The sequence below is a fragment of the uncultured Litoreibacter sp. genome (assembly GCF_947487515.1).
GTDB lineage: Bacteria > Pseudomonadota > Alphaproteobacteria > Rhodobacterales > Rhodobacteraceae > Litoreibacter.
The window spans coordinates 679375-793735 of sequence record NZ_CANKWO010000002.1 but is presented as its reverse complement, the minus strand read 5'-3'; the positions used below and the strand labels follow the sequence as shown (position 1 = coordinate 793735).

The 114361-nt window shown below is 54.9% G+C and carries 110 protein-coding genes (2 of these 110 running past the window's edge); 62 read left to right on the top strand and 48 right to left on the bottom strand.

The window, feature by feature from the left end; all coding sequences use genetic code 11:
* Positions 1 to 696, top strand: partial view of a chorismate synthase gene (gene aroC, locus Q0746_RS09505; RefSeq protein WP_298259570.1) — the 3' portion only. 399 nt of this gene lie to the left of the window's left edge; only the last 696 of its 1095 coding nucleotides appear in the window; its start codon lies beyond the left edge, outside the window; its stop codon occupies positions 694 to 696.
* Here aroC and Q0746_RS09500 read toward each other — a convergent pair.
* The 4 genes from Q0746_RS09500 to ade form a co-directional block, all read right to left on the bottom strand.
* Positions 686 to 1558 (bottom strand): DMT family transporter, encoded by an 873-nt coding sequence (locus tag Q0746_RS09500; protein ID WP_298259568.1) that lies wholly within the window; start codon positions 1556 to 1558, stop codon positions 686 to 688. The genes aroC and Q0746_RS09500 overlap by 11 nt on opposite strands.
* 99 nt (positions 1559 to 1657) lie before the next feature.
* The gene (locus Q0746_RS09495) at positions 1658 to 1948 is read right to left on the bottom strand and encodes an HU family DNA-binding protein (protein ID WP_298259566.1); all 291 of its coding nucleotides are present in this window, start codon (positions 1946 to 1948) and stop codon (positions 1658 to 1660) included.
* Positions 1949 to 2081: 133 nt separating this feature from the next.
* A complete protein-coding gene (locus tag Q0746_RS09490; RefSeq protein WP_298259732.1) occupies positions 2082 to 3557 on the bottom strand; it encodes an AMP nucleosidase in 1476 nt (491 codons plus the stop codon).
* Between the two features lie 5 nt (positions 3558 to 3562).
* Positions 3563 to 5365 carry an adenine deaminase gene (gene ade, locus Q0746_RS09485; protein ID WP_298259564.1) on the bottom strand — a complete coding sequence of 601 codons (1803 nt, stop codon included), beginning with the start codon at positions 5363 to 5365 and terminating at the stop codon, positions 3563 to 3565.
* A 101-nt stretch (positions 5366 to 5466) separates the two neighbouring features.
* Here ade and Q0746_RS09480 point away from each other — a divergent pair, with 101 nt between their 5' ends.
* The 4 genes from Q0746_RS09480 to Q0746_RS09465 all read left to right on the top strand — a co-directional run bounded on the left by Q0746_RS09480 (position 5467) and on the right by Q0746_RS09465 (position 10288).
* Positions 5467 to 6216, top strand: coding sequence for a class II aldolase and adducin N-terminal domain-containing protein (locus tag Q0746_RS09480; protein ID WP_298259562.1), 750 nt, complete (start codon positions 5467 to 5469; stop codon positions 6214 to 6216).
* Positions 6217 to 6320: 104 nt separating this feature from the next.
* Positions 6321 to 7484, top strand: coding sequence for an acyl-CoA dehydrogenase family protein (locus Q0746_RS09475; RefSeq protein WP_298259560.1), 1164 nt, complete (start codon positions 6321 to 6323; stop codon positions 7482 to 7484).
* Positions 7485 to 7487: 3 nt separating this feature from the next.
* Positions 7488 to 9509 (top strand): acetate--CoA ligase family protein, encoded by a 2022-nt coding sequence (locus Q0746_RS09470; RefSeq protein ID WP_298259558.1) that lies wholly within the window; start codon positions 7488 to 7490, stop codon positions 9507 to 9509.
* Positions 9506 to 10288 (top strand): carnitinyl-CoA dehydratase, encoded by a 783-nt coding sequence (locus tag Q0746_RS09465; RefSeq protein WP_298259556.1) that lies wholly within the window; start codon positions 9506 to 9508, stop codon positions 10286 to 10288. Before Q0746_RS09470 ends, Q0746_RS09465 begins: the two co-directional genes overlap by 4 nt.
* Here Q0746_RS09465 and serB read toward each other — a convergent pair.
* On the bottom strand, positions 10285 to 11157 hold the full coding sequence (gene serB, locus Q0746_RS09460; RefSeq protein ID WP_298259554.1) for a phosphoserine phosphatase SerB: 873 nt from the start codon (positions 11155 to 11157) through the stop codon (positions 10285 to 10287). The two genes, Q0746_RS09465 and serB, sit on opposite strands and share 4 nt — an antisense overlap.
* A gap of 159 nt (positions 11158 to 11316) precedes the next feature.
* Between serB and Q0746_RS09455 the strand changes: the two genes are divergently transcribed.
* Both Q0746_RS09455 and serA read left to right on the top strand, forming a co-directional pair.
* Positions 11317 to 12462 carry a phosphoserine transaminase gene (locus Q0746_RS09455; protein ID WP_298259552.1) on the top strand — a complete coding sequence of 382 codons (1146 nt, stop codon included), beginning with the start codon at positions 11317 to 11319 and terminating at the stop codon, positions 12460 to 12462.
* Between the two features lie 43 nt (positions 12463 to 12505).
* Positions 12506 to 14101: a phosphoglycerate dehydrogenase gene (gene serA / locus Q0746_RS09450; protein WP_298259550.1), complete on the top strand. Its 1596-nt coding sequence runs from the start codon at positions 12506 to 12508 to the stop codon at positions 14099 to 14101.
* A gap of 63 nt (positions 14102 to 14164) precedes the next feature.
* Here serA and Q0746_RS09445 read toward each other — a convergent pair whose 3' ends face one another.
* Positions 14165 to 15733, bottom strand: coding sequence for a hypothetical protein (locus tag Q0746_RS09445; RefSeq protein WP_298259548.1), 1569 nt, complete (start codon positions 15731 to 15733; stop codon positions 14165 to 14167).
* 136 nt (positions 15734 to 15869) lie between these two features.
* Between Q0746_RS09445 and Q0746_RS09440 the strand changes: the two genes are divergently transcribed.
* Positions 15870 to 16430, top strand: coding sequence for a DUF2585 family protein (locus tag Q0746_RS09440; RefSeq protein ID WP_298259546.1), 561 nt, complete (start codon positions 15870 to 15872; stop codon positions 16428 to 16430).
* On the opposite strand, the gene Q0746_RS09435 is transcribed toward Q0746_RS09440, so the two are convergent.
* Positions 16427 to 17443, bottom strand: coding sequence for an NAD-dependent epimerase/dehydratase family protein (locus Q0746_RS09435; protein ID WP_298259730.1), 1017 nt, complete (start codon positions 17441 to 17443; stop codon positions 16427 to 16429). The genes Q0746_RS09440 and Q0746_RS09435 overlap by 4 nt on opposite strands.
* Before the next feature lie 173 nt (positions 17444 to 17616).
* On the opposite strand from Q0746_RS09435, the gene Q0746_RS09430 reads away from it, so the two are divergent.
* Positions 17617 to 18447, top strand: a complete 831-nt coding sequence (locus tag Q0746_RS09430) for a metallophosphoesterase family protein (RefSeq protein WP_298259544.1) — start codon at positions 17617 to 17619, stop codon at positions 18445 to 18447.
* Positions 18448 to 18510: 63 nt separating this feature from the next.
* A complete protein-coding gene (locus Q0746_RS09425) occupies positions 18511 to 19686 on the top strand; it encodes an acetyl-CoA C-acyltransferase family protein (protein WP_298259542.1) in 1176 nt (391 codons plus the stop codon).
* Here Q0746_RS09425 and pbpC read toward each other — a convergent pair whose 3' ends face one another.
* Both pbpC and Q0746_RS09415 read right to left on the bottom strand, forming a co-directional pair.
* Positions 19687 to 21705 carry a penicillin-binding protein 1C gene (gene pbpC / locus Q0746_RS09420; protein WP_298259728.1) on the bottom strand — a complete coding sequence of 673 codons (2019 nt, stop codon included), beginning with the start codon at positions 21703 to 21705 and terminating at the stop codon, positions 19687 to 19689.
* A gap of 9 nt (positions 21706 to 21714) precedes the next feature.
* Positions 21715 to 27141 carry an alpha-2-macroglobulin family protein gene (locus tag Q0746_RS09415; protein ID WP_298259541.1) on the bottom strand — a complete coding sequence of 1809 codons (5427 nt, stop codon included), beginning with the start codon at positions 27139 to 27141 and terminating at the stop codon, positions 21715 to 21717.
* Between the two features lie 134 nt (positions 27142 to 27275).
* On the opposite strand from Q0746_RS09415, the gene Q0746_RS09410 reads away from it, so the two are divergent.
* Positions 27276 to 29411: an ATP-binding protein gene (locus Q0746_RS09410; RefSeq protein ID WP_298259539.1), complete on the top strand. Its 2136-nt coding sequence runs from the start codon at positions 27276 to 27278 to the stop codon at positions 29409 to 29411.
* On the opposite strand, the gene Q0746_RS09405 is transcribed toward Q0746_RS09410, so the two are convergent.
* Positions 29402 to 30400 (bottom strand): asparaginase, encoded by a 999-nt coding sequence (locus Q0746_RS09405; RefSeq protein ID WP_298259537.1) that lies wholly within the window; start codon positions 30398 to 30400, stop codon positions 29402 to 29404. The two genes, Q0746_RS09410 and Q0746_RS09405, sit on opposite strands and share 10 nt — an antisense overlap.
* Positions 30401 to 30575: 175 nt before the next feature.
* On the opposite strand from Q0746_RS09405, the gene Q0746_RS09400 reads away from it, so the two are divergent.
* The 3 genes from Q0746_RS09400 (at position 30576) to rlmN (ending at position 33050) form a co-directional block, all read left to right on the top strand.
* Positions 30576 to 31097, top strand: coding sequence for an invasion associated locus B family protein (locus tag Q0746_RS09400; RefSeq protein WP_298259727.1), 522 nt, complete (start codon positions 30576 to 30578; stop codon positions 31095 to 31097).
* 96 nt (positions 31098 to 31193) lie between these two features.
* Complete coding sequence (locus Q0746_RS09395; RefSeq protein ID WP_298259535.1) at positions 31194 to 31814, top strand: Hint domain-containing protein; 621 nt, start codon at positions 31194 to 31196, stop codon at positions 31812 to 31814.
* 42 nt (positions 31815 to 31856) lie between these two features.
* Complete coding sequence (gene rlmN, locus Q0746_RS09390; protein WP_298259533.1) at positions 31857 to 33050, top strand: 23S rRNA (adenine(2503)-C(2))-methyltransferase RlmN; 1194 nt, start codon at positions 31857 to 31859, stop codon at positions 33048 to 33050.
* A 67-nt stretch (positions 33051 to 33117) separates the two neighbouring features.
* Here the strand turns inward: rlmN and Q0746_RS09385 are convergent, their stop codons facing one another.
* Both Q0746_RS09385 and Q0746_RS09380 read right to left on the bottom strand, forming a co-directional pair.
* The gene (locus Q0746_RS09385) at positions 33118 to 33294 is read right to left on the bottom strand and encodes a hypothetical protein (protein ID WP_298259531.1); all 177 of its coding nucleotides are present in this window, start codon (positions 33292 to 33294) and stop codon (positions 33118 to 33120) included.
* A 154-nt stretch (positions 33295 to 33448) separates the two neighbouring features.
* Entirely contained in the window at positions 33449 to 34045 is a 597-nt protein-coding gene (locus Q0746_RS09380; protein WP_298259529.1) for a L,D-transpeptidase, read from the bottom strand.
* Between the two features lie 158 nt (positions 34046 to 34203).
* Here Q0746_RS09380 and Q0746_RS09375 point away from each other — a divergent pair, with 158 nt between their 5' ends.
* Positions 34204 to 34710: a CAP domain-containing protein gene (locus Q0746_RS09375; protein WP_298259528.1), complete on the top strand. Its 507-nt coding sequence runs from the start codon at positions 34204 to 34206 to the stop codon at positions 34708 to 34710.
* Between the two features lie 9 nt (positions 34711 to 34719).
* Here the strand turns inward: Q0746_RS09375 and Q0746_RS09370 are convergent, their stop codons facing one another.
* The 8 genes from Q0746_RS09370 to Q0746_RS09335 all read right to left on the bottom strand — a co-directional run bounded on the left by Q0746_RS09370 (position 34720) and on the right by Q0746_RS09335 (position 40083).
* Positions 34720 to 35217: a L,D-transpeptidase family protein gene (locus Q0746_RS09370; RefSeq protein ID WP_298259526.1), complete on the bottom strand. Its 498-nt coding sequence runs from the start codon at positions 35215 to 35217 to the stop codon at positions 34720 to 34722.
* Between the two features lie 71 nt (positions 35218 to 35288).
* Entirely contained in the window at positions 35289 to 36161 is an 873-nt protein-coding gene (locus Q0746_RS09365; RefSeq protein WP_298259524.1) for an SDR family oxidoreductase, read from the bottom strand.
* Complete coding sequence (gene queG, locus Q0746_RS09360) at positions 36158 to 37186, bottom strand: tRNA epoxyqueuosine(34) reductase QueG (protein ID WP_298259522.1); 1029 nt, start codon at positions 37184 to 37186, stop codon at positions 36158 to 36160. Before queG ends, Q0746_RS09365 begins: the two co-directional genes overlap by 4 nt.
* Positions 37183 to 37848, bottom strand: a complete 666-nt coding sequence (locus Q0746_RS09355; RefSeq protein ID WP_298259520.1) for a glutathione S-transferase family protein — start codon at positions 37846 to 37848, stop codon at positions 37183 to 37185. Before Q0746_RS09355 ends, queG begins: the two co-directional genes overlap by 4 nt.
* A gap of 57 nt (positions 37849 to 37905) precedes the next feature.
* Positions 37906 to 38664 carry a monofunctional biosynthetic peptidoglycan transglycosylase gene (mtgA, locus tag Q0746_RS09350; RefSeq protein ID WP_298259518.1) on the bottom strand — a complete coding sequence of 253 codons (759 nt, stop codon included), beginning with the start codon at positions 38662 to 38664 and terminating at the stop codon, positions 37906 to 37908.
* A 64-nt stretch (positions 38665 to 38728) separates the two neighbouring features.
* Positions 38729 to 39010: an I78 family peptidase inhibitor gene (locus Q0746_RS09345; RefSeq protein ID WP_298259516.1), complete on the bottom strand. Its 282-nt coding sequence runs from the start codon at positions 39008 to 39010 to the stop codon at positions 38729 to 38731.
* A gap of 61 nt (positions 39011 to 39071) precedes the next feature.
* A complete protein-coding gene (locus Q0746_RS09340) occupies positions 39072 to 39689 on the bottom strand; it encodes a TetR/AcrR family transcriptional regulator (RefSeq protein WP_298259515.1) in 618 nt (205 codons plus the stop codon).
* A gap of 127 nt (positions 39690 to 39816) precedes the next feature.
* Positions 39817 to 40083 carry a hypothetical protein gene (locus Q0746_RS09335; protein ID WP_298259513.1) on the bottom strand — a complete coding sequence of 89 codons (267 nt, stop codon included), beginning with the start codon at positions 40081 to 40083 and terminating at the stop codon, positions 39817 to 39819.
* 160 nt (positions 40084 to 40243) lie between these two features.
* On the opposite strand from Q0746_RS09335, the gene mbfA reads away from it, so the two are divergent.
* Genes mbfA through Q0746_RS09315 form a run of 4 tightly spaced genes read left to right on the top strand, consistent with a single transcriptional unit; the run spans position 40244 to position 43642 of the window.
* Positions 40244 to 41218, top strand: a complete 975-nt coding sequence (gene mbfA / locus Q0746_RS09330; RefSeq protein ID WP_298259511.1) for an iron exporter MbfA — start codon at positions 40244 to 40246, stop codon at positions 41216 to 41218.
* A gap of 42 nt (positions 41219 to 41260) precedes the next feature.
* Positions 41261 to 42184 carry an AEC family transporter gene (locus tag Q0746_RS09325; RefSeq protein ID WP_298259509.1) on the top strand — a complete coding sequence of 308 codons (924 nt, stop codon included), beginning with the start codon at positions 41261 to 41263 and terminating at the stop codon, positions 42182 to 42184.
* Positions 42185 to 42194: 10 nt separating this feature from the next.
* Positions 42195 to 43025, top strand: coding sequence for an S-formylglutathione hydrolase (gene fghA, locus Q0746_RS09320; protein ID WP_298259507.1), 831 nt, complete (start codon positions 42195 to 42197; stop codon positions 43023 to 43025).
* Entirely contained in the window at positions 43022 to 43642 is a 621-nt protein-coding gene (locus tag Q0746_RS09315) for an HAD family phosphatase (protein ID WP_298259505.1), read from the top strand. Before fghA ends, Q0746_RS09315 begins: the two co-directional genes overlap by 4 nt.
* 94 nt (positions 43643 to 43736) lie before the next feature.
* Here the strand turns inward: Q0746_RS09315 and Q0746_RS09310 are convergent, their stop codons facing one another.
* Positions 43737 to 44975, bottom strand: coding sequence for an MFS transporter (locus Q0746_RS09310; protein ID WP_298259503.1), 1239 nt, complete (start codon positions 44973 to 44975; stop codon positions 43737 to 43739).
* Positions 44976 to 45059: 84 nt separating this feature from the next.
* On the opposite strand from Q0746_RS09310, the gene zapE reads away from it, so the two are divergent.
* Complete coding sequence (gene zapE / locus Q0746_RS09305) at positions 45060 to 46130, top strand: cell division protein ZapE (RefSeq protein ID WP_298259501.1); 1071 nt, start codon at positions 45060 to 45062, stop codon at positions 46128 to 46130.
* On the opposite strand, the gene Q0746_RS09300 is transcribed toward zapE, so the two are convergent.
* Genes Q0746_RS09300 through Q0746_RS09290 form a run of 3 tightly spaced genes read right to left on the bottom strand, consistent with a single transcriptional unit; the run spans position 46127 to position 49273 of the window.
* Positions 46127 to 47398, bottom strand: a complete 1272-nt coding sequence (locus Q0746_RS09300) for a folylpolyglutamate synthase/dihydrofolate synthase family protein (protein ID WP_298259499.1) — start codon at positions 47396 to 47398, stop codon at positions 46127 to 46129. The two genes, zapE and Q0746_RS09300, sit on opposite strands and share 4 nt — an antisense overlap.
* Complete coding sequence (gene accD / locus Q0746_RS09295) at positions 47395 to 48315, bottom strand: acetyl-CoA carboxylase, carboxyltransferase subunit beta (RefSeq protein ID WP_298259498.1); 921 nt, start codon at positions 48313 to 48315, stop codon at positions 47395 to 47397. Before accD ends, Q0746_RS09300 begins: the two co-directional genes overlap by 4 nt.
* 55 nt (positions 48316 to 48370) lie before the next feature.
* Positions 48371 to 49273 (bottom strand): type II CAAX endopeptidase family protein, encoded by a 903-nt coding sequence (locus Q0746_RS09290; protein ID WP_298259496.1) that lies wholly within the window; start codon positions 49271 to 49273, stop codon positions 48371 to 48373.
* Between the two features lie 121 nt (positions 49274 to 49394).
* Here Q0746_RS09290 and ilvD point away from each other — a divergent pair, with 121 nt between their 5' ends.
* The 6 genes from ilvD to Q0746_RS09260 all read left to right on the top strand — a co-directional run bounded on the left by ilvD (position 49395) and on the right by Q0746_RS09260 (position 56281).
* Positions 49395 to 51128, top strand: coding sequence for a dihydroxy-acid dehydratase (ilvD, locus tag Q0746_RS09285; protein WP_298259494.1), 1734 nt, complete (start codon positions 49395 to 49397; stop codon positions 51126 to 51128).
* A gap of 3 nt (positions 51129 to 51131) precedes the next feature.
* Positions 51132 to 51839 (top strand): hypothetical protein, encoded by a 708-nt coding sequence (locus tag Q0746_RS09280; protein ID WP_298259492.1) that lies wholly within the window; start codon positions 51132 to 51134, stop codon positions 51837 to 51839.
* Positions 51840 to 51921: 82 nt separating this feature from the next.
* The gene (locus Q0746_RS09275) at positions 51922 to 52683 is read left to right on the top strand and encodes a DUF6478 family protein (protein ID WP_298259491.1); all 762 of its coding nucleotides are present in this window, start codon (positions 51922 to 51924) and stop codon (positions 52681 to 52683) included.
* An 11-nt stretch (positions 52684 to 52694) separates the two neighbouring features.
* Positions 52695 to 53075 (top strand): hypothetical protein, encoded by a 381-nt coding sequence (locus Q0746_RS09270; protein WP_298259489.1) that lies wholly within the window; start codon positions 52695 to 52697, stop codon positions 53073 to 53075.
* An 86-nt stretch (positions 53076 to 53161) separates the two neighbouring features.
* Positions 53162 to 55186 carry an NADPH-dependent 2,4-dienoyl-CoA reductase gene (locus Q0746_RS09265; protein WP_298259487.1) on the top strand — a complete coding sequence of 675 codons (2025 nt, stop codon included), beginning with the start codon at positions 53162 to 53164 and terminating at the stop codon, positions 55184 to 55186.
* A 183-nt stretch (positions 55187 to 55369) separates the two neighbouring features.
* Entirely contained in the window at positions 55370 to 56281 is a 912-nt protein-coding gene (locus Q0746_RS09260; protein ID WP_298259485.1) for a LysR family transcriptional regulator, read from the top strand.
* Positions 56282 to 56311: 30 nt separating this feature from the next.
* Here Q0746_RS09260 and Q0746_RS09255 read toward each other — a convergent pair whose 3' ends face one another.
* The 4 genes from Q0746_RS09255 to Q0746_RS09240 are packed head-to-tail and all read right to left on the bottom strand — an operon-like array spanning position 56312 to position 59268.
* A complete protein-coding gene (locus Q0746_RS09255) occupies positions 56312 to 57229 on the bottom strand; it encodes an OmpA family protein (RefSeq protein WP_298259483.1) in 918 nt (305 codons plus the stop codon).
* 32 nt (positions 57230 to 57261) lie between these two features.
* The gene (locus Q0746_RS09250; RefSeq protein WP_298259481.1) at positions 57262 to 57831 is read right to left on the bottom strand and encodes a peroxidase-related enzyme; all 570 of its coding nucleotides are present in this window, start codon (positions 57829 to 57831) and stop codon (positions 57262 to 57264) included.
* Between the two features lie 14 nt (positions 57832 to 57845).
* Positions 57846 to 58550, bottom strand: coding sequence for a GNAT family N-acetyltransferase (locus tag Q0746_RS09245; protein ID WP_298259479.1), 705 nt, complete (start codon positions 58548 to 58550; stop codon positions 57846 to 57848).
* Positions 58537 to 59268 carry a molybdopterin-binding protein gene (locus Q0746_RS09240; RefSeq protein ID WP_298259477.1) on the bottom strand — a complete coding sequence of 244 codons (732 nt, stop codon included), beginning with the start codon at positions 59266 to 59268 and terminating at the stop codon, positions 58537 to 58539. Before Q0746_RS09240 ends, Q0746_RS09245 begins: the two co-directional genes overlap by 14 nt.
* A 46-nt stretch (positions 59269 to 59314) precedes the next feature.
* Between Q0746_RS09240 and sfsA the strand changes: the two genes are divergently transcribed.
* From sfsA to radC, 3 genes are read left to right on the top strand one after another with little or no spacing between them, the layout of a single operon-like run.
* Complete coding sequence (sfsA, locus tag Q0746_RS09235) at positions 59315 to 60049, top strand: DNA/RNA nuclease SfsA (protein WP_298259475.1); 735 nt, start codon at positions 59315 to 59317, stop codon at positions 60047 to 60049.
* Between the two features lie 47 nt (positions 60050 to 60096).
* Positions 60097 to 60918, top strand: coding sequence for a type I methionyl aminopeptidase (map, locus tag Q0746_RS09230; protein WP_298259473.1), 822 nt, complete (start codon positions 60097 to 60099; stop codon positions 60916 to 60918).
* A 34-nt stretch (positions 60919 to 60952) separates the two neighbouring features.
* Entirely contained in the window at positions 60953 to 61702 is a 750-nt protein-coding gene (radC, locus tag Q0746_RS09225; protein WP_298259471.1) for a DNA repair protein RadC, read from the top strand.
* A gap of 4 nt (positions 61703 to 61706) precedes the next feature.
* Here radC and Q0746_RS09220 read toward each other — a convergent pair whose 3' ends face one another.
* The 3 genes from Q0746_RS09220 to secA all read right to left on the bottom strand — a co-directional run bounded on the left by Q0746_RS09220 (position 61707) and on the right by secA (position 66894).
* Positions 61707 to 63257: a phosphate ABC transporter substrate-binding/OmpA family protein gene (locus tag Q0746_RS09220; protein WP_298259469.1), complete on the bottom strand. Its 1551-nt coding sequence runs from the start codon at positions 63255 to 63257 to the stop codon at positions 61707 to 61709.
* 13 nt (positions 63258 to 63270) lie between these two features.
* Positions 63271 to 64134 (bottom strand): hypothetical protein, encoded by an 864-nt coding sequence (locus tag Q0746_RS09215; protein WP_298259467.1) that lies wholly within the window; start codon positions 64132 to 64134, stop codon positions 63271 to 63273.
* Positions 64135 to 64206: 72 nt separating this feature from the next.
* On the bottom strand, positions 64207 to 66894 hold the full coding sequence (secA, locus tag Q0746_RS09210) for a preprotein translocase subunit SecA (RefSeq protein ID WP_298259465.1): 2688 nt from the start codon (positions 66892 to 66894) through the stop codon (positions 64207 to 64209).
* A gap of 179 nt (positions 66895 to 67073) precedes the next feature.
* Here secA and Q0746_RS09205 point away from each other — a divergent pair, with 179 nt between their 5' ends.
* The 4 genes from Q0746_RS09205 (at position 67074) to Q0746_RS09190 (ending at position 69795) form a co-directional block, all read left to right on the top strand.
* The gene (locus Q0746_RS09205) at positions 67074 to 67913 is read left to right on the top strand and encodes a peptidylprolyl isomerase (protein ID WP_298259463.1); all 840 of its coding nucleotides are present in this window, start codon (positions 67074 to 67076) and stop codon (positions 67911 to 67913) included.
* Between the two features lie 21 nt (positions 67914 to 67934).
* On the top strand, positions 67935 to 69170 hold the full coding sequence (argJ, locus tag Q0746_RS09200; protein ID WP_298259461.1) for a bifunctional glutamate N-acetyltransferase/amino-acid acetyltransferase ArgJ: 1236 nt from the start codon (positions 67935 to 67937) through the stop codon (positions 69168 to 69170).
* Positions 69167 to 69565, top strand: coding sequence for an 8-oxo-dGTP diphosphatase MutT (gene mutT, locus Q0746_RS09195; protein WP_298259460.1), 399 nt, complete (start codon positions 69167 to 69169; stop codon positions 69563 to 69565). The genes argJ and mutT overlap by 4 nt, the downstream gene beginning before the upstream one ends.
* 92 nt (positions 69566 to 69657) lie before the next feature.
* A complete protein-coding gene (locus Q0746_RS09190; protein ID WP_298259458.1) occupies positions 69658 to 69795 on the top strand; it encodes a hypothetical protein in 138 nt (45 codons plus the stop codon).
* Here Q0746_RS09190 and hemH read toward each other — a convergent pair.
* Together hemH and Q0746_RS09180 are read right to left on the bottom strand one after the other, a co-directional pair.
* Positions 69792 to 70835 carry a ferrochelatase gene (gene hemH / locus Q0746_RS09185; RefSeq protein WP_298259456.1) on the bottom strand — a complete coding sequence of 348 codons (1044 nt, stop codon included), beginning with the start codon at positions 70833 to 70835 and terminating at the stop codon, positions 69792 to 69794. The genes Q0746_RS09190 and hemH overlap by 4 nt on opposite strands.
* 14 nt (positions 70836 to 70849) lie before the next feature.
* Entirely contained in the window at positions 70850 to 71698 is an 849-nt protein-coding gene (locus tag Q0746_RS09180) for a methyltransferase domain-containing protein (protein ID WP_298259453.1), read from the bottom strand.
* 52 nt (positions 71699 to 71750) lie between these two features.
* Here Q0746_RS09180 and Q0746_RS09175 point away from each other — a divergent pair, with 52 nt between their 5' ends.
* The 4 genes from Q0746_RS09175 to Q0746_RS09160 are packed head-to-tail and all read left to right on the top strand — an operon-like array spanning position 71751 to position 74033.
* The gene (locus Q0746_RS09175; protein ID WP_298259450.1) at positions 71751 to 72470 is read left to right on the top strand and encodes a ComF family protein; all 720 of its coding nucleotides are present in this window, start codon (positions 71751 to 71753) and stop codon (positions 72468 to 72470) included.
* Between the two features lie 40 nt (positions 72471 to 72510).
* Positions 72511 to 72765, top strand: coding sequence for a glutaredoxin 3 (gene grxC / locus Q0746_RS09170; protein ID WP_298259725.1), 255 nt, complete (start codon positions 72511 to 72513; stop codon positions 72763 to 72765).
* A complete protein-coding gene (locus tag Q0746_RS09165; RefSeq protein WP_298259448.1) occupies positions 72762 to 73589 on the top strand; it encodes a carbon-nitrogen hydrolase family protein in 828 nt (275 codons plus the stop codon). The genes grxC and Q0746_RS09165 overlap by 4 nt, the downstream gene beginning before the upstream one ends.
* A 3-nt stretch (positions 73590 to 73592) precedes the next feature.
* Positions 73593 to 74033 (top strand): MarR family transcriptional regulator, encoded by a 441-nt coding sequence (locus tag Q0746_RS09160; protein WP_298259446.1) that lies wholly within the window; start codon positions 73593 to 73595, stop codon positions 74031 to 74033.
* Here the strand turns inward: Q0746_RS09160 and ubiG are convergent.
* Positions 74030 to 74770: a bifunctional 2-polyprenyl-6-hydroxyphenol methylase/3-demethylubiquinol 3-O-methyltransferase UbiG gene (ubiG, locus tag Q0746_RS09155; protein ID WP_298259444.1), complete on the bottom strand. Its 741-nt coding sequence runs from the start codon at positions 74768 to 74770 to the stop codon at positions 74030 to 74032. The genes Q0746_RS09160 and ubiG overlap by 4 nt on opposite strands.
* Before the next feature lie 71 nt (positions 74771 to 74841).
* Between ubiG and pip the strand changes: the two genes are divergently transcribed.
* The 5 genes from pip to Q0746_RS09130 all read left to right on the top strand — a co-directional run bounded on the left by pip (position 74842) and on the right by Q0746_RS09130 (position 81390).
* Positions 74842 to 75819 (top strand): prolyl aminopeptidase, encoded by a 978-nt coding sequence (gene pip, locus Q0746_RS09150; protein WP_298259442.1) that lies wholly within the window; start codon positions 74842 to 74844, stop codon positions 75817 to 75819.
* 111 nt (positions 75820 to 75930) lie between these two features.
* Complete coding sequence (locus tag Q0746_RS09145) at positions 75931 to 76929, top strand: ABC transporter permease (RefSeq protein ID WP_298259440.1); 999 nt, start codon at positions 75931 to 75933, stop codon at positions 76927 to 76929.
* On the top strand, positions 76926 to 78125 hold the full coding sequence (locus Q0746_RS09140) for an ABC transporter permease (RefSeq protein WP_298259438.1): 1200 nt from the start codon (positions 76926 to 76928) through the stop codon (positions 78123 to 78125). Before Q0746_RS09145 ends, Q0746_RS09140 begins: the two co-directional genes overlap by 4 nt.
* The gene (locus Q0746_RS09135) at positions 78122 to 79768 is read left to right on the top strand and encodes an ABC transporter ATP-binding protein (protein ID WP_298259436.1); all 1647 of its coding nucleotides are present in this window, start codon (positions 78122 to 78124) and stop codon (positions 79766 to 79768) included. The genes Q0746_RS09140 and Q0746_RS09135 overlap by 4 nt, the downstream gene beginning before the upstream one ends.
* A 77-nt stretch (positions 79769 to 79845) precedes the next feature.
* On the top strand, positions 79846 to 81390 hold the full coding sequence (locus Q0746_RS09130) for an ABC transporter substrate-binding protein (RefSeq protein WP_298259434.1): 1545 nt from the start codon (positions 79846 to 79848) through the stop codon (positions 81388 to 81390).
* A gap of 59 nt (positions 81391 to 81449) precedes the next feature.
* Here Q0746_RS09130 and Q0746_RS09125 read toward each other — a convergent pair whose 3' ends face one another.
* A complete protein-coding gene (locus Q0746_RS09125) occupies positions 81450 to 81578 on the bottom strand; it encodes a hypothetical protein (RefSeq protein WP_298259432.1) in 129 nt (42 codons plus the stop codon).
* Positions 81579 to 81802: 224 nt separating this feature from the next.
* On the opposite strand from Q0746_RS09125, the gene rimP reads away from it, so the two are divergent.
* From rimP to infB, 4 genes are read left to right on the top strand one after another with little or no spacing between them, the layout of a single operon-like run.
* Positions 81803 to 82378 carry a ribosome maturation factor RimP gene (rimP, locus tag Q0746_RS09120; RefSeq protein ID WP_298259431.1) on the top strand — a complete coding sequence of 192 codons (576 nt, stop codon included), beginning with the start codon at positions 81803 to 81805 and terminating at the stop codon, positions 82376 to 82378.
* A complete protein-coding gene (gene nusA, locus Q0746_RS09115; protein WP_298259429.1) occupies positions 82378 to 84000 on the top strand; it encodes a transcription termination factor NusA in 1623 nt (540 codons plus the stop codon). Before rimP ends, nusA begins: the two co-directional genes overlap by 1 nt.
* A 23-nt stretch (positions 84001 to 84023) precedes the next feature.
* Positions 84024 to 84659, top strand: a complete 636-nt coding sequence (locus Q0746_RS09110) for an RNA-binding protein (protein ID WP_298259427.1) — start codon at positions 84024 to 84026, stop codon at positions 84657 to 84659.
* Complete coding sequence (infB, locus tag Q0746_RS09105; protein WP_298259425.1) at positions 84656 to 87157, top strand: translation initiation factor IF-2; 2502 nt, start codon at positions 84656 to 84658, stop codon at positions 87155 to 87157. The genes Q0746_RS09110 and infB overlap by 4 nt, the downstream gene beginning before the upstream one ends.
* 62 nt (positions 87158 to 87219) lie before the next feature.
* Here the strand turns inward: infB and Q0746_RS09100 are convergent, their stop codons facing one another.
* On the bottom strand, positions 87220 to 88410 hold the full coding sequence (locus Q0746_RS09100) for a Hint domain-containing protein (protein ID WP_298259423.1): 1191 nt from the start codon (positions 88408 to 88410) through the stop codon (positions 87220 to 87222).
* Between the two features lie 175 nt (positions 88411 to 88585).
* Here Q0746_RS09100 and hslV point away from each other — a divergent pair, with 175 nt between their 5' ends.
* Positions 88586 to 89143 (top strand): ATP-dependent protease subunit HslV, encoded by a 558-nt coding sequence (hslV, locus tag Q0746_RS09095; protein ID WP_298259421.1) that lies wholly within the window; start codon positions 88586 to 88588, stop codon positions 89141 to 89143.
* Entirely contained in the window at positions 89136 to 90224 is a 1089-nt protein-coding gene (locus Q0746_RS09090; RefSeq protein WP_298259419.1) for a hypothetical protein, read from the top strand. The genes hslV and Q0746_RS09090 overlap by 8 nt, the downstream gene beginning before the upstream one ends.
* Here the strand turns inward: Q0746_RS09090 and Q0746_RS09085 are convergent, their stop codons facing one another.
* Positions 90225 to 90608 (bottom strand): DM13 domain-containing protein, encoded by a 384-nt coding sequence (locus tag Q0746_RS09085; RefSeq protein ID WP_298259417.1) that lies wholly within the window; start codon positions 90606 to 90608, stop codon positions 90225 to 90227.
* A 161-nt stretch (positions 90609 to 90769) separates the two neighbouring features.
* Here Q0746_RS09085 and hslU point away from each other — a divergent pair, with 161 nt between their 5' ends.
* From hslU to Q0746_RS09070, 3 genes are read left to right on the top strand one after another with little or no spacing between them, the layout of a single operon-like run.
* Positions 90770 to 92092: an ATP-dependent protease ATPase subunit HslU gene (gene hslU, locus Q0746_RS09080; protein ID WP_298259415.1), complete on the top strand. Its 1323-nt coding sequence runs from the start codon at positions 90770 to 90772 to the stop codon at positions 92090 to 92092.
* 4 nt (positions 92093 to 92096) lie between these two features.
* Positions 92097 to 93188: an alpha/beta fold hydrolase gene (locus Q0746_RS09075; RefSeq protein WP_298259413.1), complete on the top strand. Its 1092-nt coding sequence runs from the start codon at positions 92097 to 92099 to the stop codon at positions 93186 to 93188.
* Positions 93188 to 94432, top strand: a complete 1245-nt coding sequence (locus Q0746_RS09070) for an MFS transporter (RefSeq protein WP_298259411.1) — start codon at positions 93188 to 93190, stop codon at positions 94430 to 94432. Before Q0746_RS09075 ends, Q0746_RS09070 begins: the two co-directional genes overlap by 1 nt.
* Here Q0746_RS09070 and Q0746_RS09065 read toward each other — a convergent pair.
* From Q0746_RS09065 to Q0746_RS09055, 3 genes are read right to left on the bottom strand one after another with little or no spacing between them, the layout of a single operon-like run.
* Complete coding sequence (locus Q0746_RS09065) at positions 94394 to 94987, bottom strand: Smr/MutS family protein (RefSeq protein WP_298259409.1); 594 nt, start codon at positions 94985 to 94987, stop codon at positions 94394 to 94396. The two genes, Q0746_RS09070 and Q0746_RS09065, sit on opposite strands and share 39 nt — an antisense overlap.
* A 4-nt stretch (positions 94988 to 94991) precedes the next feature.
* Positions 94992 to 95981, bottom strand: a complete 990-nt coding sequence (locus Q0746_RS09060; RefSeq protein ID WP_298259407.1) for an MltA domain-containing protein — start codon at positions 95979 to 95981, stop codon at positions 94992 to 94994.
* Positions 95982 to 96025: 44 nt separating this feature from the next.
* Positions 96026 to 96682: a Tim44/TimA family putative adaptor protein gene (locus tag Q0746_RS09055; RefSeq protein ID WP_298259404.1), complete on the bottom strand. Its 657-nt coding sequence runs from the start codon at positions 96680 to 96682 to the stop codon at positions 96026 to 96028.
* 117 nt (positions 96683 to 96799) lie between these two features.
* Here Q0746_RS09055 and Q0746_RS09050 point away from each other — a divergent pair, with 117 nt between their 5' ends.
* Both Q0746_RS09050 and secB read left to right on the top strand, forming a co-directional pair.
* Entirely contained in the window at positions 96800 to 97288 is a 489-nt protein-coding gene (locus Q0746_RS09050; protein WP_298259403.1) for an FxsA family protein, read from the top strand.
* Between the two features lie 69 nt (positions 97289 to 97357).
* On the top strand, positions 97358 to 97858 hold the full coding sequence (secB, locus tag Q0746_RS09045; protein ID WP_298259401.1) for a protein-export chaperone SecB: 501 nt from the start codon (positions 97358 to 97360) through the stop codon (positions 97856 to 97858).
* Here the strand turns inward: secB and dnaQ are convergent.
* The 4 genes from dnaQ to Q0746_RS09025 are packed head-to-tail and all read right to left on the bottom strand — an operon-like array spanning position 97855 to position 100565.
* Entirely contained in the window at positions 97855 to 98547 is a 693-nt protein-coding gene (dnaQ, locus tag Q0746_RS09040; protein WP_298259399.1) for a DNA polymerase III subunit epsilon, read from the bottom strand. The two genes, secB and dnaQ, sit on opposite strands and share 4 nt — an antisense overlap.
* Position 98548: 1 nt before the next feature.
* On the bottom strand, positions 98549 to 99139 hold the full coding sequence (gene coaE / locus Q0746_RS09035) for a dephospho-CoA kinase (RefSeq protein WP_298259397.1): 591 nt from the start codon (positions 99137 to 99139) through the stop codon (positions 98549 to 98551).
* On the bottom strand, positions 99136 to 99969 hold the full coding sequence (locus Q0746_RS09030) for a shikimate dehydrogenase (protein ID WP_298259395.1): 834 nt from the start codon (positions 99967 to 99969) through the stop codon (positions 99136 to 99138). Before Q0746_RS09030 ends, coaE begins: the two co-directional genes overlap by 4 nt.
* A complete protein-coding gene (locus Q0746_RS09025; protein ID WP_298259393.1) occupies positions 99966 to 100565 on the bottom strand; it encodes a Maf family nucleotide pyrophosphatase in 600 nt (199 codons plus the stop codon). Before Q0746_RS09025 ends, Q0746_RS09030 begins: the two co-directional genes overlap by 4 nt.
* 392 nt (positions 100566 to 100957) lie before the next feature.
* Between Q0746_RS09025 and hemJ the strand changes: the two genes are divergently transcribed.
* The 7 genes from hemJ to Q0746_RS08990 all read left to right on the top strand — a co-directional run bounded on the left by hemJ (position 100958) and on the right by Q0746_RS08990 (position 108306).
* Positions 100958 to 101410, top strand: coding sequence for a protoporphyrinogen oxidase HemJ (gene hemJ / locus Q0746_RS09020; protein ID WP_298259391.1), 453 nt, complete (start codon positions 100958 to 100960; stop codon positions 101408 to 101410).
* Positions 101411 to 101532: 122 nt separating this feature from the next.
* Complete coding sequence (gene rho / locus Q0746_RS09015; RefSeq protein WP_298259389.1) at positions 101533 to 102804, top strand: transcription termination factor Rho; 1272 nt, start codon at positions 101533 to 101535, stop codon at positions 102802 to 102804.
* 31 nt (positions 102805 to 102835) lie between these two features.
* Positions 102836 to 104116 (top strand): tRNA uridine-5-carboxymethylaminomethyl(34) synthesis GTPase MnmE, encoded by a 1281-nt coding sequence (gene mnmE, locus Q0746_RS09010; RefSeq protein ID WP_298259387.1) that lies wholly within the window; start codon positions 102836 to 102838, stop codon positions 104114 to 104116.
* A gap of 2 nt (positions 104117 to 104118) precedes the next feature.
* Positions 104119 to 105993 (top strand): tRNA uridine-5-carboxymethylaminomethyl(34) synthesis enzyme MnmG, encoded by a 1875-nt coding sequence (gene mnmG, locus Q0746_RS09005; RefSeq protein ID WP_298259385.1) that lies wholly within the window; start codon positions 104119 to 104121, stop codon positions 105991 to 105993.
* Positions 105990 to 106622: a 16S rRNA (guanine(527)-N(7))-methyltransferase RsmG gene (rsmG, locus tag Q0746_RS09000; protein ID WP_298259383.1), complete on the top strand. Its 633-nt coding sequence runs from the start codon at positions 105990 to 105992 to the stop codon at positions 106620 to 106622. Before mnmG ends, rsmG begins: the two co-directional genes overlap by 4 nt.
* Positions 106623 to 107423, top strand: a complete 801-nt coding sequence (locus Q0746_RS08995; RefSeq protein ID WP_298259381.1) for a ParA family protein — start codon at positions 106623 to 106625, stop codon at positions 107421 to 107423. It begins immediately after the preceding gene.
* Between the two features lies 1 nt (position 107424).
* Positions 107425 to 108306: a ParB/RepB/Spo0J family partition protein gene (locus Q0746_RS08990; RefSeq protein ID WP_298259379.1), complete on the top strand. Its 882-nt coding sequence runs from the start codon at positions 107425 to 107427 to the stop codon at positions 108304 to 108306.
* 2 nt (positions 108307 to 108308) lie between these two features.
* Here Q0746_RS08990 and hemW read toward each other — a convergent pair whose 3' ends face one another.
* Genes hemW through rph form a run of 3 tightly spaced genes read right to left on the bottom strand, consistent with a single transcriptional unit; the run spans position 108309 to position 110784 of the window.
* Positions 108309 to 109469: a radical SAM family heme chaperone HemW gene (gene hemW, locus Q0746_RS08985; RefSeq protein WP_298259377.1), complete on the bottom strand. Its 1161-nt coding sequence runs from the start codon at positions 109467 to 109469 to the stop codon at positions 108309 to 108311.
* Complete coding sequence (rdgB, locus tag Q0746_RS08980) at positions 109459 to 110067, bottom strand: RdgB/HAM1 family non-canonical purine NTP pyrophosphatase (protein WP_298259375.1); 609 nt, start codon at positions 110065 to 110067, stop codon at positions 109459 to 109461. Before rdgB ends, hemW begins: the two co-directional genes overlap by 11 nt.
* 3 nt (positions 110068 to 110070) lie before the next feature.
* Entirely contained in the window at positions 110071 to 110784 is a 714-nt protein-coding gene (gene rph, locus Q0746_RS08975) for a ribonuclease PH (RefSeq protein WP_298259373.1), read from the bottom strand.
* A gap of 94 nt (positions 110785 to 110878) precedes the next feature.
* Here rph and hrcA point away from each other — a divergent pair, with 94 nt between their 5' ends.
* Both hrcA and Q0746_RS08965 read left to right on the top strand, forming a co-directional pair.
* Complete coding sequence (gene hrcA / locus Q0746_RS08970) at positions 110879 to 111940, top strand: heat-inducible transcriptional repressor HrcA (RefSeq protein WP_298259371.1); 1062 nt, start codon at positions 110879 to 110881, stop codon at positions 111938 to 111940.
* Between the two features lie 8 nt (positions 111941 to 111948).
* Positions 111949 to 112500 (top strand): nucleotide exchange factor GrpE, encoded by a 552-nt coding sequence (locus tag Q0746_RS08965; protein ID WP_298259369.1) that lies wholly within the window; start codon positions 111949 to 111951, stop codon positions 112498 to 112500.
* Here Q0746_RS08965 and mutS read toward each other — a convergent pair.
* Positions 112486 to 114361: the 3' portion of a DNA mismatch repair protein MutS gene (mutS, locus tag Q0746_RS08960; RefSeq protein WP_298259723.1), read on the bottom strand. Its footprint extends 743 nt past the window's final position; only the last 1876 of its 2619 coding nucleotides appear in the window; its start codon lies beyond the right edge, outside the window; it ends in the stop codon at positions 112486 to 112488. The two genes, Q0746_RS08965 and mutS, sit on opposite strands and share 15 nt — an antisense overlap.

Sequence of the window (114361 nt, the reverse complement as noted above, 5' to 3'; positions counted from 1 at the left end):
CGCGTAGCTGCGGGCGGCGTTGCTCGTGAAGCCATCAAAATGCTTGTGCCGGATCTAAAAATCACTGGCTATATGGTGCAGATGGGTGAACACAAAACAGACGTTCGCGATCTGGATCAGATCGATCTCAATCCGTTTTGGGTTCCAGACGCACAAGCTGCAAACGTTTGGGCTGATTATCTGGATGGGCTGCGGAAGTCGGGCAGCTCTGTCGGGGCGATGATCGAGGTCGTGGCGAAAGGTGCCCCAGCCGGTCTTGGTGCCCCCGTTTACGCCAAGTTAGACACTGATATCTCCGCCGCAATGATGTCGATAAACGCCGTAAAAGGTGTGGAGATCGGCGCAGGAATGCAAGCGGCGATGCTTACGGGCGAAGCCAATGCTGATGAGATTTCCATGGGTCCGGACGGCCCTGTATATAGCTCCAACCACGCGGGCGGCATATTGGGGGGTATCTCTACCGGTCAGGACTTGGTTGTACGCTTTGCGGTAAAGCCTACCAGCTCTATTCTTACAACGCGCAAGACTGTCACCAAATCTGGTGAAGACACAGAGATCATCACCAAAGGTCGCCACGACCCCTGTGTCGGCATCAGAGCCGTTCCCGTCGGAGAGGCCATGATGGCTTGCGTCATTCTGGATCATTTGCTGCTGCACCGCGGTCAAATCGGCTCTAACCAAGGCATTATTGGCTAGGTTTTTGCTTTGACATCTGCACGGCAAGGATGCCGCCTGCAATGATCACAACGCCTATATAGTCGATCGTACCGACGCTTTCCCCTAGCAGGATTGCGGCTATTGCGACCCCGAACACTGGATTGAGGAAGTGGAACGTCGACGCCTTGACGGCGCCAACCCGACCGACCAATTCAAACCAAACCCAAGTCGCAAGAACCCCCGACACCAGTGTGGTGTAGGCAAAGGCTGCAATCCACGACGGGCTTAGAATTACGCTCCAAGTTTCTGTTGCAGCAGCTACAACAAACAAGCAGCCTGATCCGATCAGCATTTGCAGGCCGACAATCATCATGACGTTTCCACCGGATGCCGCCCCCTTCACGGACAGTGTGGCAAAGGTCAGCGCCAAGGCCGCGATTAGGCACAAAACCAATCCGGTGACGTCAACACCGCCATTGATCCGGCTTCCCATGATCATGACCACGCCCAATATGCCCGCCACTAAGCCGACAATCCCGATCATCCTCATGCGCTCTTTGAAGACGAGCCATCCCACCAAGGCCACCATCAATGGCATGAGCGACGCGATGATCGCTGCGAGTGACGCTTCGACCCATTGCATGGCAACAAAATTCAGGCCCAGATACAGCGCATTTTGGCAGACCCCGAAAACCCAAGTTGCCCGCCATTGATGTCTGGTTAATGACCAAGACTGGCCCATCGCTTTCGCAACCAAAATGGCCAAAATTCCGGACAGTAAGAATCGAAGACTTAGGGAGAAAAGCGGTGGGGCATCGGCGACGATTATGCGCGCCGACGTAAACGCCCCGGACCACATTAGAGCAAATGCAAGCCCCATCAAAATTGCTTTGATATCCACACCGAAACCTTCGTCTATTTCGCAATACCTTTACGAGAAAGCGCGCAAAAGAAAAGGGCCGCCCGAAGGCGACCCTTTAAACAAAAACGGAACTGACGTTTAGCCGTTCACGCTGTCCTTCAGAGCTTTCGCAATGGTCATTTTAACCACTTTGTCAGCTTCTTTGGAAATCTGTTCGCCAGTCGCAGGGTTGCGGACCATACGTGCTGGACGCTCGCGGCAGTAGATTTTGCCAACGCCGGGCAAAGTCACAGCGCCACCGCCGGATACTTCGCGTGTAATGATAGCAATCAGGCCATCCAGGGATGCAGCAGCACCCTTTTTGTCTGTGCCAGCTTCTTCAGCCAATGCTGCAACCAATTGTGTTTTGGTCATAGGTTTCGTCGCCATGAGCTCTGCTCCCTCTCTATTGCCCCACCTTTGGGGTGTTATCGCGAGAACCTAACTGAATATTGAGGGGCCGCACAACAATTAGTGTACAAAAACCCCTTCTTTTTCGCGTTTTTTGCTCATTTTCCTAACGTCAAAGGAAAGCTGTCTCCGCAAAACTGCGTAATTTACGTGAATGAAGCCTTTCAAGCGGCATTTCGCGGAGATGTTCCATCGCTCGAATACCGATCAGAAGATGCCGTGACACTTGTGTTTTATAGAAGTCAGACGCCATTCCCGGCAGTTTTAGCTCCCCATGAAGTGGTTTGTCGGACACGCATAAAAGCGTGCCATAGGGCACCCGAAAGCGAAATCCATTTGCAGCAATAGTTGCGCTTTCCATGTCCAGTGCAATTGCGCGCGATTGGCTTAGGCGTTGTACCGGACCGGACTGATCCCGTAGCTCCCAATTGCGATTGTCAATTGTCGCCACGGTTCCGGTTCGCATGATCCGCTTCAAGTCGAACCCTTCAAACTGGGTCACCTCGGCGACGCTTTTCTCCAAGGCGATTTGGATCTCCGCCAGTGCGGGAATTGGCACCCAAACCGGCAGATCGTCGTCCAATACGTGATCTTCGCGCAGATAGGCATGCGCCAACACGAAATCGCCCAAACTTTGGGTATTCCGCAGACCCGCGCAATGCCCCACCATAAGCCATGCGTGCGGGCGCAAAACCGCGATGTGATCCGTTGCCGTTTTTGCATTGGACGGGCCTACACCAATGTTCACCAAAGTAATGCCTGAGCCGTCCTCGCGCGTCAGGTGGTAGGTGGGCATCTGGGGTGTTTTTTCCGTTTTGGGAATCTCCCCGTTGGCATCTTTCAAAACGTGGTTTCCGGTGCTCACAAAGCCGGTGTAGCCGCTGTCAGGATCAGCAAGCATCTGGCGCGCGTAGCCCTCAAATTCTTCTACATAGAATTGGTAGTTGGTGAACAAAACGTGGTTCTGGAAGTGTTCTGCTGCGGTGGCCGTATAGTGGGACAATCGGGCCAAGGAGTAGTCGATCCTTTGTGCGGTGAAGGGCGCCAACGGTTCGGGCACATCTGGCAATTCCTTCAACGTGCCGTTCACAATGTCATCGTTTGTGGTCGACAAGTCGGGCACATCGAACACATCGCGCAACGTAAACTCCATTGCGCCCTCTTGCGGCACTATAAGGTCTGCCGCGTTGGCCACAGCAAAATGCATCGGCATCGGGGTGCAAGACACGCCGATTTGCACCGAGACACCATGGTTATCCACCAATAACCGGATCTGCTGCTCAAGGTAGTTGCGAAACAGGTCTGGGCGCGTCACCGTTGTTGCATAAGTCCCTGGTTGGGCTACATGACCAAAGCTCAGCCGGCTATCGATCTTGGCAAAGCTTTGCGTGGTAATCTTTATCTCGGGGTAGAACGCGCGGTAGCGCTCTGCGGGCGGGTTGCCTTCCAAGCTGTCGCGAAACTTGTCGATCAAAAATGTCGATGCGTCTTCGTAAAGTTCGCACAATCGCTGAACCGCTGCCTTCGGATTGCTAAACAGTTCCGCTTCAGGGGCGTCCGGGGTGCGGACAGGTAAATTGGCAGTCATGCCGTTCATTGAATTTCCTCTATCAAATCTGTCAGTTCAAACTTGGTCACATCCACTAGCCCCAAATCGGATATCCGAAGCGATGGAATGACCACGAGCGCCAGCAACGAGTGCTGCATATAAGCGTTGTTCAAGGTGCAGCCGCAGGCTTCCATAGAGGCGACCATCTCATCGGCCTTGGCCGCCACTTCCTTCGCAGGGCGGTCAGACATCAGACCGGCTATCGGCAATTCAACCAGTGCCAGTTCCTCGCCATCCTTCCAAACCGTGACCCCACCGCCCACTTCGGCCAACCGGTTAGCGGCAAGGGCCATATGGGCGCGATCTGTCCCCACGACGATCATGTGGTGACTGTCATGAGCAACTGTCGACGCCATCGCCATCGATCCTTCATACCCAAAGCCTTCGACCAAAGCGTTTACAACCTCTCCGGTCCCGCGATGACGTTCAACCAAGGCAATCTGGCACACGCCTGCGTCTGGCTCCAAAAGACCCTGTTCAACCGGAACTTTCCGCAACAGCGTTTCGGTTGGTGCTTGGTTCTCCACCACGCCAATCACTTTGGCGATAACGCCTTTGGCGCCTTCAGGGGCGCTTATCTCAAAGTCGGAGGCACCCAATGCGCGCCCCAGATGCACAGTTTGGCGGGCGTCAACCGGCCAGTCCAAATGCGGGCAGGTCACTTTGATTTCGCCATCCTCGGCCACGGTTCGACCCTGCGCAATCACGCGCTCTATTGGCAACTCACGAAGGTCTGACGTCACAATTAGATCCGCCCGCCGACCTGGCGCGATAGAGCCCAATTCGCGCTCCAATCCGAAATGCGTCGCGGTATTGATTGTCGCCATTTGGAGCGCCACAAGCGGGTCGCATCCGCATTCAATTGCGTGGCGCAACACGCGATTCATATGGCCATCATTTACCAAAGTGCCCGAATGACAATCGTCCGTACACAATATGAAGTTTCGCGGGTCCAGACCTTTTTCGGTGACAGCCGTGATCTGTGTTTCAATGTCATACCAAGCCGATCCCAGTCGCATCATCGACCGCATCCCTTGACGAACCCGCGCTATGGCATCGGCCTCACAGGTGCCTTCATGGTCATCCGCGGGGCCGCCCGCCGCATAGGCATGGAAATCTGGCCCCAGATCAGGTGACGCGTAATGCCCGCCCACTGTTTTGCCGGCGTTCTGGGTGGCGGCTATCTCTGCTAGCATCTGTTGGCTTCCGTTCACCACGCCAGGGAAGTTCATCATTTCACCCAGTCCGATGATCCCCGGCCAAGTCATCGCCTCGGCCACGTCTTCGGGTCCGATTTCGTAGCCTGTGGTCTCCAAACCCGGGGCGGAAGGGGCACAGCTTGGCATCTGCGTATAGATCGATATTGGCTGGATCAGAGCCTCATCATGCATCAACCTCACCCCATTAAGTCCCAAAACATTGGCAATCTCATGCGGGTCGGTGAACATAGTTGTGGTGCCATGCGGAATCACCGCGCTGGCGAATTCAGCAGGGGTCAACATGCCCGATTCAATGTGCATATGCCCGTCACACAATCCGGGGATCAGATAGCGTCCGCTCAATTCGATCACGTCAGTGTCGGGCCCAATGCAATGCGTGGCGTCCGGCCCGACATAGGCGAACCGCCCTGCACTTATGGCCACTTGCCAGCCATCCAGCACCTCACGGGTGTGAACATTAACAACTTTTCCGCCGCGCAAAACACTGTCTGCGGGGGTGCGACCAACCGCAACGGCAACCAAAGTTGCAGCACTGTCGGCCCATGATTTGAGAGGTTGGTGTTCCATGTTCCAATTGTCCTGACTTTGAGGACGGGCGCAAGTCGCAAAATAGCTAGCCATGTCGCAACAGTCATGGCTTACTTGAACTAGGACAGCAGGAGAGCGGCATGGGCGACGCACAGGTTAATATAGAAAACTGGGAAGAGCGCGTGGACCTCGCAGCGGCTTTCCGTTGGACAGAGCGTTTGAACATGCATGAAGGTGTGTCCAATCACTTTTCACTGGCAATCAATGACGATGGCACGCGGTTTTTGATGAATCCAAATCAGGTGCATTTCTCTCGGGTCAAAGCCTCTGATATGATCGTCGTGGATGCCAACGATCCCGAAACGTTGAAAGGCCCGAATGCGCCGGACCCCACGGCTTGGGGGTTGCACGGCGGCCTGCACCGGAATTGTTTGCATGCCCGCTGCGCGATGCATGTGCATTCAGTCCACGCCACCGTTCTGGCCTGCCTGCAAGACAAAATTCTGCCTCCCCTAGATCAGAACGCCGCAATGTTTTTTGACCGCCAAGTGGTGGACAACAACTACGGAGGTTTGGCGTTTGAAGAAGAGGGCGAGCGATGCGCGCAGCTGTTCACCGATCCGAAGAAGAAGGTCATGATCATGGGCAACCACGGCATCATGGTTATTGGCAATACGGTCGCTGAAACCTTCAATCGGATGTATTTCTTCGAACGCGCCTGCGTGGTCTACATTCGTGCTTTGCAGACTGGCCAGCCCCTGTCGATCCTGCCAGATGATATCGCCGCGAAAACCGCAGATGAGATCGAAAACTACCCAGAACAAGACATCCGTCACTTGGCGGAACTCAAGGCCATTTTAGACGATGAGGGTTCGAAATATGCGACCTAGGTCTTCGATAGATGATGTCAGCGCGTGGACGAGCACACGTCGCTTGGGACGATTGATCAGGCTCTAACCCTGCATATATGTCCTATTTCTGAAAGGCCTTTGCCATGACAACCTACGGTCTAACCGAAGAACACAGCATGATTGCGAATACCGTTCGCAGCTTTGTAGAGAACGAAATATATCCCTTTGAAGAATTGGTAGAGCGCAGTGGAGAAGTCCCCACCGAGATCGCCCAAGACATCAAACAAAAGACATTGGACCTGGGTTTCTACGCCTGCAACTTCCCCGAAAGCGTGGGCTGCGCTGGCCTGAACCATGTCGAGTTTTCGATTGTAGAACGTGAACTTGGCCGCGGGTCTATGGCGTTGAACCACTTCTTCGGCCGCCCTCAAAATATCCTAATGGCCTGCGAGGGGGAACAAAAAGAGCGCTACCTTATGCCCGCCGTGCGTGGGGAGCGGATGGATGCACTCGCCATGACGGAACCTGGTGCTGGCTCTGACGTGCGTGGCATGAAATGTGCTGCTGTGCGGGATGGTGGTGACTGGGTTGTGAACGGCACGAAGCATTTCATCTCTGGGGCTGAACATGCCGACTTCTTCATTGTTTTCATTGCCACAGGCGAAGACGATACCCCGCGTGGCCCAAAGAAACGCATTACAACATTCTTGGTTGATCGCGACACGCCGGGTTTCACCGTTCGCGATGGCTACAAATCCGTCTCGCATCGCGGCTACAAGAACATGATCCTCGAGTTCGACGATTGCCGCCTGCCAGATGCGCAGGTGTTGGGCGAAGTCGATGGTGGGTTCGAGGTGATGAATACTTGGCTCTATGCGACCCGAATTACGGTCGCGGCCATGTCTGTTGGCCGTGCTCGAAGGGTGTTCGACTATGCCCTGAGCTACGCGGCCGAGCGTGAGCAATTTGGTCAACCTATCGGAAAATTTCAAGGGATCAGCTTCCAACTTGCGGACATGATCACCGAAATCGATGCTGCTGATCTGCTGACACTTGCTGCTGCGGATCGGCTTGATAAAAACCTGTCGTCGAACCGCGAAATTGCATCTGCCAAACTCTATGCCACGGAAATGCTGTCGCGCATCACCGACGCTGCGATCCAAATCCACGGGGGGATGGGCCTCATGGACGATTACCCGCTAGAGCGCTTTTGGCGCGATGCGCGGGTGGAACGCATTTGGGACGGCACCTCCGAAATCCAACGCCACATTATCAGTCGCGATCTTCTTCGCGCCCTTGGAGCCTAATCAATGAGTGACCTGTTTCGCCTTCTAAACCCAAAATCCCTCGCTGTTATTGGCGGCGGAGCATGGGGCGAAGCCGTTCTTACACAAGCCAAGAAGTTCGGCTTTGAAGGAAACCTATATGCGGTGCATCCCGTAAAGCCGGAAGTGGCGGGCGTTAAAGCCTACCCTAGCGTGATTCACATCCCAGAGGCCCCCGATGCGGCCTTCGTAGGCATCAACCGCGAGGCCACAATCGGCGCCGTTGAACGCATGCGCAAGCTTGAAGCCGGCGGCGCGGTTTGCTTCGCGTCCGGCTATGCCGAGGCAAATGGCGAAGACACATCAGGCACCGATGCACAGGCCAGACTGCTCAGGGCTGCGGGGGAAATGCCGATTCTTGGGCCCAACTGCTATGGCTTTATCAACGCTTTGGATGGCGTCGCTGTTTGGCCGGATCAACACGGCTGCAAGCGTGTCGACACCGGCGTCGCGATCCTAACGCAGTCGTCCAACATTTCTATCAATATGACGATGCAAACCCGTGGCTTGCCCATCGGCTACATGATCACCGCAGGCAATCAGGCGCAGACCACACAAGCCGATGTGGCTTTGGCTTTGCTTGACGATCCGCGTGTCACTGCGATTGGTCTCCACATCGAAGGGTTTGGGGATCTTTCACGCTGGGAGGCACTCGCGGCCAAAGCCCACGCCAAGTCTATTCCGCTTGTGGCTCTTAAGGTCGGCAAATCTGCACATGCACAGACAGCAACAATCAGTCACACCGCGTCTCTTGCAGGTGGCGACACCGCTGCTCAGGCGTTCTTGGATCGGTTGGGCATACTACGCTCCCCAGATATACCCAGCTTTCTTGAGACCCTGAAACTGCTGCATATCGCGGGCAGGTTACCGTCAAATCAGATATCTTCCATCAGCTGTTCCGGCGGCGAGGCATCGCTGGTCGCAGATATGGCCAACGAACACGACTTAACGTTTCCGGCCTTAACTGATGATCAAAAACAGGGTCTGTTTAAGACTTTGGGCCCCAAAGTCGCCCTTGCCAATCCATTGGATTATCACACCTACATCTGGCGCGATGAGGATGCAATGACGGATGCTTGGTCCGCGATGGCCGCCTCTCACATTGCTTTAACGCTTGTTGTATTGGACTACCCGCGCGGGGATATGTGTGACGCAACTGACTGGGCCAGCGCGACAAACGCCGCGCTTCGGATGCGCAAGGCAACTGGCCGTCCTGTTGCTGTTGCCGCTAGTTTACCGGAATTGCTTCCAGAACATGTTGCACAACAGCTTATTGAAGGCGGTGTGGTTCCCTTTGCAGGCATTGCAGAAGCGCTGAACGCCATTGAGGCAGCTTCACGCCCAGCCTTTGCCCCCTCCTCTGATGCGGTTCTCAGAAAAGCCGCCGCCACCGACACCGAAACCCTGTCGGAATACGACGCCAAAACCGCGCTTGCAGCCCATGGTTTGAGCGTCCCGAAAGCCATCCAAACCAATCACAGCGCCGCGGGCTTGGACACCCTGACTTTTCCCGTTGTCGTGAAGGCCGAAGGCATGGCGCATAAGTCTGATGTGGGCGGTGTTATCCTTGATTGTAACTCCTTCTCGGATGTTCAAATCGCGATGGAGACTATGACCGATGCCACGTCTTTCCATGTCGAAGAGATGTCTGCCCCCGGGGCTGAATTGCTGGTTGGTGTCACGCAAGACCCCGCGCATGGATATCTGCTGACCATTGGCGCTGGCGGAATACTGACGGAGCTGCTGAATGACACACAATCCGTGTTGATTCCCAGCAACCGAAACGACATAAAACAGGCTCTAACCCGCCTTAATATGTACCCATTGCTCACCGGGTTTCGCGGTGCAGAGCCATGTGACCTGGATGCAATTGTGGATGCTATCCTTGCGGTTCAGTCCTACGTCATTGCCCAAGATGACCCTATTGCGGAAGTCGAAGTAAACCCCCTCATTTGCGGTCCAACCGGTGCGATCGCAGTAGATGCCCTTATACGGAAATCCAAATGACAAACCCCATCAAAACCCGCCGCGAAGGCGCTATTCTTGAAGTCACGCTGGACCGGCCCAAAGCCAACGCCATCGACCTTGCCACCTCGCGTATCATGGGGGACGTCTTTGCCGATTTTCGCGACGATCCTGATCTTCGGGTCGCAATCATCACAGGTGCAGGTGACAAGTTTTTCTGCCCCGGCTGGGATCTAAAAGCCGCCGCCGATGGCGATGCGGTTGATGGTGATTACGGTGTTGGTGGTTTCGGTGGCCTGCAAGAGCTTCCGAAGCTCAACAAACCCGTCATTGCAGCGGTAAACGGCATCGCTTGTGGCGGCGGTCTAGAACTCGCCTTGTCCGCCGACATTATCCTTGCAGCCGAACACGCAACATTCGCGCTGCCGGAAATTCGGTCTGGCACCGTTGCGGATGCCGCCTCGGTCAAACTGCCCAAGCGCATCCCCTACCACATCGCGATGGAATTACTGTTCACGGGTCGCTGGTTCGACGCCGAAGAGGCGCGCGGTTGGGGCATCGTGAATCACATCCACCCCGCTGATCAGCTGATGGATCAAGCTTGGGAAATGGCCCGCCTGCTCGCGTCGGGGCCACCGCTGGTCTATGCCGCGATCAAGGAAATCGTCCGTGAAGCCGAGGACGAGAAGTTTCAAGACACGATGGATCAGATCACATCCAGCACTTTTGAGTCCGTGAAGAGCCTTTATTCAAGCGAGGATCAACTTGAAGGCGCAAAAGCATTCGCCGAAAAACGCGACCCCGTTTGGAAAGGCCGCTAGGCGAAGTCGCTAAAAGCGTAGCCTTGTATGAATAGCAGTGCGGTCAGATCACCGTGGTTCACCCGAATTTTGGCCTGTGCTTGCACGGTCGGCTTCGCATGAAGCGCCACCCCAGCCCCCGCACGTTGCAGCATGCCCAGATCATTCGCACCGTCCCCAACGGCCAGCACATCTGCGTCCGTCAGGCCCAATCGCGCAGTGATTTCTTCTAGCGCTTGTACCTTCGCTTCGCGGCCCAAAATTGGCATGCCAACCTTGCCGGTCAGCTTACCGCCCTCTTCAATCAAAGTATTGGCGCGGTTCTCGTCAAAGCCCAGCGCTTTCGCCACAGATGCCGTGAATGCAGTGAACCCCCCAGACACCAATGCCGCATAAGCGCCATTCGCCTTCATCGTCGCCAGTAGCTCTTTGCCACCTGGCATATGGGTGATCCGCGTTGCCAAAACAGTGTCTATTACACCTGAATCAAGCCCTTCTAGCAGACCAACACGTTCTTTCAGCGCCGCCTCAAAATCCAGCTCACCATTCATCGCACGCGCGGTAATATCCGCCACACGCGGGCCAACGCCGGCTTCAGCCGCCAACTCATCGATGCATTCTTGCTGGATCATCGTGCTGTCCATATCCGCCAGCAGCATCATTTTGCGGCGCCCCTCCATGGGTTGGATCGCAAGGTCGATACCAAGGGCGTCGCAGTCCTGCCAAACCACGTCGAAATTCTCCGGCATCTTTTCGACCGCGAATTCGGCAGCGACATCCGGCATCAACCAAATCACATCTCCACCACCCCATGCATTTCGCAAGTTCACAGGTAAAGCCGCATCAAGTTTAGGATCCGTCGGGGCGCAAAGCAGGGTCACTACGAACATGAGGTTATGTTTCCGATCGTGGATAAAGGTGTCGCAAATAATCGTTTAAGCGGCGCTATAGCGACGTTTTGGCGGTTGTGGAAGCCCGTGCACTCCATTAGTGACGCCAGTGGGACACCTCTCCCCAACGAGAGGCAATTATCTGTAAGGGTAGACATTATGACTACGACACAACCGGCTGCGAAGCCGACGAATCCTCGCTTCTCTTCTGGCCCATGTGCCAAACCCCCGACATTTGCGCTCGATAAGCTGGCCAACGCCCCATTGGGCCGTTCGCACCGTGCCGCTGTTGGCAAAGCGAAACTGCTTGCCGCCATCGAGACCACCCGCGAGGTACTTGGCGTACCTGCGGACTATAAGATCGGCATCGTACCCGCCTCCGATACTGGCGCCTTCGAGATGGCCATGTGGAACCTTTTGGGTGAGCGCAAGGTCGAGATGCTTGCCTGGGAATCCTTCGGCTCTGGCTGGGTCACCGATGTTGTAAAGCAGCTGAAAATCGACGCGACCGCGACAACTGCGGATTACGGCGAAATCGTCGACTTTGCGCAAGTGAACTTCGACAATGATGTTTGCTTCACTTGGAACGGCACCACTTCCGGCGTGCGCGTCCCGTCCAAAGACGTGATCCCAGCCGACCGCGACGGCCTGACATTGTGCGACGCCACTTCGGCCGCATTCGCAATGGACCTTCCATGGGATCGCTTGGATGTCACTACATTCAGCTGGCAGAAAGTTCTGGGCGGCGAAGGCGGTCACGGTGTGATCATCTTGTCCCCACGCGCAGTTGCGCGCATGGAAAGCTACACTCCTGCATGGCCCCTGCCAAAAATCTTCCGCCTCACCAAAGGCGGCAAGCTGATCGATGGTATCTTTACGGGTGCGACGATCAACACGCCGTCCATGCTGTGTGTTGAGGATTATCTTTTCGCGCTGGATTGGGCCAAGTCGGTTGGCGGCCTGAAAGGGCTGATTGCCCGCGCTGATGCGAACACGGCCGCGATCAACGGCTTCGTGGCTGCGCACGACTGGATCGATTTCCTTGCAACGGACCCTGCCACACGGTCCAACACCTCCGTTTGCTTGAAGTTCACTGACGACCGGATCAAAGACGGTGCGGCATTTGCAAAAGCCATCGCCAAACGTCTGGAAGCCGAGAACGTCGCACTTGATATCGGGGCGTATCGTGACGCGCCTGCGGGCCTTCGCATCTGGTGTGGAGCCACGATCGAGACCGCCGATGTCGACGCGATGCTTCCGTGGCTCGCCTATGCGTTCGAGCAAGAGATTCAAGCTCAGGCATAAGCTGCCTGAGACCTTCCCATTCTACTTATCATAGGAGCTCATCATGGCCCCCAAAGTACTCGTATCCGACAAACTGTCTGAAACCGCCGTCCAAATTTTCCGCGATCGCGGCATCGATGTGGACTTCATGCCCGACCTTGGCAAAGACAAAGATAAGCTGCTGGAACTAATCCCGCAGTATGACGGTCTTGCCATTCGTTCCGCGTCCAAGGCGACAGAAAAACTGATCGCTGCCGCTGACAACCTCAAGGTCATTGGTCGCGCCGGTATCGGTGTTGATAACGTCGACATTCCTGCCGCGTCCAAAAAGGGGATCATTGTTATGAACACCCCGTTCGGCAACATGATCACTACCGCCGAGCACGCAATTGCAATGATGTTCGCCGTAGCACGTCAGATCCCAGAGGCTTCTGCCTCTACCCACGCTGGGAAATGGGAAAAATCGAAGTTCATGGGTGTAGAACTCACGGGCAAAACTCTTGGCGTTATCGGCGCGGGTAACATCGGCGGTATCGTTTGCGAACGCGGCGTTGGCTTGCGTATGAAGGTCATCGCGTATGACCCCTTCTTGTCCGAAGAACGCGCCGACAAGCTGGGCGTCACCAAGGTTGAGCTGGACGAATTGTTCGAGCGTTCCGACTTCATCACTTTGCACGTTCCAGCCACTGACAAAACACGCGGCATGATCTCGGCCGAGAATATTGCCAAAATGAAGGACGGCGTTCGCATCATCAACTGTGCCCGTGGCGGCTTGGTGGATGAAGCTGCTTTGGCCGACGCGCTGAAGGCTGGCAAAGTTGCAGGTGCTGCCTTTGACGTGTTCGAAGTAGAGCCCGCAAAAGACAGCCCGTTGTTCAACCTGCCAAATGTTGTCTGCACTCCGCACCTTGGTGCCGCAACAACAGAGGCGCAGGAAAACGTGGCCCTGCAAGTGGCAGAACAGATGTCAGACTACCTGTTGACAGGCGCCGTGACCAACGCGCTAAACATGCCGTCTGTGACTGCCGAAGAAGCCAAGGTTATGGGCCCATGGGTCAAGCTAGCCGAGCACCTCGGCGCCTTTATTGGTCAAATGACCGACGAAGTGATCAAGGAAATCCAGATCACCTACAACGGCAACGTGTCCCAGATGAACCTAGAGGCGCTGAACTGCGCAGGTGTGGCTGGCATCATGAAGGCCACCAACCCAGACGTGAACATGGTGTCCGCTCAGGTCATCGCCAAGGAGCGTGGCGTTAAGATATCGACGACCACTCAAGATAAGTCCGGCGTGTTCGACGGCTACATCAAACTGAACGTTGTCACTGACAAGCGCGAACGCTCCATTGCTGGGACCGTCTTCTCGGATGGCAAACCACGTTTCATCCAGATCAAAGGCATCAACATCGACGCCGAGATCGGGGAGCACATGTTGTATACAACCAACGAAGACGTGCCGGGTATCATCGGGACATTGGGTCAGATGATGGGCGAGAACGGCGTCAACATCGCGAACTTTACCCTTGGGCGCGAAGCCGCTGGCAAAGGCGCGATTGCGCTTTTGTATGTTGATGCTCCGGTTGCTGCACCGATCCTGCAAAAGCTGTCCGATACAGGCATGTTCAAGCAAGTGAAGACACTTCGCTTCGACGTCGCTTAAGCCAACTGGAAAGTTCTGATTTGCGCCGCTGCCCTATTCGGGGTGGCGGCGTTTTCATGTGGATCAGTCTTTGCGGATAACGCCGGTTATGGCCGCAGCCCCCAGCGCGGTAACGATCCATCCGATCGACTTGGCGAACCACCGAACCCACCAAGCAACCTTACCCAATGGTGACCGCGAGGTTGAAGGCGCCCACGCAGTTTCCTGACCAAAGACCACCAGCGGAACCACCACATCCGCGGCATATGCGAAGGCGTTAAAGGTTTCCCAGTCTTGCCCGCCTTGGCCCCGCGACGACCAGAAAGCCGCTGGGTTTTCTGCATGGGTTTTAGTGGCATCAATCCAGTCTTTTGACACCAGTATGGGGGCTGCGTTCGGGGTCATATCCCCTGCATTCCACGTACTTTGGAAGAACACGCCAAGACCGATGATCAGCGCCACAGCTATGATCACCGCACGCCCAGGCCTGTAGCCGTACCCAATCGACCAGCGCAAGAAGTCGTCAAAGAACCGCGACAATCCACGCCAGATGATCGACCCGCCACGCGCTTTCATCAGCTGGCGGTTCTCGGCGCGAAGCAGGCGTTCTTTGCGCATAAGAACCGAACGCGCATCATTGCGGTGCCCTAGTATCTGCAGCACATAGGCAAGCTGCTCATAGGGTTGTGAGGTGAAGGGCATATCCTCTGGCTTGCGCGCCAGCCAGTCTAGTCGCGCGTTTATATTTGTCTCTGCATGTCGGGAGAAGTCAGTGTATCGAAAGCCATCTAGGCGAATGGGATACGCCGCCCCCGGCCCGACAGGCTCATCGCGAAAACGCGCGACCTCTGCCCCCGCCAAATTTACTATGCCGTGCGAAATCTGATTGTCAGCCAGATAGAAAATGCCATTGATCTTTGCCCGCGCAAGGCTCAACGCCATATCGCGCCCGTGTTCCTCGGTGGGGTCAAAAACTGGCGCCGCGCTGATCGGGTCCTGCGGCAGGCGAATAGAGGTGTTGGTCAGGAAGAAGTCGTGCTCTACCCGCGCTGAGGAAAAGAACAACATCCCCGTGGTGTGCAGCTCTGTCACGCTCTCGGAGTAAGGGTAATTGCCCAAAAACACCGACCCTTCAACTCGTAAAGACGGGGCAAACACAGCATCTTGGCTCGGGCTATCGATCGACGCATCGCAAATCTGTAGATCACCGCTGATCCGAGCGCCCGCAAGCGAAATCTCTCCCTTTATCGTGGTCTTGGCCCGAATGTAGACAGACCCCGAGAAAGACGCATTATCCGCGGACACGCCGGTTAACCGACAGGCCGACAAATGCAGCCCGCGCAGGCGCGCATTCACAAGGTTTATTGGGGTGCCAATATGGCAATGAGACAACGATATGTCGCGCTCGCAGTCGCATCCCTGCAAGTCTAGCGTCCCAGTGATCCATGCCCCGCGAAGACGAATGCCCTTGTCATGCAGGTTGTCGAAGCGCAGCAGCAAGTTGCGGATCAATTCGGCGCGGATCACGCATTCTGTAGCGTCTGATTGGGGGATATCGCCATCTCCGACACTTGTGCGCTCGGGGTTGGCGGCGTCATCAATAAGCTTTTGTTCAGCTTCGGAGAACGGGGCAAATACATCAAAAGATTTCATGCGGCGAACGTTGCACGGCGCACCGTGCCAAGCAAGCCGCAGTCACCAATTCAACTGGGACAAAAAGGACTCAATCGCGCGTCACATCGGGGCCGTGGGGTTTACAGCTGAACATTCTCCATGGCCCTTAGCTGTCATGAGCAAACGATTTCTTCCCTATTGGGTGTCCTTCGGCATTCTTCTCGCCACCGCCACAACGCTTTTGTGGATGGGACGTGTTCCAATCTGCAAATGCGGCACGATCAAACTGCTGCATTTGGAAACCATGACCTCCGAAAACTCCCAGCACATGATGGATTGGTACACGCCGTCCCATCTGCTTCACGGGTTCATTTTCTACTTTGTGCTTTGGGTGCTGGCGCGGCGCATCGATATCGGCTGGCGCCTTTCTATAGCCACGGCAATCGAAGCCGTTTGGGAAATTCTGGAAAACACCGACGCCGTAATCAATCGCTACCGCGAAGTCACCATTGCGCTGGATTACTACGGCGATAGCGTGCTGAATTCCGTCTGTGACATCCTCGCGATGTGGGTGGGGTTTTGGCTATCAAGGCGGCTGCCCGTCTGGGTCAGCGTCGCCATCGTTATCCTTGCGGAGGTCATCGTCATGTCAGCCATTCGCGACGGCTTGGCCTTGAATGTCATCATGCTGCTTTACCCGTTGGACGTGATCCGCGATTGGCAGGCGGCGGGCTAGACCTGATAATAGTCGCGGTACCATTCTACAAACCGCGCCACGCCAGTGCGCACGTCGGTTTTCGGCTGGTATCCGGTCAACCGTTTTAACAGATCCGCCTGCGCCCAAGTTGCGGGCACGTCTCCGGGCTGCATATCCATGAAGTTTTTGGTGGCCTCTTGGTCCAACGCAGCCTCGATTGCCTCGATGAATGCCATCAGCTGAACCGGTTCTCCGTTGCCGATGTTGACCGCACGCCAAGCCGCAACTTCTGACAGGCTGTCCCCGTCTTCGATGTCATTTGCGTCATCTGGGCGGACGGGTGGCGTATCAATGAGCAAACGAATGCCTTCCACCAAATCGTCAATATAGGTGAAGTCGCGGCTCATATCGCCGTGGTTATAGACATCGATTGCCGTCCCGCTCAGCGTCGCTTTGGTGAACTTGAACAAGGCCATGTCAGGACGCCCCCAAGGACCGTACACGGTGAAAAACCGAAACATCGTGATCGGCAGGTCGTAGAGGTGAGAATAGGAATGAGCCATTGCTTCGTTGGCTTTTTTGGTCGCGGCATAGAAGCTCATCTGCGTGTCGACCTTATGTGTTTCCTCATAGGGCATGACCGTGTTGGCGCCATAGATCGACGACGTGGACGCCATAAGCAGATGCGAACAGGGATGCGCGCGCACGGCCTCCAACACGTTGAAGGCGCCGATCAAGTTTGCATCAACATAGGCGCGCGGGTTTTCAATGGACCAGCGCACACCGGCTTGCGCTGCGAGATGCACAACGACATCGGGCTTGTGTTCGGACATGATATCCATGACCAACCCGTCGGTTTCCAGCAATCCCTCAATTGGAGTAAAATTTGAAGATTGGGACAGCATCTGATGGCGGCGTTGTTTCAACGTCACGTCGTAGTAGTCTGTCATGCCGTCAAGACCCACGACTTTGAACCCGTCCGCCAAAAGGCGTGCGGCCACGTGATAGCCAATAAACCCTGCTGATCCGGTTACCAAAGCGGTGCGAGTCATATGCGTCATGATCTGTCCTTTTGTCTGCGCCTCTTCGTCGGTGATTATCTGCGCGGGGTCAAACCGGAAAACGTCGCAGAATTCCGCGCGTCGCTGATTGTCACCCAGTTTTGCTTGCAATTTCGACCCGTGGCGACCAACTGTTGAGCAACCAGTCAAAGGTCCGCGCTCGCATGAATTTTCTAAAATCATTTCTCAAAGGTCAAAAACCCCCAACTCCGAACGAAGAGCCACCGCAGCCACCCGAGGCGACTCCTCTTGATCGGCCCAACCCCGAAACACCGCATTTCATTGTTGGGGATCTGCATGGCGCGCTTGACCTGCTGGAACATATTTTGGAACAGATCGATCATGTGATCGGCAATCTGGATCTTCCCGATCCCAAGCTGGTTTTTGTCGGAGATTACATCGACAAGGGCCCGTCCAGCGCAGCGGTTTTAAAGCGGTTGCATGAATTGGCCACCGAGTTTCCAGAAAATGTCACCTGCATTTTGGGCAACCATGAGCAAATGATGCTCGACTTTATGGAAGCCCCCGAAGCCCGTCACGCCCGTTGGTTTCGCAATGGTGCCGCCCAAACGCTTGCCAGTTTTGGCATTGAATTGCCCGTGGAAGCCGAATGGGCCGCCACCTCCAATGCGATTGCCATGGCTTTGCGCGGCCAACTTGGTGACGCGATGGAGGACTGGCTGCGAGCGCTGCCCGCATCCGTGCGGTCAGGCAATTTGATGATCGCCCACGCAGGGGCTGATCCGGCACGCGCCGTGAGCGACCAATCCCCTCGCGTTTTACTTTGGGGGCATCCCGAATTTTTGACACGCGTTCGGACTGATGGCCAATGGATCGCCCATGGCCACACCCCGCAAGAACAAGCCACCTGTACCGAGGGTCGCATTTCACTAGACACCGGCGCATTCTCAACCGGCTGCCTGACTGCGGCCGTCGTTCTGCCCGATGGAACAGTGGAATTCCTGCAAACCCTGCAACCCCGAGTGGCAACGTAACGTCACCACTTCCATCGGCGCAAATTAGGCTAAGGTCGCCCCGACACATACGGAGGACCTCAAATGTCACAGATCATGATCCTAAGCGGCGCACGCACCGCAGTTGGCACTTTTGGCGGCGCATTGGCGGGGACTCCGCCGATCGAGCTTGGGGCAACCGTTTCTCAGGCCGCAATGGAGCGCGCTGGCGTTGACCCGTCCCAAATCGGACATGTAGCCTTTGGCCATGTCATCAACACCGAGCCGCGCGATATGTATCTGTCTCGTGCAGCCGCCATGCAGGCCGGCATCCCAGACACCGTCCCCGCCATGAATGTGAACCGGTTGTGTGGCTCCGGCGTGCAGGCGATTGTGTCTGTTGTTCAGTCCTTGATGTTGGGCGACGCGGAATTTGGTCTTGCCGGTGGTGCTGAAAGCATGAGCCGCTCTCCCTACATTTTGCCGCAAACGCGATGGGGCCAGAAGATGGGGGATGCTCCGGCGCAGGACATGATGCTCGGGGCGCTCAATTGCCCCTTCGGCACAGGTCCCATGGGCATCACCGCCGAAAATGTTGCCTCCGAGCATAGCATATCCCGCGAGGCACAAGATGCCTTCGCACTGGAAAGTCAGTCTCGCGCCGCCCGTGCCATTGAGGCGGGATATTTCAAAGCAGAGATCGTACCGGTTGAGGTCCGCGTGAAGCGCGACAAGGTGGCCTTTGACACTGATGAACACCCCAGAGCCACATCACTAGAAGCCCTGTCGGCACTGCGCACGGCGTTCCAAAAAGATGGCACCGTAACCGCTGGCAATGCGTCTGGGATAAACGACGGCGCGGGCGCAATTGTAATGGCGACAGAGGCTGCTGCAAAGGCGTCCGGTCTAACTCCCCGTGCCCGCATCATCGGCTATGCTCACGCCGGTGTGCGCCCTGAAGTTATGGGCATCGGTCCCATACCAGCGGTTCAGAACTTGCTAAAACGCACAGGCCTGAAGGTTCAGGACTTTGACGTGATCGAATCCAACGAAGCCTTCGCTGCACAAGCCTTGGCCGTGTCGCAGGCGTTGGAACTGGATCCGGCGAAAGTGAACCCGAACGGCGGCGCGATCGCACTTGGCCATCCTGTCGGGGCCACCGGCGCAATCATCACCGTAAAGGCCCTGCATGAGCTGGAACGCATCGGCGGCTCCAAGGCGCTGGTCACCATGTGTATTGGTGGCGGACAAGGTATTGCGTTGGCATTCGAGCGGGTCTGATCATTCAATGAATAGGGTCGTGCCCGCTGCTCGACCGTTGGCGTCAATGATCCGGACATGCAAAAATCCGCGCCCCTTAGGGGTGAGCTGCGCCTGACGGTCCCAGCTATTTGTCAGTACCGGCGCCCCGTCTTGCAGCCATGTGAAGGGCGGCGCCCCATCCCTGATTTGCACCGTCACGACGCCGCCGGTATGCGCAACCCGCGCCCCATTTGGGGGAAAGGCCACCTTGGGGTGGTCATGCGCCACCCCGCGTTGCTCTGCGCGACTGGTGAATCTTTGCAAAGGTTGCGGCAAATTTGCGTTGCCCAGCAATAGCACGTCGCGTGGCGGTGCTGGCAGTGGGATGCTGCGCCCCTTTAGCCGCTCAAACGCCTGAAACATCAATGGGGCCGCGTGTTCCCCGCCGAATGCCCCCGGAACCGGCGTGCCATCCGCCCGCCCCATCCAAACACCGACAACATGCTGGCCGTCATAGCCCATCGCCCAAGCATCGCGATGCCCGTATGAGGTTCCCGTTTTGAAGGCTATGTTCTTGTCCCCTGCCAAACTTGGGCGAGGTACGGTTTTCAAAATATCCCCGATATACCAACTGGCTTTCTGACTTAGAATTGGAGGGATCTCGGCAGATCTTTCATCCGTCGCGGATAAGGGTTTCGCACCAACAGGATGCGCAAGTATCGCATATAACTGCGTCAACTCAGCAAGGCTCAACCCCATTCCACCAAGGGCTGTGGCCAAGCCTGCTTGCCCGCCCGGAACCTGCGGTGACAGCCCTGCATGCTTGAGTTTTGCGATCAAATTTGCGGGGCCCAGTCGGTCGAGCAGACTGACCACCGGCAGGTTAAGCGAGGATTGTAGCGCCTCGCGCACAGGGATATCGCCTCTAAACCGGCCATCGAAATTTTGCGGGGCGTAGGAACCGAACTGCATAGGCCGGTCTGACATGATGGTTTCGGGGTGAACGAGACCCTTATCAAATCCCATGGCATAAATAAGCGGCTTCAATGTCGAACCCGGTGATCTTGGAACGCGGGTCATATCAATGAAGCCTCCGCGCTTGTCATTGGCGTAACTGGTCGAGCCGATTGACGCCACTATTTCCCCCGTTGTGTGATCAGCCACGACCATCGCCACAGACAGATGTTGACCACCCCCACGCACAGCGGCAGCGGCAAGCTGCTCCAGCTTTGATTGCACCTGCTTGTCCAAGGTCGAGCGAACCCTTTGGCCACCCTCTTGACGCAAACGCTCGGTCATATGCGGGGCCAGTTTTGGAAAGTCACGCCGCACGGCCTTTAACGGGGCGCCTTGCTGCAGTTCTACTTTCAGGGCTTTGGCACGGACAAGGCGCGATAACACACGGTCACGTGCGGTCTGAGCGGCCTTGGGGAAGCGGTCTGGCCGCCGCGCTTCTGGCGATTGGGGCAATGCTATCAACAAGCCGGCTTGCGAGGGCGTCAAACGACGCGGCTCCTTTTGGTAATAGGCCAAACTTGCAGCACGAAGCCCTTCGAGGTTGCCGCCATAGGGCGCCCGCGCAAGATAAAGCGATAGGATTTCGTCTTTGGTCAGGTGCCGTTCCAACGCAATCGCCAGCCGGATTTGACGCAGTTTTCCGCCCCATGATCCGGTGCCGCTTTCTTCCAAAAGGCGGGCAACCTGCATGGTTAGGGTCGATCCACCCGACACAATTTTTCCGTTTCGCAGCCCTTGTGCAGCAGCGCGCATCATTGCAATCAGATCAACGCCCGAGTGGGCATAAAACCGTTTGTCTTCGTAACGGATCAGCAGACGCAGAAACTCTGGGTCGACATCCGCCACGGAGGCGGACAAACGCCAGCGATCATCGCTGGTTTGGAAAGCCCGTAGCAATGCGCCGTGCCGATCCAAGACCTCCACACTGGTTTCAATCGCCAAGACAGGCAGCTTTGTGCGGTCAATCCATCCGTCAAACTGATCCCGCCCTAGCGCCGCCACCCACAAAAGCACAGCCGCAACGCCCAATATGCGCGACATGGGGATCATTTAGGGCAGAACCTGTATTCGGCCTTCATCCGTTTGAGCACGGTAGATCGGGCGGTACATATCCTCCACGCTGGCGGCAGGGTGATGATACTCCCCTGGGGCTACCGCCCGCAAAATATAGGCCAGCTGAAAGTCGCTGGTGCCCAAATGGTCGACAGCTGCAAGGAACCTGTCCTCACGGAACTCTGTATTTCGCACATTCGCATCCGTCTTCAACCACGCAAGTGATTTGACGTCGCCACTGCGCAGAAGGTTCGGGTTATCGATTTCGAACCCCGCGGGCAGAGGGTCGTTCACCATCAACCGCGCCTCGCCGGTGGCAAGCGGCGTGACAGTTAACACGGCGACCAGTCGCATACCTGTGGTCACCTGAGACGCATCAACGGCCTTCCCCTCTAGGTCATAATATTCGCGTGAGATGCGGTAGCCATGCCCACCGGCGGCAACCGGTTCATCGGACACGCCAAATGCGGTAAGCGTCACGACCGTTTCGGACTGCGAGGTGTTTGTGACGCGAACAGGCGTGGCCGCCGTGTCTTCCAGCACCTTCACAAGCGGCCCGTCAACAGGCGTGCCGTTTAGCGTCAGCGCAGCATCTGGTCGCCCGATCAACGCATTCGCCGCCAGCAAGGTCCAAACAGATTCCTGCGTAGAGCGCCCAACGGTGTCACCCACCGTGGGCGCAATTCTTGCCCCCAAAGTATCGATGTCCAACACATTTGACCCCGCTTCAACGGCAAGTGTCAGCACGGCCGCCGTGTCCCGCAAATCTGTCCCATAGTCATCGCGCCAGACCTGTGACGTCTGCGCTGGCCTGTTCAACAAATCCGATGCACGGCCAAATAGGGCGTCGGCGCGTCTGGAATCGCCGTAAGACGCCAATGCGGCCCCCAACTGAGCGACGGATAATGCCGTAGAAAACGACCCAACCTTGGTGTCGGCATAGTAGCGCAGATCAGCAATTGACGCGGCCCCTTCGCGCGCCAGAACAAGCATCGCATAGGCCAAACCTTCGCCGCCTTTCTCGAAATCCGGCGCGCTGTTTACTGCGTTTCGAAGATTGTCCAAGGCCTGACGGAACGCAACATCCGGCACGACATACCCCTGAGATTTCGCGCGACTTAGAAAATCTGTGACATAGGAATCCAACCATAGATCGCCGCGTCCGGGGCGCCATAGGCCGAACGACCCGTTTGACGCTTGGTTGGTCAACACCAATGCAATGGACTGATTTATCCGCTCCGAGATGCCATTGCGGTTGTTCAACCCCATCGCATCAGCAACTTGATCCAAATACAGCAGCGGCAACGCCTTGGAGGTCACCTGCTCGGTGCACCCATAGGGGTAGTGATCCAACGCATTCAGAAGCCCCGGCACGTCAAATCGCGCCAAAGGCCCCGCGGCAAGGGTGATCGAACTTGTCCCCTCCTTGAAGCCGGCAAAGGCATTGTCGTCCAAGGTGAGCGTCTCGCCAGAGTTCAGCGCAAATTGGCTGCGACGCTGAATGACCGGATCATTCCTACGCAGCTCAATCCTATGGGTTTGCTCCAGCTTGCGACCATCAGGCAGCGTAAGCGCCACATCCACCAGCACGGCATCCCCGCCGGTTGCCTTGAACGGCAATGACAAACGCGTGGTGCCTTTTTCTGTCACCGAAACGGTCTTCGGCACCTCTTGCAAAAGTTGCGAACCAGTGGTGGTCACAGAAAGTGGCATATCCCCTGTTGGCCCCTCCGCATGAACGATTTCCAGCATCAGCTGACTGCTGTCATCCGGAGCCATGAACCGAGGCAAGGTAGCCGCCACCACGACAGGGTCTCGTACCAGAACTTCAGCATTGGCCTCGCCCACCCCGTCTTTCGACCAAACAACCGCCATCAGTCGAACTGCGCCGTTGAACGCTGGCAGGTCGAATTCTGTCTCGACGATACCATCCGCCCCAACGCGCAACGGACCACTGACATAGGCCACAAGATCTTCCGTCGGAGGTGGGGACTTGGCCCGCAATTGCGCCCCCGCGTCACCACCCGACCGCACGGACCCCAGCGCCCCAGACGCACCGTCAATCAAGCGCCCGTAGACATCACGAATACCAACCCCCAGTTTGCGTTGCCCAAAGTAATGGTCAGAGGCCTGCGGCGGAGTAAAACCGGTTAAATTCAGAATTCCCTGATCCACCGCAGCAATCATGGCGTAGGTTTCCTGATCGGCGTTCTCGACGTTTAGGCGCGCGGTTAATGGCCCGCGCGGCGCAGATTCCCCAGTCGTTTCAAAACGGGCCCGAAGCTTCGCATCTTCGGGGTCGATTGCAGCATGGGCCAGCCCCAAAGCGCGTGCGGGATTTTGCCCGCCCGCTGCATCCATCGGGCGTAGCACAGACGCCGACACATAGGCCCCCTTGCCCCAGCTATCCGTCACAGGAAGGGATATCAGATTTTCGCCCTGTACGACCTCCATGGCCTTCATATCAATCAAACGGTTCGACATCACCGTGACCAAGCCCGTTCCCGCATAGCGTGATACAATACGCAAAGTCGCCGTATCACCTGCGCGGTATTGCGTTTGGTCCAAAGAGGTTTCCAATAGGTCGGGCGTTTGGGTTGCGTTCGCACTTGCGTACCACCCTGCTTGGAACTTCATCGACGTCGCAACATAGGGGCCATCGGTGCGTTCTACCTTGATTTCATATTCGCCCCATTGCACCGGTGCAGCGACCTTCAGCGGGTCACCGGCTGTCAAAGTCACCTCTCCTGATGCCACCCGACTGCGGCTTGTCACCTTATCCCAGTGCCAGTTCCCGTAGTTGGAATACCATTGGTAATCGGTTCTGATACGGTTCACGGTCCAGCGCACTTGCATATCCTGCCGCGTCAAATCAGGCCCAAGAGCAATGAGATCGAAGCTGGCGACATCATTTTCTGCAACGACGCCATCAAACTCCGGCTTAACCCCGATTACCGGCTTATCCAGCAACAAAGGTCGGGTAATGCGACGCTCTATCGGGCGATTAGATCCTTCCCGCACGCGTGCGGTGATTTGCGCCTCCAGGGGCTGCATGACTTCGCTCAAGTCGGGTATTTTTAGGGAAGCCGTTGCAAATCCCGCAGCATCCGTTCGCACATCCGAGGCAAAACCGCTGCGTAGGGCGTGAAACGGGCTGTCGTGGCGACCAAAGCGAAACCCAGAGAACCCGTCCAGCGAGGTGGCCGCCTTCAAGGTCATGTCCCCCTCCACCGCTAGATCGGCACCCGGTGCACCGAAAAGATAGCGCGCTTCGATCCCCAACTCAGGTGCTGCGCGGCCTGACACGATTGGGCCTTCGGGCAAAGTTAGTGTCGCGTCGATACGCTCCGGCAGGAAATCCTCGACCAGCAAGTTCTGGGACGACAACGCCGGAGCGTCAGGATCAGCAAAAACCGCCAAACCCCAAGTTCCGCGCGGGACCTCGGCCCCCAATGGCATGGAAAACAGGCGGCCCCCTGCACCAGCGTCCGCCGCGGTCATTCGTGCGTATTCTACACCGTCAGGTCGCGTCAAAACAGCTGTCAGAGACAGGCCTTCAATCGCGCGTGCGACGTTGTCTCGCGCCAACACCAGCGCACTGATGGTCTCGCCCGCGCGATATGCGCCCCGTTCCGTTGTGACAAACAGATCGACCGGTTTGGCGGGCGGATGCCCCTCTACGCCACGATCGGACAGGTCGAACTCAGGATCGCGCAGGGACAAGAACGCAAAATCATCCCCCTTTTGCACTGTCAGCAACCCTGGTGAGGCCGCGCCCACACCTCGGGTCAATCCGGCGTCAAAGCGGGCATACCCCTGAGCGTCGGTTTCTTGTGTATCCAGCACTTCATTGGCACGCGAGATCAACGAAACGGTCACGCCCTCCTTAGCCGCCACATCCGACAATCCGCGCACGAAGACATGCATCCCATCGGTGCCTTCCAGACTTGTCAGCCCCAAGTCGCTGATCACGAACCACTGGGTGGCAGGGGTCGCATCATCTGCCCCTGCCACCGAGGCTTGCAACGCGTAAACACCGGGGGTCATCTCTCCGACGATATCGGCAATCGGCAAACGGGTGGTCACATCCTCATTCAGCGCAGTTTCAACGTCCCCCTGACCCGTCCAAACTTCAACTCCCATCGCCCGACGGAATTCGCGCTCTGCGTAGTAGCTTAGGGGTTTGGCGAAGAAATCATTCTGCATCGTGCGAAGGATGTTGCGGTCCGAGACCTTATAAAGCGTCAAATCCAAAACATCGGTGTTCACCGCCACCACAGGCAAGGCCGCCGCACCACTGCTGGGCAGAATATATGCCCGCCCGTTGAACCGCACCGACGGCGAACGGTCGCGGACATATTGCGTAATCTCCACCCCCTTTTGCAGGGCTTCACCGGATTTGGCCGGCAAACCTTGGCGTAGGGTGAAGCTATAGCGTTCCCCATGCGTCAACCCGCCAACACAAAGCTGCCGGTTCTGGGCCTCTACGCTGATGCCGGAAATTTGAGACTGTACATATGGGCTATAGTCGATGGTTTTCGACAGCTCCTCAGAGAATGCGACACAAATGCGTGGCTCTCTTGAGTTGCTTTCCACTTCTGTCTCGGAAACCCGAAATCCGAATAGACGAACCGCACGGCTTAATGCGCGGGCTGTGTCGTCGCGTGGGTGCAGTGACTGGGCCAAACGCAAGGGCGCAATCATGTCACGGCCACGGCTATTCTGCTCCAGCGCATCTGCCATCAAAGTAAGGGCATTGACGGACAGGGCGGGTGTGGTAGCGCGCAGATAGGCGTTCACCGACGCTGATAGATAGATACGATTGTACTTCCGGCGGTTGCCCGTGGTTGCCTTGGCATGTGCGGCGGCGTCACGGGCAAAGCTTTCCCATAGGTCGGATTGATCAGACAATGTCAAAGCCGCCCCTGCGAACCGCATGGCCTTGAGCGGCTTGCCTTCGTCGCGCGCATGCGCTGCTGCGTCGAGATATTGATCCAGCGTGTAGGCATTGGCGACATAGCTGCGCGACATGTTTGACGCTTGTTCAAATGCTGCGCGGATGTCCCGATCGCTGATAAAGCCCGCCTTGGCGCGCTGCGTCTGCGCCGTCAGCAATTCTTGCGACGTTGCATCTGTCACCTTGGCTGAAACCGCCCCCTCAAAAGGCACGGATTGGGTGGTGTCGGATTTAGGGAAGCAAGCGTTAGATTTGGTATTGAAGGTGAAGGCTTTGCACGCCGGATTACTAAGGCAGGTCCGCGTGCAGGTTTCTAGTGTCGTGTCGAAGATATTCGTTAGATCACTGCCATAGAAGTCCATGTTTTTCGAAACGCTCATGCGGCGCTCGGGGATCAACCCCTGTGCAAATGCCATGCTGGTAGACGCCACAAACATCAGCGTTGCCGAAAAAATGCGAACCGCCATACCAAACCTCTTTTGTAAAATCACATGAAGCGTCGCACAGACAATATGAGTCGGGCAAGGTGGTTGCGTTAAGTGGGTCTTCACCAAGTTCGGCAAATCTATGCAGAGCTGCGCGATATTTTGATTCGAGGACAATGGAACACTCAAGGGCGAATGAAGACCTGATGCTGGAACGCCGCGCGCGTTTAGCGGCGGAGCGTCTGTTGGATCAAAAGCAAGCAGAGCTAACGGCTGCCAATCGCAAGTTGTCTGCCCACGCGTTGAACCTGTCTGGTCAGATTGTCGATCAACGGCGGGTGGTCGAAGAGCTTGAAGGTCAAAATACCCGCGTGGTGAAAGATCTTGTGGCCGCCAACCATAAAGTCGTCGCGGTGGAACGCCTGCTTTGGGATGCGATCGACACCATTCATGACGGGTTTGCGCTATTTGATGCCAGCCGCAACCTGATCGCTGCAAACCCCCCCTATTTGGCTGCATTTGAAGGCGCAGGCGACGTCGGGCCTGGCACCAATTTTTCAGAAATTTTGGATCTTTGCATCGATGAGGGGATTGTCGATCTTCGTGATCAAGGCGCAGACGACTGGTATGAAATGATGCTTGCGCGCTGGTCGAACTCCAAGATTGAGCCGATCACCCTTCGGTTTTGGAATGGCATCTACGTCAAAATGGTAGATCGGCGGACCTCAGATGGCGGTGTCGTGTCGTTGGTCCTCAACATCACGGATAGCATTCTAAAAGAGGGCGAACTGCGCGATGCCCGCGACAAAGCTCAAGCTGCGGACCGTGCTAAATCTGCCTTCCTTGCGAAAATGAGCCATGAGTTGCGCACTCCGATGAACGGGGTCGTGGGCATGGCCGATCTGCTGCTTGAAAGCCCTCTGGATGAAGAAGGAACTCTTTACGCTCAAACAATCCGAAACTCTGGCGAGGCCCTGCTAGAGATCATCAACGACGTTCTGGATTTCTCCAAGATCGAAGCAGAAAAGATTTTGTTGAAACCTGCGCCGTTTGATCTGGAACGGCTGGTGCAAGACGTAGGATTGATTGTTGATCCAACCGTCACGCAAAAGGGTCTGGATTTCCAGATCGACTATGATCAATTCCTGCCCGCTGAATTTGTTGGCGATGCCGGACGCATTCGGCAAGTTTTGACCAACCTCGTCGGGAATGCAGTTAAGTTCACCGATGAAGGCTATGTCTTGGTTCGGGTCGTGGGGGTTGTGAATGATGCGGAGCAAAACTGCCAACTCCATATCACCGTCGAAGACAGCGGCCTTGGCATTGATGAAGATATGATCGAACACATCTTTGGTGAATTCAATCAGATCGAAGACGAAGCAAACCGCAAGTACGAAGGCACCGGCTTGGGTCTATCGATCAGCCACAAGCTGGTTGAGCAAATGGGGGGTGAAGTCTGGATCAGTAGCGTCAAGGGCGAAGGGGCGTGCTTTGGGTTCAAGATCACCCTGCCCTTGGTGGCGGAGGCCGACATGGGCTCCGCGGTGCTGCCCGCGGGCATCCATCGGGCCCTCGTTATCGAACCCAACGCGATGGACTTGGATATTCTGACGCGGCAGATGGAATTCTTGGGCCTGACATTCGCGGCCTTGCCCAATGTGGACGCCGCCACCAAGGACATCGATCCCGACATCGTATTTGTCGGCCTTCAGCGTGAATTGGGCGATGGTGGGGGGGCGATCGAAACACTGCGCTCTTTGTTTGGGGACACTCCCATTGTTGCCATGACCACACCTGCGATCCCCGTCAAATTGCCGTCAGGCATCGCGACGCTCAGCAAACCCTTCAAGCGCGAGGACCTGTTTAGCAGCATCACCGAAGCCGCAAGTTTTGCACCAAAGGCCCCGGAACTTCGTCAATTGCGCCTGTTGGCAGCCGAGGACAACAAAACCAATCAGCTGGTGTTCCGAAAAATGCTGAAGACCCTAACGCTTGATCTTACGCTAGTTGAAAATGGGATCGAGGCTGTTCACGCGTTTAAAAACGGCGAGTTTGACATGGTGTTCACGGATATTTCGATGCCGGAAATGGATGGAATGGAGGCCAGCGCCCGAATTCGGGAAATCGAAGAAGAACGCGGCGCCAACCCTATCCCGATCATCGCTATGACCGCGCATGCCATGGACGGCGATGAGGAACGGATAAAGCAGTCAGGGATAGGTCACTATCTGACAAAACCCCTGAAGAAGGACCAAATTCATGCGATGATCAAAGAGCTCTCTCCTGAGGATACCGACCCGTTTCAGGAATGAATGAAGTCCGCACTGATCCGCATGTGCCCTGTATTGATGCCATTCCAGTTTAGAATTGGCCCATGCATTCGTTTAACCGCCATGGGGTGTTTCGCGTCGAGTGCTCCGTATTTCACAAGCAATGCGGCAATTGCTGCCTCTGCCGCGCGGGTGCCGCCATCGACAATTTTCAGTGCCATGCCTAGGCCCTGCTCGGGCAAAATCGCGACAAACACCGCTTCGGCACCCGTTTTAACGGCCACTTTGCCATCCATTGCGCGCATCAGCTCGGTGCATGCGCGACCTTCACCTGCCACAAGATCAGGATGCATACGCATCGCCTCGACCAATTGTGTCGCTGCTTGCGCCCGTGCGCCCGTTCCCTGCGGTCTTGCCATGCGTGCCATGGCGCGGGCCAACCCTGCGACAGACGTCGAAAAATTCGGGGCAGAACACCCGTCGATCCCGTAGAATTCTGCGGTCTCTCCGGTCATTTCTTCGAAAGAGGCACGCGCCGCAACCTGCACGGGGTGATCGACTTCGCCGTACTCTGACCCTGCGCCCAAATGTTTGTTCAAGGTCAGAAAACCTGAATGTTTGCCCGAACAATTGTTGTGTATCTGGCAAGGCTGCTTGCCTGCGCGCACCAATGCCTCATGCGCGTCCTTATCTGAGGGCTTTTGCGGTCCGCAGCGGAAATCGGAAACACTTAGGCCCAAGTCATTCAGCCACAGCTGCACGCGGTCTGTATGAATGGCCGCCCCCTGATGAGACGCGCAGGCTAGCGCCAAATGCTCGGCCCCCAGCCCATGTGCCGCCGCCGCGCCGCTTTCGATTAAGGGCAACGCTTGCAACATCTTGCAGGACGACCGCGGGTAGATCACCTTTTCGGCATCCCCCCACGATTCCACGATTTGGCCATTTGCATCACATACAACCGCATGCCCCAGATGTTGTGATTCAAGCATATCACCACGCCAGATTTCGACGAAAGGGATGGGTTGTGTCATAGACGCCTCCTAATAAAGCGAAAAACCGCCAATGGGCCTTCCCCAACACATGCATTCTAGGTTATCGTTTGGCAATCGAGATAATAGTGGTGTGTCGACTTTAGTGAATCCGTTAAGGATCGTTCGACGCACAAGAGGCAGAAAAACAGCTGGAGCTGTGAGATACATGAAAAAAATGCTGCAGAGCATGGTCGTAAGCACGGCCCTCGTCTTGGCCACAGGCCCCCTTTCCGCTCAGGAACAGTCAACAAATCGCGTGGCGTCCAAAACGGACTGGAGCGTGTTCGTTGAAGATAATCCAACCCAGTGCTGGATCGTTTCCAGCCCTAAGGAAGTTGTGAACACCAAAGGTGGCCGCGTCGTTGCTGTGACCCGCGGTGATACATTGATGTTCGTTAGCTACTGGCCTGGCGCAGGAAAGCTTGGCGAAGTTTCCTTTACGGGCGGCTACCCTTATCCGGACGGCGCAACCGTTAGCCTGAAAATCGGCGACAGCACATATGAGTTGTTCACCAGCGGCGAAACGGCTTGGGCGCCGACACCAGCAGATGACAACAAGATTATCGCCGCCATGAAACGCGGGGCAAATGCTGTGATCACTGGCGTCTCCAAACGTGGAACGACGACCAAGGACTCCTTCTCGCTCAGCGGCTTTACGGCTGCCCTTGCGGACGCATCCAAGCGCTGCGGCGGATAAATACCTAAAATTTTTCTAAGTTAAGGGATCGGCTGCCAAGGTCCCTTAACACCTCTCATACTAAGACCGGGAAAACCGGCCAATAGGCAGCATCCAATGACCCTGAATTCCAACACCAGAACCATCAGCCTTCCCGTCCAGAAGAAGGCAAACACGGCCGTTCGCCTTTCTCCCGCAGGGTTAAGTGTTGGGACACCGATCATGACCAGTAGCGGCGAACGATTTGTCGAGGACCTGAAATCAGGCGATCGCGTTTTGACCAAAGATCTTGGGATACAAACGGTCAAATGCATCGCATTTCGCGACGTAGACCTGACATCTGCACCTCATAAATCCCCCATCCATATTCCTGCAGGCATCTTTGGAATAGATCGCCCTGCACGAGATTTGTATCTTGCCCCAAATCAACGGATCGCCCTGCGTCATCAAATGTTTGACGTCTTGTTTTCGGCCCGTGAAGTTCTTGTTTCGGCAAAGGATTTGTTAGGCGTGGGAGAGGTTCGCCAAATTCAAGGGCTGCGGGCGGTGACCTATGTTTCCCTAGGGTTTTTGCAAAGCCATCTTTTGTATTGTGGTAACTTGGCTGTCGACCTTGGGCCAAATAATAGCACCACATCCCGCCCTGCCCTTTCCGCCGAGGAGGCCCGTTTGGCGTGTAGCCTTATGCGCCCGCAGGTGATCAAGGCAGAGCATAGCGCAGGTTTCCCTTTGCACTGATATAGTGTATTCGGCGGCGTTCCTGCTTTCAGTGAGGCTCCGATGACATCAACAGCACCGATCACACAAGACTTAGTGACCATTCCCCGCAAGTTGCCTGCCAGCGATCGGGTCAATCTGGTCGGCTTGACTCGTGTTGAACTCCGCGACGCATTGCTTGCAGCGGGGACACCCGAAAAACAGGCAAAGATGCGGACCGGTCAAGTTTGGCAGTGGCTGTACCAAAAGGGTGTGCGCGATTTCGACAGCATGACCAACCTTGCAAAGGACTACCGCGCCCTACTTGCAGAGAAGTTTGAGATAACCTTGCCAGAGGTTGTTACCCGCCAAGTCAGCACCGACGGAACCCGCAAATATCTGGTACGCATCGCAGGTGGTCACGAGGTAGAGGTCGTCTATATCCCCGAAGAAGACCGCGGGACATTGTGCATCTCCAGCCAAGTCGGTTGCACGTTAACTTGTTCATTCTGCCACACTGGCACCCAGAAGCTGGTCCGCAATTTGACCGCTGGTGAAATCATTGGTCAGGTGATGTTGGCGCGTGACGATTTGGGCGAATGGCCCGAGCCGGGTCACAATCCAAATGACGAAGCCAAGCGCAAGTTGTCCAACATCGTACTTATGGGAATGGGCGAACCACTTTATAATTTCGACAATGTGCGTGATGCCATGAAGATCGCGATGGACCCCGAAGGCATCAGTCTTTCCCGCCGTCGGATCACCCTGTCGACATCAGGAGTGGTGCCCGAGATTGCGAAGACCGCACAAGAAATCGGGTGTCTCTTGGCTGTTTCCTTCCACGCCACGACTGATGAAGTGCGCGACACCTTGGTTCCGATCAATAAGAAATGGAATATCGAGGAATTGCTAGCCTCTTTGCGTGCTTATCCCAAAGCCTCCAACAGCGAGCGCATTACCTTTGAATACGTTATGCTGAAAGATGTGAACGACAGCGACGAAGATGCTCATCGATTGGTAGAATTGATCAAAGGCATTCCCGCAAAAATTAATCTGATCCCATTCAACGAATGGCCCGGCGCACCATACGAGCGTTCTTCAAACAACCGTATCAGGGCGTTTTCGGAAATTGTGTATCAGGCAGGATATGCTTCGCCTGTGCGTAAACCACGTGGCGAAGATATTATGGCCGCCTGTGGGCAGTTGAAATCCGCGACCGAGCGGGCGCGAAAATCCCGAAAACAGATTGAGGCCGAAGCCGGCGTCGCAGAGAGCTAAACCCTTAATGCAAAAAAGGCGCCCGATCACTCGGACGCCTTTTTCGTATTCTAGGTTAAGCTTTCGCTTAGGACGCAGCAGCTGCTACGATAACCAGGAACAACAGCGGGACAAGGATGCCGCCAGCTGAAGAAGAAGTTGCTGCTTCGATTACTGGCTCTTCGATGATTGGGTCAGACAGACCACCAGCGAAAGCAGAAGAAGCGGCTACAGCAAATGCTGCTGCAAGTACGATTTTTTTCATCTCTATATCCTTCCAAGATACGCCCGCTGAACCCAGACTATCCGGTTCATTCACGGACACCCAAGACAGTATCTCGTCACACCGTATAACCAAGAAAGTTTGCCCAACACAATGGTCGGGCTATTCAGGTCAGAGCGAGTGATTCAAAATGTCGTCAAATTAGCAACACCTGAGTGCCTACTTTCGCTTTCGCAAACACTTCAGCAATATGTTCATTAAACAACCCGATGCATCCATTGGACGAACGACGCCCGATTTTGCGCGTATCATGGGTGCCGTGAATTCGGTAGTACGTCCACGTCAGATACAACGCATGCGTCCCCAACGGATTGTCTGGGCCAGCGGGCACAAATGGCGGCCATTCTGGATTGCGCTTTTTCATCGCTGGTGTCGGGCTCCAAGTGGGGCCATCAACCTTGCGCACGATGCTGGTGCGACCGCGGCGTGTCAGGTCCTCTGACAGGGGAACGGATGAAGGATACAAGCTGTAATTGCCGTCTTCAGTCCACATATGCAGGGCGCGACTGTCGATATCGACCAAGATCGCACCCTTTTTCAGGTTGTTGAAATAGGGCTGCCATTCTAGCGAGCGGAAGCTGGAAACATTGCGTTTCACCACTTCGGTCAGGTCACGCTCTACTTCGCCAGTTGCGGTTTGTGCGATCACTGGTGTCGCTAGACCAGAAGCCGCAGCCGCGCCCGTCAACAGAAAGCTACGACGATTTAGGCCTTCGAATTTGGAATTACTCACAGAAACACCCTCCTTGGTGAGGTCTTTGCGCTATTAATATGGCGAGAATGCCTCAATCACAAATCAAACAATGATGTGATCGGCCATTTTCCACCACTGTGTTTGAACAGCCCCACGGTTCGGTTTAAGGATTGTCAAAATTCTAGGGAATAATTGGTATGGCCAGACTGCTTCTCATCCTCACCTCAGCGTTTCTTGCGCTGGCGGCGTGTACACCCGTTCCGACCACAGGACCCGATGGCAAGCCCCTGCCTCGCGTCTACCGGATAAAGGCAAATGACACCGCAAAAATTCAGTTCCGTGTATTGGATTCCGTGAATGCATTGCGCGCAGCAGCGGGGACCAATGAACTGGTGTTGGACAGCAAATTGACCGCTGCCGCAGCAACCCATTCGCGGGACATGTCGGTGCAAAATCGCCCTTGGCACTTCGGATCCGACGGGTCGTCGCCATTGGATCGCGTCGCGCGTTCTGGTTACGAGGGTCAGCTGATCGGGGAGAATATTTCCGAGACATATGAGAATGAATCAGAAACTGTCGCAGCTTGGATGGCCACCCCGTCTACCCGCGAAGTGATTTTGTCCCCTCGCGCGAACAAGATGGGCTTTTCGTGGTTCCAAGAGCCAAACGGCAAGATTTGGTGGACAATGGTAACGGGCAGCTAAGGCTGCGCGTTACGGGAATATGTCGATAACAGTCCCGTTTTTGACCATCGCATAAAGCTGGCGCATTTCGCCGTTTTTGACGGCGATGCACCCTGCGGTCCAATCAGGGCCGCGCTTTCCTCCGATATTTGGCTGACCGTGAATAAAGATGTCACCCCCGGGAGAAAGCCCGTGCTTCCGTGCAAAGGCCCGATCTTGCGCATTGGGATATGAAATCCCCAAAGACAAATAGAACGAGCTGTTAGGGTTCCGCCTGTCAATGATATAGCGCCCCTCGGGTGTGCGACCATCGCCTTCGAACTGCTTATGTCCGCGCGCACCGAAACCAAGTTCAACGTTGTAAGTCTTTAGAACACGTTTTCCGTGGTAAACTTTCATGATCCGTTGGCTTTTGAATACCTCAACCTTGGTAACCCGAGGGCCGTTGTAGGTTGTGAACTTTGACGTACAAGCAGTCAAAATCAGCAATGAAGCCAAAAGCAGGCCGCGCAAAAGCACCGAACGCATGTGAGTTACCATCCCATTTTTCTGTAAGTATAGCCAAGAAACGCGGATTTCGGAATCCTATAAACTCAACGTCACAGTGTTGTGTCTTCACCTGCCAACAGCGCAGAAAGGCCGCTGCGGTAGTCGGGATACAGCAGCTCTATTCCCAACTCTTGTTTGATCCGGTCATTTCTCACTCGCTTTGATTCTGCGTAGAAACTACGTGCCATTGGCGTCATCTCGGCAGTTTCAAACGGCTCTGCTTTGGGCAGAGGAAGGCCTAAAAGCTCGGCGGCATATCCGATCACATCTTGGGGCGGCGCCGCGTCGTCATCACAAAGATTGTAAATCGCCCCCGCATTGGGCTGTCGGATAGATGCTTGTAAAACTTGCGCAATGTCATCGACATGGATGCGGCTAAACACCTGATTTTCTTTAATAATACGACGTGCGGTTCCATTTCGAACTTTCGCGAAAGGGCCGCGGTCAGGTCCGTAAATTCCGGCCAAACGAAATATATGGAGCGGCAGACCGGACTGCTTGGCAAGCTGCTGCCATTCTGCCTCGGCTTCCATACGAAAGTGGCCCCGCTGGGTAGATGGCGCCAAAGGAGTAGCCTCATCGACCCAGCCTCCATTGTGATCGCCGTAGACTCCGGTGGTCGATAGGTACCCAAGCCATTTGATGGTCCCTGCTGCCGCCCGAAGTTGGTCCTTCACCCCGCGCAAAACTGGGTCGCCCTCAGCGTTTGGTCCCACGGACACGAGGACATGGGTGGCCTTCGCAAGATGATCCGCCATATCTGCATCTGGCCAAACCACCGCCTGAAGACCACTGCGTTGCAGCTCCTTAGCTTTTTGAACCGAGCGCGTTGTACCGGTGATCGTCCACCCCTGTGGCAACAAAATCCGTGCCAGTGCTTGCGCTGAATAGCCGTGACCGAAGCTAAGCAAATGTGACATCAAGTTAACCTTTCAACAGCCCAACGCGCGGCATCACTGATTGTCGGGTCGGGATCTTGTAAGTGAGATTGTGCCGCGTCGCGCAAATCTGACCGACCCGAATTGCCAATCGCATATAGAACATTTCGGATAAAACGATCCCGTCCGATCCGCTTGATCGGCGAGCCTGAGAACTTCTCGCGGAACTGCGCATCATCAAGTTTTACCAGCTCTGCCAATTTCGGGGCGCGTAGATCATCGCGGGCAGCGTAGCGTAATTCTGTCGCCTCTTGGGCAAATTTGTTCCACGGACAAACCGCCAGACAATCATCGCACCCATATATGTGATTGCCCATATTTTGGCGTAACTCTTCGTCAACCGGCCCCTTATGTTCAATCGTCAGGTAGGAAATGCACCTGCGCGCATCCAGCTGAAACGGGGCAGGGAATGCCTTCGTTGGGCAGATGTCCAGACAGGCGCGGCAGCTGCCGCAATTGTCTGTTTGGGCAGTATCAGGGTCTAATTCTACCGTCGTGAAGATCGCACCCAGAAAGAACCAGCTTCCTAAATCGCGGGCCAGTAGATTGGTGTGTTTACCCTGCCAACCCAGTCCGGCTGCCTCCGCCAGCGGTTTTTCCATCACGGGGGCAGTATCCACGAAAACCTTGATTTCCACATCATCGGCCTGCTCGATCAGCCAGCGACCTACCCGTTTCAGCCGCTTTTTGACAATATCATGATAGTCGCGATTTTGCGCATAGACCGAGATTGCAGCGCGGTCCTTTTGATCCAGAATATCAAGGGGGTTGTGATCTGGAGAATACACTTCAGCCAGCATAATGACGGAACGCGCCTCTGGCCAAAGCGCTGCAGGATTTGAGCGCCATGTCATTCTTTCGGCCATCCACCCCATCTGACCGTGACGCCCCTCATCCACATAGGTGTTCAGGCGATCCGGAGTGCGAGGGATAGCATCAGGGCGACAAATGCCCATTTTTGCGAAACCTTCCGCGAGTGCTTGCGCGCGCAGTCGGTCTTTTAGGCTCAAAAATCCAAGTCCGCGTAGTGGGGAGGTTGGATGAAACCTGGCACCTGATCAGCCAGAATAGAGCGGAACGCAGGCCGCGATTTAATCTTCGCATACCAGTCTTTGACATTCGCGTTCCGGTTCCAGTCCACATCGCGGATATAGTCAAGGCAGGAGAAATGCGCGGCTGCGGTGAAATCAGCCAAGCTGAGCTGATCCCCTGCCAACCAACGGCGCTGATCCAACAGCCAACCCATATAGTCGATATGGTACTTAATCTTCTGGGCGCCCAATTTCACGTTTTTGCTTTCGGGGTAGCCTTGGCCCATGATCTTCTTGTTCACCCGCTCGTACAGCAGCTTTGACGTAACTTCGTTATGAAATTTATCGTCAAACCAATAGGTGAGACGCCGAACCTCGGCGCGATCTTCCGGTTTTTTAGGTAGCAAGGCGGGATCTGGGATGACCTCTTCAAGGTATTCGCAGATCGCCTGACTTTCGCTGAGCGTCTGACTATCGATCTTCAGGATCGGGACTTTGCCAGCCGGATTACGCTGCATAAAGTCGGTGTTCTGCTCCCAGTACCGCTCTTCTACCAGTTCCACCTCAACCTTCTTTTCAGCCAAGACAAGGCGCACCTTGCGGCAAAAGGGAGAAAGCGGGGAGTGGTAAAGGCGGTTCATCGCGTTATCCCTAAGAGAAAATCAGTCTACGTGTCATCGCAATCTTGCACAGGTTTTTCAACCTTCGAAACAGGTGTTTCTTCCATCTGCGCGGATCGTGGCCGCACCACTTGCAATGGATCGGGCACGCTTCTTGATGAAAGCGCTAGGCCGTTTTGCGGATCGCCCCTTGGGATTGGGCAGAATCGCCGCCAGCAAGGAGGCCTGTTTCATCGTCAAATCCTTGGCATCAACACCGAAGTACCAAGGGGCAGCGGCGCCCACACCAAACACGCCTTCGTCGAATTCTGCGACATTCATGTAAACTTCCAACACCCGTCGCTTGGTCCAGATCGTCTCCATCACCGGCGTGATCGCAGCCTCCAGCGCTTTTCGCGTATAGGTGCGGCCGTGCCAAAGAAACACATTCTTCACCGTCTGCTGTGAAATCGTTGATGCCCCGCGTCCGCCACCATCTTCAAGCGCGTCGCGTATTGCCGCCATGTCGAAGCCCCAGTGATTGCAGAAATTCGCATCCTCCGCCGCCACAATCGCATGGGGCATGTGCGGTGAGATGCTTTCAAAATCGCGCCACTCGCGGCGCGTGTTGTCTAGGCGACGGCTTTCCGAGAGAATGTAGAATGTCGTTGGCGGGTTCACAAAAGCGTAAAGTGTCACAACGAAAAGCATGAAAAGCACGGCTGCTATTCCGAAACGCCATCCCCAGCGCACAGCCAGAACCGGCACCATTCCGATGCGCCAGAATATGGATCGCTTCGGTTTCGCCTGTTTGACCGGTTTGGTTCGCTTCTGAGTCTTTTTTGCTGCCTTCGCCATACGGCTTTCTAACCCGATTGGGAGTGCGGTCAAAGCCTACAGATTGAAACAATCGCAGACAAATCTAACGGCAAGTCACACTTGAGATCAGGCCGGAAGTATCGATATCGATGGTCAATCTGTTCGGGCTAAAGTCCATGGTGATCACATCTTCAGGATGCAAAACCCGCACGCCTTTCGGAAGTGTCCGCCCCTGAAGAGCAGCCTCCCGCTTCCCCAACAGATCATAGTAGTTTTCGGCGCCACATCTTGGCTGCCCGTCAAATGTTGCCGGATCATCAAAGTTTTCACCGCCGCCAGAGTCACAGGCGGCAAGCACGACGAGGAGGGGTACAAGGAATCTCATTGCGCGTGTTTAGGGCTTTCTGGTTCTTAGGGCAATTAACCCTTCTAAGCCGCGGCCAGCGCTAGGTACCATAGCGCGCCAAAAACATGTCGACAGCGCCATCAATGATGCGGTCGATCTGCTCTTGGGTCGGTTTTTCTATAATGTTGAAGACCATCTTTACGAAGATTTCGCTCTTCACCAGTTCTTGGAATTGCATCGCTGCAAGGTGCATATCGTCAATTTTCAATTCACCGCGCGCGCAGGCGTGCTCAAAGTACTCGCACAAGCGGTCTTCCATAAGCTTTGGGCCCGACATGTAAAACTCGCGGCCCAATTCCGGAAACCGGTCAGATTCTGCCACGCAAATCTTGAAAATTCTCTGTGCAAAGTTTGACGTCAGAAACGACATCATTTTGTAGGACATGCCGGTCAGCATCTCGCGCACCGGAACGTCGGTGGTCGTCACCTCCAAAGCGCGCTTTGCCTGAGAGGCGCATTCCTGCTTGGCCACTTCCACGAATAAGATCCGCTTGTCTGGGAAATAGCTATAGAGGGTTGCCTTGGAAACACCCGCCTCGCGCGCAATCAAGTCGACGCTTGCCCCTTCAAACCCATGAGCAAGGAAAACGTCACGCGCGCCCGCGATCACTTGATCGTACTTCCGACCACGTTTGATGTCAGGTGTATTGCCGTCCAAGTGAATGTCTCCTGCCCCAGTAAGCTGTTTATAGACCAAGCAGTTAAGTTTCGGCAACAACCCTGAGTTTTTGCAATTGGGGCGGACCCTTAGGCCCGCCCGATTGGTCGCTGGGAATAGGGGGGAGCTATTCAGCGCCAACAAGGATGCGCTTAAGCCATTTGGCGATCGGGGAGGGATCAGGCGCATCGATTTTGGCTCCAACATGGTCATCGGGTTGGAGCAAGTTGGTTGTACGGGTCGCCGCCTCGTCAGAGATCACCGGCGCGGCGCTGCCGAATTCAGCTGGAAATTCAATGTTCGGCGTATAGATCGGCAGCACAACGCCACCCGCGACTGCAGGCCCTGTAAGCGCCATCGCAGCAACAACTAGTGCAAGTTTCATCGAGTTCATGGCCTCTTTCCTTTCAAAGTAAACCATTCGGTTCAGTTGCAACATTTAGACTGAGTCTTTGCATGCCACAAGGCTTTTCTGAACCGTTCGGTTTAGTTTTGGCGGGGTTGCACTCTGCGCATGGCTCGCTACATTAGAATTATTCTAAAGTGAGGTTCATATGTTCAAGTCCATTGGTTTTCGCCGCCATTTTTCAAATTTGACCGAACAAGAGGTGCTGGCGCTTGCTATTTCCTCGGAGGAAGATGATGCGCGCATCTACCGCAGCTACGCCGAACAACTACGTGCAAACTACCCTTCATCAGCCAAGGTGTTTGACGAAATGGCGTTGGAGGAAGACGCGCATCGTCAGATGTTAATCGACATGCACAAACGCCGCTTTGGCGACGTTATCCCCTTGTTAAGACGCGAACACATCTCGGGATATCTCGCCCACGCACCTGTCTGGCTGGTTGAAAACCTTGGCCTCAGCAAGATTCGGGAACAAGCTAGTCGCATGGAGCGCAACGCACAGCGGTTCTACGAATTGGCCGCCCAACGGACCCAAGATGCTGATACCCGTAAACTTTTAGGCGATCTGGCCGCGGCAGAGGCCAACCATTGCCAAGAAGCCTCAAGGTTAACTGGAGAGATTTCTGAGCATGCTCTTGAGGGTGAAGACCAAGAGGCGCATCGCCAGTTTATCCTGACTTGGGTTCAACCTGGTCTTGCGGGGCTTATGGATGGATCGGTTTCGACGTTGGCCCCGATTTTTGCGGCGGCCTTTGCGACTGGAAACACGTGGGATACGTTTCTGGTGGGGCTGGCCGCGTCGGTGGGCGCAGGCATATCGATGGGCTTCACCGAGGCCGCATCCGATGATGGGCAGCTCTCGGGCAGGGGCTCCCCGTGGAAGCGCGGATTTGCCTCTGGCATTATGACAACTATTGGCGGTTTGGGGCACGCGTTGCCCTATCTCATCACCGACTTTTGGACGGCGACAACCATCGCCGTAATCGTGGTTTTCATAGAGCTTTGGGCCATTGCGTGGATTCAGAACCGGTTCATGGAAACCCCGTTTTTCAGGGCGGCCATGCAGGTTGTTCTTGGCGGGGCATTGGTGCTGGCCGCGGGTGTATTGATCGGCAGCGGTTAACGCGCTGTTGCAATCCCCTCGGCCATGGTATCGGGTGTCGACATGCTGGAGATTTTTCTTAAAACACTGCCCTTTTTCGCCGTCATCGGTGTCGGGTATTGGGCCGGTCGGGTAAAGTTCTTTACCCCCGAGGCCACCGGCTACCTGACCAAATTCGTCTTCTATTTTGCCTTATCCGCAATGTTGTTCCGGTTTTCGGCGAACCTGTCGATAACCGACATATTGGACTGGAGCTACATCCAAGCGTATTTCTACGCGAGCCTGTTTGTTTACCTTTGTGTCACCGCCGTCGCCTTGCTGCGCCGACGGTCTGTCGAGGAAGCCGCCATCGAAGCTCAATGCAGTGTCATTGGCAACGTGGGCTTCCTTGGTGTGCCAATGCTGGTGCTCCTTATGGGGGCGGATGCCATTGGACCGGTGATGCTTACTCTTGCCGTAGATCTGATCTTCTTCGGAAGCCTTGTAGTGATTTTGATCACGGGGTCGCGCGATGGGCGCATGTCTGCTGGCGTGCTGAAAACTGTTGGATTGGGATTGCTCAAGAACCCGATGATCGTCTCGATTGTGTTGGGGTTCGCGTGGTCAGCCTCAAAGGCACCAATTCCGGTTCCCTTGAACGAATTTCTGTCCATTCTGGGTGGCGCCGCAACGCCCGGCGCATTGTTTGCGATTGGCGCGTCCCTTGCGACCAAATCAGCAGGGCGCCTGCAAGTGGCGACGTGGTTGTCCTTCGCCAAGCTTGTTTTGCATCCTTTTGCTGTGGCTGTTTGTGCGATTTGGCTGTTTGCAGTCGATCCCTATTCGGCCTCCGTGATGATCGCCGCTGCGGCCCTACCTGTTGCGGGCAATGTTTACATGATCGCCCAGCATTATGGGGTTGCCCCAGCGCGGGTTTCCGCCAGTATCCTCATTTCAACCGTCGTCAGCATTCTAACTGTTTCGCTGATTATTGGTTGGGTCAGTTAAAGGAGCTCTGATGAAAACTATTTCCGAAAACGCATGTTTTGGCGGGGTCCAAGGCGTGTATTCCCATCACTCTGCCAGCTGCGATTGCGACATGACGTTTGGACTGTTTTTGCCTGCCGAAGCCAAAGACGGCCCTGTGCCGGTTTTATGGTTTTTGTCAGGCCTGACTTGCACACATGAGAACGCAATGGTGAAGGCAGCAGCGCAAGGATGGGCCGCAGAGCAGGGGATCGCTGTGATTTTCCCTGACACTTCGCCGCGGGGAGAAGATGTCCCGAACGACGAGGCCTTTGACTTGGGGCAAGGCGCCGGATTTTACGTGAACGCGACCCAGCCCCCTTGGGCTCAGCATTTTCAGATGTATGATTACATCACCAAGGACCTAACCGATCTGGTATTTGAGACCTTCGCGCTTGACGCATCCCGTCAGGCGATCACCGGTCATTCCATGGGGGGGCATGGTGCATTGACGATCGCGCTGCGTGAAGCTGGCCGCTTTGCCAGCGTATCTGCCTTTGCACCGATCTGTAATCCAACCGCCTCGGATTGGGGAAGAAAGCAGTTTTCAGCCTATTTAGGGTCTGATGAGACAACTTGGGCCGAACATGACGCCAGTCTTCTGATGGCAGATCGCGGCTTTGACGGTCCCGTCTTGATCGACACCGGAACACAAGACCAGTTCCTTGATCTCTTGAAGCCTGAAGCGCTTGCGCAGGCCGCAGCAGCCAAACGCCAAGACATCACGTTTCGCATGCAACCGAATTACGACCATTCGTACTTCTTCATTTCAACGTTCATTGAAGACCACATATCTTTCCACGCAGAGGCTCTATACGCATGATCAAGGCAGTTATTTTCGATATCGGAAACGTACTTATCGAATGGCACCCCGAACGTTTTTACGACAGCGCCATCGGCGAAGCCCGTCGCAAGGAAATGTTCGCGACTGTTGATCTGCACGGGATGAATGACAAAGTCGATCTGGGGCATCCTTTCAAGGAAACGATCTACAACACTGCCGAAGAGTACCCCGAGTGGCGCGACGAAATTCGTATGTGGCATGACCACTGGATCGAAATGGCGTCGCCTACAATCGACCATTCGGTTAAATTGCTTCGTGTCCTTCGCGCGAAAAGAATTCCGGTTTTCGCCCTTACCAATTTTGGTATCGGCAGCTTTGACTACGCGGAAACTATCTATAGCTACCTCGGGGAATTCGATCGTCGCTATATTTCGGGCCATATGCAGGTCATCAAGCCGGATCCCAAAATTTACCAGATGGTGGAGGATGACTGCGGGCTGGCCCCTGAAACCCTATTGTTTGCAGACGACCGCGCCGACAACATCGACATGGCCAGATCGCGTGGATGGAATGCGCATATGTTTGAGAACCCGCAAGGCTGGGCTGACTGCCTTGTCTCTCACGGGCTTTTGACAGCAGAAGAAGCCGCAGCATAGTCGCCCAGACGGTCAATTCTGGAATAGCAAATTGGGGGCAGGGCGCATTTGGCCTGCCCCCAACTTTTGGATCACCCCGCACCGTCCTAAACGGCTAGGCTGCTTGGGCAGTCCAAGGCTTTTCACGCACCGGCAGATGTACGATCGCACTAAACGCGCCGACCCCGACACCGATCCACCAAACAAAGGTGTAATCGCCCGTCACATCATACAGTTTTCCGCCCAACCAGACGCCCAGAAAAGACCCTAACTGGTGGGAAAAGAACACAATCCCATAGAGCGTTCCCATGTAGCGCAGCCCGTAGATATGAGCGACCAATCCAGAAGTAAGAGGAACAGTCGCCAACCATAAGCTGCCCATCGCAAGGCTAAAAATGATCACTGTCGTCGGTGTCATCGGCATCAGAATGAACCAAGCAGCGATGATCGTACGGCCAGTGTATATCCCCGCCAGCAAATATTTCTTCGAATACCGTTTGCCCAGATATCCGGCAAAAATCGTCCCGCCAATGTTGGCAAATCCGATCAGGGCGATCGAAAGCGCGCCCAGCGCCGACGTCGTGGTAACCCCTATGCCCGCAAGCAGGCCGGTGCCTGATATCGGGCCGCAAACTTCAGTGATAAAGGCTGGAAAATGGGCCGTTACGAAGGCCAGTTGATACCCACATGAAAAGAACCCCAAGAAGATCATCGTGTAGGACGGATCCTTGAAGGCGCGCTTCAACACGGTGCCTAGGCTTTCCTCTAACTCCGTCTTTGTAGCAACAGGCGCACGCATGAACGGCAATGCAAACAGCGACACCAACATGACAGTCGCGAAGATGATGAAAACCGTTTGCCAAGGGAAGTAGCCCAGCAACAATTCCGCGGCGGGCGCCCCTAGCACCTGACCTGCAGATCCTGCGGCCGTCGCTATGCCCAACGCCATCGACCGGTTTTCATCTGAAGTTGCGCGACCCACCATCGCAAGGATCACGCCAAATCCGGTCCCTGCGATGCCAAAGCCAACAAGAATTTCATAGAACTGGTGCTCTCCGGGTGTAATCGCGAAGGAGGATAGCACCAAACCCGCAGCATAGAGCAACGCACCAAGGATAATGGCTTTCCGATCCCCCATCTTTTCGGCGATTGCCCCAAAGATGGGCTGACCAATGCCCCATGCAAGATTTTGGATTGCAATGGCTAGGCTGAACTCGGCGCGAGGCCAACCGAACTCCTCTCCGATCGGGATTTGAAACACTCCGAAACTGGCGCGGATAGAGAACCCCAACATCATAATGATGCAGCCAACAATGAGAACGGGCGTAAAAAGTGGTGTGCGTGTCTGATCCATAGTGCGACCGTCGTAAACTTTCCGGTTTGCGTCAAATCAGAAATATTGCGACATGGAGTAAGCAGAATTGATGAGATGGCCAGAATGCTTTTGACCGACGCCTATACCGCATTGACCCAAGCAGGGGAGATCACCGCCGATCCGGCTCAGATCGCGGCTTTGCCATTTTTTGACGATGTGGCTGCGCAAATGGCAAAACCTGCACCAAAGAAGAAATTGTTCGGGATATTCGGTGAAGACGACGCACCCGTGAAAGGGCTGTATCTTTGGGGGGGCGTCGGCCGCGGCAAATCCATGTTGATGGATTTGTTTTACGAAACCATTCCGGAACCGCGCAAACGCCGCGTCCACTTCCATGCCTTCATACAAGAAATTCATAGCGCAATGCATGAGATCCGGAAAACCGGCGTGGATGATGCCATTCAGCCAGTGGCCGACGAGATTTCTGCGCAGGTTCGCCTGCTGTGCTTTGACGAGATGCAGATCACAGACATAACCGATGCGATGATTGTGGGGCGGCTGTTTGAAAACTTGTTGGCCAAGGGCGTTGTGGTCGTCACCACATCCAACCGTATCCCAGATGATCTGTACAAAAACGGATTGAACCGAAATCTGTTCATTCCGTTTATAGAGCATCTAAAAGATCACATGACCGTGCATGAATTGGTGTCCGAGACGGATTACCGCCAAGATCGCCTTGAAGGAGAGCAGGTCTATTTTTCTCCTGCCAACGCCGACGCCAAGGCGCGCATATCTGCTATTTGGCAAAGCCTAACCGGGGGTGCAGGCGGGCCGTTGTCCTTGCGGGTCAAAGGCCGTGACGTGATCTTGCCCGCGTTTCGCAACGGTATCGCGCGGGCTAGCTTCTTTGATCTTTGCGGCCAACCGCTTGGGGCTGCGGATTATCTGGCGGTGGCAGAATCTGTGCGCGTACTGGTGTTGGAAGATATTCCAACGTTGTCGCGCAACAATTTCAACGAGGCCAAGCGGTTCGTGACCTTGATAGATGCCCTATATGAGGGCAACGTTCGGCTAATTTGCTCCGCGGCAGCACAGCCTGAACGGCTGTATTTGGAAGGCGAAGGCGTGTTCGAATTTGAGCGCACCGCGTCGCGTTTACGCGAAATGCAATCCGCCGACTGGGGACAAGCCTAGCTGTTTTCGCGCAGTACAGCGCCCGCCAAATAAAGCGAACCACAGATCAATATTCGCGCATTAGGGTCTGTTTTAGTAACCGCGTTGATGGCGTCCAAGACTGTCTCGGCCTCGAAAGCCTGAAAGCCTGCCTCAGTTGCCGCAATGGCTGTTTGCTGGGCGGAAAGCGTCGCCTGCTCATCCGGAATTGGCACCGCATAAAGGGACGTCGCGACGCCGGCCAGCGGTTTCATGTAGCCCACCACGTCTTTCGTATTGAGCATTCCGCATACCAAATGCGTGGGCCTTTCAGGCAATGTTTTCAGCAAGGCGGCAAGGGCCGTACCTGCCGCAGGATTGTGCCCACCATCAAGCCATAGCTCGGCCGATCCGGCTGCGTCGATCAACGGGCCAACCTTCAATCGCTGCATTCGAGCCGGCCAAGTGGCGTTTGTCATCGCGGCTTCGCAGGCCGTATCGTCAAACCCAAGATGACGAAGCACCGCAAGTGCCGCCCCTGCGTTTTGCACCTGATGCGCCCCAAGCAGGGCAGGCAACGGCAAATCCATCAAGCCATGTTCATCTTGAAAAACGAGGCGGCCGCGCTCTTCCCAAACATGCCAATGCTGACCATAGGCAAGAAGGGGGGCACCAAGCTTCGCAGCCTGTGCCTCGATCACGTCCATCGCTTCTTCCGGCTGTGGTCCAACCACGCAAGGAACTCCGCGCTTTAGGATTCCGGCCTTCTCGGTTGCGATTTTGGTCAATGTATCGCCAAGAAAGCTTTCGTGATCGATAGAGATCGGAGTGATCACTGTTACTTCGGGGGTCTCCACAACATTGGTGGCATCCAACCGCCCGCCCAAGCCGACCTCCAACAGGGTAAAATCGGCTCTAACACGGCTAAATGCGAGCAACGCGGCCACAGTTGTGATTTCGAAGTAAGTGATCTTTTCAGGGCCGTTCGATGTGTAGCACTCGTCCAGAACCTGCGTCAGATACTCCTCGGAGATCAGGTCGCCAGCCAAGCGAATACGCTCATGAAACCGCGCCAAATGAGGGGAGGTATAGGCATGGACAGATTTGCCACCGCCTTCCAGTCCGGCACGAATAATGGCCTGTGTTGACCCCTTGCCGTTGGTCCCTGCGATATGAATCACAGGCGGCAAGGTCTTTTCAGGGTGATCCAGAATTGCCAACAATCGCCAAACACGGTCTAGCGTCAGGTCGATGATCTTCGGGTGAAGTGCCATCATCCGGTCGAGGATGGCATCGCTTGTTTGCGTCACTCGGTGGTTTCCGCATTCGCCGCAACCGCGTCGGGCTCGGGCGCGGGCAGGTCGCCTTGGATTGCAGGCGGCAGGCCCGTGAGCATCCGGATAATCGTCACCAATTCATTCTTCATGTCTTTGCGATGCGTCACACGATCCAACATGCCGTGATCCAGCAGATACTCGGCCCGTTGGAAACCCTCAGGCAGTTTTTCACGGATCGTTTGCTCAATCACCCGCGCACCGGCAAAGCCAATCAGCGCATTTGGCTCGGCAATATGAACATCGCCCAACATAGCGTAGGATGCAGTGACCCCGCCGGTTGTGGGATGCGTCAAAACAACGATGTAGGGAAGGCCCGCTTCCTTCAGCATTTCAACTGCAATGGTTGTCCGCGGCATTTGCATCAGCCCGAGGATGCCCTCTTGCATACGCGCCCCACCAGCAGCGGAGAACAGCACCAAAGGGCGCCCCATTTCGACTGCCCGCTCGGCGGCGGCGATGATAGCGTTGCCGACATACATGCTCATGGATCCGCCCATGAAGCTAAAGTCCTGCGCAACCGCAACGATGGGGGTTCGCAGAATCTCCCCTTCGGCCACCAGCATTGCTTCTTTTTCACCGGTTTTCTTGATCGCGGCCTTCATGCGGTCAGGGTATTTCTTTTGATCCTTAAACTGCAAAGGATCTGCAATCGGGGCAGGGACGTCGATCTCGGAGAAAATCCCACCGTCAAACAGCGCCGTAAACCGATCCCGCGCCGTGATGGCCATGTGATGGTTGCAACTGGTGCAGACGTTCAGATTGTCCGACAACTCGCGGTGAAACAGCATAGTGCCGCATTCGTTGCATTTGCTCCAAAGATTTTCGGGAACCTCTCGGCGCGAAAATAGTGAATTGATCGTTGGCCGGACGTAGTTCGAAATCCAGTTCATGAGGCTCTGCTCCCGTTGCTTAAGTTCAGATAATCTGCAGGCGTAGAAATTGCAATCAACGCAGTGCCCAGCGTGCAATTAGCCAAATAACGCCTAACAATACCGTCCCGAAACCCAAGAGGGGTATCATGACCTCACTGTCTTGCATTGAGTAACTTGTGTGAAACAGTCCCAGCCCAGACATTCTGTTGGGTGTAGCGGCGACCATCATGGCAAAGAAGTTATTTGCAAAGTGAAGCCCCATTGCGGCCCCGAGGTTGCCGGTAACTCGCGTAAGATCAACGGCAACGATCCCAAACACAGTTGTTGCCAATACAACCATCGCCGCAAGGAAGGGATCTACAGATGGATCTAGGTGGGCAAGGCCGAAAATCACCGACGGCAACACCATCCACCAGATCGGGTTTTTGAACCGCACGGCAAGCTGCTGCACCAAGAACCCACGAAACACCAACTCTTCTGCCGTGATCTGTATGAGAAGCAATGGCAGCGCCCAAACCAGATATCCCAACCATTCGGCGGTGGCCAAATTGCGGGTCAAATCACTAACACCCCAAAGCCAGTCATACACAAAGTAAATCAGGTTGAAGGCCACGATGATGCCAGCACCGATGGCAAAATTCCGGACAAAATTCTTCCGACGGCCAAATAACGTCAAGGGGGAGCGGTCATACAAGATGACCATCAACATAGCTGCGCCCATCATCGGTATGAATGTCGCAAGCAAAATTGCCATGTAGAACGGAGTTCCCCCGCTCTCCAATCCCGCCATCAAGGCGGTCAAGGAGGCCTCGATCCCATAATCGCCTGCAAAAAATATCCCCACACCCAGAATAAGAATTGCGGTCCAGAAAATGTAGAGAGCAAACCCCAACAAGAAGGTCACCACAGTGCGCCACAGCGCGAAGTCTTCCCGTGCAGGTGCGATAAAGGCCTCAAAGGTCGGGGTTCTATTCATCTACAAATGCCCTTTGGTAAATTTATGCCACGCTATCGCTGCAAAACCTGAGGTGCAATCACGCTTGTGCCTTCTGTACTTGGGCTTTATTCCGTTTCCAACGCGTTTGAGGGAGCCAGCCATGCTTAAGAAGCCAACCGATAAGACCAACATGCCAAGCCGCCACGTGACAGAGGGCCCGTCGCGGGCTCCGCACCGGTCGTATTTCTATGCAATGGGCCTTGGCGACGAAGAGATTCACCAGCCGTTCGTGGGTGTTGCCACCTGCTGGAACGAAGCCGCCCCTTGCAACATTTCCCTGAACCGTCAGGCCCAAGCTGTGAAGCTGGGTGTAAAACAAGGGAACGGAACTCCGCGTGAGTTCACAACCATCACTGTCACCGACGGCATCGCAATGGGTCACGAAGGCATGCGGTCATCCTTGGCTTCGCGCGAAGCAATCGCCGACACGGTTGAGCTGACAATGCGCGGCCACTGCTATGACGCTATTGTAGGACTTGCGGGTTGCGACAAATCCCTGCCAGGCATGATGATGGCTATGATCCGCTTGAACACACCGTCTGTGTTCATCTACGGCGGCTCCATCCTTCCGGGTCGGTTGGACGGCAAGGATGTGACAGTCCAAGACGTGTTTGAAGCTGTCGGCGAGCACCAAGCAGGCAATCTGTCTGACGAGGCTCTGCGCACGCTGGAACGTGTTGCTTGCCCGTCTGCGGGTGCTTGTGGTGGACAGTTCACCGCCAACACAATGGCCTGTGTGTCTGAGGCAATCGGCTTGGCATTGCCAAACTCTGCCGGTGCCCCTGCGCCATATGAGAGCCGCGACCATTACTCCATTGCGTCCGGCCAAGCCGTGATGAACCTGCTGGAGAAAAACATCCGCGCACGTGACATCGTTACGTTGGAAAGCTTGCAGAACGCGGCCCGCGTTGTGGCCTGCACCGGCGGCTCCACCAACGCCGGATTGCACTTGCCTGCGATGGCCCATGAGGCTGGCATCGACTTTGATCTGAATGATGTGTGCGAAATTTTCCGTGACACGCCTTACTTCGTAGACCTGAAACCCGGTGGTCAATATGTCGCCAAGGACCTGTATGAAGCAGGGGGTGTTCCGGTCATCATGAAGGAGCTGCGCAAAGCAGGTCTGATCAACGAAGACTGCATGACCGCGACGGGTTACTCCATCGGTGAAGAAATTGACCGCGTCGATTTGGAAGCAGATGGCAAGGTGATCTATTCCATCGGTGAGCCACTGTCCAAAACCGGCGGCGTTGTTGGCCTGACAGGCAACCTCGCCCCTGAAGGCGCGATTGTTAAAGTTGCCGGCATGTCCTCGCAGCACCAAATGTTCACAGGCCCCGCGCGTGTGTTCGAATGTGAAGAAGACGCCTTTGCCGCCGTTCAAGCCCGCGAATACGAAGAAGGCGAAGTTCTGGTTATCCGCAACGAGGGCCCTGCGGGCGGCCCAGGTATGCGTGAAATGCTGGCAACGACTGCTGCATTGTCCGGCCAAGGCATGGGCAAGAAAGTGGCTTTGATCACCGACGGCCGTTTCTCTGGTGCGACACGCGGGTTCTGTGTTGGGCACGTTGGCCCAGAGGCTGCGCACGGTGGCCCGATTGCCTTGCTGGAGAATGGCGACATCATCACCTTGAATGCAATCAACGGCGAAATCAGCGTGGATTTGACCGACGCCGTTCTGGCCGAGCGCAAAGCCAACTGGAAGGGCCCACGCGAGACGATTTATGCGTCTGGCGCCTTGTGGAAGTATTCGCAGCTGGTTGGTTCTGCCAAATTGGGTGCTTGCACCCACCCAGGCGCCAAGAAAGAGCAACATATCTACATGGACCTGTAATCTGTGCGGACATGGTTAGTACTTTCGCTTGCGTCCCTCCTTCTGGCGGCCTGTGGGGAAACCCCACTGGCCGGTTTGGGGGCAACTGGCCCCAATGAACCCCTATCCGAGGTCACAGTGACATCGGATAGGATCGTTTTGCGGGGGCCAGACGGGTTTTGCATCGATCCTCAGTCTTCTGATCACCGGCCCTCCAAGGCCTTTATGGTCTTTGCCAATTGCGCCGCGATTGCTGGTGATGAAGAGCTACCTCAACCCTTTGTCAGCGCGGTTGTAACTGCAACGGTGCTGCCAGCGGGTCGAAAGCAGCTCACGATTGCGCAATCTCCCGTTGCTCTTGCCGAGTTCTTCAACTCAGACGCTGGTAAGGCTGTGCTGAGTGCCTCGGGGGATGCGGCAAAGGTTACCATTCTTGACAGCTATTCGCGCAATGATGCCTTCGTCATACACGCGCAGGACACCTCCACGCCATTAGTGGAAGGCACGTCCAACACCTATTGGCGGGGATATTATAACGTTAAGAATTCCATCGTTGCCCTGACCGTGTTCAGCACCGATGCGTCCCCCATCAGCAGTTCGGACGGGCTTCAAACACTGTATGACTTCGGAGCTGCCCTGATGAAGGGGCAAGCCCCGAGTGCTGCGCCCCCCACAGCCAAATCAGCTGATGATGTGACCAACACGGGACTGTTGCGCCGTTTATTTGGTTGAAACCATTGTTTGCAATATAGAAACAATGGTAGCGCTGTAGAACGAAGTTAATAGGACAGTCTCAACACTCATGATGGATCGGATGCGAGAATTCGTAAGGCGGCGACTACATCGTCGAACCTTGCGCCGTTGGGAAGCTGCCGTGAAGGACGCTGAGACCATTGATTTATCGCTATTGCGTCACCTGCGCGCGCAGGCACGCCAAATGCGGCGCCGCGTTGATCAGGTCACCCATGTCGCTGATGCCCGTCTTACACTTCCTCGAATCGGCTCGAATGCCATTCGCAAACCCGCGCAATCTGACTGGGCACACCGGCCGGAACTTTGGCGTGGCCCCGTGTCGCCGATTGGAATGGCCGCGGTCGAAAGCCGCACACGTATCGGCAATTCTGCAACGCTGTATCACGATTGCCAGATATCCGAGCTCACTCTGCGGCAGGTAAGAAACACCCGCGAAGGTGATTTGGCACCCTTTGGCCTACGCATGGATGTTTTCCAATTCGACGGCAGCTTTCTGAGCCTTGTTCTGGATTTACCAGACGACGCAACCGAGGGCCTGCGCAAGAACCACATCTTGCGCATGGATACTGAAGTAGAAAGCGAAAAGCGTTTGGAAATTTTCGCGCGCCTGAACATCAAATACGGCCCCAACGTGGAACAAGTCGTCCGCGAGCTACCGCTTCACGGGTCGGAATCGATGGTGGAGTTTGACCTCGCCCATACCAAGATCAGCGAGCGCCGGTTGGAACGCATCTGGATGGATCTGATCTTTGAAGGCCCCCAGATGAATGAAATCAACTTGCGCGACATTACGTTCAGCCGCCGCCCGCGCGCCGACTTCTAAGGAAACCGCATATGAGCAATGTCATCCTTACCAAGACCCGCATTCAGGCCGGCATCTATGAGGCGGTTCTTACCGCCGAGACCGAGGAAAACTACCATCCAGATTTGGTCGCCCTACATCTGGAACGAGAACTCGACGGCCTGAGCGTCACCGAGGACACCAGTCTGGGCAACACTTGGCACGTGCGTTTTGACATCCCGCGTGAGGTTCTGACTGATGGCGTGCAGACGTTTCTCATCAATGAAAGACCCACTGGTGAAACTCTGGACAGCTTTGCGATTATAACCGGTGAAGTTCTTTCAGACGACTTTCGCGCCGAAGTAGACTTGCTGCGCGCAGAACTGGACATGCTAAAGAAGGCTTTCCGCCGGCATTGCGTTGAGACCAGCTAAGCCATCTTCTCCGCTACATGACGCCGCGTTCCGCGTGACCTGTGTCTAGGCTTCGGTAAAGCTGTCAGGAACCTTGGAGAATACTCATGACCGACTATCCGCACCTGCTGGCCCCACTGGACCTTGGCTTTACCACCTTGAAGAACCGCGTCCTGATGGGATCGATGCATACTGGCCTCGAGGAAACCAAGGACTGGGACCGTGTGGCCGAATTCTATGCGACCCGTGCGCGTGGCGGAGTGGCGCTGATGGTGACCGGTGGCATGGCCCCGAACCGTGAAGGGGGCGTGTTTCCTGGTGCCGCTGGGCTGTTTTCGGCGGAGGACATTGCCAATCATAAGATCGTCACCGACCGCGTCCATGATGCAGGTGGCAAGATCGCCATGCAAATTCTACACGCAGGCCGCTATGCCTATAGCCCTGATTGTGTCAGTCCTTCGGGGGTGAAGTCACCCATTTCCCCCTTCCCGCCAAAGGAATTGGACGAAGACGGGATTGAGAAGCAGATCGCCGACATCGCGACCGCCGCCAGCCGCGCCCAAGACGCAGGGTATGACGGGGTGGAGATCATGGGGTCCGAGGGATATTTGCTGAACCAGTTCCTTGTGACCCACACCAACAAGCGCGAAGACCGCTGGGGTGGCTCCTATGAGAACCGCATGCGGTTGCCGGTCGAGGTGGTGAAACGCGTTCGGGCGGCCGTCGGGTCAAACTTCATCGTGATCTATCGGCTGAGCATGATTGACCTGATCCCCAACGGCTCTACTTGGGACGAGGTTGTGCTGCTTGCCAAGGAGATCGAAAAGGCTGGGGCCACCATTATCAACACCGGCATCGGCTGGCACGAAGCCCGCATTCCAACGATCGCCACCTCCGTGCCGCGCCGTGCCTTCACTTGGGTTACCAAAAAGCTGATGGGCGAAGTATCGATCCCAATCATCACCTCCAACCGCATTAACACCCCCGAAACCGGCGAGGATGTACTGGCAGAGGGCTGCGCGGACATGGTGTCCATGGCGCGGCCGTTCCTTGCCGACCCACATTTCGTGGCCAAGGCTGAAGCAGGCGCGCCAGATGAAATCGCACCCTGTATTGCGTGCAATCAGGCCTGCCTCGACCATACCTTTGGGGGAAAAATCAGCACCTGCCTTGTGAACCCCAAGGCGTGCTTTGAAACCGAACTCGTCGTGACCCCGACGACCTCCGCTAAATCTGTTGCCATCGTGGGTGCAGGGCCTGCGGGGCTATCCGCCGCACTGACCGCCGCCGAACGGGGCCACAAGGTGACATTGTTCGACAAGTCCCACGAATTGGGCGGGCAGTTGAATATGGCCAAGCAGGTTCCGGGCAAAGAGGAATTCTTTGGCCTCGTGGATTGGTACAAAACCATGGTCAGCAAAAGCAGCATCACATTGCAGTTAGAAACCGAAGCCACGCCTTCTATGCTGTCCGACTTTGACGAGGTCGTCATTGCCACAGGTGTGTTACCCCGCGACACAAAGATCGACGGCCAAGACGGTCCAAATGTGGTGTCCTATATAGATGTGCTGCGCGCCAAGGCGCCTGTGGGCAAGCGCGTGGCAATCATTGGGGCTGGCGGGATCGGCTTCGATGTGGCCGAATATCTGACCACTGACGATAGCCCAACAATTGATCTGGATGCGTGGATGGAAGAATGGGGCGTCACCGATCCCGCTTTGCGGCGCGGCGGCGTCGCTGAGGGCGGGGCAAAGCCGGAAGCCCCAGCGCGGCAGGTCACCTTGCTTCAACGCAAATCCGAAAAACTGGGCAAGCGGCTGGGCAAAACCACCGGCTGGATTCACCGCGCAGCGTTGCAGATGAAGGGCGTCACCATGATCGGAGGCGTCAACTACGAACGGATTGACGCCCATGGGCTGCATGTGTCGGATGGCGAGGCCCGTGAAAACCCGCGCGTCATAGAGGTCGATACTATTGTTATGTGTGCGGGCCAAGTTCCCCTGCGCAGCCTTGCGGATGAACTAATCGCCATCGGGCGGACCCCGCATGTTATCGGGGGGGCGGATGTCGCTGCCGAATTGGATGCAAAACGCGCGATCAACCAAGGCACCCGCTTGGCGGCCTCTCTGTAGCCAGACAATTTCGTTGATTTGCTGAGGTTTTCCGCTGCTTTTGCAAGTTGGAAACGTTTGTTTACCTGTTTCCACGATACGAACGATCCCTGCATATTCCCTTGAATCGTCCAACCGACTTCGCATTCCTGCCCCAATTGGTGAGGATAAAGGCTCAGATATTATGAGTTTTGAGGTGTCCGAATGGATAGACTGACCGAAATGGAAGCATTTGCCACTGTGGTGGACCAAGGGGGGTTTACCGACGCTGCCCGCAAGATGGGGATTTCGAAATCCGCCGTCTCGAAGCACGTCTCCTCTCTTGAAACCCGCTTGGGTGCGCGACTGCTAAACCGTACGACACGGCGCGTCAGCCCAACGGAAATTGGCCTAGCCTACTATGACCGCGCCCGCCGCGTTCTGAATGACGCCGGTGAAGCGGATGCTTTGGTCTCCTCTATGCAAAGCGCGCCATCTGGATTGCTGCGCATATCTGTGGCGACGGATTTCGGCGTGAACCACATGTCCCCGATCTTGGGCGACTTCCTTGTGGATTACCCAGATATCACCGTGAATATGGTGCTGAACAACCGCTTCGTGGAGCTCATCTCCGAGGGGTTCGATCTGGCCATTCGCATTGGCGAGATGGAAGACAGCTCCCTGCGCGCACGCAAATTAACGGAAACAACCAAACGTCTTATCGCGGCCCCAAGCTACTTTGAGCAATTTGGCCATCCCGAAAAAATTGATGATCTGAACGACCACAAGCTTCTGCATTATTCCAACCAGTCTGCTGGCAATGTCTGGAAGCTAACTGCGCCCTCAGGCGAAAAACGCCAAGTGCGCACGCAAGGCTGGTTGACCGTGAACGACGGGCAATCCTTGCTGAATGCCTGCGTATCCGGATTGGGCATCGCGTATCTCCCTAGCTTCCTTTACGCAGACGCATTGCGCCAAGGGCTGGTACAAGAGGTCATGCCAGACCTGCCAAAAGAGACCCAAGGCATCTACGCGGTCTACCCGCCAGGCCGCTATACCCAGCCAAAGGTTCGCACATTCATTGACTTCCTTGTCGAAGCTTTCAAGGAAAAGGGCCCTGACGTCTGGGCCAACTAAGAAAGACAATTTCCCCGATGTTTGGCAGCATCACTGTTGGGTCGAGGTGATTATCACCTCGACCCTTCTGTTTAGGGTGCGCCCTTCTTCGTTCAAGTTGCTTGCGCGCGGGGCAAGATAGCCTACCCCGTCGGATTCAACCTGCGATTTTGGAATTCCAAACTCCGAGGACAAGCGCGCCGCAACGGACTGCGCGCGCTTGCGAGACAGGGCAACATTCCCCTGCAACGATCCTTCGGCGTCTGTGTGGCCGACCAAAGCAATGCGGATTTCCGGATTGGCCCACAGGTATTCCGACAGATCAATCAGCGACAGAAACTTACCTTCGCCCAACGCAGATGAGCCGGTTTCGAATTGCAAATCATCCAACACCGCGTGGCCTTCACTTTGCAAAAGCTCAATCACCGAGCCGAAGGTGATGTTGGGAACTGCAGGCGCCACCTGCGACACCTTCCCTGCAGATTTCGTCGACAGAGATGTCGTATCGGGGCTGCCTACAAGTATCATTTGCACAAAGGCATTATCCGCGCCCCGACTAACCAGCAGACTTACATATTCAGGGACAGGCCCACCAAGCCGCTGCGCCGACAGAAAGCGGAAATCCCCCAGATCGACGTGCATCACCGGTTCGGGCAACACGTCTGTGGTGAAGCGAAAGTCAAACCCGCCACATACCTGCGTGGTGCATTCATACAGCAGCTCGAACCCTGTGGCCTCGAGTTGTTGGCGAAGGCTATCCATCACCAACAGCGACGTTCCCACCCCAACATCAACCCGCCATGAGCGCGTGATCTGGCGCCCCTCGGCCACCAGCGTTTGGACAAAACCATCAGCATAGGGACCAACTGGCAGTTTATAGCTGCCAAATTCCTCGGTTTGGGAAAAGGTCTCGGACACAGGCCCCGGAAATGTCAGTGCCAAATCGGCAATGGCAGAGCTTGCGAACATTATGCCCGCCAGACATGTTGGAAGTGTCCGGTTCATCTATCAGCCGCGTGATATTCCGCATTGGGGCGCATATCGACCGCCGATGCCATGCGGTTCGTCATGTTGAAGAAGCTCGCCACCGCGGAGATGTCCCAAATGTCGTGGTCGGTGAACCCGACCTGACGCAGCGCATCGCGGTCTGCCTCTTCAATTTGGTAGCTGGCTTCAGTCATCTGCACCGCAAAATCCAGCATCGCGCGTTGGCGGGCGTCCAAAGGCGCAACGCGGTAATTCATCACCAAAGCCTCGCCCAAGGCCGGATCGCCCGACAACTGACGCACGGCCGCCCCGTGTGCCACAAGGCAGTAGAAGCATTTGTTTACGGAAGACACTGCCACGGCGATCATCTCACGCTCTAGCTTGGACAGGTTGCTATCCCCAAGCATCAGATCGTTATACATGCCGGTAAAGGCGTCCAGCTTGGCCGGATCAAAGGCATAGGACTGCAACACATTCGGGATCATGCCCAGTTTTTGGGTGCAGATGTCGAAGTATTTTTGGGTCGCCTCAGGCAGCGGGTCAGCCATTGGCAGGTCAAGTGCTGTCACTTTAGGATTTGTCACGGGGGCAGGGCCTTTCAAGGTTTCATTCGGTAATGATACCGCCCAACCGCGGACATGCCCAGAGAGCTATACAACGATTGCGCGGCGGTGTTGGCCTCGGTGGTCACCAATGAGAAGTGATGAGCCCCGTTTTCCTTGGCCCAGCGGGCAGCGGCATTCATCATGCTGCGGGCAAGGCCTTGGCGACGGTACTCTGGCAGAACCTCAACGGCATGGACCATTGCAGTCGTGCCGTGCATGGCAACAAAGGCACATCCCGCAGCGCGGTCGCAGATGCGGCCTAGGATGGATGTCTTGGGGCCTTCGACACGGTCCATCACCGACAAACGGTCTGCATTGATGCCGCCCTCTGCCCAAATGTCTTTCATAATTTGCAAAGGTGGCCAGATGTCGAAGGCAGTCACCGGCGGCACCTCCGCCTCAAATATTGGTCCAGCGAACAGAACTGACGGGTCTATGATTTCATATCCCATCTGCGCCAAAATAGAGTCTAATTCACCGTCTTCAGGCCGGATTGAGAAAAGCGCTGGTTGCCCGCACTTCTTCATTTCGGCCACGGCGGTTGCCACATCATCTGCTTGAACAGCCTCCATCGGGCGTGCAGCAGAAACCCGTTTGCCGCCCCCCTGACCATCGCGGATCAACCAAGGGCCAACCCGCGTTTCATCTGCAGATGGCCATGTGGCCTGCACCACTTCAAACAGCTCAATTCGGTTCAACGCCCAACTCCTTTGCCAATTGCGCGACAACGACCGTCACCCGGTTCGCATCAACTCCACGCGCCACGAGGTTACTGCCATAAACCCCGTCATTCTGAAAAGGGTAGGATCCCAAGGACACATCGGGGTTTGCACGCGCTAGCCTGCCCAGCGGCCCCGCAATGTCACCCTCACCGATATGCACCTTTAGCGTCTGCGACAACAAAGGCTGCCCGCCTGACAGCAGGGGCAGCACAGTCGCGACCATCGCATGAAACACCTTCGGGACGCCTGCCATGACATGTACATTCCCCAAAATGAATCCCGGAGCGACCGAAACCGGATTGTCGATCAGCGTCGCCCCCTCCGGTATCCGCGCCATACGCTTGCGGGCCTCGTTGAATTCTTTCCCCTCACTTGCATAATGAGCAGCCAGCAAATCACGCGCGTCATCGCGCAGATCTACATGTGCGCCAAAGGCCGCGCCGACGGCATCCGCTGTGATGTCATCATGGGTGGGCCCGATGCCGCCTGAGGTAAACACATGATCATAGCGGGCGCTCAGGGCTTGGACCGCCTCAACAATGCGGTCGTGTTCATCTAAGACCACCCGCGCCTCCAGCAGGTCAATTCCAACACCGGTCAGCGCGCAGGCCAAATGATGGGTGTTGGTGTCTTTGGTGCGTCCCGACAGGATCTCATCCCCGATAACAAGCATTGCGGCAGAGGGGTTGGGCATGGCGTGATCCTTGATTGGCTACTCCGTTTCGGTATAGGCCCCGCTTATGCGCTTTCAAACCCCACTTGTTCCCGCTCGGCTGATCCGCCGCTACAAACGTTTCCTCGCAGATGTAGCATTGGAGGACACTGGGCAGGAGGTCACGGCCCATTGCCCCAACCCCGGCGCGATGCTGGGGCTGAAAGATAGCGGAACCCGCGTCTGGCTGGAGCCAAATGACGACCCAAAGAAGAAGCTGAAATACGGCTGGCGCATATCGGAGCTGACTGACGTTGATTTCGCCTGTATCGACACCGGACTACCCAATCGCGTGGTGAAAGAGGCGCTTCTTGCGCAAAAGATCGTTGAGCTCTCTGCGTATAAATCCGTTCGGTCAGAAGTGGCGTATGGTACCGGAAGCCGCGTGGATTTCCTGCTTACGCAGACCGGACTGCCTGACGCCTATGTAGAGGTGAAAAGCGTCACCCTTCGGCGCGAAACGGATTGGGCAGAGTTTCCCGATTGCGTCACAAAACGCGGGGCCAAACACCTGCGTGAGCTCAGTGAAATGGCGCAAGGCGGGGCGCGCGCCGTGATGTTGTATCTGGTGAGCCGGACCGACTGTGGTAGATTGAAAATGGCCGCAGACCTTGATCCGGACTACGCCGAAGCCTTCGATGCCGCGCGCGCCAACGGGGTCGAAATGCTGTGCTACACCTGCGACATATCCAACGCAGGCATGGCGCTGACCACCCCCCTCCCGATAGACCCGTCGCCGCAAATGGTCGCAAGGCTGGTCTAACGCTTTCGGGCGCATTATATGTGCCGTGAACAACACCGGAGAGACCCGTGGACGACTCGACCCATAAAGGCCGCATCACTAAGCATGGCATTCGCATCTATGACGACGTGGATTTTGCGGGCATGGCAAAAGCCGGAGAGCTGGCCGCAGAAATTCTCGACAATATGGTCGGTCTTGTGCAGGTCGGCACCACGACTGCGGCTCTTGATGCGGCGATCACCAAAATGGTGGACGACGCCGGAGCAACCTCAGCCACTATTGGCTACAAGGGCTACCAACACGCCAGCTGCATCAGCGTAAACCATGTCGTTTGCCACGGCATTCCAGGCTCAAAGGTTCTGAAGCAAGGCGACATATTGAACATTGATGTCACCGTGATTGTGGACGGTTGGTTTGGCGATACCAGCCGGATGTATGTCGCGGGCAAACCCAGCCGCAAGGCCGAGCGCTTGATCCAGATCACCCATGACGCGTTGTTTGAGGGCATTATGGCCGTCAAGCCCGGCAATACGTTCGGCGATATCGGTCATGCCATCCAGAAGTTTGTAGAAGCACAACGCATGTCGGTTGTTCGCGATTTTTGCGGGCATGGCTTGGGTCGCGTTTTCCACGCTCCACCCAATGTTTTGCACTATGGCCGCCCGGGCACCGGTGCTGTTTTGGAGGAAGGCATGTTCTTCACCATTGAGCCAATGGTGAATTTGGGGCGCCCAGAGACCAAAGTACTGGCAGATGATTGGACGGCCGTGACCCGCGACAAATCACTGTCCGCACAGTTTGAGCATTCCATTGGTGTCACATCTGACGGGTGTCAGATATTTACACTGTCACCCAGTGGGAAATTTCACCCGACATACTCGGGCACTTAACGCGCAATTAAGTCGAATCGTCTGAACTGCGGTCATGACACTGCATCAGACACATCTACACGACGCCCTGCCAGGCCTTCATTCTCATCGTCTTTCTGTCGTAGCGGCACCTGAGGCGGAGCAACACGGTCACCGCCAAAGAGTGCGCGACCGGTTTTTGCGCATCGGCGGTGAGGCCACCCCAGAGATGGAATTACTGGAACTGGTTTTGTACCGCGCTATCCCGCGCCGCGAAGTTCGAAGTTTGGCCCGACGTCTGTTGGCGACTTTTGGCGATTTTAACGGGGTTATTTCCGCGTCAAGCAATCGGCTCTCGTCGGTCCAAGGGGTTGGCTCTTGCGTCATTCGTGAATTGAAAATCGTGGAAGCAGCCGCACAGACAATGGCGCGCACGAAGGTAATGCATCGGGATGTTTTGTCGACTTGGGATGCCCTGCTGGCCTATTGCCGCACCAAAATGGCCCATATGGACCGCGAACAATTCCGTGTTCTGTTTTTGGATCGCCGGAACAGGCTGGTCGCGGATGAAGCCTTGCAAACTGGCACGGTCAACCACGTCCCTGTCTATCCACGCGAAGTTCTTAAGCGGGCATTGGAATTGAACGCATCTGCTTTGATTTTGGTGCATAATCATCCATCGGGTGACGTCACCCCATCCGACGAAGACATCGCCATGACGCGGCAGGTTCAAAGCGGCGCCGACGCGTTGGGTGTCGTTCTTCATGATCATCTGATTGTAGGTGGTGCGGGGAACTATTCTTTCCGCTCGCATGGTCTGATCTAGGGCGCTACTTCACCCAAACCTCGACCCGACGGTTGATGGCGCGTCCCCATTCCGTATCATCACAGGCCATTGGCAGTGCTTCACCAAAGGCCGCGGGCTGTATAGTAACGCGGTCAAGATCTACGTCCGGCGCGGCCTCTTTTAACAAACTAAGAACGCTGCGCGCCCGCTTTAGCGACAACGAAAGGTTCGGCCCAGCCGGACCATCGCCGTCACTAAATCCCGCCAACAGCAAATCGCGCCCGTTGAACACCCCCGTTTCAAGCGCCCGCGCCAGACGAATGACGTTCTCTTGTGATTGAACGTCAAGCCGTGTCCCACCGGTAAATCGAAACGTGGTTGAAAGCCGGTCGCGATCACGCAACGCCGCCACCATACCTTGAAGGTTTTCAAGAGACACCTCCGGCCCAGCTTGGGAAATAGCGTGCGCCAATCGATCCCCTTGATCGTCAAACCGCGTCTTGGTGATGGCCTGATCTACGAAGCCCGCCCTGCGTATAATCAAGTCAGCCGCAGGGTCTTGGGTGAACTCTAGGAACTCGCGCGCCATTAGAGGCAACCGCCGCGCGGGTGTGTATAGCATCAATGGCAACGTCAGCGGGTAGTCCTCGGCGCGCAGGGCAGACAGGGTTGCATTGGTCTCAAAGCCGCAGGTTCCGGCCACTTTCATTGGCAAGGTGTTTCCAATTTCACTAAGCGTGGTGATCCCTATGGCAAAAGTGTCATCTGCCACGTGATCTGCCACGTCTTGAAGCAATGTGTGATGTGTGGCTTCCGTTGCGACCGACAAGCCGTTCGGCTTTAAAACATGGTCTACAAAGGCCTCGTATAATCCGGATGCGGGGTCCGGCAAATGGCGCACGATGGGAACATCCGGCCCACCAATGTCCGACCAGTGCTTTGCTTCGCCCGACACTGCTGCCGCCATATCTTTCAGCGAGATGCTTCGTAATGGCTGCCCAAGTGCCGCGACAGCTACGATACCGTCAAGCGCCACCACACGGGCCCGCCGCCCTTTCAACAGGTCGCCCGACGACGCCACCCGAGCCATTGCAACCTCATCTTTGTTTGGCTCGCGAAGCACCAGTGCTATGTCCGCTTCTTCGGCGATCAGGTCGGCGTATCCTTCTGCCGTGGTTCCGGATGACAGCGAAAAGCGCGCCTTTACGCGATCCTTATCGTTCAACACGAATGTCGATTGCCGATCACTTGCCACCTCTCGCGTGACGGTCAACCCGTTGCGCATGGCGAAGGCCTGAATCAACGCGGGGACCAGCACCTCTGCCATTCGATTGGTTCCGGACATCCGGATATTCGCAACAAATGCGTTGAGGTCGGGGCATCCAGGCCCGTCACAAGTAACACCTTCCCCATCCAAAGTCAGAGGTCCGTAAATGGTGTCGACACGAAAGAATTCACCATCGTAGGTCAGCAGGGTGCCTTCGATTTCTATACCCCCGTCGCGCGACGTAAGGCGCACGTCATTTGCCAAGGCCGAAACCCCAAAGGCGCACAGCAAAGCAGCCGCCCAAATACTACGCCAAAGGAGTTGCACCGTTTTGTCCGCCTTAGTTTTGCGAGAGTTTCAAATCTTGGAGGATATTTTTCAACTCAATACTTTGGCCAACCGCATTACATCCTGGCCCCTTTAGCTTCAGATCATAGGCGGATGTCGGCTCTCCGGGGACCTTGCGGCGTACCCGCGCTTCACGGCCGGTTTCACAGTTCTCTGCGGTGACCGGTGATAGCAGTGACAGTCGTACAACGCCTGTGGCGTGACGGGCGTCTATTCTGCTGGAGAATACGTGCAGCTCTGACCCATCTGCGTCCTCGGATCGTCCAAGTCTGATCACCGCACCATCCAGAACCTTGGGGGCCTTTGCCACCAATTCCCCTGGTGCCGCACCTTTCCACTGCAAAGCCACACGTGCGAATTCTACCGCCTCGGGCACATCCGCCGAGGCCGACAAGACCGTGCCATCAGAAAGATCGGCCCGCACGACCGCATTCTCGGACAGGGCGGGTAAAAGCAAATGCAGCTCCCCGGTCATGGGCATGGGAACGGTGAACGACAGCCCCTCATGCTCCATCCGGACCATGTCGTAGGGCAGGCAAGGCGCTTGAAGGTGAATGGCCAGCATCGCATCAATCGCCACATCCATGGAGATTGACGGGTCACACGCCGTACCAAAATTCGAGATATTCGCCTGTCTTGCAACAATATCCGCGATGGGTGCGGGTGGTGCTGACAAATGCGCCGCCACGGGTTTGAGATGAGTAAAGGGAACCTCCGCATCAGCTGGTATGTCCGGCGTCACATGCGAAATTTTGGGAAAGGGTGGCGTGACCGCCGCAGGCAACACGTCTGCCATAATCGGTGATGATACACCAAGCCACACGGCCAAAGCCGCGTTTGTTAAAAATCTGCTCATTTACCTGCCTTGCCGAGTTTTCTCGTTGCAATAGAGCTTTAGCGTAGCAGAAAAATTGGCTTGGTGGAACCTTTAGCCGATCTCACCGTGGCAATGTTTGAACTTCTTGCCCGATCCGCAAGGGCATGCAGAGTTGCGCCCGGGATTGCCCCAAGTGGTTTCGTCGTTTTCGTCAAAACCCGAAAGCGCCTTTGGGGCCTCTTCGTGTGCAGGAGCTGCCGGTTGCGCACCAGCTTGTTGCGCAAGGAACTGTTTCATCATCTGTTCTTGCTCAGCCTCGGTTAGCGGCCGAACCTGAGACAGCTTTTGCGTCACATCAACCCGCAGGCTGTCCAGCATACCTTCAAACAGTTGGAAGCTTTCTGTTTTATACTCGTTCAACGGATCGCGCTGGGCATATCCGCGGAAGCCGACAACAGACCGCAGGTGTTCCAGCTTCAGCAGGTGATCGCGCCATTTCCCATCGATGGTTTGCAACAAAATCTGCTTTTCGATGTTGCGCATTTGATCGGGGCCGAAGTCGACGGCTTTCTTGGCCATGAATTCGTCCGAAGCATCGTACAGGCGTTCGCGAAGGCTTTCGTCGTCCACGCCTTCTTCCTCGGCCCAAGCAATAACCGGCAGATCAACACCAAGAGTTTCAAGCACGGCAATATACAGCCCTTGGGTATCCCATTGATCCGCATAGGACTTCGGCGGGATGTATTGATCCACCAAATCATCGATCACCTGATGGCGCATGTCTTGCGCGATCTCGCCGATTTCTTCTGCTTCCATGATCTCCATGCGCTGACTAAAAATAGCTTTGCGCTGATCATTCATAACGTCGTCAAACTTCAAGAGCTGCTTGCGAATGTCGAAGTTGCGACCTTCCACTTTGGCTTGCGCTTTCTCCAAGGACTTATTCACCCAAGGGTGCGCAATCGCCTCGCCTTCTTTCATGCCCAACGTCGACAGCATTTTGTCCAAACGTTCCGAGCCGAAAATGCGCATCAGATCGTCTTCCAAAGACAAGAAGAAGCTGGACCGACCCGGATCACCCTGACGGCCGGAACGTCCGCGAAGCTGGTTGTCGATACGGCGACTTTCATGGCGCTCTGTTGCCAACACATAGAGACCGCCTGCAGCTTTCACTTCGTCTTCGGCTTTTGATTGCTCTTCTTCGATGCGCGCACGAATGGCTTCCGGATCGCCTTCTGGATCCGCCTCCAGCGCATCCATGATCTTCATCTCGGCGTTGCCGCCCAACTTAATATCCGTCCCGCGTCCCGCCATGTTGGTCGCGATGGTCACGGCCCCAATGGTTCCCGCGTTTCCGACGATTTCGGCCTCGCGTTCGTGCTTGCGCGCATTCAAAACATTATGCGGAACTTCGGCCTGCTCTAGCAGCTGTGACAGATATTCGGACTTTTCAATCGATGTGGTCCCGACCAGAACCGGCTGCCCAGTTGCATGGGCGGTTTTGATTTCCTCAACGATTGCTTCGAATTTTTCCTTGGCCGTGCGGTAAATCGCGTCATGCTCGTCAATCCGCGCAATCGGTTTGTTTGTTGGCATCTCCACGACGCCAAGGCCGTAGATTTCCTTGAATTCTTCGGCTTCTGTCGCCGCGGTACCTGTCATGCCGCCAAGGCGCGAGTAGAGGCGGAAATAGTTCTGGAACGTCACAGATGCCAATGTGATGTTTTCAGGCTGGATCGCACAGCCTTCTTTGGCTTCAATTGCTTGGTGCAAACCGCCCCCAAGACGTCGGCCAGCCATCATGCGACCGGTGAATTCATCGACCAACATCACTTCGTCATTGCTAACCATGTAGTCTTTGTCTTTGTGGAATGCCTTATGGGCCTTCAACGCCTCTGTGACGTGATGGACCAGCGAGGTGCTTTCCGGATCGTAGAGCGACTGCTCTTGCGGCAACAGCTCCATCTCGCGCAACCGTTTTTCAAGGAAGTCGTTGCCATCGTCAGTGATCGTCACGACGCGGGTTTTTTCATCCAGCTTATAGTGTTCTTCAGACAGCTCAGGGATCAGCTTGTCGATTGTGATATACAGCTCGGAGCGATCTTCCGACGGACCGGAAATGACAAGTGGCGTGCGCGCTTCGTCAATCAGGATCGAGTCAACTTCATCAACGATCGCAAAATTGTGACCGCGTTGCGCCATCTCTGACAGGTTAGAGCGCATGTTGTCGCGCAGGTAGTCAAAGCCCAACTCGTTGTTGGTCGCATATGTCACGTCAGCCGCATAGGCCGCTTTCTTTTCCGCGTCAGGCTGCTGCGGGTAGATCACGCCAGTGGTCAAACCCAAGGCGGAGTAGACCTTGCCCATCCATTCGGCATCTCGCTTGGCAAGGTAGTCATTCACGGTGACGATATGCACGCCCTTGCCCGACAAGGCATTCAGATAGGCCGGGAAGGTCGCCACAAGGGTTTTCCCTTCACCGGTTTTCATCTCGGCGATATTTCCTTGGTGCAGGAAAATGCCACCCATAACCTGTGTATCGAATGCCCGCAGACCCAGCGCGCGTCGCGCGGCTTCGCGCACATTAGCGAAGGCTTCGGGCAGCAAATCGTCAAGGCTTTCGCCCGATTGCGCACGCATCGCCAAATTTTCAGTGCGGCTTTTGATTTCGTCGTCGCTCAGAGCTTCGAACTCTGGCTCTAGCGCATTCACTTTAGCCACAAGCGGCCGGACAGCTTTTACTTTGCGGTCGTTCGGTGTTCCGAAGACCTTTTTCGTAATAGTACCCAAACCCAGCATATTTCCGCGCCTTTTTTGATGGCAAACAAATTTGTGTCTAGCTTCACCTTGCCCCTTTGGCCGCCGCACCATATCTCGACAGCTAAGACAAGACGCGCCTCAGACCTCTTGGCGATGTAAGGGCCGTGTCTATTAGTGTCAACGCCGCGCCCCGTGCGGCCCCTGAGGAGACAGATAATATGGGCAAATTTTCAACACTTCTGCGTGCAACCGGTCTTGCCGTGACCGTCGCAATGCCAGCCATGGCGCAAGACGCGAAAACGGTCATGGCCACTGTAAACGGCACAGATATCACTCTTGGTCACATGATCGCGCTGCAAGAACGTCTGCCCGAGCAATATAAACAGCTCGACGACAACGTCTTGTTTAACGGCATTTTGGACCAGCTGATCCAGCAAACTGCACTTAGTCAGGAAATGGAAAAAGACCTGTCCGGCTCTATCGCATTGAGTCAGGAAAACGAAATCCGCGCCTTCCTCGCAAGCGAACTTCTTGCCAAGATCGGCACTGCTGATCTGGACGAAAGCGCGATTGCTGCCGCCTATCAAGATCGTTTTGCCAACGGTGAATCCGAGACAGAGTACAGCGCAGCGCATATTCTTGTCGAAACCGTCGAAGAGGCCAATGAATTGATCACCCAGATCAAGGACGGGGCAGATTTCGCAGAATTGGCCAAGGAGAAATCCACCGGCCCAAGCGGTCCAAGTGGTGGCGCTTTGGGGTGGTTTGGCAAAGGCGCAATGGTTCCGGCCTTTGAAGAAGCTGTCGTAGCCCTTGCTGACGGCGCGGTCTCCGAGCCAGTTCAAACCCAGTTCGGCTGGCACGTCATCAAGCGCAACGAAAGCCGCATCAAAGAGGCCCCAACGCTAGACGAGGTGCGCGACGAGTTGGAGCGCGAGTTGCGCGCCAAAGCAATCGAGGACGAGATCACGCGCCTGACTGAGACAGCCGAAGTAACCCGCGCAGAGGTAAAGGTTGATCCCACAGTCATTCGCAATGTAGGCCTTTTGTCGGAATAATCGACAAAAGGTCCCACGCCGATGGCCAGCACTACCAAAATCTCCCCCCTTGCGCCCAAGGGGGGGTTTCCGAAATTGCCTGTGATTGACGGCATTCGCTTTTCGACCATTGCTGCGGGGGTCAAATATTCAGATCGCACCGACGTGATGCTCGCCGAGATTGCCGCCGGCAGCGCGATTGCTGGGGTGTTCACCAAATCCTCGACCCGCTCTGCGCCAGTGCTGGATTGCCAATCCAAGATGGGCCGCGTCGAAGATGACGCCAAAGGGTTTGCCTTTTTGGTAAATTCTGGGAATTCCAACGCCTTCACCGGTGGCATTGGCGTGAGTGCAGTGGAGGCCATCACCCGCAAGACTGCGGACACATTGGCCCTGCCGGTGTCGCATATCTACACAGGCTCCACCGGCGTCATCGGCGAGCCGCTGCCCTATGACAAAATCACCAACACGCTGGACGAGTTGTCACAAACCTTGCGCGCCGACCGCATCGAGGACGCCGCGCGCGCCATCATGACCACCGACACTTTCGCCAAAGGGGCTTCGGCCACATGCGAAATTGGCGGGGTTGAGGTCAGTGTCTCAGGCATCGCAAAAGGTTCCGGCATGATCGCGCCAGACATGGCGACCATGCTGGTCTACATCTTCACCGACGCCAAAATCAGCCAGCTTGGACTGCAAGAAATGGTGTCGCGCCTCAATGAGGGCACTTTCAATTCCATCACAGTCGACAGCGACACCTCAACATCCGATAGCCTTTTGGTCGCGGCCACCGGCACCTCGGGCGCCAACGTCGAGGACAACGAAACCTTTGAGCGCACGTTGGGTGTTGTCATGAAAGACCTCGCGCATCAGGTGGTGCGTGACGGCGAAGGGGCCACCAAATTTGTCGAAATTCGCGTTGAAGGCGCAGACAACAATATCGATGCCCGCAAAGTCGCCATGTCGATTGCAAATTCTCCATTGGTAAAGACAGCAATTGCGGGTGAAGATCCGAATTGGGGACGCGTGGTTATGGCCGTGGGCAAATCGGGCGCAAGCGCCGACCGCGACCGTCTGTCGATTTGGTTCGGTGATGTCTTGGTGGCGAAGAACGGGTGGGTTTCACCCGATTACATCGAGGCAGACGCTGCGGCCCACATGAAAAACGAAGACCTGTTGATCCGTGTAGATCTAGGGTTGGGCGCTGGGCAAAGTACCGTTTGGACCTGCGACTTGACCCACGGCTACATTGAAATCAACGCGGACTACCGGTCGTGAAAACAGTTCTTGTCTCCGCTGTCGCCCTGATCGACGCCGACGGTCGCGTCTTGCTGGCCCAACGCCCCGAAGGAAAATCAATGGCGGGTTTATGGGAGTTTCCAGGTGGCAAGGTGGAAGTTGGCGAAACGCCCGAAGCGGCATTGATCCGAGAGCTACAAGAAGAGTTGGGGATCAACACTTGGCAAAGCTGCTTGGCCCCCCTGACATTCGCGAGCCACAGCTATGATGATTTTCACCTGCTGATGCCGCTTTTTGCTTGTCGCAAATGGGAAGGGATTCCATCGCCACAAGAAGGGCAGACGCTGGAATGGGCAAGGCCGAACGCCTTGCGAAATTACGAAATGCCACCTGCCGACATCCCCCTCATTCCGATTTTGCGTGACTGGTTATAGGCTTAGCGGATATCACAAAAAGGTGACTTTTTCAGTGGAAAAAGAAGCTCAGCTCAGTAAGATGCCCCTAAGTAACTTTGGGGGAAGTGAACATGATGGCAACCGTCACAATCGGAAGCTGCGTTTCTATTCAAGGCATCTTTGTTAAGGCGCTAGAGAACGGGCTCATTCGGGTAAAAGTGGACGACCGCGTTTTTGATGGCCGCCCGATTGCACCACGCCCCAGCTAAACCCATCCCTTTAGATTATCGCCGATGATTTCAGCCAGCGCAGCGATATGCGCGGGCTCGTCGTTGAGACAGGGGATGTAGGTGAACTGTTCGCCGCCGGCCTCTTCGAAGCTTTCTTTGATCTCTTCGTTGATCTCCTCGAGGGTCTCGATGCAATCCGCCGAGAAGGCGGGGGCGATCACCGCGATTTTCTTTTTGCCTGCTTCGGCCAATCGCGCGACTTCCTCTACGGTGTAGGGCTTCAGCCACTCTTCGCGACCAAATACCGATTGGAACGTTGTGGTGATCTCCGTGTCATCCCAGCCCAGCCGCTCCTTCAGAAGGCGCGTCGTTTTCTGGCATTGGCAGTGATAGGGGTCACCCTCCATCAAATAGCGGATCGGCATCCCGTGATAAGAGCACACCAAAATATCAGGACGCTCTATCCCCTCGTAGGCGCGCTCCACTGATTGGGCAAGCGCGTCAATATAGGACTCGTTTTCAAAATATGCCGGTACGGTCCGCGCAGAAGGTTGCCATTTTTCTTTCATCAGCGCGCGAAAGAATTCGTCATTTGCCGTGGCAGAGGTCGCCCCAGCGTAATGCGGATAAAGCGGGAAAAATACGATCTTGTCGCAGCCTTTGGCGATCAGCTCTTTGACTTTGGATTTGGTTGATGGGTTGCCGTAGCGCATACAGAAATCCACCTCGACGTTGTCGCCGTAGGTGTCTCGCAGCGTTTGTTTCAGCGCTGCGGTCTGGTCCTTTGTGATGGTCAAAAGCGGGCTTTCGCCCTGCGCATGGTTCCAAATGCTTTTGTAAGCCTCACCGGAGGAAAAAGGGCGCTTTGTCAGAATGATAAGCTGCAATAGCGGTTGCCATTTCCATGATGCAATATCGACCACGCGCTTATCGGACAGGAACTCATTTAGATACCGTCGCATTGGCCAATAGGTGTAGTTGTCCGGCGTGCCTAGGTTAGCGACAAGCACACCTACCCTGCCAAACTTCACTTTCGGGTGGTCTGCATCTGCATGAGGCAAGGGCGTCGCGTTCATCATGTCCATCATCTTTTCTATTTCTTATCCCCTGTAACCGGTTTTGCATCTAAGCCCAACTCCGGCGTGTTCAAGAAATCGGCAAGGCGGGTCGTCGCTGATCCCGGTTGCAAAGGTTTTTGCTGAGTCTCGGAAGGAGCCCAACCGGTTAGAAAAATCATCTCAAACGTCGCAGAGACGCGATTATCTTCGGTAGCGTAATGTTGCGAATATATGCGCTCCATTCGGCTGAAAAGCGCGCGCGGCGGAGATTTTCTGTGGCGATCGTTCAGGGCGTTGCCCTCCCCCATCGCGCGCAGATCACGCAACAAGCCCATTGGGGATCCGTAAGTCACCCCGCGCTTGAAGCTGTCCGCCACCGGCAGCGCCAAGCCGGCGCGTTGCAACAGGCCGCCAAGATCGCGAATTTCACCCATAGGAGCCACTCGCGGAGCAAGCCCGCCAGTTAGCGAGGCCTCCGCCTCGGACAAGGCTGCACGCAGTTCAACCAAGGTTTGCCCCCCCAAGAAAGCGGCAATAAACAACCCGTCCGGTTTTAGCGCCCTGCGGCATTGCACCAACTGACCCACAGGGTCATTTGCCCAATGCAATGCCATCGCATGGACGACCAGCTCAAATTGTTCCGGCTCCAAGGCCAACGTGTCTTCATCAGGCACAATCACAGCATTGGGGAAGGCTTTTGCCCAAAATTCACGGTGACCGGTGACTATCGCCATCGACGTAAACGTCCTGTTAACGTCGATAAGCCTTTCCTGAACCTCGAACACTGCCTCGTCATGCAAAAACATTGCAGGGCCTTGTCGCGCGGCCCGTTGGCGTTGGCGCGTAAGGGCGATGCGGTCTGTTAGAGGGCGAGGCTGAGACACAAAATATGCTCCTGAAGGCGAAAGGCAAGTCGCCGTTATTTAGAGGAATGCCATGAATTTGCAAACCGCCCTACAGCTGATCTACCCCGCACATTGCCTGACGTGCGGCGCAGCCGTGGAGGATGATCTCTCATTATGTGGCAACTGCTGGCGTGAAACGCAATTCATCCATGGTTTAACCTGCAAAAGCTGCGGCGTTCCACTGCCTGGAAAGGACAAAAGCGACGATCTGCAATGCGACGATTGCATGAAAATTGCGCGCCCTTGGCGACATGGCGCGGCTGCGATGCTCTACAGTGGCAAAGGGCGCGACATCGTATTGCGCTTAAAGCATGGGGATCGAACCGAATTGGCGCGACCGGCGGCAATGTGGATGGCCCGTATCGCGCCGCCGATAGAGCCTGACACGGTTGTTGTTCCCGTCCCGCTGCACTGGCTTCGGCAACTTAAACGGCGGTACAACCAATCGGCACTGATCGCGAAAATTCTAGCCGAACAGCTAGGAACGCCCTTTCTTCCCAATGCGCTGAAGCGCCCCCAATCGACAGAGGTGTTGGACGGAAAATCGCGCATCAGCCGATTTGCCACCCTGAGCAGAGCCATAACCCCGCACCCCAAAAAGGGGGCGCAACTAAACGGGAAACATGTTCTGCTGGTTGACGACGTCATGACATCTGGTGCGACTTTAGCGGCCTGCACCGAGGCCTGCATTTCAGCTGGCGCACGAGAAGTTGACGTTGTGGTGCTGGCGCGCGTGTCAAAAGATGACTAGCTAAGGTGCCAACGCAAAAATGACGAAGGATTTGAACCCGATGGCCAAGATCGAGCTATATACAAAATCGACATGTGGCTACTGCCACGCCGCCAAGCGCCTCTTGGCCCAAAAAGGTGTGTCATACGAAGAAACCGACGTAGAGCGTGACAGCGGCGCCAAGGCCACAATGATCCAACGCTCAAACGGGGGGCGGACGGTTCCTCAGATATTTATCGACGGGAAGCATATTGGCGGATTCGATGACCTGAACGCCTTGGATCGTCGCGGCAAACTAAACGCCTTGTTAAAGTGAAGCTCGCACTTCTCCAGCTCAACGCAAGCGATGCTCCTGCAGAAAACTTGCCTGTAACGCTTGCGTTGATCAAGGACGCGGCGGCGGCTGGGGCCGAGTTCATATTGACGCCAGAGGTGACCAACTGCCTCTCGACAAGCCGTCAACATCAAACGTCGGTGTTATCCACGCAAGACGATGACCCCAGCTTGGCGGCCTTCCTTCTTGCAGCCGCCGAGTACAAGGTTTGGCTCATGATCGGGTCTTTGGCCCTGAAGACGAATGACCCCGACGGGCGGTTTGCCAATCGGTGCTTCTTGATAAATCCGCAAGGTGAGATTGCCGCGTGGTACGACAAAATTCACATGTTCGACGTGGATATCTCGGCGACCGAAAGCTACCGCGAAAGCGATGGCTACCGCCCCGGAAACCGCGCGGTCGTGGCGGATGCCGGTTTCGCCAAAATCGGGATGACCATTTGCTATGATATGCGGTTTCCCAAGCTTTACCGCGATCTGGCGCATGCTGGGGCACACATCATCACCGCCCCCGCGGCGTTTTCTCCGGTCACTGGGGCGGCGCATTGGGAAAGCCTGTTGCGGGCGCGGGCGATTGAAACCGGCTGCTTCGTGATTGCCCCTGCCCAAACCGGAAAGCATGAATCCAGCATAAGAAAATCCCGTTCCACCTATGGGCATTCCGTCGTTATTAGCCCGTGGGGCGAAGTAATTCTGGACGCAGGGACGGATGCCGGTATGGTCTGCCTCGAGATCGATCTGGGCGACGTTGCGAGGGCGCGACAGCGTGTCCCTTCCCTAACACATGACCGCCCCTATACGTTTTGACCTATGCCAGAGACCCCAAATTCCGTTGCCGTATCGCTGTTTAGCGAGCTGTTCATGGTGGACCAGCTTGCGCGAAACAAGCTGAGCAAAGCGCTGCCCAAAGGCATGGAGTTGTCTCATTTCACCTTGCTGAATCACCTGTATCAACTGACCGACCCGCGCACGCCTGCACAATTGGCCAAAAGTTTTGCGCTGACACGGGGTGCGCTGACAAACACGCTGGCAAAGTTGGAATGGGCCGGTCACATCCATGTTTCACCCGATTGGGACGATGCGCGACGCAAGCAAGTTGTGATTAGCCCCGCTGGCCGACGCGCCCGCGATTCTGCGCTGGAGACCATAGCACCCATGATTGTGGGGATCGTGAACAACGTAGGCTCGGACAGAGTTCGCGATTCTATCCCAATTCTGCGCGATCTTCGCCGTAGTTTAATGGAGGACTAGGCAGGCTTTGTGCTTGCCGTGACATAGTTCACCGATAAGTCGCGATCCGACAAAGACCAGCTCCATGCAATCGGATTAAACACGAACCCCTTGCGGTCCACGGGGCTTAGCCCCGCATCAGAAATCAGATTGAACAACTCATCCGGCGTGATGAACTTGTTCCATTCATGCGTCCCCTTCGGCAGCCACCGCATGATGTGTTCCGCCCCGATAATCGCCACCATGAAGCTTTTGGGGTTCCGGTTGATGGTCGAGCAGAGCATCAGTCCGCCGGGCTTCAGCAGTGTTTTGCAAGCGGTCAAATAGGCAAGCGGGTCTGCAACATGCTCCACGACCTCCATGTTCAAAATGACGTCGAATTGCTCGCCCGCGTCGGCCAGCGCTTCGGCCGTGGTGTGACGATAGTCTATGTTTAATCCCGATTGCGCGGCATGCACTTGCGCTACCGGAATGTTTCCACCAGCCGCATCCGCACCCACCACATCTGCACCCAAACGCGCCATCGGCTCTGACAGCAATCCGCCCCCACAGCCGATATCCAAAATACGAAGTCCTTTGAACGGCTCCGGCGCATCCAGATCTCGATCAAACTCTGCGGAAATCTGGCTTGTGATGTAGTCCAACCGGCACGGGTTCAGCATATGGAGCGGCTTAAATTTGCCATTCAAGTCCCACCACTCTGCGGCCATGGCTTCAAACTTCGCTACTTCTGAGGGGTCGACGGTCGAGGCATTCATGTGCAAACTCATCTTCAATTTGGTCACTTTCGGGCATGGCACCCAGCGCTATGCCGACTATATAGGGCTATATGGACAGATCGTCAGGACAAAACAGCGCGGTGGCGCATCTCTACCCACCGATTGACCCCTTTGATCAGCGAATGCTGGAAGTGGGAGACGGCCATCGCATTTACGTTGAGCAATGCGGAAACCCCCAAGGTATACCAGTTGTAGTGCTACACGGCGGCCCCGGAGGAGGGTGCTCTCCTGCGATGCGCAGATATTTTGACCCGACCATATACCGCATTGTTTTGTTTGATCAGCGCGGCTGTGGTCGGTCGCGGCCGCACGCAAGCGTGGAGCATAATACCAGCCAACACCTTATTCGCGATATCGAGTTGATCCGAGAAACCTTCGGGATCGACAAATGGGTTGTCTTTGGTGGCAGCTGGGGCGCGACCTTGTCCCTACTTTATGCGCAAAGCCATCCTGATCGCGCGGCCCATCTGGTGTTGCGCGGGGTTTTCTTGATGACGCAAGCAGAACTGGATTGGTTCTATGGCGGCGGCGCTGGTCAGTTTTTTCCAGAGCAATGGGCGCTATTTGCGGACCTCGTGCCGCTGGAAGAGCAAGACGATATGATCGCCGCCTACAACCGGCGCCTGTTTTCCGGTGATATCGCACTCGAGACATTATACGCGCGGGCTTGGGCTGGTTGGGAAAACGCCCTTGCTGCCTTGCGGGTGAATCACCCCGTTGGAAATGCCCCTGCCGAATACGCACGTGCATTTGCGCGACTGGAAAACCACTATTTCACCCACAAGGGTTTCCTTGACCATGATGGTCAAATTCTGGCACGCCGGAGCACCATCGAACATATTCCAACAGATATTGTTCAAGGGCGTTATGACATGATCTGCCCGCCCATTTCGGCCTATAACCTTGCGAAAGGATGGCAAAATGCCCGCCTTAGGATGGTTGCTGCCTCGGGTCATGCGCTGTCAGAACCTTCAATCACGGAGGAGCTTGTTCGAATAATGAACCTCTTAGGTGAAAATTACACCTAATTGGATTCAAACGACCAAAAATCCAGAAGAATCTTGCGTTGCGGGTTTACAGATTAATATCTGACGTTAGTCTCGCAATCTGGGGAAACTGATGGGATGTAAAAAACACCTGTGGCTGGACTATCAAAGATTATCCTTCAAAGACTGTTGCTTGGGATCGCAACCCTCTTCGCCGTTTCGATTATCATCTTTATCGCGGTCAACGCGTTACCAGGTGATTTCGCACAATCCATTCTAGGTCAGGGTGCTACACCCGAAGCGGTCGCCGCCATTCGCGACCAGCTTGGTCTCAACGCGAGCCCCGTGACCCGCTATCTCAAATGGCTGGGAGGCGCTCTTCAAGGTGATCTGGGTGTCCCCATGTCACAAGCGTTGTTTCAGTCCTTTGCTGGCGCTAGCACCGGTGGTGACGTTATCACCGTGTTTGACCAGATCGTACCGCGCCTGAAGAACACATTGTTTCTGGCCGGAGTGAGCGCTGCAATCGCCGTACCGCTGGCCGTTACATTGGGCATTCTGACCGCTTTGTACCGCAACACAGCCTTCGACAAAGCAATGAACGTCACCACACTTTCAGCTATCTCCAGCCCCGAGTTCTTCCTCGCATATGTGTTGATCTTGTTTCTTGCGGTGCTGAATCCGGTATTCCCATCGCTGTCGAATATCTTTCCTGGCATGGAGTTCAGCGACCGGCTGAACAAAACCATGCTGCCCGCTTTGACACTGACGTTAGCAGTTACCGCGCAAATGATGCGGATGACGCGTGCGGCGATCATCAACTTGCTGGCCTCACCCTATATTGAGATGGCGCGCCTGAAGGGCTTGTCGCCGATGCGGGTCATTGTGAAGCACGCGCTACCAAATGCACTGGCGCCGATCATCACCGTTATTGCGTTGAACTTGGCCTATCTCGTCACCGGCGTGGTCGTGGTTGAGGTTGTCTTCGTTTATCCCGGTATCGGTCAGCTGTTCGTGGATAGCGTCAAAATTCGTGACATCCCTGTTGTGCAGGCCTGCTGCCTGATCTTCGCGGCGGTCTACATCTTGCTCAATCTGACGGCGGATATCTTATCCATTGTCTCCAACCCACGTCTGAGGCATCCAAAATGAACGCTCTTATTTGGATTATTGGCGGCCTTATCGCCATGTTGGGTGCTGCGTGGGTGTTTCGCCTTGGCGCGCAAAAGGCAACGAACAACAAGCCGTATTTTCGGGACCTGCCTTTAGGCGTTGCTTTCGGGTATGTGTTTGCTGCGGTCGCGCTGACATTCAGCGTTTGGTATTTCTTCCAGCCACGGGCTGTTGAAGGTGTCCCACAAGCGGGCGTTATCTTTTTCCGCTGGGCTGTTATCGGCATTTTGGGTTTCGCGGCTGCATCTTGGGTCTTCCGCACGGTGTTTCGCACTATCGGGACAGAGGGCAGCAAGAAGCTGTTCCGCTCCATGCCGCTGACCGCAGCGTTCGGCATTATGATGATTATCATCTATGCCTTCGTTTCGATTTTTGCAGGCCTCATCGCCCCCTACGGCCAAGAAGAAATTCTGGGTGCGGCCAATGTGGTTGCCGGTGGTGATCCTGCATTGGGCGGCGACCCCGAGTTTCCATTGGGCACCGACCAAATTGGTCGCGATATCCTTAGCCGCCTGATCTATGGCGCACAAAACACAGTCGGCATCGCCTTTGTTACGACCTGTCTGGCGTTCTTGCTTGGTGGCACTTTGGGCTTCTTGGCCGCTGTTTTGGGAGGTTGGCTGGACCAACTTCTGTCGCGCATGGTGGATGCCTTGATGGCCATCCCGTCGCTGATCTTTTCGCTGCTGCTGATGACAATCGCCACCGCGTGGGCCGGCAGCGAAGCTTGGTTGGTCACTATTTACATGATTTTCATCATTGCCGTGATCGACAGCACCCGCGTGTTCCGCCTGTCGCGTGCCGTAGGGCAAAGCATCGTCGTCATGGACTACATCGAGGCCGCAAAGCTGCGTGGCGAAGGGTTGGGATATCTGATCTTCCGCGAAATTTTGCCAAACGCGCTTGCGCCTTTGCTGGCCGAATTCGGTTTGCGTTTCTGCTTCGTGTTCCTAACCATCGCGTCGCTCAGCTTCCTCGGTGTCGGAATTCAGCCACCAAAGGCTGACTGGGGCACCATGGTGCGCGACCTGTCACAGTTCATCAACTTCGCCTCCTTTGCGCCGAATGTTGCTGTTACTCCGTTGTTGGCCGCTGGTGCCATCGCCCTGCTGACTGTCGCCGTGAACTTCGTGGTCGACTGGATGCTACATAAATCGTCGGGGCTAAAAGAATGAGCGACCTGCTACTAAAAATTCGTGACCTGAAGATCGAAGGTCGGTCTGACGAAACATGGAACCCGATTATCAACGGCATCGACGTTGATTTGAAGAAGGGCGAAGTCCTTGGCATGATCGGCGAGTCCGGCGCGGGAAAATCCACCGTTGGCCTTGCGTCGATGGGCTATACCCGTGACGGCGTACGGATCAGCAACGGCTCTGTTGTGTTTGACGGGGTGGATCTTGTCACCGCCTCCGCTGCGGTAAAGCGGGACCTGCTGGGCAAACGGATCGCCTATGTTGCGCAATCCGCCGCCGCCAGCTTCAACCCTGCGCATAAGCTGATCGATCAGCATTCCGAAGGGCCAGTTCAGCATGGCGTATCCAGCAGAACTGACAGTGAACAAGACGGAATGGAGCTTTACCGCCGCCTGCGTCTTCCAAATCCGGACGAAATCGGGTTTCGCTACCCACACCAAGTCTCTGGCGGGCAGTTGCAACGTGCAATGACTGCGATGGCCATGGCGTGCCGCCCCGATCTTATTATCTTTGATGAGCCAACCACCGCATTGGATGTGACAACCCAGATCGAGGTGCTTGCCTCGATCCGCGATATTGTGGAGCAATTCGACACCGCCGCGATCTACATTACCCACGATCTGGCCGTGGTTGCGCAAATGGCGGACAAAATCAAAGTTCTGCTTAAGGGCGACGAAGTAGAGGAGGCGGACACCCGCACCATGCTGTCCTCCCCGAAAGAGGAATACACCAAGTCCTTATGGGCCGTTCGCAGCTTTGAACGCCCCGCCAAACCGGCGATCAACGTCAAAGCGACCCCTGTTGTTAGCATCCACAATGTGACTGCCGCCTATGGGACGGTCGACGTTTTACATGATGTAAGCTTTGACATTCATGCAGGCCGCACGGTGGCTGTCGTTGGCGAATCCGGCTCGGGGAAATCGACCACCGCCCGCTGTATTACCGGCCTGCTTCCGCCGCGTATTGGGCATATCGAGTTTGACGGTCAACAATTGCCGCTGGACTACAAGAAGCGCGACAAAAGCCAGCTTCGACAGGCCCAGATGATCTATCAAATGGCCGACACCGCCCTTAACCCGCGCAAAAGCATTGGCGAAACCATTGGGCGGCCCGTCGAGTTTTACATGGGTCTTACCGGCAAAGAGAAACGCAAACGCGTGGATGAATTGCTGGCCGAGATCGAACTGGAGCCAACCGAATACTTCCATCGCCTTCCATCCGAGCTTTCGGGTGGTCAGAAGCAACGCATCGGTATCGCGCGCGCCTTGGCGGCCGAACCAAAGTTTATCATTTGCGACGAGGTCACCTCGGCGCTGGACCAACTGGTGGCAGAGGGCATTTTGCGTTTGCTCGCCAAGCTGCAGGACGAATTGGGCCTTAGTTACATGTTCATCACGCATGACTTGGCGACCGTTCGCTCCATCGCGGATGAGGTTGTGGTCATGAAAGACGGCAGTGTGGTCGAACAGGGCCCCAAGCTGGATATGTTCCAGCCTCCGCATCACCCATATACCGACTTACTGCTAAGTTCTGTTCCAGAAATGGACCCTGACTGGCTCACAAATCTTCTACAGGAACGCGGAGTTGATAACATCGGCGACGCTGCTGTTGATAAGATGTAAAGCGAATCGCCCCATCAGAAGGGGCCGATATAACTGCGGCTGAACCGCTACTCACAAAAACCAACTGGGAGACCTCAATGTCACAAATTTCAAGACGTAGCCTGCTTAAGACGGGTGTTGCTGCTGGCGTACTATCCGCTACCGGCCTACCGCTTCGCGCGCAGGCCAAACAGGGCGGTAAGCTTCGCCTTGGTATTGCTGGCGCGAACACCTCTGATAGCTGGGATGGCCGTACGCACTCCGATAGCTTCATGATCATGTGCGCCCACGGTGCTGTATTTGACTGCCTGACCGAAGTTGGCGCAGACGGCCAACTGAAAGGTGAATTGGCTGAAAGCTGGGAAGCCTCCGCTGATGCGAAGACTTGGACATTCAAGTTGCGTCAGGGTGTAACCTTCCACAACGGCAAAGCATTTGGCGCGGACGACGTGATCGAATCCTTGGGCATGCACACTGCTGAAGGCGCGAAATCTGCTGCCAAACCGATCGTTTCTGCCATCTCCGAGATGAAGAAAATCAACGATCACGAAATCCAGATGACTTTGGCTGCGGGCAATGCTGACTTCCCGTTCCTGCTGTCGGACTATCACATCTTGATGTTCCCTGCGGGCCAAGTGGATGAAGCCATCGCCAAAGGCATCGGTACAGGATTGTACCAAGTCGAATCCTTCGATCCTGGCGTTCGTTTCGTCGGTAAGCGTTTTGCCAACCACTACAAAGGCGATTCCGCAGGCCACTTCGACGAAGTAGAAGTTATCGCGATCAACGACTCTTCCGCGCGTATGAACGCGTTGATGACCGGCCAAGTGGATGCCGTGAACCGTGTGGATGTGAAAACAGAAGCATTGCTCAAGGCTAACCCGATGGTCACCATCATGGAGGTGACTGGCAACCAGCACTTCACCTTCCCAATGCAAACAGGCTCCGCGCCATTTGATAACTTGAATGTTCGCAAGGCTCTGAAGTACGGCATCAACCGTGAAGAGCTGGTCGACAAGATCTTGCAAGGTCACGGCAAAGTCGCCAATGACCACCCAATCGGCCCAGCAAACCAGTATTACGCCGCCGATCTGGAGCAAAACTCCTATGATCCGGACAAATCCAAGTTCTACCTCAAGGAAGCTGGTCTCGACAGCTTGGACGTTGATCTGTCGGCTGCGAATGCCGCGTTTGCCGGTGCGGTGGATGCGTCACAACTGTATCAAGCATCTGCCAAAGCCGGTGGTATCAACATCAACGTGGTTCAAGAGCCAGACGATGGCTACTGGTCTAACGTTTGGTTGAAAAAATCTTGGTGTGCTTGCTACTGGTCTGGCCGCGCAACCGAAGATTGGATGTTCTCGACCGCCTATGAAACAGGTGTTCCGTGGAATGACACTGGCTGGGAAAATGCTCGCTTCCAAGAGCTGCTGTTGTCTGCCCGTGCGGAACTCGACAGCGCCAAGCGTAAAGAGCAATACACTGAAATGCAGAGCTTGATGTCCAAAGAGGGCGGCACAGTCATTCCAATGTATGCGAACTACGTTGACGCGCACTCTACGAAACTGGCGAGCTCCGGAACCATCGGGAACGTGTTCCAGATGGACAGCTCCCGCTTCATGGAGCGTTGGTGGTTCGCGTAAGCGACCCCACAAAAGAATAAAAAAACGCCCCGTCACTTTGGCGGGGCGTTTTTAATTGGTTAGGTTGCTGCGCGTTCCGCGTCACGCTTTTTCCACGTGCGGTTCATGACAACATACATAACGGCCACGCCACACAAGAATGCGCCGCCACCGACAGACGCCAAGGCGCCAAAGCTGATAAAGTCCATTTTCAAATCCTTCCAAATTGACTGTTTGAATGGTTAATTTGGGAATAGGGCAGATTTTGGACCCGTTTGCGGCCCTCAGTAGAACAACCGCAAACAAAACTTGCAGACTCGACCCTCTTGGCCTATATCCCCTCTTAACAGCGGCGCGCTGGCTTCCACCCCCAGCGCCCACCGGGAAACATCAACGGGCCGCGCGCCCGTTTTTTTGTGCCTCTAAGGAAGTTATGTCTGATCTGATCGCCAAAGCCGCCATCGACCGTCGTCTGGCCGAGATTGCCCAACCCGTCATCGAGGGGCTGGGGTATGAACTCGTGCGGATGCGCCTTCAGACTGGCAAAACCGATATCGTCCAAGTTATGGCCGAAAAGCCTGAAGGCGGCATTGAAGTTGATGACTGCGCCAAAATTTCGACGGCCCTGTCCGCGATCTTTGATGTCGAAGACCCCATTTCGGGTGAATATAATCTGGAGGTCTCTAGCCCTGGCATCGACCGCCCCCTGACGCGCCTGAAGGATTTTGGCATGTGGGACGGCTATGAGGCGAAGATCGAAACCGAAGAATTGATCGACGGCCGTCGCCGTTTCAAAGGCCAGCTTGCTGGCACCGAAGGCGACGAGGTTCTGATTACCATTGAAGAAGGCACCATTGGCCTGAAATTCGAATGGCTCACCGACGCAAAATTGGTTCTGACTGACGAGCTGATCCGCGACGTACTTAAAAACCGCAAAGACGCGGGCGAAATTGACGAAACCCAATTCGACGAAGTTCAACAAATCGTCGATGGTGAAGGAGACGACTAATGGCAATTACCTCAGCCAACCAACTCGAGCTGCTGCAAACCGCAGAAGCTGTGGCCCGCGAGAAAATGATCGACCCGGAACTGGTGGTCGAAGCGATGGAAGAATCCCTCGCCCGCGCGGCCAAGTCGCGTTACGGCGCTGAGTTGGACATTCGCGTCTCCATCGACCGGAAAACCGGCAAGGCAACATTTACCCGCGTGCGTACCGTGGTTGAAGACGACATGATCGAAAACGACCGCGCCGAGCTGAACGTCGAGGACGCCAAGGATTACCTTGACGATCCGGCAGTGGGCGACACCATCGTTGACGAAGTTCCGCCAGTAGAAATGGGCCGCATCGCCGCGCAATCCGCCAAGCAAGTTATCTTGCAGAAAGTGCGCGAAGCCGAGCGTGACCGTCAGTACGAAGAATTCAAAGACAAGGCCGGCACCATCATCAACGGTCAGGTCAAACGCGAAGAGTACGGCAATGTTATCGTCGACATCGGTCGTGGCGAAGCCATTCTGCGCCGCAACGAAAAGATCGGCCGCGAAAGCTACCGCCCGAACGACCGCATCCGCGTCTACATCAAAGATGTGCGCCGCGAAGTTCGTGGACCTCAGATCTTCCTGTCACGGACCGACCCGCAATTCATGGCGGAACTGTTCAAAATGGAAGTTCCAGAGATCTATGACGGCATCATCCAGATCAAAGCCGTTGCCCGCGACCCTGGTTCGCGCGCGAAGATCGCTGTGATTTCCAACGACGCCTCTATCGACCCCGTTGGGGCCTGTGTTGGTATGCGTGGCTCCCGTGTTCAGGCTGTCGTCAACGAGCTGCAAGGCGAGAAAATCGACATCATCCCTTGGAACGAAGACCAGCCAACATTCTTGGTGAACGCGCTTCAGCCTGCTGAAGTCTCCAAGGTTGTTCTGGACGAAGAAGCCGAGCGCATTGAAGTTGTTGTCCCAGAAGAGCAGCTGTCCTTGGCGATTGGTCGTCGCGGTCAAAACGTTCGCCTTGCGTCGCAACTGACTGGTCTTGATATCGACATCATGACTGAGGAAGAAGAATCCGCGCGTCGCCAAGCCGAGTTCGAAGTCCGCACCAAATTGTTCATGGAATCGTTGGATTTGGACGAGTTCTTTGCACAGCTTCTGGTGTCCGAAGGCTTCACCTCTTTGGAAGAAGTTGCTTATGTCGAAGTTGACGAATTGCTTGTCATCGACGGCGTCGACGGCGACACAGCTTCCGAATTGCAGGCCCGTGCCCGCGACTATCTGGAAGCCGCAGCCAAAAAGGCATTGGAAGCCGCCCGCGAACTGGGCGCGCAGGACAGCCTCATCGAATTTGACGGCCTGACGCCTCAAATGGTCGAAGCGCTCGCTAAGGATGACGTTAAAACGCTAGAAGATTTCGCGACCTGTGCTGACTGGGAACTGGCCGGTGGCTGGACAACAGTGAATGGCGAACGGTCCAAGGACGACGGCGTTTTGGAGCCCTTCGATGTGTCTCTGGAAGAGGCGCAGAACATGGTAATGACCGCTCGTATCCAGCTTGGCTGGGTTGATCCTGCTGATTTGGCATCCGAGGAAGATGACGCCGAAGAAGGTTCTGAAGACGCTACGGAGGCTGAGGCCTGATCTCAGGCCTCAGGGATCCCGGCATGAGCCGCGGCGGTCAAGAAAACGAGCAAGACGGCCCAAAGCGACGGTGTATCGCTACGGGAGAGCTGCGTGACCCAGCTTATATGATCCGTTTTGTGGTAGGGCCTGAAGGTCAGGCCGTACCAGACGTTCGCAACAAACTGCCCGGCCGTGGCATTTGGGTGAGCGCCGAAAAAGAAGCCTTGGAAAAGGCGATCAAGACGAAGGCTTTCTCTCGCTCCGCCAAGGAGCAAGTGACCGTGCCAGATGGTTTGTTCGAGCAGACCGAGAAGTTGCTGGCACGTCGTTTGGTTGATTTGATCTCGCTCGCGCGGAAGGCGGGGCAGGCGGTCACCGGTTACGAGAAGGTAAAGAGCTTGTTGGAGAACGAGTTCGCTACCCTCTTGGTACAAGCAAGTGATGGGTCGGAGCGGGGCAAATCAAAGCTTCACTCGCCTCCCGGAAAAGACGTTTTTATTGGCTGTTTGACCTCTCAGGAATTGGGTTTGGCATTCGGTCGGGAAAGTGTGATACATGGCGCCTTAACGGCAGGTGGCCTCAGCCGACAGATCAAGGTTGAGGGCATCAAGCTGAAAGGTGTCCGCGGACATAGCGGCGGAAAGAAATCCCGCCCGAAAGGAAAAGACGACGCATGAGCGATAGTGACGGTAAAAAACCCCTAGGCCTTTCTTCTGGCGCACGCCCCGGCAACGTGAAGCAAAGCTTCAGCCACGGGCGCACCAAGAATGTAGTGGTGGAAACCAAGCGTAAGCGCGTGGTTGTGCCCAAACCCGGTGGCGCGAAGCCTTCGATTACTGGATCCCCTTCGGTGGGCGATCCTTCCAAACGCCCTGCGGGCATCTCTGATGCGGAAATGGAACGCCGCATGAAGGCGCTTCAGGCCGCAAAGGAGCAAGAAGCAGCAGACGCGGAACGCCGTGCACGCGAAGAGGCCGAACAGCAGGAACGCCGCGAACGTCGCCGCGCCGAGGCTGAAGCCAAAGAGCGTCAGGAAAAAGAACGCGAAGACGCTTTGAAGGCCAAGGCCGAAGAAGAGGCACGCAAGAAACGCGAAGCTGAAGAAGCCAAAGCCCGCGCAGCAGCACCAGCGGCTGCCCCCGCAGCGGCGGCTGCTCCTGGCGAGCCTGCAGTTGCACCATCCGGCCCACGTGGCGGCGGCAAAGCTGCCCCGACACCTGCCCGCCGTGATCGTGACGATCGCGACAACAAAAACGCAAAGAACCGCAACGACGACGCCCGCCGCTCTGGCAAGTTGACGTTGAACCAAGCTTTGCGCGGCGGCGATGGCCGTCACAAATCCATGGCAGCCATGAAGCGCAAGCAAGAGCGTGCGCGTCAAAAGGCAATGGGTGGATCAGTTGAGCGCGAAAAGGTTGTTCGTGACGTTCAACTGCCAGAAGCCATCGTTGTTTCTGAGTTGGCAAACCGCATGTCGGAGCGCGTTGCAGATGTTGTGAAAGCTTTGATGACAAACGGCATCATGGCCACGCAGACACAAACAATTGACGCTGACACCGCTGAGCTGATCATCGAAGAGTTTGGCCACAAGGTCGTTCGCGTATCCGATGCGGATGTTGAAGACGTCATCACACAGATCGACGACGACGAAAAAGACCTGTCGCCACGCGCCCCAGTGATCACGATCATGGGCCACGTTGACCACGGTAAAACATCCCTGCTGGATGCGATCCGCAACGCTCGCGTTACTGCGGGTGAAGCTGGCGGTATCACCCAGCACATCGGTGCTTATCAGGTTGACCAAGATGGCAGCCTGCTGACGTTCCTTGATACTCCGGGTCACGCGGCGTTTACGTCGATGCGTGCCCGTGGTGCTCAGGTAACTGACATCGTTGTTCTGGTTGTGGCTGCTGACGACGCCGTTATGCCGCAAACCATTGAGGCTATTAACCACGCCCAAGCGGCGAAGGTGCCGATGATTGTTGCGATCAACAAGGTCGACAAACATGACGCCAACCCAGACAAAGTTCGCACCGATTTGCTTCAGCACGAAGTGATCGTTGAGAAAATGTCCGGTGACGTCCAAGACGTTGAAGTGTCTGCGACAACCGGCCAAGGTCTGGACCAATTGCTTGAGGCCATAGCGCTTCAGTCAGAAATTCTGGAACTCAAAGCCAACCCCGATCGCGCCGCCTCTGGTGCCGTGATCGAGGCGCAGCTTGATGTGGGTCGTGGCCCTGTTGCGACTGTTCTGGTTCAAAATGGTACACTTCGCCAAGGCGACATCTTCGTTGTGGGTGAGCAGTACGGTAAGGTTCGTGCGCTGATCAACGACCAAGGCGACCGCATCAAAGAAGCTGGCCCATCTGTTCCGGTCGAGGTTCTTGGCCTCAACGGTACGCCCGAAGCTGGTGACGTTTTGAACGTGGTGGATACTGAAGCTCAGGCTCGTGAAATCGCTGAATACCGCGAAAAGGCCGCCAAGGACAAACGCGCCGCCGCTGGTGCCGCAACAACCCTTGAGCAGCTGATGGCAAAAGCCAAAGACGACGAAAACCTGACCGAGATGCCAATCTTGGTGAAGGCCGACGTTCAAGGGTCTGCCGAAGCGATCGTTCAAGCGATGGAGAAAATCGGCAACGATGAAGTTCGCGTTCGTGTTCTTCACTCTGGCGTTGGTGCGATCACCGAAAGCGACATCGGCTTGGCCGAGGCTTCCGGCGCACCAGTGTTTGGCTTTAACGTTCGTGCCAACACACCGGCCCGCAACACCGCCAACCAAAAAGGCGTGGAGATCCGGTACTACTCGGTCATCTACGACCTTGTGGATGACGTGAAGCAAGCTGCCTCCGGTCTGCTGTCTGCCGAGATCAAAGAAAACTTCATCGGCTACGCCGAGATCAAAGAAGTCTTCAAGGTTACCGGCGTCGGCAAAGTTGCTGGTTGTATCGTGACCGAAGGGGTGGCCCGCCGCTCTGCTGGGGTCCGTTTGCTACGCGACAACGTTGTGATCCACGAAGGCACATTGAAAACCCTGAAGCGCTTCAAAGACGAAGTGCCAGAAGTTCAATCCGGCCAAGAGTGCGGCATGGCGTTTGAAGCCTACGACGACATTCGTGCGGCAGATGTCATCGAGATTTTCACCCGCGAAGAGGTCGAGCGCACGCTGGACTAAGCTTCACAACAAGAATTCAAACGGGCCTCGTACAGCAATGTCGGGGCCCTTTTTTGTGCGAACTAGAAGCTGACCAAAGCCACCTTTGAGTTCTTTTCAAACCGCTCGATCATCCATCTTGCCCGCGCACCTGATCTCAGCTTTCGTGCAGCTTCAAATTCGCGCCGCAGCGTTTCCTCGTGGTGCTGGGGAAACAGCACCTCTAGCTCTTCGCGCGCAGCGTCGGTCAAGATATTCATCGTCTCCGCGCCCAAAAACAAACTTTCTGCCGCGACGCCATTGGCATTCAGGACATGGTGTTCATCCAAAAGGACGTGAAAATAGTAAAACGCAGCCTTTGGTTTGTCTAAGGCAACACCAGAACACCCCAAAAGGTCCTTGGCTGGCACAAGAACTTCACTTTCACCGAACATACGCTGCGCTACCTTACCTCGCACCAGCAACCTATGCTGACGAGACACTCGTAAAGTCGATTGATCGGGATGTAGCGTTGCTGCGGCAATCCGAAGGGGTGCAAGGGTCTCATCGGCTCTCACCTCGGCGCGACTTACGTGGCGCGCAAATATCCAACGGATGGGTTGCAGGCCCGCATCACGGGTTTTGACCAAATCGCCTGCGCGCAGGGTTTCTATGGTTTGGAACCCGTTTTGTGTTTCAAGCAACGTACCGGACGCAAAGCAAACGTTTGATGATCCGGGGGTTGGGGTTGCGTCATTGGTAAATCCTGCCCCGCTGCGTTGGATTGAAAACCCGTCTTGATCATTGCCGAAGTCTTCCCCCGAGCCGACGCGTGTCGCTGTGCTCGAAAAGCCAGCGTAGTTTGGCCCCGTCGTCGGGTCATCCAACGTGTCGCCGTTATAGGTTGCTTGAATGAATTCGTCGTTTACGGGGTCATAGACCACTAGATTGTCGGCCCCGTTGTTGAACACCCCGCTTCCGAAATCGGCATCAAAGGCCAAGTTGTCGCCCGACACGCTGGGCAGGCTACCCCCTGACTGCACATTCCGCACAACAACGGCCACTGCGCCTGCCTCAAGAATGCTGCCAGGTGGAAAGGTAAACCAGTTGTCACGTCCGGCGTCCCACAGCTCCAGACCAGAGATGTCTATTGCACTCCCAGAGGTATTAATGAGCTCAAGAAATTCGTCAGCGCCGCGTGCGGCACCGCTACCATCCGTGTCAAAGTTGTTTGCGCCATTGGGGTCGACGAGGACCTCATTTATCGCAATGCCGCCCAGTAATAGATCGGGCATCTTCCTAGTCTCTGTATCTAGAGGTTTGAATGATCTGATTTTACCTTAAATTTGTAGAAAATTTACGGGGAAAGTCGGAAGGCGATGGGCCACACAGTACGCTTGCCCCCCTGTCTCCTCTTTGCGCCCCCGCTTAACCATGACTATATGTCCCCAACGAACACAGGAGAGCAGCATGTCTGACGACACATTCCCGGGCTGGCACGGCACCACCATCATCGGCGTCCGCAAAGGCGGCAAAGTCGTCATCGCAGGGGACGGGCAGGTTTCTGTCGGTCAAACCGTGATGAAGGGCACAGCACGCAAGGTACGGCGCCTATCACCGGGTGGGATGGACGTCGTTGCAGGTTTTGCAGGCTCCACCGCAGACGCCTTTACGTTGCTGGAGCGCCTAGAAAGCAAACTTGAGGCCGTTCCCGGTCAATTGGCGCGCGCAGCGGTGGAACTCGCAAAAGACTGGCGCACCGATAAATATCTGAAGAACCTAGAGGCCATGTTAATCGTCACCGACGGTACAGACTTGTTCGTGATCACCGGCGCAGGGGACGTCTTGGAGCCAGAACATGACGTCACCGCTATCGGATCCGGCGGGAACTTCGCATTGGCCGCAGGCCGCGCGTTGATGGGTACAGACAAAGACGCCGAAACCGTCGCACGAGAGGCGATGAAAATTGCCGCCGACATATGCGTATATACCAACGGCAACCTGACCGTGGAGACAATTGGTGGATAAGGGAGTATCGCGCGATGACCTTCGCGCAGCGGTGTCATCCGGTGTGTTGGACGAGACACAAGCCAGCAAGCTGATGATCCTGTCAGATCAAAGGCAGGGTTACCGCGCCAATATGATCGGCGATGATGAACCGTTCGAGCTGTTCAAAGGCTTTGCTGAAATTTTTGTTACTGTCGGTTTGGGGTTGCTAATGACAGGTCTATTGAGCCTGTCTGCATTACTGGGCGACGTTGCATTTGTACCGTTGGTGGCATTGGCGCTATCGTGGGCGCTTGCGCTTTATTTCACCAAAAGGCGGCGCATGTCGCTGCCCTCAATCGCGCTTAGCATCTCCTTTGCCCTTAGCCTCACAGCGGTAATCTATGCGGTGATTTATGACGACTTAAGCACCCCTGCGCCGCCCCAGAACGCCATGATCGTCGGCATCATTGGAATGGCGGGCATGGCGCTATACTACCGGTTTTTCAAATTGCCATTCGCGATGCTACTGTTGGGGTTATTTGGTATTTTGCTGATGACAGGTATTGTTGACGCCACAACGCCGTCACGAGCTACTGTCTTTAACAATCTCACCGACTTTTTTGATCTTAGGAATGAGCCCTCTTTGGCTGTAGGTACGTTGATCTTCGGGGTTATCGCCTTCATCGCCGCCCTACGCTTCGACCTTCAGGACCCGCACCGCGTTAGCCGCAAGTCCGCATCCGCGTTTTGGCTTCATATCCTTGCGGCACCTGCGTTGGTGAACACTTTGGTCATGTCAAACTACCAGATGGGCGGCACAATTGGCACCAGCCTTGCGATCGTCGTTCTAGCGCTGTTCACCTTGTTGGCCGTCATCATTGACCGCCGCAGCTTTTTGACCGCAGGCCTCGTTTACATGGGATTGCTTTTGGCATCTGCCATTCGTGAAACAGGGACCGATTGGGCCCCTGTCGTCACAATGCTGGTGCTTGGCCTGTTCGTGACCTCGCTAGGGGCGTTCTGGACGCAAGCCCGTGCATGGTTGCTGGGCTTGTTGCCGAACTTCCCCGGAAAACAACGCCTGCCGCCTTATGAGGACGGGCTGGCGGTGTCGGAGTAATTACAACTTGGCGACGCCCAACGGAACGTTGAACTTTTCACACCAGATCCAGACTTCATTGTAGTCGTCTGGGTTGATGCCTTTTGGCAATTTGTAAGTAGATGCGCCTTTGTTCGACTTCAGTGCGCCCATAAGTGTCTTGGGATCGAAGCCGTCCTTTCCCAGCGCAACTTTCGGATCTGGCGCGCCATCAAAGGTAAAATCGCCCAGCAGCTCTACCGTGCCGCCTTTGCCGGATTTTACCAGTTCTGCGCGACCGGTCGTTACGTGGTTGCTAGCGCCTTTGAATTTACCAATGCGGCCGTGACCACCCGCAAATGCAGGCATTGCAGCAACGGTCGAAACGGCAATTGCGCCGCGAAGAATTGAACGACGAGTAATCATGGGGTGCTCCATAAGTTAATGCGATGGGCGGAGTATTCTCTGAAATCCGCATCTGCGATAGTCCCTTACACGGAAACGTCACTTCCTGTGAAAACCGCCCTTCAAGTTGCGGGGCCGTGGTCATATGTCTAAAACACTCCCGAACCTAAAAGGATGCCAACGTGACCGACCTGACCCCACGCGAAATAGTGTCTGAGCTGGACCGCTTTATCATCGGCCAAAACGACGCCAAACGCGCCGTTGCCGTAGCTTTGCGCAACCGCTGGCGTCGTAAGCAGTTGGCAGATGATCTACGCGACGAGGTATACCCGAAGAACATCCTTATGATTGGGCCAACGGGTGTGGGCAAAACAGAGATTTCCCGTCGTTTGGCAAAATTGGCCCGTGCACCGTTTTTGAAGGTCGAGGCCACAAAGTTCACAGAGGTGGGCTATGTGGGCCGTGATGTGGAGCAGATCGTGCGCGATTTGGTTGATGCGGCGATTGTCATGACCCGCGAGCATATGCGCGAAGACGTAAAAGCCGCAGCGCATGAAGCCGCAGAAGAGCGTGTAATCGACGCATTGGCCGGACCGGAGTCGCGCGAAGGTACCCGCGAAATGTTCCGCAAGAAGCTCCGCGATGGCGTGTTGGACGACAAGGAAATCGAACTGGATGTCGCCGACAACAGCGGTGGGAACCCGTTTCAGATGTTTGAGGTTCCCGGCCAACCCGGTATGGGCGCGGGCGGGGCTGGCATGATGAACCTTGGCGATTTGTTCGGCAAAGCGATGGGCGGCAAGACCAGCAAGCGCAAAATGAAGGTATCGGATTCCTATGATGTTTTGGTCGCTGACGAAGCGGACAAGCTGCTGGATCAAGAGACCGTCACACAGAACGCAATTGAGGCCGTTGAACAAAATGGCATCGTCTTCCTTGATGAGATCGACAAGGTTTGCGCCCGTGCAGACGCCCGTGGTGCTGATGTAAGTCGTGAAGGCGTTCAGCGTGATCTGCTGCCTTTGATCGAGGGCACGACGGTTTCAACCAAGCATGGGCCAGTAAAAACCGACCATGTACTATTCATCGCCTCGGGCGCTTTTCACATTGCCAAGCCATCGGATTTGTTACCAGAGTTGCAAGGGCGCTTGCCCATTCGCGTGGAGTTGCGCGCCCTCACAGAAGACGACTTCGTGCGTATTTTGACCGAAACGGATAACGCGCTTACCCGCCAGTATTCAGCCCTTATGGGGACCGAAGAGGTCACCGTCTCCTTCACCGATGAAGGTATCGCGGCCCTTGCGCGTATCGCGGCCGAGGTAAACCAATCCGTAGAAAACATCGGAGCACGCAGGCTTTATACGGTGATGGAACGGGTATTCGAAGAGCTTAGCTTTACGGCACCGGACCGATCTGGGGACGAAGTTGTGGTAAATGCCGAATTTGTGGAGCAGCACCTTGGTGAGTTGAGCAAGTCAGCTGATCTCAGCAGGTATGTATTGTAGTGACATGAAGGCTAGAATTCTTCTTTTTGTAGTCACCTTGGTGATGTCTGCCTGTACTCATTCAGGTGGCTTTGCGCGACTACCGGAGGGAGAGCAAACCGCCACTTTGCGCCCTGTTTTCTTCGCCACGACTCGCCAAACTGACCAGTTGCCGTTCGGCAGCAAACGATCGCGGCAGTCGCACTACGGGTTGATCGATGTCTCCATTCCGCCAGCACATGAAGCTGGCAACATTGAATGGCCAAACAGCAAGCCAAACCCGCAGAAACACTTCTTGGTGTCTAACACCAAATCCTATCGTGGCGGCCCTGAGTTGCGCTCTGATTTGAACAAGGCGCTTGCGGGTGCAAATTCCAAAAACCGAGACGTCATTATCTTCGTGCACGGGTTCAACAACCGGTTCAGCGATGGCGTGTACCGCATTGCACAGATGAGCCATGACATGGGCTTGCCGGGTGTAGTGATGTCTTATTCTTGGCCGTCCGCCGCCAACCCGCTGGGGTATGCCTATGACCGCGACAGCGCACTGTTTGCCCGCGACGGTTTGCGCCGGATGATTGAGGAAGTGTCAAAGTCCAACGTCAATAACATCATTTTGGTCGCACATTCGCTTGGATCAATGGTGACAATGGAGACCCTGCGAGAGCTTGGTATTTCAGGCAACACAAAAGTGTTGAACCGCATTGGCGGAGTGGTGCTGATGTCGCCCGATCTGGACTTGGACCTGTTCAAAACGCAGGCTGACGCTATTGGTGAACTGCCGGATCCGTTCATTATCTTCTCGTCCAAAAAGGATAGGGCGCTGCGCTTGATCGAACGGTTGACCGGTCAGAAAAACCGCCTTGGCAGGCTAACCGATGTGTCCGAGATTTCCGATTACGAGATCACTTACATTGATGTGACGGCTTATAGCGAAGGCGGAACAAATCATTTTGCCACTGCACGCTCTGCTGCGTTGCTGAAGTTGTTGGGGCAAATTCCGGACTTGGACTCCGCATTATCGGGGGATGGCGGGCGCACGGGCCTGCTTCCTGGAACCATTTTGTCGGTGCAAAATGTCACGGAACTTATTCTGTCTCCTGTAGTGGCCCGCTAGTGGACACAATCCGGTTTATCCGCAGCAACCTGAACTGGCTAAGCGCCGGTCTGGTTTTGACATTCGCTTCTTCATTTGGGCAGACCTTCTTCTTATCGATATTTGCCGGCGAAATCCGAGCAGAGTTTGACCTGACCCATGCCACTTGGGGCGGGATCTACATGCTAGGGACGCTTGGATCAGCGGCGACGATGATTTGGGCGGGCGCATTGACCGACAGGTTTCGGGTCCGCGTGTTGGGGCCTTTTGTGCTACTTATCCTCGCGTTTGCCTGTGTCTCGATGGCGTTGGTGTCGTCGGTGCCGATGCTTGTGGCGTTGATATTTGTCTTACGCTTGATGGGGCAGGGGATGTCGACCCATGTCGCCAGCACCGCGATGGCGCGTTGGTTCGTGGCGGCGCGCGGGCGGGCTTTGGCGGTGGCGAGTTTTGGCTTTTCGATTGCAGAGGCAACGCTGCCAATCTTGTTTGTGGCCTTGATGGGTTTAATCGGTTGGCGCAGCTCTTGGCTGGTGGCTGCGGGGGTGCTGATCGTCCTGTCGCCAGTGATCTTTCGACTGTTAAAACAGGAACGCACACCGCAATCTTCCGCGGCTGACAATCAAGTAGCCGGAATGGACAATATGCACTGGACCCGCATGCAGGTGTTCAGGTCTCCGACGTTCTGGATGATCGTGCCCGTTTTGTTAGGCCCGCCCGCATTTGGCACGGCGTTCTTCTTTTTGCAGGTTCATTTGGCCGAGGTGAAAGGGTGGAGCCACTTTGATCTGGTTCAGCTTTTCCCTGTTTATACAGGTGTTGCGGTTTGCTCGATGATTGCTTCCGGATTTGCAATTGACCGCTTTGGAACGGGCCGGATGATGGCCGTCTACACCTTGCCTCTGGCACTTGGTTTTTTGATATTCTCACAAAGCAATTCGCTGCTGGTTGCAGCAATCGGGATTGCCCTCTTTGCGATGACTTCTGGTATGCAATCCACCCTTCCGTCTGCTTTCTGGGCCGAGTTTTTCGGCACGCGGCATCTGGGCAGCATCAAAGCCATGGCAACTGCAATCATGGTTTTTGGCTCTGCGGTAGGGCCCGGGTTGACGGGGGTAATCATTGATTACGGCGTCGACTACAGCAGACAAATGAGTGGCGTCGCCATCTATATGGTGATCGCCACCGCCTTGGCCTTCGTCGGGCTGCGGGCCGCGCGAATGCGGCTATCTGATCCGGCGCAGATAGACATAATACGCCCCTGACCCGCCATGCTTCAAACTGGCTTGCGAGACCTGAAGGATAAGTGGCTTCAAGGGGTGTTGTTGAAACCACTGCGGAACCTGATGGCGCAACACACCCAAACGGGTAGGGATCGGGCCACCGTCATCGCGGCTTTTTCCTTTTCCGGTAATCACCAAAACCAGCCGCTTACCTTGAGCATGCGCATCCAAAATAAAGCGGTTTAGCCGCGGGTGCGCCTGATCCAGCGTCATTCCGTGTAAATCTAGGCGCCCTTCAGGGCTAAGCTTGCCCTGCTTCAGTCGCGTGAAGGCTTTCTTATCCATCGCAACATGAGACTTGGCAAACTGCTGTTCCAAGCTGGGGGACAGGTTATGTTTTGCTGTTTTTGACGCTGCGCGCTCACCCATTTTGAACGACTTGATGGATCGCGGGGATACAGGATCCGGCACACGGGCCTTCACCGGTTCTTCTGCAAATTTTACCTTCTTATGCAGCTTCATCGGAATTGCCGTCTCGGTGACGCGCGCCCAAAGCTCTTGCTCTTCGGGGTTCAGCTGCCTTTTTCCGCGTTTCATGTCACTACCCGCCCGGCGCCAAAGTATAAGCCGTCTGGATAGGCATCAATGCAACCAAGCGGCCCTTGTCGCGAATTCGCCCCGCATCACGACCTGCCTGATCGCCGGTGCCATAGTAAATATCTGCTCGCTGCGCGCCCTTAATCGCGGAGCCGGTGTCCTGCGCAATCATCAGCCGGTTCAGGGGATCAGCGCCGGCCTTTTCAATCCATATTGGCCCGCCCAGCAGGTTATATTTGGGATCAACCGCAATAGAACGCATCGGTGTGATGGATCGGTTCATCGCTCCAAGCGGCCCCTTGTGGGACGGCACCTCGGACACCTCGCGAAAAAACACATAGGACGGGTTGTGGCGCAGTAATTCAGCGCCATCGATCGGGTTTCGCTTTACCCAGTTTCGGATCACTTGGGCTGACACTTGATGTGGCTCGTAGATGCCACGGCGGATCAGCTCTTTGCCGATGGATTTATATTCATGGCCGTTTTTACCGCCGTAGCCCACGCGCATTGCGCCACCTTCGGCAAGTTTAACCCTGCCAGATCCTTGAACCTGTAAGAAAAACTTTTCTACAGGGTCATCGATCCAAACAAGTTCAAGACCGCGGCCTTCCAGCAAACCTTGTTCTTCAATCGCGCGGCGGGAACTCCAGGTGCTTCCGTTTCTGACCTCTGGGGGTTTCCGGTGAAGCGGGTATTGATAGGGGCCGCCGCGGGTCCGAGAGCCGCGCAGTTCGGGCTCAAAGTAGCCGGTGAATAGCGCGTCTTCGTCGCCATTGATCAAGACGGGGCGAAAGAACAATTCAAAGAATGTGCGCGCAGAGGGCTGACTTGTGGCCAAAGCGCAAAGCGTTGCCCATTCTGGGTCCTTAATGTCGGCACAGGTTTCCTGAAACACCGCAAGGGCGGCGGCGTGATCATCATCTGCCCAGCCGTCCAAGTCTTCGAATTTGAGGATTTCATATGTCGGCGCGGCATTCGCTGGGTTGAGGGTCATCGTTGCCCCCAACGCCAGTATCGCTGCTGCCCGCCGGACATGCCTCATTCTCCAGTGGCGACCAGTTGCCAGTTCGGATCATCGCTGCCCATGATACGAGCGAAGGTCCAGATGTCCTTCACGCGTTTGATCTCATTTGGGTCGCCCTCAACAATGTCGCCGGCCGCGTCGCGTACCACAGAGGTCAATTCGCCTACAAATTTGACCTTCAGTTCACCTTCTCGGGTGTCTTTGTCGAATTCAGCGTCAAGTAACGTCATTTCGCGAACGCCAACAAAGTTTGCCTGTACCAACAGGCCCTCTTTTTCGCGTTGTTCAATCACCCCTTCAAAGGCTTCAAGAACATCGCCGGACAAAAACGGTGCAATGTCGTCGATTTCCCCCAACTCAAACGCCATTAGGATCATCTCATAGGCGCCGCGCGCGCCGCCAAGGAAGTCGCTCACCCCGAAGCTGGGGTCGGTGCGCTTCATCTCTGCCAAGGCTTTGGCGGCATTGCTGTCTTCATCGACATGATCGGTGATATCGCGGTCAACACCGCCATCAATCACTTCAAACTTTTGGCGCGCCTTTTGGGCTGGGTCGTTCGACGTTGGCATGGGTAACGGAGGTTTCTCAAAACCCTCACGTGTGCCCAGCACAGATTTCAGCTTCAGGATAAGAAAGACGGCTATACCCGCCAATACTAGAAGTTCAGTCATAGTGTGCTCTTCAACGCCTCTGTGTGCCGTAAAGTTGGCAAATTGGAACTCAGCCTCTTATGTAGGTGCTAGGGGGACACAAGTCCACCAGACGCTCTTTCAAGAACAGGCTTTACCATGTGGCTATTTCTACTTTTCGTGACGATTCCCATCGTTGAGATCGCTCTATTCATTCAGGTAGGCGGGTGGCTGGGCCTGTGGTCAACTCTCGGCATAGTGGTTTTAACAGCAATTTTGGGGACATTTCTTGTCCGTGCGCAAGGCCTTTTGGCGATGTCTCAGATACGATCCAACCTACAAGAGTTCCAAGATCCCACGGAATCACTGGCTCATGGCGCGATGATACTTGCCTCGGGCCTGCTGTTGCTCACGCCGGGTTTCTTTACGGATGCCGTAGGGTTCGCCTTGCTGATCCCGCCTGTTCGCTTGGCTTTATTCCGTTGGCTTCGCAGCAAGGTGAAAGTTCAAAGCTTTGTTCAGACGTCCTATCATCGTGAAGAGCGCCCAAAGGCGGACGATGGTGTTATCGACGCTGAGTTCTCGGAATTGGATGACGATACGCCGCAACCTACACATCGGCCACCTTCAGGCTGGACACGGCATTGAGTTGAGGCGACTGTGACGACCTGTTAAGCACATTCCAAGTTAGTTTACCGCTTTAAGGAGACGCCCAAGATGGCCGAAGAAAACGGCGCGGCACCCGCCGCCCCAACACCACCCCGCATGCAAGTTCTGGCTCAGTTCATCAAAGACATGTCCTTTGAAAACATCGCAGCCCAAAAGGGCCTTGGCGAAGGTGACCAAACACCGGACATTCAGGTTCAGGTGAACCTCGACGCGAAAAAGCGCGGCGAAGAAAACCAGTTTGAGGTTACAACCAAACTGGAAGTGAACGCCAAAACCACCGGAGAAGGTAAGCCGATCTTCCTGCTGGAACTGGAGTACACTGGCATTTTCCAAGTCGAGAACGTCCCAGAAGAGCAATTGCACCCCTACTTGATGATCGAATGCCCGCGCATGTTGTTCCCGTTCATGCGCCGCATCGTATCGGATGTGACCCGTGATGGTGGCTTCCCGCCGTTGAACTTGGAAACAATCGACTTCCTAGCGCTTTACCGCAACGAACTCGCGCGCCGCGCGCAGGCCGAAGCTGCGGCAAAAACTGCCGACGCTTAAGTCGTCGATTTCCACAAAGCGGCGTCGCCCAACTTGTCTACGAAGGTTTGATGGGCGGCGCGTTCCTCTTCGGTGATCCGCGAGGCAAGTGGCGTTGGCCGAGGCGCGGCACGCCAAGTCGGCGCAGACCGGTCCTGACCCGCACCGCCATCCGTAGAGGACAGGACCAAATCCGGTTGCCGCCCGCCGATCAGCTCCAGATACACTTCTGCTAGAATTTCACTATCGAGGAGGGCTCCGTGCTTTTCGCGCGCAGAGTTGTCGATACCAAACCGTCTGCAAAGTGCGTCCAACGTCGCGGGTGACCCTGGAAAGCGCTTTCGAGCAATGGCCAACGTGTCCAATGCCTGCTCATTCGGAAGCAGTTTGAATTTAGCCCAGCCCAACTCCGCGTTCAGGAATTTCATATCGAAGGCTGCGTTGTGGATGACCATCGTGGAATCTCCGACGAAATCCAGAAACGCCTGAGCAATGTTCTTGAAAACCGGCTTATCGCGCAGAAATTCGTCACCAAGCCCATGAACTTCAAATGCGCCCGCCGGCATTGAACGTTCAGGGTTGATGTACTGATGATAAACTTTGCCGGTTGGCATATGGTTGAGCAGCTCTACCGCGCCGATTTCGACGATGCGGTCGCCTTCACCTGGCTCAAAGCCGGTGGTTTCTGTGTCTAGTACGATTTCGCGCATCTTAGGCCCCTAATTCTTCGACCAAAGATGTCACGTCCGCCTTGGTGGCTTCAAGGGTGCGCGTCTCGATAATGTAGTCAGCGCGAGCGCGCTTTTGATCATCTGGTAGTTGTTTGGCCAAGATGGCCTCAAAGACTTCCGGTGACATTGTCCCCCGTCCCAGCACACGTTCACGCTGCACGTCACTTGGGGCAGAGACAACCAAAACAGCGTCGACGTGATCCTGCCCAGATGTTTCAAACAAAAGCGGAATATCCAGCACCACTAAGGGGCTGTCAGCGTGGTCTATCAAAAAAGCCTGACGACTATCGCGAACCAATGGATGCACGACGGCCTCGATTTCCTTTAACGCCTCTGGGTTGGCCGAAATAATGCGTTTCATCCTGTCGCGATCTGCCGCGCCACCGGACACATAGTCTTCGTTCAACATCTTCAATGCAGGGATCGCAGCGCCACCTTCTGCATAGAGGTCTGCAACGGTTTTATCGGCGTCCCAAACGGGAACGCCAAGATCGCGAAACATCTGTGCGGTGGTGGATTTCCCCATCCCGATGGAGCCCGTAAGCCCCAAAACAAAGCAGCCCTTGGTCATTCCAACACGGCACGGCGCAGTTCCGCGTCAACCTGAGGCGCGCGACCAAACCACCGCTCAAATCCGGGTGCTGCTTGATGAAGTAACATCCCCAAACCATCAACTGTGAAGCATCCGCGGTCCTGCGCTTGCGCCAACAGCGGGGTGATTAACGGATTGTAGACAATATCCGTCACCAGAGTTTTCGGAGTGAGGGCATCTAAGTTGAACTTAAGGTCTTCCTTGCCAGTCATGCCGAGTGACGTGGTGTTTACAAGGGTCGTTGCCTCGTCCAGATGGCTTGCTGCTTGGGTCCAATCCACTACTTTGATCTTCCCGCCAAAATGCGCTTTCAACGCATCAGCGCGGGCGCGAGTGCGGTTGGTCAGAATGATTTCTGGCACCTGCTCATGCAGCAACGCCGCGACAATCGCGCGAGATGCCCCGCCAGCCCCAAGAACTAGCGCAGGCCCAGCTTTCGGGTCCCATCCAGGTGCTTCTTGCTTCAGGTTCGCGATAAAACCGAACCCGTCGGTGTTGTCGGCATGCAGCTTCCCGTCGCTTTGAAACGTCAGCGTATTTGCGGCCCCGATCAACGCAGCCCTATCGGAAATCACATCCGCGATATCAAGTACATTTTCCTTGTGAGGAATGGTGATGTTCACCCCCCGAAACCCCATTTTCGGCAGATTGTTCAAAACATGGGGCAGGTTGACGCTAGAGACATCCATCGGGATGTAATGTCCCTTGATGCCATATCGTTTCAGCCAATGGCCATGAAGAATGGGGGATTTGCTATGCGTGATTGGATGCCCAATCACCCCCGCCAAGAGGATAGTGTCGCTGCTCATCCGTCTATTGCTCCTGACATGGTTAAAAACCCTAATACATCTAATAGCGGCATACCGAGAACGGTGAAATAGTCTCCGTCAACCCGAGCAAAAAGCCGCGCGCCTTCTGCTTCAAGCTGGTAGCTGCCCACACTGTGGCGAATATCGTCCCAGTTTCGTGCAACGTAGCCCTCGATATAGTCAGGACTTAGCACACGCATGGTTAAGCGAACCTGACCAACGGTGCGCCAAACTGGTTTGGCCTCTTGGTAGATCACAACGGCCGACAATAATTTGTGCGATTTACCGGAAAGTTTAGTGAGCTGTGCTATCGCATCTTCAGGGGAGGTAGGCTTGGAAAGTATCTCTCGCCCGAATTCCAGAACCTGATCGCTGCCAATCACTAAAGCATCTGTGTGCTTATTGGCGACACGCCGCGCTTTGAACTCGGCCAAGGTGTCTGCGATGTCTCTTGGAGTGGCCTCTTCTGCAACCAAAGAGGCTTTAATGTTTTCTTCATCTATGCGCGCCAGCATAGAGGTGAATTCGACGCCTGCTTGCTGAAGCATTGCCTTCCGTGTTTCAGAACCGGATGCGAGGATAATGGAGCGTGTCATGTGGATAACTCTGAGGGAAACCTTAGGGATATATATTGCGCTTGGCCTGTCTTATCCACTGCGTTCAGATAACCAAGCTGCTTTACCCACACTGTTCGATAGATGGCCTGCTGCTTATCCCTTGTGAGTACTCCAAAACATGGCTGTGAGCGAAACCGGTTTATGCAAAGTCATACAGGGTTTATCCACAGATTCGAGTATCGAAAAATATCATTAACTTATTGATTTATATATTTAATTTTACTCAGAAATTATCTGTGAAGAACTTTTTCGTGTATCCCGCAGAACCGTGGACAAGTCTTTGATCCACAGTATCCACTGTACCTACTAACAACATCATCTTTTCTTTCTTCTTTATTTATTTATTAAGGTAAAATGAACGCGAGGCACTTATGACCGACTTTCTTGCAGAGATTTACCCTTGGACCAAAAGCCTGCATGTAATCTCGGTGATCTCGTGGATGGCAGGTTTGTTCTATCTTCCCCGTTTGTTTGTGCATCATGCAGAGAAAGTTGAAGTCGGTTCTGATACCGATCAGCTATTTCAAATGATGGAGTACAAGCTTCTGCGGGTGATCATGAACCCTGCAATGATAAGCACGTGGGTATTCGGGCTTTGTTTGGTTTTCACGCCGGGGATCGTGGATTGGTCACTGGGATGGCCTTGGGTGAAAGCTGCGGCTGTTCTTGGGATGACTTGGTTTCATCACTGGCTGGGATATCGCCGGAAAGAATTCGAGCGTGGTGAAAACATTCGCGCGGGCCGTACCTATCGGATTATGAACGAAGTGCCGACGGTGTTTATGATAGTTATTGTTGTAATGGTTATCGTTCGGCCGTTTTGATCAACATTGACTTGGACTTGTTTGAAGTCTAGTTACCGCGTCAGTAGCCGTCCGGCTGCCATGACTCCCTGAATATTACATATCCGACTGGCTTGACCGCCGCCTGAATTGGGTGACCTATTATGTCCGAAGAAAAGATGAATCTCGCTGACCTTAAGAAAACCAGCCCCGCAGAGCTGGTGGCCATGGCTGAGGAGCTGGAGATTGAGAACGCCTCGACGATGCGGAAAGGGGACATCATGTTCTCGATCCTCAAGGAGCAGGCGGAAGACGGTTGGGAAATTTCGGGCGACGGTGTTTTGGAGGTTCTTCAAGACGGGTTCGGGTTTTTGCGATCTCCTGAGGCTAACTATCTACCAGGCCCCGACGACATCTACCTGTCGCCGGATATGATTCGTAAACATTCCCTGCGGACAGGGGATACGGTGGAAGGCGTGATGAGCGCGCCCGGCGAGAATGAGCGCTACTTTACAATCACATCGGTGACTTTGATTAACTTCGAAGATCCGGAAAAGGCCCGTCATAAGGTGTCTTTTGACAATTTGACGCCGCTCTACCCCGACGAGCGGTTGAATATGGAACTGCAAGATCCGACGATCAAGGATCGCTCGGCGCGGATTATTGATCTGGTTGCGCCAATCGGGAAGGGTCAACGTTCGTTGATCGTTGCTCCGCCGCGGACTGGTAAGACGGTTTTGCTGCAAAATATCGCTAAATCGATCGAACAAAATCATCCAGAATGCTATCTGATCGTGCTTTTGATTGATGAGCGTCCGGAAGAAGTTACCGACATGCAACGTTCCGTTAAGGGTGAGGTCGTAAGCTCTACCTTTGATGAACCGGCTACCCGCCACGTTGGCGTGTCAGAAATGGTCATCGAGAAGGCGAAACGCCTTGTGGAACATAAACGTGATGTTGTGATCCTGCTGGATTCCATCACGCGTCTGGGCCGTGCATTTAACACTGTGGTCCCTTCCTCCGGTAAGGTGTTGACCGGTGGTGTTGATGCCAACGCCCTACAGCGCCCAAAACGCTTCTTTGGGGCTGCCCGCAACATTGAAGAGGGTGGCTCTTTGACGATCATCGCCACTGCGTTGATCGATACTGGATCGCGCATGGACGAGGTTATCTTTGAGGAATTCAAAGGGACTGGTAACTCCGAAATCGTATTGGACCGTAAGGTTGCAGATAAACGTGTGTTCCCTGCGATGGACATTCTTAAATCTGGGACGCGTAAAGAAGAGCTGTTGGTCGATAAGAATGATCTGCAGAAGACCTTTGTATTGCGCCGTATTCTGAACCCCATGGGGACCACTGACGCGATTGAGTTCCTGATTGGTAAGTTGAAGCAAACCAAGTCAAATTCAGATTTCTTCGACTCGATGAACACCTAATTTCTGTTTAAAAACAGTAAGGTATGAGAATATGGATACGATATTCGCCCTCGCGACTGCGCGGGGTAAGGCTGGTGTTTCTATAGTCAGAATTTCTGGACCAGAGGCGCTATCTGTGGTTTCTAAGCTGGCGCGCCGTTCAGTTCCTACCCGAAAGCCCGTTCTTGCTTCTATCTATGATTTAGACGGTGAATTGATCGATCAGGCGCTTATTCTTGGTTTTGATCATGGCGCTAGCTTTACGGGCGAAGAAGTCGTTGAGATCCAGACCCATGGAAGCCCAGCAATTGTTTCGGCCGTTCTAAAACAGCTTGGTGATATGGATGGCTTAAGGCTGGCTGAACCAGGTGAGTTTACGCGGCGTGCGTTGGAGAATGGGAGCCTCGACCTAGCGCAAGTCGAAGGACTTGCCGATCTGATTGATGCGGAAACCGAAGCGCAACGCAAGCAAGCTGTTCGTGTGTTCAGTGGTGCATTGGGAAAAAAAGCAGAAGCTTGGCGGCAGGACTTGGTCCGTGCAGCGGCGCTGCTGGAGGCAACAATCGACTTCGCCGATGAAGACGTGCCAGTTGATGTGTCACCGGAGGTTCGAAACCTTACCAATGGGGTTCGGGCAGAGCTAGACATAATGGCCGATGGCGTCGGCGCGGCAGAGCGCATTCGAGACGGCTTCGAAGTTGCTATAGTAGGCCCCCCAAACATCGGGAAATCCACACTTCTCAATGCTTTAGCTGGTCGTGACGCTGCTATTACCTCGTCAGTGGCGGGGACTACGCGGGACATTGTGGAAGTTCGGATGGACATTCGAGGCCTACCAATAACTTTCCTCGACACGGCTGGATTGCGAGAAACTGAAGACGAAGTGGAAGCCTTGGGGATTGACCTTGCGGTCAGGCGCGCCCAATCCGCTGATCTGCGTGTGTTTCTCGTTGATGAGAATGGGGTCGATGACAGGATCGCTGTTCAGTCAGATGACCTTGTCGTCCGTGGTAAGTCTGATCAATGCGGCGTCGGTATCTCCGGGTTAACCGGTGAAGGGGTCGCTGATCTGTTGGGAGATGTGTTCAGCGCACTTGAGTCGAGGGCAGCGGGCGCAGGTTTAGCAGTTCGTGAACGACATCGCGTGGCGTTGATGAAAGCATCGAAAGCGCTATTTAGTTGTGACGAAGAAATGCTATATGGAATGGATCGTGCGGAAATAGCTGCTGAAGAGCTGCGGACAGCGGTGCGCGCATTGGAAAGTATGATAGGTCGCGTGGACGTCGAATCCGTGTTGGATGAGATTTTCGCAAGTTTTTGTCTTGGTAAATAGGAGTGTTTCACGTGAAACATTCGAAATTTGATGTTGTCGTCATTGGTGGCGGACACGCTGGTACGGAAGCTGCTCACGCTGCCGCCCGAACTGGCGCGCACACTGCTTTGATAACGCAAAAGGCTGATACTATTGGCGTTATGTCCTGCAACCCAGCAATTGGCGGGTTGGGAAAAGGCCATTTGGTGCGCGAAATTGATGCGCTTGACGGAATAATGGGGAAGGCTGCAGACGCTGCTGGTATTCAATTTCGACTGTTGAATCGCAGGAAGGGCCCAGCCGTTCAAGGGCCGCGGGCTCAGGCGGATCGCGATCTGTATCGTAAGGCGATTCAGTCGCTTATTGCAGCCCAAGCCAATTTGACAGTGGTTGAGGGGGAAGTCTCTGATCTTACCATGGTTGGAGATCGCGTAACCGGTGTTTGCTTGAAAGATGGATCCACAGTTGAATGTGGAGCAGTCGTTCTAACCACTGGGACATTCTTGCGAGGCGTTATTCACATCGGAGATGTTTCGCGGCCTGGTGGCCGGATCGGAGACGATGCAGTCGTCAAGCTTGCTGAGCGTATTGATAGCTTTGGCGTGGATATGGGGCGGTTGAAAACGGGTACTCCACCGCGTTTGGCCAGTGACACGATCAATTGGTCGGAGCTGGAAGAGCAACCGGGCGATGATATGCCTGAACTATTCTCCTTCATGTCGAAAAAGCCTGCCGCGCGACAGATTTACTGCGCCATTACGCACACAAATGAGAAAACCCACGACATAATTCGGGATAATCTAGATCGATCCGCAATGTATGGCGGGCACATCGACGGGGTTGGACCTAGGTACTGCCCATCTATTGAAGATAAAATTGTTCGGTTTGCTGACAAAACGTCTCATCAAGTATTCCTTGAACCCGAAGGGCTGCAAAGCAACGCAGTCTATCCTAATGGAATCTCTACTTCGTTGCCGATCGAAGTTCAGGAAAACTACGTACATTCCATTCAAGGGCTTGAAAACGCTAAGATTTTGCAACCTGGATATGCGATTGAGTATGACTACATTGACCCCAGAGCGCTAAAGCAAACGCTTGAGTTAAGAGCAGTTTCAGGCCTGTATTTGGCTGGGCAGATCAATGGGACCACGGGTTATGAAGAGGCTGGTGCGCAGGGTCTCATGGCGGGCGTTAACGCTGCCAATCGAGTTCGGAGAAAAGAAGAATTCATTCTTAGCCGCGCAGAAGCCTATATTGGGGTGATGGTGGATGACCTCACCACGCGAGGCGTGCTTGAACCATATCGGATGTTTACATCTAGAGCAGAGTTTCGCATGTCGCTTCGTGCAGATAATGCTGATCAACGGTTAACCATGCGTGGCGTGAAGATTGGCTGTGTGGGCCAAGAGCGTCAGCACCTGTTCGAAGTTAAGAAACAGAAACTGGATGCCATTCGTGCTGATCTGGATGCTGTCCTTGTTTCGCCTCAAGAAGCAGAGAAGGTTGGTTTAAGGGTCAATAAAGATGGCAAAAGACGTTCCGCATTTGAACTGCTATCCTTCCCCGATGTTGATCTAAAGGCGTTGACGTCTTTGCTGCCGAATGCCGGGTCATACGAGCCTGAAATCTCAACTCAGATTTCCAGAGATGCGCTCTATGCCAACTATATTGGACGGCAAAACAAGGATGCTGAAGCTCTTCAGCGTGATGAAGCGATTGTAATTGAAGATGATTTTGATTTTGACTCACTGGTCGGCCTATCAAACGAGTTAAAGGCGAAGCTCAATCGTGCGAAGCCTTCATCTCTTGCCCAAGCGGCAAAGGTTGATGGGATTACTCCAGCAGCGCTTACGCTTATACTGGGCCGCCTTAAGTCCAATAAGAGGCGTGTCGGATGAGCGCACGTGAGCAGGAACTCTTCGCTTTAGATCAAAATGTTTCACGTGAAACAGTGGAGAAGCTTCAAGTTTATGAAAATCTGCTGATAAAGTGGACGTCCAAGATAAACCTGATTGCCAAATCAACCGCTTCACAGATTTGGTCACGCCATTTCTTGGATTCTGCACAAGTTTTTCAGGCCATTCCGGAAACTGCCGAAAGGTTGATCGACTTCGGATCGGGCGGTGGCTTTCCAGGCTTAGTGATTGCGGCGATGGCGACTGAGAAGCGCCCTGAATTGAGCGTTTCCTTAGTGGAATCCGATGTTCGGAAATCAGCATTTCTAACTACCGCCGCACGTGAAATGGGTTTGAACGTTACGGTTTTTGCTGAGCGAGTAGAGAATATTCCTTCTCAAAATGCCGATGTTGTGACTGCGCGCGCATTGGCGCCGTTGAGCGATCTATTTGAAATGACGAAAACACATATGAGCGCTGACGGAACGGGGCTGTTCCTAAAAGGGGCGCAGCATCAGCTCGAACTGGACACGGCATCTCAAATGTGGGAATTTCATGTTGAAAAACAAACAAGTGCAACGAATTCCGAGTCAGCTTTGCTGGCTATAACTGGCTTGAAGCGAGCGACATAAATGGCAAAAAAGCCTCCTAAGATCATCTCTGTCGCAAACCAAAAGGGTGGTGTGGGGAAGACAACAACCACAATTAACCTTGGTGCGTCCTTGGCAGCAAAGGGCTTGCGCGTCGCGTTGATTGATCTTGATCCACAAGGTAACGCGTCCACAGGCCTAGGTGTAGATCACGGTGATCGTGAACATACTACATATGACCTTCTCCTCAACGAAAAACCGCTGTCCGAAATACTTCGTAAAACAGAAGTTCCGAATTTGTTTATCTCTCCGGCGAACTCCGATCTTAGTTCGGCTGATCTTGAATTGGTCTCGACTGCGCGGCGGGTATTCTTGATTAGTGATGCCTTAACGGGCCCTGATGTAGACGCCCTAGATTTGGATTACATCCTGATTGACTGCCCTCCGTCACTGAACTTGCTGACTCTGAACGCGATGGTCGCGTCTGACTCTGTCTTGGTTCCCCTTCAGGCTGAATTTTTCGCGCTGGAGGGGCTTTCACAGCTGATGCTTTCCGTTCGAGAAATACGAGAGACCGCAAATTCAAAGCTAAGATTAGAAGGTGTTGTGTTAACTATGTATGATAGACGCAACAATTTGTGCCACCAAGTAGAGTTGGATGTGCGTGAAAACCTACGAGATCTTGTGTTTAAGACAATGATCCCAAGAAATGTAAGGTTAAGTGAAGCGCCTTCATTTGGTTTACCAGTCATAAACTACGATCCAAATTCTCTTGGCGCTGTTGCGTATAAGTCTTTGGCGACTGAAATGCTTTCACGACACTTACATCAGAACGGAGCTTAACATGGCAGAAAAACGAGGACTTGGTCGCGGTCTTTCAGCGTTGATGGCTGATATTGATGTAACTGCACCGGAGAAAGAAGAAACCAAAGGGGCCGTGGGTGAACGTATCGTTCCAATTGAGCGAATTGAGCCCAATCCGGATCAACCACGTCGTGATTTTGTTAAATCTGATCTTGATGAACTGGCCGAATCTATCAGGGAAAAAGGCATTATTCAGCCTCTGATCGTGCGCACGCATCCAAACACTTCTGACGGGTTTCAGATTATCGCCGGAGAGCGGCGCTGGCGGGCGGCCCAGATTGCTCAGGTTCACGAGGTTCCGGTGGTTGTTCGCGAGATGAACGACACTGAAGTTCTCGAAATAGCGATCATTGAAAATATTCAACGTGCGGATCTTAACCCCGTAGAAGAGGCGATGGGCTATCGCCAACTTCAAGATAAATTCGGCCACACTCAGGAACAGCTTGCGACTGCCTTGGGGAAAAGCCGTAGTCACATTGCCAATTTGATGCGCTTGCTGAGTTTACCGGAAGATGTAATTCAGATGCTTCGCCAAGGGGATCTTTCCAGCGGTCATGCGCGGGCTTTGATCACATCTGAAAATGCTAGCGAACTTGCTCGAAAGGTCGTGAAAGAAGGCCTGTCCGTTCGCGAAACAGAGCGGTTGGCAAAGGCAGATTCCCCGAAAGCAAAACCTACTAAAGGGAAAGCGAAGGCGGAAAAAGATCCTGACACCAAGGCGTTAGAGGGCGACCTATCCGCGACCTTGAAGATGCCAGTGAGCATTGATCACATCGCTGGGACTGAAGGTGGCCGCGTGACGATCTCTTACAAAGACTTTGAACAACTTGATGAAGTTTGCCGCTTGCTGGTGGGAAATTAGGGTTACCCGACCAGTTGCCCAAGGATAGAGTTAAGCAGGATCTTCGCTGACGGTGGTACAATCAAGCGTTGGTCTTGAACCATTAGGTGACCAGTGGTCACTAAGTCATTGATTTTATTTTCTGAAACCAAGCTGCCATCAAGATCATTCAGGCGGTGAAGATCACATCCTTCGGATAGCCTTAGGGACATCAACAGATACTCCAAGGCCTGTTCCGATTTGGGCAGCAAATTGGTGCTGCTTTCTCCATTCCCACTGCTTGCCACTGCGTCTAGCCACTTTTGAGGCCCTAAATAGGTCTCAGTAGCTTTGCGCGCGTCGCCGACATCATATCGTCCGTGTGCTCCAGGGCCTACGCCAACATAGTCCCCACCGCGCCAATAGATGAGATTATGACGGGATTCTTGACCCTGTTTGGCATGATTAGACACTTCATAGGCCCCAAACCCATACTTTTGCGTCAGAGACTGAGTGATCTCGTACAGATCTGCAGAGAGGTCATCACTGGGAAGCCCCTGAAGTCCACCGCGGGCAAAGCGATCGCCAAAGGCGGTGCCGTCTTCAATGGTTAATTGATAAAGAGACAGGTGATCGACAGCCATTCCAAGGGCCTTTGTTAGCTCGGCCTCCCAATCAGCGGCAGATTGATCCTGTCGCGCATAGATGAGATCAAAACTCACCCGCTCAAATAGGGTTCGCGCAACATCAAAGGCTTTCTCGGCCTCGTATACGCTATGTAGTCGACCAAGCTTCTTCAGATCGGGATCATTGAGCGCCTGAATGCCCATAGAAATTCGATTTACGCCAGCTTCCTTGAATCCCAGAAATCGGGACGCTTCTACGGAGGTGGGGTTGGCCTCGAGGTTAATCTCTATGTCATTGCTGCACCGCCAGTTTGACCGGATGCGATCAATGATCGCATCAACGGTCTCCGGTAGCATCAGGCTAGGGGTTCCTCCGCCGAAGAAGATCGTGCTGACAACCCTGTCGGGTGTCTGCAGTGCAAGCCTGTCTAACTCGTGCAAATAGGCTCTAACCCACGCGGATTGATCTACATTCGCGACGACGTGACTGTTAAAATCGCAGTAGGGGCATTTGGCTTGGCAAAAGGGCCAATGAACATAGACCCCAAAGCCCGCGCGTTGCCAATTCTCAGGGACCAAAGGCTTTTACCAGTTTTGCAAAAGCGTCTGAGCGGTGACTGATTTTGTTTTTCTCCCAACGATCCATTTCGCCAAACGTGATGTCGTATCCGTCAGGTTGAAAGATCGGATCATACCCATGACCTTGATCGCCGCGCATCGGCCAAACGACTTGGCCCTCCATGGTGCCGGCGAATACCTCGTCGTGCCCGTCTGGCCATGCCAGAACCAAGGTTGCGCAAAAACGGGATATCCACGGCGCGGGTGATCCCGTCTTGAGAATTTCTTGGTAGGTTCGGTTCATTGCCAACTCAAAGTCGCGACCGTTTGGTGTTTCGGACCAATCGGCAGTGTAGACGCCAGGTGCTCCGTCTAGGCAATCCACTTCGATCCCGCTGTCATCGGCCAATGCTGGCAAGCCGGTAGCTTTAGCTGCGGCATGTGCTTTGATGCGTGCGTTTCCGACGAATGTGGTTTCGGTCTCCTCCGGCTCCGGCAGGTTGTGATCAGCGGCGGAGGTTACTGTGATGCCATACGGCTTGAGCAGCTCGGAGATTTCTTCGAGTTTCCCTTTGTTGTGGCTGGCCACCAGCAAGGTATCACCGCTGAACTTGCGCATATCCTAGCCCCCGACAGCAGCTTTTTGGGCTGCGGTAAGTTCAGACACGCCTTTCTCGGCGAGATCCATAAGTTGGTTCAACTCGTCACGGCTGAAAGTGGCACCTTCTGCAGAGGCTTGCACTTCGATCAGGCCAAGACTGCCGGTCATGACAAAATTTGCGTCCGTTCCCGCGTCGCTGTCTTCTGGGTAGTCCAGATCAACAACGGGCTGGCCGGCATAGATCCCGCAGCTAACCGCAGCCACATGATCGGTTAACGGGTCAGTAGTGATGTCACCGGCTTTCATCAGGGCGTTTACTGCAAGCCGCAGCGCCACCCAACCGCCAGTGATAGAGGCGCAACGCGTGCCGCCATCTGCTTGGATTACATCGCAATCCACGACGATCTGCCGTTCGCCCATTGCCACGCGATCTACACCGGCCCGCAAAGAACGACCGATCAGGCGCTGAATTTCTTGTGTACGGCCCGACTGCCCGCGTTTGGCTTCGCGGTTCATGCGCGTATGAGTTGCGCGCGGCAGCATTCCATATTCTGCAGTGACCCACCCAAGCCCAGAATTGCGCAAAAATGACGGCACGCGGGCATCGACTGACGCGGTGCAAAGAACATGCGTATCGCCGCATTTGATCAGGCAAGATCCTTCGGCGTGGCGGGTTACATTGGTCTCGATTGTAATCGAACGCATTTCGTCTAGCTGGCGGCCGGATGGGCGCATGTGAACTCTCCTGTTGGAACGCTTTCAGTTACCCTTGTGATACGCTTGGTTGCAAGCCACATTGAAGACTGCCACCAAGATGAGAAGATACCCGATGACCCGCGATGATAACCTGTCACAGATGAACGACCGTAGCCGTGAGGTTTTTCAGCGGATCGTCGAATCGTATCTTTCCAACGGGGAACCGATGGGCTCGCGCAGATTGTCCCAATCGCTTAGCGAAAGCGTAAGTGCCGCGACCATTCGCAATGTCATGCATGATCTGGAACTGATGGGGCTTTTGGATAGTCCTCATGTGTCGGCGGGCCGTATTCCAACACAAGCAGGGCTGCGCATGTTTGTGGATGGCTTGTTGGAAGTAGATGAGGTCAACACCCGAGACCGCGAAAAGCTGGACGCGACTTTAGGAAGTAACGACCGTGATGTCGGAGTGATGTTGGATCGGGTGGGGTCTGCATTATCGGGTCTAACACAGGGCGCAAGCCTAGTTTTGACCCCGAAACACGAAGCGCCAATCAAGCACATCGAATTTGTAAGCCTTGCCGCAGATCGCGCTTTGGTGGTGCTGGTTTTTGCAGATGGCCATGTAGAAAACCGCGTGTTCACGCCGCCAATTGGGCAAACACCGTCCTCGATGCGCGAGGCTGCGAACTTTCTAAATGCTTTGGCTGTGGGCTCCACGATTACCGAACTGCGCGGGCGTATTGAGACAGAGATCAAGTCCAGACGTCAGGAGTTGGATATTCTAGCGCAAGACCTTGTAAAAACCGGATTGGCAGTTTGGGAGAATGAGAACGAACAGATTGAACGCCTAATCGTTCGCGGCAGATCGAATCTGATTGAAAATGCCGAAGACTCAGAGGCGCTTGATCGGGTCCGTGCGCTGTTTGACGACCTTGAACGCAAGCGTGACATCGCAGAATTCCTTGAATTGACCGATGCTGGAGAGGGTGTGCGCATTTTTATTGGCTCTGAGAACAAACTCTTTTCACTTTCGGGTTCCTCTTTGGTGGTCTCTCCCTATATGAACTCTGATCGAAAGATCATCGGTGCCGTTGGGGTGATTGGCCCTACACGATTGAACTATGGACGGATTGTCCCAATCGTGAATTATACGGCGCAGATGGTTGGGAAACTGATTTCGGACGGTGGGTAGAGGTACAAATGTCTGACGTGAACAACGAAGATGATTTTCAAACGGATCACTTGGAGGCCATGGCCGAAGAGACCGTGGACATCATGGAAGAGAACGACGAACTGCAGGCGCTTATTGAAGAGCGCGACATGCTGAAGGACCGCCTTCTGCGTACATTGGCGGACGTTGAAAATATGCGTAAACGCGGTGAACGTGATCGTCGCGAAGCCGAAAACTACGGTGGCACAAAGCTGGCGAAAGATATGTTGCCAGTCTATGACAACCTGCGCCGCGCTTTGGACGCAGCAGATGATGCGCAACGCGAAGCTGCGAAGGCTGTGTTTGAAGGGGTAGAGCTGACATTGCGTGAATTGATCCACGTTTTTGGCAAGCACAAGATTGAACCTGTGATGCCTGAGGTTGGCGAACGCTTTGATCCTCAGCTCCACCAAGCAATGTTCGAAGCACCGCTGCCTGACACAAAGGCGGGCGACATCATTCAGGTGATGGCCGAAGGGTTCTTGCTGCACGACCGCTTGCTGCGTCCTGCGCAGGTTGGTGTTTCGTCAACTCCGGCTTAGTTCCTTAAGCTCATATAATAATTGCAAAGCCTCGCGCGGCGTTAATTCGTCGGGCGAGATTTCTTTTAGCTTCTCATCGGCCAAAGACGTTTTGACGATAGGGGCGGGTGCAGGGGTTGATGCGAACAACGGCAGATCATCGATCAGCGCCTTTGGTTTCACCCCGCCTTCGCGTTCCCCTTGTTCCAACTGCTCGAGCACGATTTTTGCGCGCTCAATCACCGAAGGCGGAAGGCCGGCAAGCTTGGCGACCTGCACGCCGTAAGATCGATCTGCTGCGCCACGCTTTACTTCGTGCAAAAAGATGACGTCGCCGTCCCATTCCTTAACAGTCACGGTTGCGTTTTCAACGCCGGACAGCTTGCCTGCCAAAGCCGTGAGTTCGTGATAATGCGTGGCAAACAGCGCGCGACAAGTATTTGCGGCGTGCAGGTGCTCAAGGGTGGCCCAAGCAATCGACAGCCCGTCATAAGTCGCAGTGCCGCGGCCAATCTCGTCCAGAATTACCAAAGCGCGATCATCCGCTTGGTTCAAGATAGCGGCGGTTTCGACCATTTCGACCATGAATGTCGATCGTCCACGAGCCAAGTCATCCGATGCGCCGACGCGACTGAAAAGCTGGGAAACCAATCCAATATGCGCGGTCTGCGCAGGAACATAAGACCCTATTTGGGCCAAAAGCGCGATAATCGCGTTCTGCCGAAGAAAGGTCGACTTACCCGCCATGTTCGGACCGGTGAGTAACCAAATGCTTGATGCGTCTTGCTGAGCCGACAAATCACAGTCGTTTGCGACAAAGGGGGATGTGCCTTGATCTTTCAGCGCTTTCTCAACCACAGGGTGGCGCCCGCCGGTCACCGAAAATGCCCTGCTTTCGTCAATGTTTGGTCGCGTCCAGTCTTCTGAGGCGGCCAAGTCCGAAAGGGCAGAATACACATCAAGTTGGGCCAGCGCTGCTGCCGCTGCAAATAGTCGAGCGCTCTCGTTAATGACTTCAGCACAGATATCCGCAAAAATTTGAAGCTCTAAAGAGGTTGCGCGCCCACCTGCGTTCAGGATTTTGGTTTCAAGCTCTGATAGCTCTAGCGTCGTGAAGCGAATTGCATTGGCCGTGGTCTGGCGGTGAATGAATCGATCACTCAGAGGGGGCGACAGCATCTTATCGGCATGAGCTGCGGTAGTTTCAATAAAATACCCCAGTACATTGTTGTGCTTGATCTTCAGGGCAGTAATTCCTGTCTCTGCCGCGTATTCTGTTTGGTGTTGGGCAATTACCTGTCGGCCTTTGTCGCGAAGCTCGCGCACTTCATCCAGTTCGGAATGATAGCCGGTTGCGATGAACCCGCCGTCACGGGCCAATAGTGGCGGCTCTGCAATCAAAGTGCTTTGTAACATCTGCACAATGTGATCGTGACCAACCAGATCGTTTGCCGCGTTTTGGACGGCAGTGGATAGATCTGCAGAACTGAGCAAATTACGCAAGGTTAGACACTGTTCTAACCCTGCACGCAGGGCTACCAGATCACGAGGCCCACCCCTATTCATCGCAATGCGGGACAGGGCGCGATCCATATCAGGTACGTGCCTTAGGGCATCGCGTAACTCACTGCGCAATTGCGGTGCGCTTGAAAACATGTCGATTGAGTCAAGCCTTGCTCGGAGCTCTTGAAGGTCGGTTGAGGGGCTGGATAGCCTTCGGTCTAAAAGCCTAGCGCCGCCTGCGGTCAAGGTTCGGTCAATCGTTTCGAGCAGCGACCCCTTTCGGGACCCGCTTAGTGTTTGGGACAACTCCAAGTTCCGCCGAGTGGCCCCGTCAATTTGCATCAGGCGGTTGGCTGCTTCTCGAACAGGCGGGCGCAGC

What these genes read in the sequence shown, in the direction of transcription:
- Q0746_RS09495 (WP_298259566.1), bottom strand. Translation starts at nt 1,948, where the DNA reads ATGGCGACGAAACCTATGACCAAAACACAATTGGTTGCAGCATTGGCT.
- Q0746_RS09490 (WP_298259732.1), bottom strand. Translation starts at nt 3,557, where the DNA reads ATGACTGCCAATTTACCTGTCCGCACCCCGGACGCCCCTGAAGCGGAA.
- ade (WP_298259564.1), bottom strand. Translation starts at nt 5,365, where the DNA reads ATGGAACACCAACCTCTCAAATCATGGGCCGACAGTGCTGCAACTTTG.
- Q0746_RS09480 (WP_298259562.1), top strand. Translation starts at nt 5,467, where the DNA reads ATGGGCGACGCACAGGTTAATATAGAAAACTGGGAAGAGCGCGTGGAC.
- Q0746_RS09475 (WP_298259560.1), top strand. Translation starts at nt 6,321, where the DNA reads ATGACAACCTACGGTCTAACCGAAGAACACAGCATGATTGCGAATACC.
- Q0746_RS09470 (WP_298259558.1), top strand. Translation starts at nt 7,488, where the DNA reads ATGAGTGACCTGTTTCGCCTTCTAAACCCAAAATCCCTCGCTGTTATT.
- Q0746_RS09465 (WP_298259556.1), top strand. Translation starts at nt 9,506, where the DNA reads ATGACAAACCCCATCAAAACCCGCCGCGAAGGCGCTATTCTTGAAGTC.
- serB (WP_298259554.1), bottom strand. Translation starts at nt 11,157, where the DNA reads ATGTTCGTAGTGACCCTGCTTTGCGCCCCGACGGATCCTAAACTTGAT.
- Q0746_RS09455 (WP_298259552.1), top strand. Translation starts at nt 11,317, where the DNA reads ATGACTACGACACAACCGGCTGCGAAGCCGACGAATCCTCGCTTCTCT.
- serA (WP_298259550.1), top strand. Translation starts at nt 12,506, where the DNA reads ATGGCCCCCAAAGTACTCGTATCCGACAAACTGTCTGAAACCGCCGTC.
- Q0746_RS09445 (WP_298259548.1), bottom strand. Translation starts at nt 15,733, where the DNA reads ATGAAATCTTTTGATGTATTTGCCCCGTTCTCCGAAGCTGAACAAAAG.
- Q0746_RS09440 (WP_298259546.1), top strand. Translation starts at nt 15,870, where the DNA reads ATGAGCAAACGATTTCTTCCCTATTGGGTGTCCTTCGGCATTCTTCTC.
- Q0746_RS09435 (WP_298259730.1), bottom strand. Translation starts at nt 17,443, where the DNA reads ATGACTCGCACCGCTTTGGTAACCGGATCAGCAGGGTTTATTGGCTAT.
- Q0746_RS09430 (WP_298259544.1), top strand. Translation starts at nt 17,617, where the DNA reads ATGAATTTTCTAAAATCATTTCTCAAAGGTCAAAAACCCCCAACTCCG.
- Q0746_RS09425 (WP_298259542.1), top strand. Translation starts at nt 18,511, where the DNA reads ATGTCACAGATCATGATCCTAAGCGGCGCACGCACCGCAGTTGGCACT.
- pbpC (WP_298259728.1), bottom strand. Translation starts at nt 21,705, where the DNA reads ATGTCGCGCATATTGGGCGTTGCGGCTGTGCTTTTGTGGGTGGCGGCG.
- Q0746_RS09415 (WP_298259541.1), bottom strand. Translation starts at nt 27,141, where the DNA reads ATGGCGGTTCGCATTTTTTCGGCAACGCTGATGTTTGTGGCGTCTACC.
- Q0746_RS09410 (WP_298259539.1), top strand. Translation starts at nt 27,276, where the DNA reads ATGGAACACTCAAGGGCGAATGAAGACCTGATGCTGGAACGCCGCGCG.
- Q0746_RS09405 (WP_298259537.1), bottom strand. Translation starts at nt 30,400, where the DNA reads ATGACACAACCCATCCCTTTCGTCGAAATCTGGCGTGGTGATATGCTT.
- Q0746_RS09400 (WP_298259727.1), top strand. Translation starts at nt 30,576, where the DNA reads ATGCTGCAGAGCATGGTCGTAAGCACGGCCCTCGTCTTGGCCACAGGC.
- Q0746_RS09395 (WP_298259535.1), top strand. Translation starts at nt 31,194, where the DNA reads ATGACCCTGAATTCCAACACCAGAACCATCAGCCTTCCCGTCCAGAAG.
- rlmN (WP_298259533.1), top strand. Translation starts at nt 31,857, where the DNA reads ATGACATCAACAGCACCGATCACACAAGACTTAGTGACCATTCCCCGC.
- Q0746_RS09385 (WP_298259531.1), bottom strand. Translation starts at nt 33,294, where the DNA reads ATGAAAAAAATCGTACTTGCAGCAGCATTTGCTGTAGCCGCTTCTTCT.
- Q0746_RS09375 (WP_298259528.1), top strand. Translation starts at nt 34,204, where the DNA reads ATGGCCAGACTGCTTCTCATCCTCACCTCAGCGTTTCTTGCGCTGGCG.
- Q0746_RS09370 (WP_298259526.1), bottom strand. Translation starts at nt 35,217, where the DNA reads ATGCGTTCGGTGCTTTTGCGCGGCCTGCTTTTGGCTTCATTGCTGATT.
- Q0746_RS09355 (WP_298259520.1), bottom strand. Translation starts at nt 37,848, where the DNA reads ATGAACCGCCTTTACCACTCCCCGCTTTCTCCCTTTTGCCGCAAGGTG.
- mtgA (WP_298259518.1), bottom strand. Translation starts at nt 38,664, where the DNA reads ATGGCGAAGGCAGCAAAAAAGACTCAGAAGCGAACCAAACCGGTCAAA.
- Q0746_RS09345 (WP_298259516.1), bottom strand. Translation starts at nt 39,010, where the DNA reads ATGAGATTCCTTGTACCCCTCCTCGTCGTGCTTGCCGCCTGTGACTCT.
- Q0746_RS09335 (WP_298259513.1), bottom strand. Translation starts at nt 40,083, where the DNA reads ATGAACTCGATGAAACTTGCACTAGTTGTTGCTGCGATGGCGCTTACA.
- mbfA (WP_298259511.1), top strand. Translation starts at nt 40,244, where the DNA reads ATGTTCAAGTCCATTGGTTTTCGCCGCCATTTTTCAAATTTGACCGAA.
- Q0746_RS09325 (WP_298259509.1), top strand. Translation starts at nt 41,261, where the DNA reads ATGCTGGAGATTTTTCTTAAAACACTGCCCTTTTTCGCCGTCATCGGT.
- fghA (WP_298259507.1), top strand. Translation starts at nt 42,195, where the DNA reads ATGAAAACTATTTCCGAAAACGCATGTTTTGGCGGGGTCCAAGGCGTG.
- Q0746_RS09315 (WP_298259505.1), top strand. Translation starts at nt 43,022, where the DNA reads ATGATCAAGGCAGTTATTTTCGATATCGGAAACGTACTTATCGAATGG.
- Q0746_RS09310 (WP_298259503.1), bottom strand. Translation starts at nt 44,975, where the DNA reads ATGGATCAGACACGCACACCACTTTTTACGCCCGTTCTCATTGTTGGC.
- zapE (WP_298259501.1), top strand. Translation starts at nt 45,060, where the DNA reads ATGCTTTTGACCGACGCCTATACCGCATTGACCCAAGCAGGGGAGATC.
- accD (WP_298259498.1), bottom strand. Translation starts at nt 48,315, where the DNA reads ATGAACTGGATTTCGAACTACGTCCGGCCAACGATCAATTCACTATTT.
- Q0746_RS09290 (WP_298259496.1), bottom strand. Translation starts at nt 49,273, where the DNA reads ATGAATAGAACCCCGACCTTTGAGGCCTTTATCGCACCTGCACGGGAA.
- ilvD (WP_298259494.1), top strand. Translation starts at nt 49,395, where the DNA reads ATGCTTAAGAAGCCAACCGATAAGACCAACATGCCAAGCCGCCACGTG.
- Q0746_RS09275 (WP_298259491.1), top strand. Translation starts at nt 51,922, where the DNA reads ATGCGAGAATTCGTAAGGCGGCGACTACATCGTCGAACCTTGCGCCGT.
- Q0746_RS09270 (WP_298259489.1), top strand. Translation starts at nt 52,695, where the DNA reads ATGAGCAATGTCATCCTTACCAAGACCCGCATTCAGGCCGGCATCTAT.
- Q0746_RS09265 (WP_298259487.1), top strand. Translation starts at nt 53,162, where the DNA reads ATGACCGACTATCCGCACCTGCTGGCCCCACTGGACCTTGGCTTTACC.
- Q0746_RS09260 (WP_298259485.1), top strand. Translation starts at nt 55,370, where the DNA reads ATGGATAGACTGACCGAAATGGAAGCATTTGCCACTGTGGTGGACCAA.
- Q0746_RS09255 (WP_298259483.1), bottom strand. Translation starts at nt 57,229, where the DNA reads ATGTTCGCAAGCTCTGCCATTGCCGATTTGGCACTGACATTTCCGGGG.
- Q0746_RS09240 (WP_298259477.1), bottom strand. Translation starts at nt 59,268, where the DNA reads ATGCCCAACCCCTCTGCCGCAATGCTTGTTATCGGGGATGAGATCCTG.
- sfsA (WP_298259475.1), top strand. Translation starts at nt 59,315, where the DNA reads ATGCGCTTTCAAACCCCACTTGTTCCCGCTCGGCTGATCCGCCGCTAC.
- radC (WP_298259471.1), top strand. Translation starts at nt 60,953, where the DNA reads ATGACACTGCATCAGACACATCTACACGACGCCCTGCCAGGCCTTCAT.
- Q0746_RS09215 (WP_298259467.1), bottom strand. Translation starts at nt 64,134, where the DNA reads ATGAGCAGATTTTTAACAAACGCGGCTTTGGCCGTGTGGCTTGGTGTA.
- secA (WP_298259465.1), bottom strand. Translation starts at nt 66,894, where the DNA reads ATGCTGGGTTTGGGTACTATTACGAAAAAGGTCTTCGGAACACCGAAC.
- Q0746_RS09205 (WP_298259463.1), top strand. Translation starts at nt 67,074, where the DNA reads ATGGGCAAATTTTCAACACTTCTGCGTGCAACCGGTCTTGCCGTGACC.
- argJ (WP_298259461.1), top strand. Translation starts at nt 67,935, where the DNA reads ATGGCCAGCACTACCAAAATCTCCCCCCTTGCGCCCAAGGGGGGGTTT.
- Q0746_RS09190 (WP_298259458.1), top strand. Translation starts at nt 69,658, where the DNA reads ATGATGGCAACCGTCACAATCGGAAGCTGCGTTTCTATTCAAGGCATC.
- hemH (WP_298259456.1), bottom strand. Translation starts at nt 70,835, where the DNA reads ATGATGAACGCGACGCCCTTGCCTCATGCAGATGCAGACCACCCGAAA.
- Q0746_RS09175 (WP_298259450.1), top strand. Translation starts at nt 71,751, where the DNA reads ATGAATTTGCAAACCGCCCTACAGCTGATCTACCCCGCACATTGCCTG.
- grxC (WP_298259725.1), top strand. Translation starts at nt 72,511, where the DNA reads ATGGCCAAGATCGAGCTATATACAAAATCGACATGTGGCTACTGCCAC.
- Q0746_RS09160 (WP_298259446.1), top strand. Translation starts at nt 73,593, where the DNA reads ATGCCAGAGACCCCAAATTCCGTTGCCGTATCGCTGTTTAGCGAGCTG.
- ubiG (WP_298259444.1), bottom strand. Translation starts at nt 74,770, where the DNA reads ATGAATGCCTCGACCGTCGACCCCTCAGAAGTAGCGAAGTTTGAAGCC.
- pip (WP_298259442.1), top strand. Translation starts at nt 74,842, where the DNA reads ATGGACAGATCGTCAGGACAAAACAGCGCGGTGGCGCATCTCTACCCA.
- Q0746_RS09140 (WP_298259438.1), top strand. Translation starts at nt 76,926, where the DNA reads ATGAACGCTCTTATTTGGATTATTGGCGGCCTTATCGCCATGTTGGGT.
- Q0746_RS09135 (WP_298259436.1), top strand. Translation starts at nt 78,122, where the DNA reads ATGAGCGACCTGCTACTAAAAATTCGTGACCTGAAGATCGAAGGTCGG.
- Q0746_RS09130 (WP_298259434.1), top strand. Translation starts at nt 79,846, where the DNA reads ATGTCACAAATTTCAAGACGTAGCCTGCTTAAGACGGGTGTTGCTGCT.
- Q0746_RS09125 (WP_298259432.1), bottom strand. Translation starts at nt 81,578, where the DNA reads ATGGACTTTATCAGCTTTGGCGCCTTGGCGTCTGTCGGTGGCGGCGCA.
- rimP (WP_298259431.1), top strand. Translation starts at nt 81,803, where the DNA reads ATGTCTGATCTGATCGCCAAAGCCGCCATCGACCGTCGTCTGGCCGAG.
- nusA (WP_298259429.1), top strand. Translation starts at nt 82,378, where the DNA reads ATGGCAATTACCTCAGCCAACCAACTCGAGCTGCTGCAAACCGCAGAA.
- Q0746_RS09110 (WP_298259427.1), top strand. Translation starts at nt 84,024, where the DNA reads ATGAGCCGCGGCGGTCAAGAAAACGAGCAAGACGGCCCAAAGCGACGG.
- infB (WP_298259425.1), top strand. Translation starts at nt 84,656, where the DNA reads ATGAGCGATAGTGACGGTAAAAAACCCCTAGGCCTTTCTTCTGGCGCA.
- Q0746_RS09100 (WP_298259423.1), bottom strand. Translation starts at nt 88,410, where the DNA reads ATGCCCGATCTATTACTGGGCGGCATTGCGATAAATGAGGTCCTCGTC.
- hslV (WP_298259421.1), top strand. Translation starts at nt 88,586, where the DNA reads ATGTCTGACGACACATTCCCGGGCTGGCACGGCACCACCATCATCGGC.
- Q0746_RS09085 (WP_298259417.1), bottom strand. Translation starts at nt 90,608, where the DNA reads ATGATTACTCGTCGTTCAATTCTTCGCGGCGCAATTGCCGTTTCGACC.
- Q0746_RS09075 (WP_298259413.1), top strand. Translation starts at nt 92,097, where the DNA reads ATGAAGGCTAGAATTCTTCTTTTTGTAGTCACCTTGGTGATGTCTGCC.
- Q0746_RS09065 (WP_298259409.1), bottom strand. Translation starts at nt 94,987, where the DNA reads ATGAAACGCGGAAAAAGGCAGCTGAACCCCGAAGAGCAAGAGCTTTGG.
- Q0746_RS09060 (WP_298259407.1), bottom strand. Translation starts at nt 95,981, where the DNA reads ATGACCCTCAACCCAGCGAATGCCGCGCCGACATATGAAATCCTCAAA.
- Q0746_RS09055 (WP_298259404.1), bottom strand. Translation starts at nt 96,682, where the DNA reads ATGACTGAACTTCTAGTATTGGCGGGTATAGCCGTCTTTCTTATCCTG.
- Q0746_RS09050 (WP_298259403.1), top strand. Translation starts at nt 96,800, where the DNA reads ATGTGGCTATTTCTACTTTTCGTGACGATTCCCATCGTTGAGATCGCT.
- secB (WP_298259401.1), top strand. Translation starts at nt 97,358, where the DNA reads ATGGCCGAAGAAAACGGCGCGGCACCCGCCGCCCCAACACCACCCCGC.
- dnaQ (WP_298259399.1), bottom strand. Translation starts at nt 98,547, where the DNA reads ATGCGCGAAATCGTACTAGACACAGAAACCACCGGCTTTGAGCCAGGT.
- coaE (WP_298259397.1), bottom strand. Translation starts at nt 99,139, where the DNA reads ATGACCAAGGGCTGCTTTGTTTTGGGGCTTACGGGCTCCATCGGGATG.
- Q0746_RS09030 (WP_298259395.1), bottom strand. Translation starts at nt 99,969, where the DNA reads ATGAGCAGCGACACTATCCTCTTGGCGGGGGTGATTGGGCATCCAATC.
- Q0746_RS09025 (WP_298259393.1), bottom strand. Translation starts at nt 100,565, where the DNA reads ATGACACGCTCCATTATCCTCGCATCCGGTTCTGAAACACGGAAGGCA.
- hemJ (WP_298259391.1), top strand. Translation starts at nt 100,958, where the DNA reads ATGACCGACTTTCTTGCAGAGATTTACCCTTGGACCAAAAGCCTGCAT.
- rho (WP_298259389.1), top strand. Translation starts at nt 101,533, where the DNA reads ATGTCCGAAGAAAAGATGAATCTCGCTGACCTTAAGAAAACCAGCCCC.
- mnmE (WP_298259387.1), top strand. Translation starts at nt 102,836, where the DNA reads ATGGATACGATATTCGCCCTCGCGACTGCGCGGGGTAAGGCTGGTGTT.
- rsmG (WP_298259383.1), top strand. Translation starts at nt 105,990, where the DNA reads ATGAGCGCACGTGAGCAGGAACTCTTCGCTTTAGATCAAAATGTTTCA.
- Q0746_RS08995 (WP_298259381.1), top strand. Translation starts at nt 106,623, where the DNA reads ATGGCAAAAAAGCCTCCTAAGATCATCTCTGTCGCAAACCAAAAGGGT.
- Q0746_RS08990 (WP_298259379.1), top strand. Translation starts at nt 107,425, where the DNA reads ATGGCAGAAAAACGAGGACTTGGTCGCGGTCTTTCAGCGTTGATGGCT.
- rdgB (WP_298259375.1), bottom strand. Translation starts at nt 110,067, where the DNA reads ATGCGCAAGTTCAGCGGTGATACCTTGCTGGTGGCCAGCCACAACAAA.
- rph (WP_298259373.1), bottom strand. Translation starts at nt 110,784, where the DNA reads ATGCGCCCATCCGGCCGCCAGCTAGACGAAATGCGTTCGATTACAATC.
- hrcA (WP_298259371.1), top strand. Translation starts at nt 110,879, where the DNA reads ATGACCCGCGATGATAACCTGTCACAGATGAACGACCGTAGCCGTGAG.
- Q0746_RS08965 (WP_298259369.1), top strand. Translation starts at nt 111,949, where the DNA reads ATGTCTGACGTGAACAACGAAGATGATTTTCAAACGGATCACTTGGAG.